Origin of the sequence: Roseburia sp. AM16-25 (assembly GCF_003473825.1) — a bacterium.
Taxonomy (GTDB): Bacteria; Bacillota; Clostridia; order Lachnospirales; family Lachnospiraceae; genus Pararoseburia; species Pararoseburia lenta.
In genome coordinates this window covers 654,820-762,199 of sequence record NZ_QUCW01000001.1, presented here as the reverse complement: position 1 = coordinate 762,199, position 107,380 = coordinate 654,820, and the positions used below count along the sequence as shown (strand labels likewise).

Genomic DNA, 107,380 nt, shown 5'->3' with positions numbered 1-107,380 from the left:
ACTCAACCGTTTTTGTATAGGGGTAGGTGTCACATCAATTGTAACCCTACAAATATTGCATTTCTTCGCAATTTTCTTTTATTTCTGATACTCCAGAATGGCTGTTTCATAGAGATTATTTCCGTGGCAATCTGCTACAACTATGACCGGAAAATTTTCGACCATAATCTTACGGATGGCTTCTGCACCCAGATCATCATAGCAGATGACTTCTGACTCTGTGATGCATTTAGAAAGAAGGGCACCGGCACCGCCAACGGCTGCAAAATATACAGCGTGATTGCGGATGACAGCATCTAAGACTTCTTTTGTCCGCTTTCCCTTACCGATCATAGCCTTTTGTCCCAGATCTAATAGGCGCGGTGCGTATTTATCCATACGGCTGGCTGTTGTCGGTCCTGCGGAACCGATCGGTCTGCCCTCTCTGGCAGGTGAAGGTCCCATATAATAAATCGTTGCATCTTTGATCGGGATCGGAAGTTCTTCTCCACGATCCAGGACTTCCATCATACGCTTGTGCGCTGCGTCGCGTGCTACATACATCTGACCATCCAGATATACATAGTCCCCAGAAGTCAGGCTTTCTGCGATTTCTTTTGTAATTGGTAATGTAATATGTCTATCCATCTGAAACCCCTTTTTACAATTATAATTCTCTCACTACGTGGCGATTGACGTGACAACAGATGTTGACTGCCACCGGAAGTCCCGCAATATGTGTTGCATAAGTATTGATATTGACTGCAAGTGCCGTGGTGCTTCCGCCGAGTCCACCCGGTCCGATTCCCAGTCCGTTGATCTTTTCAAGCATTTCTTTTTCCAGATCTGCCACCCATGGAATTTCCGGCTTCTGATTGAGATTTCTGGTAAGTGCCTGCTTTGCCATCAGTGCAGATTTTTCAAAGGTTCCGCCAATACCGACACCTACGACCATAGGTGGGCAGGCATTCGGACCTGCATCCTTTACCGCGGTGAGAATGGCATTTTTTACACCCTCGATCCCATCGGCAGGTTTTAACATAAAGACCCGGCTCATATTTTCACTGCCAAAACCCTTTGGCGCAAATGTGATCTTTACCTTATCTCCGGTCACGATAGAATAATGGATGACAGCCGGTGTATTATCCTTGGTATTGACGCGCTCGATCGGATCACCTACGACAGACTTGCGCAGATAGCCATCAATATAACCTTGGCGCACACCCTCATTGATGGCATCTTCCAGACTACCGCCGACAAAATGCACATCCTGTCCGATCTCCATAAAGACAACTGCCATACCGGTATCTTGGCAGATGGGAATGGTTTCCTGGTCTGCGATCGTGAGATTTTCCTGCAACTGCTCCAAAATCTTTTTGCCCAGAGGAGATTTTTCTTCTTTTGTCGCAACTTTCAGTGCCTGATCCATGTCCTCTGACAGATAGTGATTTGCCTGAATGCACATATCTGCAATTTCTTTTGTGATGTCTTTTACCGCTATTTCTCTCATTGTATTTTCTCCCTCTACCACCAGTCGCTATCCCACAGGATCGTGAATGGTCCGTCATTCTCCAGATCCACTTTCATATCTGCGCCAAAACTGCCACATTCCACCTTGCCAAATGCCTCCTGACATTTTTCTTTAAAATATTCATAAAGTCCATTGGCAAAATCAGGTGCGCCTGCTTTGACAAAACTCGGTCGGTTTCCTTTTTTACAGTCCGCATAAAGTGTAAACTGTGATACTATAAGTATTTCACCATCCACATCTTTTATGGACAGATTTGTCTTTCCATCCGCATCCTCAAAAATGCGAAGTCCCTGCAACTTTTTGACATATTTATCTACCATTTCTCTGGTGTCGCCATCCGCCACACCAAGAAATATCAAAAGCCCTTTGCCGATCTTTCCGATCACGTCACCATCTACTTTGACAGATGCATGATTTACCCGCTGAATTACTAACCGCATGCATATTCTCCTTTACATCTAAAATTTATTATATACGCAGGTGTCTGTATCAGCAATGGGTAATTTTTTCTCTTGACTTTTGTATTATTTGTATTACACTAAATAATACAAAATAAGAAGAAAGGAGTCTATCATGGTCATCTGTATTGACGAGGTTTCTGAAATTCCTATTTACAAACAGATCCGCAATCAGATTGTCTTAGGTATTTCTGATGGGAGATTACAGCCCGGGGAGCAATTACCTACCGTGCGCGCCCTTGCAGAAGAAATCGGGATCAATTCCATGACGGTAAACAAAGCCTATGCTCTTTTAAAACAAGAAGGCTATATCGTTACCGACCGCAGAAACGGCGCAAGGATCCGAAATGAATTTGACCAGGGCAAATATCTCTCACAGGCTTCTTTGGACAATTTGCAACAGATCATATCTGAAGCAAACATCCGCGGATTTTCAAAGGAAGAATTTTTCCAATTATGTGAAAAGTATTTTTAGGAGGCAGATCTATGTTTAATATCATTCTTTTTATTAGTACATATCCGGTACTGCTTATCATTTATTTCGTTTTAAAAAACAACCATAAATTTCATGATCATTTGTTGTTTTCTGTATCCATGAAGCAAGAATGGGTAGAGCAACCTGCAGTTCAGAAGATCATAAGCGAGTTTCATAAGCAAATGAACATCTTGCTTCTCATCTTTTTTGCTATTCCTCTCACCAGTTTACTGACAAGTCATTTTTCCATACAGTTTACAATCTGGATGAATTGGCTCATGCTCTTAATTCTATTGTTTTATGTGCCATATGCCATAGCCAATAAAAAGTTAAAGAAATGGAAAAAGGAAAATCAATTATACGAAAATCAGATTTTAGTATCTTATGTAGAGATGAAAAATGCCGGAAATGTCAGAAAGGTACGATTTTTGCCATTCTTCCTTCCGGCTTTCCTCAGTTTTTTCGTTTTTGCCCTTTCCCTTGTATTTGCGGCTCTCTCTGAAAAAACAGATTTTGACAGCACGATTATGGTTCTTAGCATTGCGGCTATCAGTTTATTGTACTGGATTATTGCTCTCTGGATGGATCGTAGACCGGTGGAAGTCATCTGCAATGACAGTGACATCAACATCAATTACACCAGATCCAAGAAAAACGTGTGGAAAAATTTCTGGTTAGCCTGTGTCTGGCTAAACCTTGCCTACACTTTGATTACCCTTTTGTCTCTTGTATCCGATGCCATCCGTCCCGGTATCTTTCTTGTTGGATCCATTGCTTATGCCCTTGTCCTTTTAATCTTAATTATCCCGTTAGGGAAAAAATTCAAAAATATTGAAAAACGTTATGCAAGTTCTTTTGATCCAGCATTTAAGACCAACGAAGACGAGGCATGGATCTTTGGACTGTTTTACTACAATCCTAAGGACAAAAGCAGCATAGTAGAAACGAGAGCCGGCATTGGAACTTCCGTAAATATGGCAACAGGTCTTGGAAAAGGGCTTACAATCTTTTCTATTATTGCAATGCTCAGTATTCCTTTTATCAGTATTTTTATGATCATGGAGGAATTTACACCGATCCACCTTGTCATAAAAGATGACACTCTTTACTGTGAACACATTTTTGAAAACTATGCTATTGATACAGATACCATTTCCAATGTATCTTTGGTAGATGAACTGCCATCTATGGTAAAAAGCAATGGAACCGCTATGGATAATCTCTTAAAAGGAAAATTCCATGTGAGAAATCAGGGAAACTATGAACTATTCTTAAATCCGCAACACAAGTATTATATAAATTTTTCGGCTGATGAAAAAAATTATTATGTAAATGGATTTGATGATAAAGAAACCGTAGAAATTTATAGCGAACTCACAGATTGATAAAACTCCGCCAGTTTTGCAATTAACTGCAATCAACTCTGGCGGAGTTTTTTGGCGCGTTTTTCCTTTTTGAAACGTTATATTAGTAGAGGAGGTGAATTTACCATTTATGGAAAAATTGAAATGCGAATACATCTATAACCAATATCATAATGCTATATTTCGGTATGCACTTGGATTGCTTCATGATGTTCATCTTGCGGAAGATATTATGCAAGAAACTTTTTTAAGGCTCTTAAAATCGTCTTTACCAATACCGGAAGAAAAAACGCAATCTTGGCTATATAAGGTAGCAAGAAATTTGTGTTATGACATTCTTCGTAAAAAAAAGAAAGAAATGGCATATCAAAATGATCTAGAAAACCAATATGATTCTTTTTCTTTTTATGAAATGATAGCATCTTTACCACAAAAAGAACAGGAAATAATCATTTTAAAAATAATAGGTAAACTGACCCACAAAGAAATAGCAGAAATCTTACATACAACAGAACACAGCATAAAAAAAAGATATGAACGCGCAATACATTCTCTAGAAAAATGTGAAAGGAGATTTTAAGAATGAATGATGTGGAATTAAAATTAACAAGGTCTACACAAGAACTACCAGAATGCAATATTCCTTTTGAAAGTTTAACATCTTATCATAAAGAGCATAAAACAACATACTTTTTCACACATAAAATTGCTATTGTATATTTAATAGTGTTCTGTATCATTTTTGCTGGTTTTGGAGTATATGCCTCAAATGTTGAAATAGAAAAGGGTATGTGGCTTACACACACATCTTATTTCTATGCACCTATAAAATTACGTTCAAAATTTTATGACCTTGATGTAAAACTCAAAATTAATCAGTTTTCTTTACAAGAAGCAAATTATTATGGCGTTGTTGACCATGGAAAATCAAAACTGAATGCCACAATACATCCTGACTATAAACTTATGTCCTTGACATACAAAGATGAAGAAAATGTTGTAGATATTTTTATTGGTAAAACAGATAATGAATATTGGAAAACATTTTTCCATTATGATGCTAAAAACGATAGTATTGGTATCCTAAATAACAATTATAAAAAGTTTAAATATAAAGATAAAGTGATTTATATGAATCGTTCAGATAAAGCATATTATGATACTGCATATTATTTAGATTCCGATAGAAAAATTTGTTTTGAAATTACTTCAAATCAGAATAATATGGATGATATTGTCAAGATATTTATAGATAATCTGTAATCCTTGAGAACGAAAAAACTCCGCCAGTTAGACGGAGTTTTTTTACTTCTTATTCTTCTGCAGAATCTTCCTGATTTTCTTCACTTTCATCCATAATCATGTCTTCCTTGCGTACTTTTGCAATACTTGCAACCGTAACGCCCTCACCGACATTGATTAATTTCACACCGGAAGTAATTCTTCCGAGAAGTGCTATATCATTGACCTTGATGCGGATAATAATACCTTCGGTATTGATAAGCATCATCTCATCATCTTCATTGACAGCCTTACATCCAACGACATTTCCTGTCTTTTCTGTAATCTTGTAACACTTGACACCCTTACCGCCACGGTTCTGCGGTGTAAATTCTTCTACCAGTGTGCACTTTCCAAGACCCTTTGCAGAAACGATCATCAGAGAATCTCCCTGAGAAGCAAGCTGCATTGCGATCACTTCATCCTGGTCTGTCAGACTCATACCGATAACACCCATGGAAGTACGTCCAGTATTTCTGACATCTGTCTCATGGAAACGGATACATTGACCAAACTTGGTAATTAAAATAATATCTTCGTTATTATCTGTCAGTTTTACCTCAATCAATCTGTCATCTTCACGCAGATTGATGGCTGCAAGACCCGTCTTACGGATATTTTCATAATCTGTGATCTTCGTCTTTTTCACAATACCATTCTTGGTAGCCATAAAAAGATACTGGCTGTCTGAGTATTCCTTGATCGGTATCATGGATGTGATCTTTTCGTCCGGCTGCAACTGCAAAAGGTTGACAATAGCAGTACCTCTTGCGGTTCTGGAACATTCCGGAATCTCATAGGCTTTCAGACGATAAACTCTACCGGTATTGGTAAAGAACATGAGATAATGATGCGATGTCGTCATCATCATTTCGACAATGTAATCTTCATCGATCGTCTCCATGCCCTTGATTCCCTTACCGCCACGATGCTGGCTCTTAAAGTTATCCACATTCATACGCTTGATATAGCCAAGTTTTGTAAATGTGATAACAGTATTTGTAACCGGAATCATATCTTCCATGGAAATATCATATTCATCAAATCCGATAGAGGTTCTACGATCATCCCCATACTTATCAGAGATAGCAAGGATTTCTTCCTTGATAACACCAAGCAACTTCTTTTCATCTGCAAGAATTGCCTTTAACTCCGTAATGAGTTCCATCAAAGACTTATATTCTTCTTCCAGTTTGTTTCTTTCCAAACCGGTCAATGCGCGCAGACGCATCTCAACAATGGCATTTGCCTGTGCTTCTGATAAAGCAAAACGCTCCATCAACTGCTGCTTTGCCGTAGCCACATCAGCAGAACCACGGATGATCTTGATCACTTCATCAATATTATCCAGAGCGATCAATAATCCCTGTACGATATGTGCTCTTTCTTCTGCCTTGTTCAGGTCGTATCTGGTTCTTCTGGTTACGACATCTTTCTGATGCAGCAAGTAATAATTTAAAAGTTCATAGAGGTTGAGTACCTTTGGCTGGTTGCCGACCAAGGCAAGCATAATTACACCAAAAGTATCCTGCAACTGTGTATGCTTGTAAAGTAAGTTGAGCACGACATTCGGATTGACATCACGACGCAACTCAATACAGATACGCATACCTTCTCGTGATGATTCATCACGAAGATCGGTAATACCGTCGATCTTTTTATCGCGGACAAGTTCTGCGATCTTTTCGATCAGGCGTGCCTTATTTACCATATATGGAAGTTCGGTTACAACGATACGGTTCTTGCCGTTGTTCATCGGCTCGATCTCAGATACCGCACGCACACGGATCTTACCGCGTCCTGTACGATATGCCTCATCAATACCGGCATGACCTAAGATCGTACCACCGGTCGGAAAATCAGGACCCTTGACGATCTCAAGTAATTCCTCAATATCTGTCTCACGATCTTCCTCTACCTGATTATCAATAATCTTTACCACGGCTGCGATAACTTCACATAGATTGTGTGGCGGAATATTTGTCGCCATACCAACAGCAATACCTGTTGTTCCATTTACCAGCAGGTTTGGATAACGGGAAGGAAGAACGGTTGGTTCTTTTTCCGTCTCGTCAAAGTTTGGCATGAAGTCTACGGTATCTTTGTTGATATCGGAAAGCATAGCCATGGAAATCTTTGAAAGTCTTGCCTCTGTGTAACGCATGGCAGCAGCGCCATCTCCATCCACAGAACCAAAGTTACCATGTCCGTCGACAAGTGGATATCTGGTCGACCATTCCTGTGCCATGTTGACAAGTGCTCCATAAATAGAAGAATCACCGTGCGGATGGTACTTACCCATGGTATCACCGACAATACGTGCACACTTTCTGTGTGGCTTGTCCGGTCCATTATTCAATTCGATCATAGAATACAAAACTCTACGCTGTACCGGTTTGAGTCCGTCTCGAACGTCAGGAAGGGCGCGGGACGCGATTACACTCATGGCATAATCAATATATGATGTTTCCATCGTCTTTTTCAGATCCACCTCATGAATCTGATCAAAAATCTTGTCATCCATTTGTAAACGTCCTCCTACTAAATATCAAGATTCTGAACATATTTTGCATTTTCTTCAATGAATTCACGACGAGGTTCTACCTTATCACCCATCAAAGTCGAAAATGTAACGTCAATTTCAGAAGCATTTTCATCATGAACCATAACACGCTTTAAGATACGGCGCTCCGGATCCATGGTTGTCTCCCAAAGCTGCTCTGCATCCATCTCTCCAAGTCCCTTATATCGCTGGATCTTATTATTTCCGTCACGACCGATCTCTGTCAAAATGTTATTGAGTTCTTCATCACTATAGGCATACCAGACCTTGCGGTTCTTTTCGATCTTGTAAAGTGGCGGTGTTGCCAGATATACATAGCCCTGCTTGATGAGTTCCGGCATAAAACGATAGAGGAAGGTGAGCATAAGTGTTGCAATATGCGCACCATCGACATCGGCATCTGTCATAATGATGATCTTGTGGTAACGAAGTTTTGTAATATCAAAATCTTCGTGGATGCCGGTACCAAAGGCTGTGATCATCGCCTTGATCTCGGCATTTGCGTAAATCTTATCTTCTCTAGCTTTTTCTACATTTAAAATCTTACCACGCAAAGGCAAGATAGCCTGTGTTGCACGACTTCTCGCTGTTTTTGCAGATCCACCGGCGGAATCTCCCTCGACGATAAAAATCTCACAATTTTTTGGATCCTTATCGGAACAGTCTGCCAGTTTACCCGGAAGTGAAGTTCCCTCTAAAGCAGTCTTTCTTCTTGTCAGATCTCTTGCCTTTCTGGCTGCTTCCCTTGCTCGCTGCGCAAGCAGCGTTTTTTCACAGATAGATTTGGCAACCTGCGGATTCTGCTCCAAAAAGTAAGTCAACTGCTCACTTACAATACTGTCAACCGCTCCTCTTGCCTCACTATTTCCAAGTTTTTGCTTTGTCTGTCCTTCAAACTGCGGCTCTTCGATCTTGATACTAATAATCGCAGTCAATCCTTCACGGATATCCTCTCCACTAAAGGCACTCTCATTTTCCTTCAAAATCTTTGCTTCTCTGGCATAAGCATTAAAGGTCTTTGTAAGCGCACTACGGAATCCTGCCAGATGCGTACCACCTTCCGGTGTGATGATATTATTAACAAAAGAATAAGACGAATCATTGTAGGAATCATTGTGCTGCATGGCAACTTCTACATAAACGCCATCTTTTTCGCCTTCACAATAGATAACCTCAGGATAAAGTTCCTGATTTCCTTTATTCAGGTAGGTAACAAATTCCTTGATACCTCCTTCATAGTGGAAAACGCGTTCATTGATCGGATCTTCCCTCTTATCCTGCAAAGTAATGCGGAGATTTTTTGTCAAAAATGCGGTCTCACGAAGACGCACCTTTAAGGTATTAAAATCAAAGGTCGTTGTCTCAAAAATAGATCCATCCGGTGAAAAAGTAACCTTGGTTCCTGTCTTATCCGGATCACAAGTACCGATCTCTTTCAAAGGATACATGGTCTTTCCACGCTCATAGCGCTGCTTATAAACCTTACCGTCACGACAGATTTCTACTTCCAGCCAATTAGAAAGCGCATTTACAACAGATGCACCTACACCATGCAGACCACCGGATACCTTATATCCGCCACCGCCAAACTTACCGCCGGCATGTAAAACTGTAAATACAACTTCAACCGCAGGAATTCCTGCTTTTGAGTTGATGCCGACCGGAATACCACGACCATCATCTTCTACCGTAACCGTGCCATCTTCGTTGATGCTTACAATAATATGGCTACAAAATCCTGCCAAAGCCTCATCTACGGCATTGTCAACGATCTCATATACCAAATGATGCAATCCACGCTCAGATGTGCTACCGATGTACATACCCGGACGCTTACGAACAGCCTCTAATCCTTCCAATATCTGAATCTGATCTGCTCCATATTCCTGATTATTCTGACTCATTTTTATCCTCCATCATATTGCTATGTAAATGAACGCATCCATTCTCTACTTCGTATACCTTATTCAAGGTAAATCTATTTTTCACAAAATCATCCAGACCCGTACAGGTAATGATAGTCTGTGTATCGTCGATTGCCTGTAAGAGATAATTTTGTCTATTATGATCCAATTCTGAAAGTACATCATCAAGCAAAAGAACAGGTTTATCATGAATGGTCTGCTCTACTAATTTGATTTCTGATAATTTCAGCGACAGAGCACAAGATCTCTGCTGCCCCTGCGAACCAAACTTACGCACATCAATATCTCCCACAGAGATTTTTAGGTCATCCCTATGCGGTCCGACTGAAGTCTGTGCATATTTTAAATCTTTTTCCTTGGCGCGTATCAATTCATCTTCAAAGAAAATATCCTCAATATTTGGTTCGTATTTGATAACCATTTCTTCCCTGCCACCGGAAATCTTGTAATGGATATCATGAACGACTTCATTTAATTCCATGATAAACTGATTTCTTCTGGTAATGATCTTTTTGCCGTAGTTGACAAGCTGCATATCCCATACCGGAAGTGTTTCCTTGAGACTCGGGTTAAAATAAAGATCTTTGAGAAGTTTATTCCGCTGATTTAATATCTTATTGTAGTTTGTCAGATCCGATAAATAAATCTTATCCAACTGACAAAGTTCTGCATCAATAAATCTTCTTCTCTCTGCCGGTCCGTTCTTAATGATGTTCAGATCTTCCGGCGAAAAGAAAATAATATTTAAAATACCAAAAAGTTCGCTTGCTTTCTTGATGGGAACCTTGTTGATGGCAATGCCCTTTGCCTTATTTTTCTTGAGGTGGATATCGATCTGGTATTCCTTTTCGTTCTTTTCCACCAGCGTCTTGATATGAGACTCTGTCTGGTCAAAACGGATCATCTCTTTATCCCGGCTGCCCTTGTGTGACTTTGTCGTTCCACTGACATAGGCAGCTTCCAAGATATTTGTCTTTCCCTGGGCATTATCACCATACAAAATGTTGGTGCCCTCATCAAATGTAATATCTAAATGTTCATAATTACGAAAATTACTTAATTCTATGGACTTTATGATCATCTGACTACTTTAACGCTCTCTCCCTCAAAAGTAACCACATCACCCGGGTAGATTTTTTTGCCACGACGAAGTTCCACCTCGCCATTGACACTTACCAGTCCATCTAAAATGACCATCTTGGCATCCACACCGGAGGACATCATATTGGCTTTTTTGAGTAATTGTCCAAGTTTGATATAGTCATCGCCCTCTCTTAAACTAATTTCTTCCATTTTATCTTCCTCTTAGTTTGTCGCTGTATTAAAGTTTACCGGAAGAATGAGGTAAATGTACTTGTCCTCATCATCCTTGATAAAACATGGTGCCTTTGGATTAACCATATAAATAGATACTTCTTCTTCATCAATAACACGAAGGGCATCGATAAAGAACTTTGGATTGAATCCGATCAAAATATCCTTACCTTCTTTGCCAATCTCGATATCTTCCTTCATGGATCCGGCAACAGAATTGATCTTTAATTCCATGTTTCCATCGGTAATATCCATGATGATCGGCTTTTTGTCGCCTTCTTTTACCATCAGAGTCGCACGGTCGATACAGTCTAAAAGTTCTCTCTTGTTGATCTTAAACTTTGTCTCATAATCGGTAGACAACATCTGATCGATTTTGAAGTATTCGCCTTCAATCAGACGGGAAACAACCGTTGTATTGTCGAATTCAAAAATAATATGATTGTCTGTAATAAAGAGATTTACCATTTCTTCGGTGGATCCCGGAATGATCTTGCTGACTTCTATCAGGCTCTTTCCTGGAACAACGACCTTTTTATTTTCATAAGATTCCTTTAATTCGATGTTACGAATGGAAATTCTATGACCATCCAGAGAAACCACTTTCAGATGATTTCCTTCAATTTCAAATAATTCACCTGTCATCAATTTGTTATTTTCATTATCTGCAATAGAAAAAATGGTCTGGCGGATCACTTCCTTTAATGTAAACTGTGAAAGTAAGATCGGCTCATTACGAGGAATGATCGGAATATAAGCAAAATCTTCACCGGATTTTCCTACTATAGTAAAGTTTGCCTTTTCACAGGTAATAGTTGTCTTAAAGGTAGCATCTGTTTCAATGGTAACTTCATTATCAGGAAGTTTACGAACAATATCAGAAAAGAATCTGGCATCCAATGCAATGATACCTCTTTCTTCAATCGTGCCTTCAATGATCGTTTCAATACCAATTTCCATATCATTGGCTGTTAATTTGATCTCATTTGTAGAAGCATCGATCAAGATACATTCTAAGATAGCCATGGTAGTTCTGGTAGGAACTGCTTTTGAAACGATGTTTACTCCTTTTGCTAGTTCTGCTTTTTGACAGGTGATCTTCATAATCGGTAAAACTCCTTTCAGTTTAACATAGATAAATATAATAGAAATTAATAGTAATATTATTATAGGGTGTGCAAAAGTGTATAAGTCGTGAAACGCTGATGGTTTCTGGACTTGTCCTAAAAGTTAAATCAAAAAGTACTGTTGAAAGGCTGAGGAAACACAGAGGATGTTTTGTAGATAAAAGGGACAACCTCTTAAGGTGTTTTACCTTTATCCTCAGGCTGTAAACATAAATTCACAACTTATCCCATATATTTAAACATAGAAATCAACAACTTATACACAATCTCATCTAATTTGGATTGATCTTTTTCTTGATCGTATCAATCTGTTTACGAAATTCTTCATCATTATTATATTCTTCTTCGATCACATTACGTCCGTGTAGGATAGTAGAGTGATCTCTTCCGTTGAGTAACTGACCGATACCTTCTAAGGTAGCATCTGTCATGGTATTGCATAAGAACATGGCAATCTGACGCGGTCTGGAAACGGATTTACTGCGATCCTTGGAAAGCATCTTTTCCATAGGAATATTATAATGTTCAGAAACAACTTCAATGATGAGTTGCGGTGTAACTTCTCTAGGCTTGTCCGGATAAATGATATTCTGAAGTTCACGCATGGCAATATCCATGGTGATCTCGCTCTTTTCCAGATTGGCGTAGGCAATGAGTTTGTTGAGTGCCCCTTCCAGTTCACGGATGTTGGACTTGATATTCTCAGCAATGTAATCCAAGATATCATCACTCAGATTGATCTTTTCAGATTCGACTTTTTTGCGCAAGATCGCCATTCTGGTCTCATAATCAGGATTGCCGATATCAGCCATGAGTCCGCTTTCAAAACGGGAGCGGATTCTTTCTTCCAAAGTCTCCATCTCTTTTGGCGGCTTATCGGAAGTGATAACGATCTGCTTTCCAGCCAAATAAAGGGTATTAAAAGTATTGAAAAATTCTTGCTGCGTGCTTTCCTTACCTATTAAAATCTGGATGTCATCGATCAGAAGGATGTCAACCGAACGATATTTTTCTCTGGTCTTTGTGATGGCATTGGAAGAATTGGATCCACGAATGCCTTCGATGACTTCATTTAAGAATTGTTCGGAAGTCACATAAAGTACCTTTTTATCAGGATTTTCATTGATAATGAAATTGCCGATGGAATGTAAAAGGTGTGTTTTTCCAAGTCCCGGTCCACCATAGATATAAAGTGGGTTGTATGCTTCGCCCGGAGATTCTGCAACAGCGAGAGATGCCTGTCTGGCAAATTTGTTGTTGCCACCTACGACGAAAGTATCAAAAGTGTATTTTGCATTTAAATTAGAAGTTGCATAGTTGGCTGACTTTGGAATAAAAGTCTCATTGATAGCCGGTGTGCTGAATTCGCCCGGTAAGGCAAAACGCAATTTTACTTCCTTAGTAAAGCCACATACTTCACTGATCATGATGGCAAGAAACTTTGCGTACTTCTTGGTGATATAATTGATTGCCATCTGGTCAGGATCGGATTCCTGATCATCTTTTGGATCAAAGACAACGATTAGTGTATCATCTTCAATGGATGTTGGCTCCAGTGGTAATAACCAGGATTTGAAGGAAATATCAGAAATAGAGTGTTCTTCTTTGAAACTCTGTAAAATATCATCCCATTTTTCCTGAATAAGTTCTAAATTCATATGTAGTCCCCGTTCTTTATCCTAATAACCTATCATCTATAATACCTTAATAAAGCCATTTTATCAACAAAAACATCATAGGTATAGGGGATAATACAGGCACCTTATTTTCTTTATTTTCCAAAATACGACGTTATAGGGCTATCTTTGTGCATAAAGTGGATAATATACTTAGTATGTGGATAAGTTATAAACCACAATATCTGACACAAAATGACATTTTTAGCAATATATCTGTGGATGAATGTTTTTAAATTTTACACTTATCCACAAAGTTATCCACTTTATCAAGAGAATTTTAGAAAATTGTGGAAAAGGTAAAATACCTAAAAAATGTTGATTTTGCTTGACTTTGAGACTTTTTTTGTTATAATGATAGCGATGTTTTTTCATAAAGGGAGGTGGATACTATGAAGATGACATTTCAACCAAAAAAGAGACAGAGATCTAAAGTACATGGTTTTCGTTCAAGAATGAGTACAGCAGGCGGAAGAAAAGTATTGGCTGCTAGAAGAGCAAAAGGTAGAAAGAAATTATCAGCTTAGGCCACAGACCCTGTGGTCTTTCTTCTTTTTATCAAAAACGATCATGACCCAATTCGAGAGACTTTTTGTCATGGAAAGGTGAGTGGATATTAGTGAAATTCAGTGATTCTTTAAAGAAAAATGCCGATTTCCAGTATGTTTATAAAAACGGACAATCCAAAGCAAATCGATATTTAGTTATGTACGTATGCGAGAATCAAGGATCCACAAATCGAATTGGAATTTCTGTTAGTAAAAAAGTAGGAAACAGTGTAGTACGACATCATTTGACGAGACTGATCAGAGAAAGTTATAGACTACATGAAGAGATGTTCAATAGTGGTTTGGATATCGTAGTCGTTGTAAGAAACAGGGCAAGGGATTGTTCTTATCATGAAATTAATGATGCTTTGCTTCATCTTGCAGGTCTTCACAACATATTAAATAGGTAATAATTGGAAAAGAATATGCAATCAATTTTGAAAAATGGTTTAATCTGGATTATCAAATTCTATAGAAAGTATATTTCGCCAATGAAGACAACGAAATGCCCGTATTATCCCACATGCTCGACCTATGGTCTGCATGCTGTGGAGAAGTACGGTTTTTTTAAAGGCGGAGCTTTGGCTGCCTGGCGTATTCTTCGTTGTAATCCATTTTCAAAAGGTGGTTATGATCCTGTTCCATAAAATGGAGGTTTTTAACATTGACAGAGTTATATTTAACTGCTTATGATGGTGCGATCTTAGGACCAATCGCTAAGGGACTCGGCTGGATCATGGATAAGATATACGTTTTTCTTAGTTCCGTATGTCATATCAACAGCATCGCCCTTACCATCATCGTATTTACGGTATTCATTTACCTGTGTCTGTTCCCGCTGACTTATAAGCAGCAGAAGTTTTCTGTGCTTACAAGAAAGATGCAGCCGGAACTGAATGCTATCCAGAAGAAGTATAAGAATAAAAAGGATACTGCTTCTATGCAGGCACAGCAGGAAGAAACACAGATGGTCTATGACAAATACGGTGTTTCTCCAATGGGTTCTTGTTTACAGATGCTCATTCAGATGCCGATCCTTTTTGCACTTTACCGTGTATTCTGGAACGTACCGGCTTACATTACCAGTGTAAAAGACATTTTTACTGATGTTGTAAACGGCATTATGGCAACCGATGGTTATGCTGGCACAATGGAAGCACTTTATAAGAGTGCAGGCCTTAAGAATGTTGCTTTTCATGCAGATGCAACCGGTACAGCAATGAGCAATTCTATCATTGATGTTCTTTACAAATTGAGTGAATCCGGTTGGAGCGCTCTGGCAGACAGTTTTCCTAATCTTTCTGACTCCATCGCAACCACAGCCGCAAACTTAAAAGATATCAACTACATGTTCATCTTAAATATTTCCGATACACCTTGGAATCTGATGAAGACAGCATGGGCTGATAAGTATTGGGTGCTCCTCATTGCAGCACTTTTAGTTCCAATCGTTTCTTATCTTGGACAGGTCGTCAATATGAAGTTGATGCCTACACAGGATACTTCCGGATCCGGCAACGCACAGGCAGATCAGATGGCACAGCAGATGAAGACAATGAACATGATGATGCCTTTGATGACACTTTTCATCGCCTTCACCTGTCCGGTAGGTCTTGTTTTGTACTGGACCATGGGTTCTGTAGTCCGTATCGTTCAGCAGATCTTACTGAACAAGCATTTTGAGAAGATCAATCTGGATGATATTATTGAAAAGAACAAAGAAAAAGCAGCAAAGAAGAAAGAGCAGCGCGGTATCCGTCAGGCACAGATCTATGAAGCAGCAAAGATGAATACAAAGAGCAACAGCATGGCTTCAAAGGCAAACATTTCTTCTGACAAGATTGATGCTTTGAACAAGGCAGAAGAAGCGCGTGCACATGCTGCAAGCGGATCTATGGCATCAAAAGCCAATCTGGTAAAAGATTTTAACGAGCGTAATAATAAATAATGGGGGTTTAAAATCATGGAATTTGTAGAATTTAGAGGAAAAACTGTTGATGATGCAATCACAAATGCATTGGTTTCTCTTGGAACAACAAGTGATCAGATTGAATATGAAGTAATCGAAAAAGGCAGCAACGGTATTCTTGGTTTTGGCAGCAAAGATGCAGTCATCAAGGTTGCAAAGAAGTCTACACCGGAAGATGTTGTAAAAGATTTCTTAACAGAAGTTTTTGATAAGATGAACTTAGAAGTTGAGATCATCACGAAGTTTGATGAGATCGAGGGTGTGATCGACATTGAATTGAAGGGACCTGAGATGGGCGTTCTGATCGGTAAGCGCGGGCAGACATTGGATTCTCTCCAGTATCTGACAAACCTTGCTGTCAACAGAAAGTCAGACAATTATCTTCGTGTAAAGATCGACACAGAGGATTATCGTAGAAGAAGAAAGGAAACCTTGGAAAACCTTGCCAAGAACATGGCTTATAAGGTAAAGAGAACCAAGCGTCCGGTTTCTTTGGAAGCAATGAATCCTTATGAGAGAAGAATTATTCACTCTGCTTTGCAGAATGACAAGTATGTTGTAACACATTCTGAAGGGGAAGAACCTTACAGACATGTTGTTATTACCCTGAAGAAATAATATAAATGGGTTGAAATCTTTGGACTTTATCTTCATAATAAATGGGGATAAGGTCCAATTTTTTCTTATAAGGAATTGATTATGTATAAGACAGATACTATTTGTGCAATCGCATCTGCCATGACAAATGCCGGTATCGGTATTATCCGTGTGAGTGGTTCGGATGCGATTGAAAAAGTTGATCGAATTTATAAAGGAAAACAGAAACTGACGGAAGTAGAGTCTCATACCGTACAATATGGTCATATCGTTTATGATGATAAGGTCATAGATGAAGTTATGGTACTGGTCTTGAAGGCTCCGCGTACTTATACAACAGAAGATACTGTTGAGATCGATTGTCATGGCGGGACACTTGTCATGCAGGAGATTTTGAAAGCCGTTATAGCGCAGGGTGTAAGACCGGCGGAACCGGGAGAGTTTACTAAGCGGGCATTTTTGAATGGCAGGATCGATCTTTCCCAGGCAGAGTCTGTTATGGATGTGATTTCTTCCAATTCCAACTTGGCTCTTCACAATTCCATCAATCAGTTGCAGGGCATTTTTTCAGATCAGATCAAGGATATGCGGTCTAAGATCATTTATGAGATCGCTTATATTGAGTCGGCTTTGGATGACCCGGAGCATATAGACATTACAGGTTATGGGGAAGAACTTTTACCAAAGATACAGGAGATCATAGATCAGATTTCGCATTTGCTTGCAACCGCGGATAATGGTTCTATGTTAAAAGAGGGCATTAAGACGACGATCATTGGCAAACCAAATGCCGGAAAATCCTCTCTTTTGAACCTGCTTGCCAGAAAAGACCGGGCGATCGTTACGGATATTGCCGGAACAACCCGTGATACTTTGGAGGAGCAGATCAGTTTGAATGGTATTGCCCTTCGCATTATTGATACGGCGGGTATTCGCCATACAGAAGATGTGGTAGAAAAGATCGGTGTTAAAAAGGCATATGATACCATGGAAAATGCTGACCTCATCCTATATGTCGTGGATGCATCAAGACCATTGGATGAAAATGATATTGCCATTATGGAAAAGATCAAAGATCTCAAAGTTATTGTACTTTTAAATAAGACGGATCTGGATCCGGTCGTGGATGCGGACGAGATCCATAAATATCTGTCACAGGACATTTTGCCGTTTTCTGCAAAGAATGGTCAGGGATTGGATTATCTGGAGAAAATGATCACAGATATGTTCTTTACAGGTCAGATCATGGACAGTAATGAGGTATTTCTTACCAATGCCAGACATATTGCAGCGCTTTCTGATGCAAATGAGAGTTTAAAGCATGTTGTGGAAAGTATCTCTATGGATATGCCGGAAGATTTTCTGTCGATCGATCTTATGGATGCTTATGAAAGTCTGGGTATTATCATTGGTGAGTCGGTAGAGGAAGACTTGGTAAATGAGATTTTTGCAAAGTTTTGTACCGGAAAATAGAAAGTGCCCATAATTAGGAAGGAAAAATTATGCCAGTAATAGAAGAAACATATGATGTCGTTGTTGTCGGTGCGGGTCATGCCGGATGTGAGGCTTCTCTTGCCGCAGCACGACTTGGGTTAAATACCATACTTTTTACGATCAGCATGGATAGTGTGGCTATGATGCCGTGCAATCCAAATATCGGCGGAAGTTCTAAGGGACATCTGGTAAGAGAGATCGATGCTCTTGGCGGACAAATGGGTATCAACATTGATCATACTTTTATCCAATCCAAGATGCTCAACAAATCCAAGGGTCCGGCAGTTCATTCTCTCCGTGCTCAGGCGGACAAGGCTGCCTATAGTATGGAGATGCGCAAGACTTTGCAAAATACCGAAAATCTTACCCTGCGTCAGGCAGAAGTCTGTGAGATCATAGTAGAAGACGGAAAGATCACCGGGGTAAAGACTTTGTCCGGTGCTATCTATCATTGTAAGGCATGTGTTCTTTGTACCGGAACTTATCTGAAAGCCCGTTGTCTTTATGGTGATGTGATCGAACATACCGGACCGAATGGTTTAAAGGCTGCTAATCATCTGACAGATTCTTTGGTGGAAAATGGTATTGAAATGTACCGTTTTAAGACAGGTACTCCGGCAAGAATAGACGGTTCGACCATTGATTACGACAAAATGGAAGAACAGTTTGGAGATGAGAAAGTTGTTCCATTTTCCTTTACCACAGACCCGGAGGATGTGCAGATAGATCAGGTGTCCTGTTATCTGACTTATACAAACGAAAAGACACATGAGATCATTCGTGCAAATCTAGATCGTTCGCCAATGTATTCCGGTGTGATCGAGGGCACCGGTCCGAGATATTGCCCTTCCATCGAGGACAAGGTCGTAAAATTTGCTGATAAGAACAGGCATCAGTTGTTTGTGGAGCCGGAAGGTCTCAATACCAATGAAATGTATATCGGTGGTATGAGTTCTTCACTCCCGGAAGATGTGCAGTACGCCATGTATCATACGGTTCCTGGATTGGAGCACGCAAGGATCGTCCGCAATGCTTATGCCATAGAATATGATTGCATCAATGCCAATCAACTTTATGCCACACTTGAGTTTAAAAAGATCAAAGGACTTTTCAGTGGCGGACAGTTCAATGGCAGCAGTGGATATGAAGAAGCTGCCTGTCAGGGACTTCTTGCCGGTATCAATGCTTCTCTTGAAATTTTAGGAAGAGAACAGGTTGTATTAGATCGTTCCGAAAGTTATATCGGTGTTTTGATCGATGACCTTGTGACAAAGGAAAACCATGAGCCATATCGTATGATGACATCCCGTGCAGAGTATCGTCTGCTTTTGCGCCAGGATAATGCGGATCTTCGTTTGACTCCGATCGGTCATAAGATCGGTCTGATCTCTGATGAGCGTTTTGCCTGGGTAGAAGAAAAGCGGCGTCTGATCGAGCAGGAAATCAAGCGCGTGCATAGTGTTCATATCGGTGCCAATGAAAAAGTACAGACTTTTCTTGAATCACAGGGAAGCATACCTTTGAACTGTGGTGTGACTTTGGCAGATCTGATCCGCAGACCGGAACTGAATTATGAATGTCTGGCGCCGATTGATCCGGAGAGGCCTCGCCTCCACCCGGAAGTGAGAGAGCAGGTCAATATTCATATCAAATATGAAGGCTATATCACAAGACAACAAAAACAAGTAGAGAACTTTAAAAAGATCGAGTCAAAGAAGATACCGGAGAATATTGATTATGAAGTCGTTCCGAGTCTTCGTATTGAAGCCCGCCAGAAGTTGGAGGCATTGCGGCCACTTAGTATAGGGCAGGCTTCCAGAATTTCCGGTGTATCACCTGCGGATATTTCCGTACTTTTGGTTTATCTGGAAAGTTATGATTATAAGAAAGAACATAATATAGAGTAAAGATTGGAAAAGTGTATGAATTATAATTTAAATCGATTTTATCATGGATTGCAGGAACTTGACATTAACTTATCAGAAGATCAGATCAAGCAATTTCTTATTTATTATGAAATGCTGATAGAAAAAAATAAGGTCATGAATTTGACGGCAATCACGGAATTTGATGAGGTTGTGGAAAAACATTTCTTAGACAGTTTGTCCTTGGTTGAGATTACAGATCTTCATAAATCTCAGAAAGTACTTGATCTTGGTACAGGTGCAGGTTTTCCCGGTATTCCGCTTAAGATTGCTTTTCCTGAACTTGAGATCACACTCATGGATTCCTTGAACAAGCGTATTTTGTTCTTGCAGGATGTCATAGATGAACTTAGTCTGGAAAATGTTGAGGCAGTGCATGGCAGGGCAGAAGAAGCAGCGCGCAACAAGAATTACAGAGAGCAGTTTGATCTATGCCTATCGCGTGCCGTTGCTAATATTTCGACTTTGTCAGAATATTGTCTACCATTTGTAAAAGTAGGCGGAGTCTTTATCTCTTACAAGTCATCAAATATTGATAAAGAACTGGATCAGGGAAAGAAAGGTATTTATCTTTTGGGTGGAAAAGTTTCGGATGTGCACAAATTTTCTTTGCCGGATTCTGATCTGCAAAGGTCTTTTGTAGTCATTCAAAAAGAAAAGAAGACACCAAAGGCTTATCCGAGAAAAGCGGGGATGCCTTCTAAGGATCCATTACATTAAAGACATAAAAATGGGATAAGAGGAAATTCTTATCCCATTTTTATTATTCCAAGAAACGCATACGATCGTCTTCCTGACTTTTGAAATCCGGTGTAAGTTGGATTTTTTTATTGTTGTAATTCATGAGGCGCATACAATCCGGACAGAGTGTTCCGAAAGAAACCGGCTTGCCACAACGCTGGCATTTGGTGCCGACGATCTGTGTATCTTTTTCTACATATTCGATACGCCCCTCTTTGATCCAGTTTCTCACTTTTTTTATGGAAATCTGAAAATGATCTGCTACCATATATTCATTTACAACATTGGATCGAATGTAATCTTTCACACGCATAAAGAGGTCTTCCTCCTGACAATGCGGACAGACGTCGCCCTCATAATCAGCGGATAATAATTTGTGACAGATTTTGCATTCCTTTGTATTTTCTATCATAAGCATGTCCCATCTTGTGTAAGTCAATCGTGTTACTTTATGCCAGATAATTCTGAATGATCTTCAGGCATTGATCCGGTACTTCTAACATTGGAAGTAATTTTGAATTGGAAATGTATGTGACATCGATCGCATGATTTTTCTTTACATATTCTTCTGCGATGCTGATGGCTTTCTTCCGGTCTGTACTTTCTATGATGTGAAGATTATCTTTGTCTGTGATGGCTCTTGTCACATCCACGTTTGTATAAGAACATTTTTTGCTGGCATATAAAAATCTGCCGTTACTCTTATGGATGTGTGCAGACTGATAATACAGATCTGTAAATTTCTTGTTGTCCTGTAGTGGGCGGCTCAGATACTTTTTGTCAAAGATAGAACGGATATGATCTTCACTGACATAAAAGTTGTAGAGGGCTGTTCCGACCAGTGGTGCAAACAGGATATTTTTGATCGCCATCTGTAAACGGTTGGTCTCCATCTTCATCTGATGGATGTCAGACGGATTGATCAAAATGATCTGATCGAAAAGATCAGGATTCATTTGATTTGCCATGATGGCAATGGATGAAGCATCTGCGCTGGTAATGACATTTGTCTTTTCACCGATCACATCCTGGATAAAGGAGGTCAGCAACTGCACATACAAAAAATTCGTATAAGTAAGTGATGGCTTGTCTGATCTGCCGCATCCGAGAAGATCCAGTGTGTATACGGTGTGATCCTTTTCTAATTTTTTCAGAATCTTGGACCATTCATAACCGGAACTGATGGTATCTAAATTGTGGAGCAAGAGGAGAGGAGCGCCCTGACCCTGCCTGGTGTAATAGATTCGACCATATTTAAAATCATAAAAATCACCCTTTGCCGTAGAACAAAGATTTTTATCTTTTGCATGATAGTCGATCGCTGTGTTGGTCGCATAGAGAGCAGCCGTTGCAGCAAGCACTGTTTTTAATAAGGAATGTTTTTTACCCATATTTGATCTCCCTAAATTTTCTAATCCTATTATTTTTTATTATAGTGTACTTTATGCGTCTTATCAAATATTTTCTGAAAACTTTTAGAATTTTTCTATAATTTATTTTGTTTTGTTAAGGTAGAATTCTTGCAATGCTAAGTCATAATATTATAGAATATAGGTGGAGTTAAATATCCTAATTATGTATTAAAAAATATTTAATACGGTAGTGTATTAACGTGATAAAATATATAAATATCAAAGGATGAAATATGGTTTACGAATTTCTAAAGAAGCAGCAGGAAGAACTGATCGCTAAAAAAATAGAACTGGATGAGGACTATGAATTAGTCCTTAGCAAAATTAAAGAAAACGAAAAATTCTTAGATCTTTTGGATGAGGAGGATAGTTCTTATTTTTCTGATTTCACACCAAGAGATATTAATCAAAAAAACAAGTCCCGTATACAGGAACTGCAACAATTACTGGTAGGATTGAACCAAGATAAAATAAATCTTTCTTCTGAGATAGACAGAGTGCATGAAAAATTATCCGACTGCGAAAAAGCATTGGAAGAGGTAAAGGACACCAAGAACAACCAAGAGCAGTTGAAGGATGTTTCACATGAAAAAGAATTAAAAACGATTTCTTCTTATATTATAAGTGATCCGAGAAGAGCAAAATTGGAACTGGATCACTATATCAGTAAGTATATGTCTTGATATATTATGAGGGTAAACAATCCAATATGTTTACCCTCATTTTTTATTTATTCTGTCTTTCATAGATGCGGACAAGTCTTGGTCGGTTGTATCTCTGGATCATAACAAACATACTATCAAACAGGGTAGCACAGATTGCCGTGATCAAGAATACCGGTAAGGCACCAAAAGGTATGGTAAAGAGAATGGACAAGATGCTAAATAGCATGATAAGTTCATGCACAAGTTCTGCATGACACATATTATTGATGACCTCTTGTATGCTATGTATTTTTAAAGAAAATTGGCTTGGATCAAAGACCATGACCTGCCTTTTCCATTGTTTTACTTTAAGTCCTTTGTATAGTTTGGTCTCCCATGTCTTTGGTTGAAACCACCATATCTGGTAGTTATACTTATGATGAAACAGGAGGCTTAGTATAAGAGGAGACAACAGTCTTATCACGATATGATAACTTGTTGTAAAAAATGTGATGGCAAGCGACTCTATCCAGTCAATTTGTAGATGTAGATAGAGTATGGTAAAAAGGATTGTTCCGAGCAGTGCGATGACAAGAGAGACTGCGGCTATCCTTGGCCATGGACTGTAAAATTCATCTTCTTTCTTTTTTATTAAAGTCATATACACTCCTTATCCTATAGTTCATGGTAGTATTGTTAAATATCCTCCTGTATTTATCTATTAATTATAGAAAACAAATCAGGATATGACAATATCTAGAAAAGAAAAATATTTATGAAACACTAGATATAGGTACTATGGACGAGATGTTTCACGTGAAACATTTTATATATATATACTTATCCACAAATAATGACCACAATATTTAGTGTTGAGATTTGGATAAACTCCAGATGATTTTACTATATCTTGTAAAAATGTTTCACGTGAAACATTCTAATGTGGATAATGTGAATAGACAATATCTAGTATTTTATATAGTGAAAGGCTTGATTTTACTAGGAAAAATCGCTTTTTAAAGTTCTATAAAAGTGCTATAATTGGTATCGTTGTAAATAAGAATATACGATAAGAAAATAGAAAGAAAAGGAGTATCATCAGATGGGAAGAATCATCGCGATTGCAAATCAGAAGGGTGGCGTTGGTAAGACAACGACATCTATAAATTTGTCTGCATGTCTGGCAGAGTTGGGTAAGAAGGTATTGGTTATCGATCTGGATCCGCAGGGAAATACGACCAGTGGATTTGGTATTGATAAAGAAGAAATAGAAAATACAGTTTATGAGTTGATGCTGGGAGAATGTTCCATTCGCGAGAGTATGACAAAAGTGGAAAATATTGAGCATTTATCTTTGATTCCATCTAATGTAAACTTAGCAGGAGCGGAGATCGAATTACTGGGCATCAATGAAAAAGAATATATTTTAAAGAATGCAGTAGATTACATTCGTGACGATTATGATTTTATCATTATTGATTGCCCGCCATCATTGAACATGCTTACCGTCAATGCTATGACAACAGCAGATTCCATTCTTGTTCCAATCCAGTGTGAGTATTATGCATTGGAAGGAATCAGCCAGTTGATCCATACGATCGACCTGGTACAGGAAAGATTGAATTCAAATCTTAAGATTGATGGTGTGGTATTTACCATGTACGATGCAAGAACAAATCTTTCATCAGATGTTGTAGATACTGTCAAAGAAAATCTGAATGCTACGGTTTATCAGACGATCATTCCTAGAAATGTTCGTTTGGCAGAGGCTCCTTCCCATGGACTGCCGATCAATCTTTACGATTCAAAGTCTTCCGGAGCAGAGAGTTATCGTAATTTGGCAAAGGAAATTATTGAGAGAAAGGATGTCTAGGCATGGCAGCAAAAAAAGGATTAGGTAAAGGACTGGATTCCTTAATTCCAAGTAAACCAATAGAAAGTGCAAAAGAAGTATCAGATCAGAATGCGGTAGAAAATGCAAAAGCAATGGTAAGCATTGACAAGATCGAGCCAAATGCAGAGCAGCCACGAAAAGCATTTGATGAAGATGCTCTGATGGAATTAGCAGATTCTATCAAACAGCATGGTGTCTTATCACCACTTTGGGTGCATGAAGTAAAGAACGGAAAAGATTCTTATTATGAGATCATTGCCGGCGAGCGTAGATGGCGTGCGGCAAAGAAAGCAGGACTGAAAGAAGTACCTGTTATCGTTATGAATCTTTCAGAGCAGGAAATCGTTGAGATTTCTTTGATCGAGAATATCCAGCGTGAGGACTTAAATCCGATTGAGGAAGCCCTTGCTTATAAGAAACTTTTGGATGAGTTCAATCTGAAACAGGATGAAGTAGCAGAGCGTGTGTCAAAGAGTAGAACAGCCGTTACCAACTCTATGCGTCTTTTGAAGTTGGATGAGCGTGTACAGCAGATGGTCATTGACGAAATGCTTTCCACCGGTCATGCCAGAGCCATTCTTGGTATTACAGATAAGGATAAGCAGTACGATTTTGCACAGCGCGTTTTTGATGAAAAACTCAGCGTGCGTGATGTAGAAAAAGAAGTAAAGCGTCTGCAAAATGAGAAAGACAGTGACAAGGTAAAAGAGCCGAAGATCGATCCGAGACTTGAGGCTATTTATGCAGAATTGCAGGAGCAGATGAAAAAGACACTGGGAACAAAGGTAACTATCGTGCCAAAGGATAACAAAAAGGGTAGAGTAGAGATCGAGTATTACTCACAGGATGAGTTGGATCGTATCGTAGGTCTGTTTCAGTCTATCCGTCATGAATAGAACAAATGTTCTGTAAAATACAAAGAAAGAAAAGTTGGTGTTATTATGTTTGAAGAATATTTAGGAATCAGTACCGATTATGTTGTCATTGGTATGGCAGCAGTTATCTTGCTTTTGATCATCCTCATGATCATCAATGTGGTGCAGATGAGCAAGTTAAAGAAAAGATATGCAATCTTTATGAGTGGTAAGAATGCCAAGTCACTGGAAGATACACTTGTATATCGTCTGGAGCAGGTAGATGAACTGATAGAGAGTAATGCGGCAAATGAGAGAAACATTGATGCTTTGTTCAAGAGAATGAAGTTTGGTTTTCAGAAGTACGGACTCATCAAGTATGATGCTTTTCAGGAGATGGGAGGAAAACTTTCCTTTTCACTTGCCATGTTAAATGAGAAGAATGACGGATTTGTCCTCAATGCTGTTCATAGTCGTGAGGGCTGCTATACATATGTAAAAGAGATCATTGACGGCAATTCCATCATTACGCTTGCAGAGGAAGAACAACAGGCTCTCGATGCTGCGCTTGAGAGTAACAAGTAAGGAAAGTAGGAATTTATGCATAGTTATTTACAGGCGATTGGATTTTCCAATATTACAAAAGACGAACTGGATCATTTGATCTATGAAGCGATACGCAAGCCTGATAGTCATGAAGTAGCCTTGGATTCTGATGGAAATGAATTTGTAGAACTTGATTTTGAAGTGTGCGAACATACGGGAATTGCCATTCGTGGTGTATATGATACGGATGACAATTTCAAAGTAGACTATTACTTTCCTTATTGTAAGGGCGGTAATTTTTCTACAGATGCGGAACTGGAGATCATCAAGCAATCGGATAAAGAAAGTTATCAGGGATTTTGTGATGAGATGCGGCTTGGCGTAAATCTGATCTTTTACTTACAGAATGCGATCGAGTATCTGCAAAAGTCCAGCCATGGTTATGATGGAAATCGTTTTCGCAGATCTTATCTGACGGGACTTTCGCTGGAGGGAAAGATATTACTTCCGGTGGCAGAGCCTACCGTAAAAAAGACAGATAAAAAGACGACAGATCGTACTTCACTCGTGGCGGCAGCCAGAGAAGGGGATGAGGATGCGATCGAGAGTCTGACGATCGATGATATGGATACCTATTCCATGATATCAAAGCGTGTCACGAAGGAAGATGTTTATAGCATTGTAAAGACAACCTTTATGCCATATGGTATTGAAAGTGATAAATTTGCTGTGATCGGTCAAATAAAAGAGTTCCATAAATTAACAAATTATGTTACCATGGAAGAGTTGTATGTGATGCATCTGGAAAGTAATGATCTGGAGTTTGATGTTTGCATCAATGCAAAAGATCTATTGGGACTCCCGGAGGTTGGTCGTAGATTTAAGGGCAACATTTGGATGCAGGGAACCGTGGAGTTTTAATTTAATAAAAAGGTCTGTTTTGGCAGACCTGTATTTGTTCTCTTAGTTAAATGGATATAACAAGCGCCTCCTAAGAGAAAGCCGAGGCATTCCCCAAAGGGAAAAAATGAAAAACAACTTTCAGTTCGAATCTATTCTGAAAAATGCTAAGGGTGACAACAAAGCATTCCCCAAATTGGGGAGCGTTCTAATGTTACCAAATCGAAAAAATATGTAGATTGACAACTCGAAAAAGAGTTGATAATCTTATATATGGCCGAAGGGAAAAATCCCAGAAACCCAGTAAAATCAAGGGGTTGCGGCATGTGTCCATATAGCTCAGCTGGATAGAGCACTCGCCTCCTAAGCGAGGGGTCGGAGGTTCAAATCCTCTTATGGACGGGCTTCAAAGCGTTCGAAAATGTTAGCTGGATTAGCTGACAACGAACGCTTTTGTTATTTTCTAATCACGTTCGTGACATAAAATTCCATTCAAAATGATCAATTTCCAGCTAACGCAATCCGATTTTTGTTAGCTGACAGCTAATCAAAATTACCGGTTTGCAAACATGGGTTTTAGAAAGTCCAGCTAACATTTGGGTTCCGCTCTGTTGTCACCCCTTATTTGGGGATGTAAATCAGAGAAAATGCGGGAAAAGGAACAATCTCTCCCAAACCTGCAAACATAAATTAGCTGAAACAGTATTCAATTCTATTAGCTACAGCTAATGGTCAAACAGCAATGTCTGTTTGGAACTTTACTATCTATAAAAGTTCCAGGCAGGCATTTTTTAGTTCCTGAATCCTGGAGGAAAGGAGTCAAGATGACTGAGCCAAACAGACAATCAGGAGAAAAAGAAGAAAGAATCATAGAAATTGAGATTGAGCGTCTTCGCCCTTTTAAGGAACATCCATTTCAAGTAAAAGATGATAAGGAAATGTTTCTTCTGCAGGAAAGCATTGAGAAGTATGGCATTTTAAATCCGCTGATCGTCAGACCAGTACCGGATGGTTACTATGAGATCATATCCGGCCACAGAAGAAAACATGCTGCGGAGAAACTGGGATATCGTAAAGTACCAGTGATTATCCGGGTATTAAGTGAAGATGATTCCATTTTAAGTATGGTGGATTCTAATCTTCACAGAGAACGGATCAGCTACAGCGAAAAAGCTTTTGCTTACAAACTGAAGAATGACGTACTAAAAAGAAAAAGTGGTCGAAAAAAGAGCCAAGTTGACCACAAAACACCAAGAAAACGATCGATAGATATTATCAGTGAGGATTGTGGTGATAGCCCAAAACAAGTGCAGCGTTATATATCACTGACAAAGCTTATACCGGAAATGTTGCAGAAACTGGATGATGAGATTATTTCTTTTTGTCCGGCAGTAGAGATTGCTGCATTGAAAGAAAATGAACAAAGAGAACTGCTTAAAGCAATGGATTATGCACAGGCGATTCCGTCACTCTCACAGGCTCAGCGGATAAAGCAGCTGAGTAAAGAAAAACAGTTATCGCTGGAAAAGATGGAAGAAATCATGTGTGAAGTTAAAAAAGGTGAGATCACCAGAGTAGCATTTACCAATGAGCAGCTACACAAGTATTTTCCAAATTCTTATACACCGGCAATGATGAAACGGGAAATACTGGCACTGCTAAAATTATGGAAAAAAGAATCATGGGAAAGTTAAAGGAGGAAGAAATCATGTGTAAAGTTATATCCGTAGTAAACCAGAAAGGTGGAGTCGGCAAGACCACCACAACCGTAAATGTAGGTATTGGACTGGCAAGAGAAGGAAAGAAAGTGTTGCTGATCGACGCGGATCCACAGGGAAGTTTAACAGCAAGTCTTGGGTATGAGGAACCGGATGATCTTCGCATCACACTGGCAACGATCATGATGGATGTCATCAACGAAGAAGAAATCTCTTTAGAAGATGGGATCTTACATCACCAGGAAAATGTAGATCTTCTTCCGGCAAATATTGAGCTTTCCGCATTGGAAGTAACGATGGGAAATGTTATGAGCAGAGAAATGATCATGAAGGAATATATCGATGCGATAAGATGCCGATACGATTATATCCTGATCGACTGTATGCCGAGCCTTGGTATGATGACGATCAATGCACTGGTCTCTTCTGATTCTGTTCTGATACCTGTGCAGGCTGCATATCTGCCTGTTAAAGGACTTCAGCAGCTGATCAAGACCATTCTTACAGTAAAGAAAAGACTGAACCGGAAACTGGCGATAGAGGGCATTCTGTTGACTATGGTAGATTTCAGAACCAATTACGCAAGGGACATTGCATCGAGAGTACATACAACATACGGAAGCCAGATAGAAGTATTTGAAAATGTGATTCCGATGTCCGTAAAAGCAGCTGAGACCAGTGCAGAGGGAAAAAGTATCTACATGCACTGTCCGAAAGGAAAAGTTGCTGAGGCATATATGAAATTGACACAGGAGGTTTTGAATAATGAAAAATAGAAGTGGCGAAAAGATTAAACTGGCTAGTATTGATGAATTGCTTGGTGTGGTAAATGAAGAATCTGCAATGGAGATAGAGATCAGTAAGATCCATCCATTTAAAAATCATCCGTTCAAGGTGCTGGATGATGAAAAGATGCAGGACTTGGTAGAAAGCGTAAAGATTAATGGAGTGCTGACTCCGGTACTGCTTCGCATGGATGAAAATGAAGAATATGAAATGGTATCCGGTCACAGAAGAATGCATGCAGCACAGCTTGCAGGACTCACAACTATTCCGGCAATCGTAAGAGAATTATCAGATGATGATGCCATTGTGGCGATGGTGGATGCTAACATTCAGCGAGAGGAACTGTTGCCCAGTGAGAAAGCCTTTGCTTATAAGATGAAACTTGATGCAATGAAAAGACAGGGGAGTCGGACAGATTTAACTTTGTGCCAAAGTGGCACGAAGTCGAGAACAGATCAGTTATTAGGAGAACAGGTTGGAGAAAGTGCACGAAGTGTTCAGCGGTATATCCGACTGACAGAATTAATTCCGGAACTTCTTGATCTGGTAGATAACAAAAAGCTTCAATTCACGGTTGCTGTCGATATCTCCTATATCGACAAGGAAGTACAGGAATGGATTTACGAATATATCAGCGACACCGGATTTATCAAGCCAAAACAGATTGCAGCACTCAGAAATCAGCTGAATGATGGACCAATCAATCAGATCCAGATGTTATCAATTTTCAATAACTGTGTGATGGCAAAGAAAGTATCCCGGTCTCTTACTTTCTCAGAAAAGAAACTGACAAAGTACTTTCCGGATGATTATACAGCCAAAGATATGGAGCAGGTGATTGAATCATTATTAGAAAAATGGATGCAGGAACAGTCCTGTTAAGGATAGAAAAAGCTAAGAAAACAAAGTCAAAGAAGTTTAAAAAGAGGACTTCTTAGCAGAAAATGAAAGGAGGAAAATATGGAGAAAAAAATGACATTTAATTATTTTTACGGTACTGAAGCTGATCAGTTCAGCTTCTACCGCATACCAAAAGCATTATTTACAGACAGTTACTTTAAAGATTTATCAAGCGATGCTAAAATTTTATATGGACTGATGTTGGATCGAATGTCTCTTTCCATCAAGAATCAGTGGTTTGACGACAAAAATAGAGCATATATCTACTTTTCCATCGAAGATATTATGGAATTACTGAACTGTGGCAGAAATAAAGCCATCAAATCCATGAGAGAACTGGATGACGAAACAGGGATTGGCCTGATTGAGAAACGCAGACAGGGATTTGGAAAGGTGAACGTCATCTACGTGAAAACCTTTATGCCTGAGAAAACAGATGAGAAAAAATTTGAAGAGGAATTAAAGAAGTTTAAAAAACAAACTTCTGTGGAAAATGAGGAACCCGCAGAAGTTTACAATTCAAACTTCATGAAGTCCCAAAATCAAACTTCTAGAAGTCCCGAAAACAAACTTCAAGAAGTTTACATTTCAAACCCTAATAATACTAATCTTAGTGATACTGAAATGAATGATAATAAATCTAATCCTATCATATCTGTGGATGAGAAAAGATTTGATAGCGATAATCGCTCTGAGGATTATCAGGCTTATGAAAACCTTGTCAAAGAGACCATTGATTATGAATCACTGGAAGTAACCCATCATGACGATATGCGGCAGGTAGATGAAATCGTGAACCTGATCGTAGAGACTGTGATGTGTAAAAATGACAAGATCTTGATTGCCAGCAACTGGTATCCGGCATCACTGGTGAAGAAAAAATTTCTGATGCTGACCTATTCACATATCGAGTATGTATTACACTGTATGAGTGGTAACACCACAAAGGTGAAGAACATCAAGAAATATTTATTAGCAGCTTTGTTTAATGCACCGTCAACGATGAACGGGTATTATCAGGCAGAGGTGAACCATGATATGCCAGGACTGGTAAGATAGGAGGTGCACATGTTTATTTTAAAACTTGTTGGGAAGATATTATTACTGCCGGTATGGCTGATCCTTTTTGTGATCGGCTTGGCAGTAAAAATGACAGTACAGACTTATGCGGTTGTCAGAGGAATCCTTGGGTTTATATTCACTTTATTGATCATAGCGACTGCATACTGTTACCATGATTGGGTACAGGTTGCATTCCTGTTTTCGCTGAGTGTTATTCTGTATCTGATCCTTTTTGCAGGAGTGTTCGTAGATACTGTACTGGACATGACAAGAGAACGTATTATTGATTTTATTATATCGTGAGGAGAATATGAAAATGAGTGAAAACAATGATTATATTCAGTTACCACCACTAAAAAAAGACACACCATCTGATGTGGTAGCATTTATGTGGAAGTACATGAAAGTACCGGAGAATTCAAGAGAAAAAGTTAAGAATCTGCTTAAAGATGCAAATGAAAATGGAGTAAAATTAAGTCATCAGGCACCAACCCTGTATGATGTTGTCCCAAAAGAAGAAATTACTGAATTTGAAGAGCTTATACGCAAAACCATAGCTGACATATGTGTATTATAAAAATATAAAAAGTACAGATGGATCATGGAGTATGATGGATGCTGAAATTTTAGATATGTACCAGTATGATTACGAATCAAAAGAGGTAAAGGATTTACAAAAGACTTCCTGGTAAATTTAAAAAGAGATCCATTGAATATGAATAGTTACTACATCTCTGGAAAGCCTTGATAAGGTTTTTCAGAGATTTTTCTTTTTATTGGCTACATCTGCCAGTTGGCTACTATCTGGGACTGTTGTTCCGTTGATAAGATTTTCAAGTTGTTGTGCGACTTCGGCTTGTTTGTTTGGATACAGATGACTATAAGTATTTAAGGTTTGAAAGAAATTATATATGTCTTTTTGACTATCTTTTTATATCTTCCTAAATGTCCGCAAAGCCTTATTTTATCGGCTCTACGGGCATTTTGCTTTTGTGGTAAACCTCGCATATCTAGGTCTATTTTCTTATATTTTCCCTGTCAATCGTGGTTAAAATCGTGGTAAATACTTCTATGCGATTAGACGCTGAACCTCTGATTTTGCGGTATCTATGGACGCATGAGCGTACCAGTTCATTGTGATACTAATGTTTGAATGTCCCATGATATACTGTAAATCTTTTGGGTTCATGTTCTTGCTTGCCAGTCTTGTGCAGAATGTATGGCGTAGCGTATGCGGTGTGATATGTGGCAAGGGATTGTCCTTGTGGTGCTTGTTATATTTCTTTACCATACGGACAAATAAGGCGTTGTAATCAATCGCAACTTTGGGCTTGCCTTTATGATTGACAAATAAGAAATTGCTCTGTCCGTCTATCACAAATGGTTCTGCCTTTGGGCGTTTCTTCATAACTCGTTGAAATGCCTGTATTGTTTCTCTGCTTAATGGCACTTGCCTTATTCCGCTCTTTGTTTTAGGCGTTTCAATGTAATAGCCTTGTTCCTTGCTCTTTAGTAACTGGTGGTCAATTATCACAACTTCATTCTTGAAATCAATATCGGCTACTGTCAGTCCGCACAGTTCCGAGATACGAAGTCCTGTTTTTAATAATATCAGCACATCATCATAATGCTTGTGATACACATTGTCCGTCTTGATAAATGAGAGTAAGGCTTGTTCCTGTTCCTCTGTCAATGCGACTTTCTCTTTGGTATCATTTTCTAGGACTTCACTTAACTTGAAATCAAAGGGATTTTTCCTTACACAATCGTCTTGTATGGCGATATAGAATGACGCTTTTAATGAGCGTTTATGATTGTTAATGGTATTGTAGGAAAAGCCTTTGTCTTTCATGCGTAACGCCCATTCTTTAGCGTCAGAGGGTTTGATTGTATCAATGCTCCTAGCACCTAACTTGTCCTCTTTCAATAACCGCATGAGTTGTTCCCGTTGTTTCTGTGTGCTTTTCTTCACATTTGCCCTCTGTGCGTTCTGTTTGGCATAAAGTTGGCAAAGCGTCATTTTCTTGCCTGTGCTGTCGATACCGTCCTCAATATCCCGTCTTATCTGCTGTTCCAGTTCTCGAAGTGAGGGTTTTTCCCGCTTTCCCTTTGGTGTCGGGTCTGTTGGTGTCAATCTCCAAGCATACACATATTTTGTGTTTCCAAATGCGTCTACATATTTATATAAGTATTTTCCGTCTGTTCGTTGGCTCTCTCCAGTATGCAGGATACGACCTTTGTTATCCCGTCTTTTTTCTTTCATGGTGTCTGCTCCTTTCCTTGTTGGAAAGAGCCTTGATATGACTTGTGTTCATCATAACACATACAAGGCTCATTTGCATTAGATTGCGTCCAATTTGTCGATAACCTGTTCAAACTGTCGGCGTTTAATCTGTATGCGGTTGCCATTCATAATGAGCCAGCCAGCGTCCTTGTTTTCCTCTGCCAATCGTCTTAACTTGTTTTCTCCGATACGGAAATACTTTGACGCTTCTTCAATGGTAAGGGTGTATTTTTCCCATACGGGAATATCGTTGTTATTCATCAGATACCCCCTTTCCCATGTTTCGTGTCATACTGGATATAAGGGATAAGGTCGGTACGGTTTATCCTCTGTAAATGGGCGGTTAATTTACTGGAAAGGGAATTGCTGTATCTTGCCTTATCAAGCATAGTTCCCACTTTTTCCAGTCCACCTAATGCGTCATGTTCTTCCAAGAAGTAAAAACTTTTGACAGCGGAAATCACGCCACCCTCTGTGAGCCATTGCTGTGTTTCCTCAAGGGAATTTTGCTGTTTTGGTACTTGCAGTTTTAAGACTTCCACAGCCCCTAAAAAGCGTTCCCAAAACCGACAAGTTTTCCACCTGCTCTTATTGCTTTCGTTTCTGTTTGGTACGACAAAGCGTAGGTTGTTTGCCAATAGACCGAAAGCCAGTTCTCCAAGTTCCAGCGGTCTTTCCTTGAATGTCATGGCAAAAGCATGAGCCTTATCATCACGCAGTTGCATTTCTGTCCGTTTCCAACTGCCGACTTCATCAAGTGTCTTATTATGTTTTGAACAGACTTCCTTATCCTTATCATAAAAGCGGTAGGACAATCCCGATTTTCCAGCACCGATATAAACAGTCTTTGCGGTGTCGAAATCATCAAACTTACTTTCATCAAAGTGGTAGCCCTCACTATTCGAGATAAATTCCTCTTTTTCGCATTTCTTCTTTATCTGCTCTATGGTAAAAAATGGTTTTTCGTTCTTATCATCAATGGCAATATCAAGTCTTGTGAAATGGAAATTATCCCGTCCGTATCTTCGCTCACAGCGTCGGAACATATCCCCAAAGGTATAATTCCTACTGTCGAGAATACGGAAAATATCATCACACCCTCTGCCAGTCATAACAAGATAACAGCCTAACCCTTGTGGGTTATCCTCTGTTTTTCTTGCGTCCCCCGATACATAAATATCTCCAATCTGCCAGCGTGCTTGATAGGTTTTGTATTTAATGCTTGCCGGATAGACATTGAAAATATCAGTCGGTAAACCTAAAATGTGCATGATTACATCTTCAGTGGTTGCAGTATCAAATACAATGCTGATGTAATCAATCTTAACGGATAAATTTTTGTGTGTAGTTATAGTGCATTTCTCCTTTCGTACTTCCCGTTTTTTTGCGGAGTAAAAATCGTGTTTTTTCCTTTATTTATCACAGTTTCTAGGTACTATGACATGTATGCGCAGGGCGGTGTTACATATACGCCCTTTACGAACGCCTAAAGGCGTTCCCTTTCCAAAAGGAACTGTCTGTCCGAACACGTCTGGGGGACGTGCCCCGTCCAGCCAGCCCCTTTTGGAAACCACTATTTTCGGTCTGACAGTCCATGCTTATTCATGCTATCAAAGTGAAAATATATCTTCTCTATGCTTACTCAAGCGTGTGATTGACCCTAGCGTGCTTAATCACTCCATCTGATACGATAATAACGCCATTAGAATTACTTGTCAAGAAGTTTTTGTTGACTTTTGGATATATATTAAGTATGATATGCTTATAAATGCCAAGAGAAGCAACGAAAGGAGCGGTTATACTAAGTTATGGAGCATTATGAAAAGAAAATCAGTTTCTTAGGAGAAAACATACAGACCATAAGAAAACACAGAGGAATGAAACAACAGGAACTTGCGGACAAAATCGGTATCAATATGCAGAGCCTTTCCAAGATTGAACGTGGTGTGAATTATCCTACCTTTGATACATTAGAGAAGATAATGGACGTGCTGGGTGTAACGCCCAATGAATTATTGTCGGGAGAATGGAAGTATATCGACCATACCGAGCCATATATTATGGATATTATTAAACGGGAACAGGACTTCAATGTTTCCTTAGATTATCTGTCTGAAAATGAATTTTTCGATGATGAAAACGAATACAAATTTTACATGGAAACCATATTGATTAGGTACATCAGCAATTATCTTTCTAATGAGGTTGTAGAAGTGGAAGAACTTATGGAAATCAAACAGTTGATACAGCGTCAAAAAATAGAACGCATGATGAAAGTACATAAGGAAATGCGAGGTTTAGACCGATACAGAGAACAACCGAAAGAGTATAAATATCACAACCCTTATGATGACTGGATATTCCGTCAACTTGCAGATGTAGATAACAGAAAAAACATTCCTAATACTTCTCCACAAGTAGACTTTAACGAGGGAGATTATGAAGATTATCTAAAGGCGAAATGGAACAGAGGTCTTTAATTTCCTCTTGAATGGAAGATACAGCAAACAAAAAGCCCAGTAAAGAGTGCAAAGCACCACCATTGGTGGCAAGGCTCTTGACAGGGCTTTTTCTTTTCTGTGGTGGGTAATCAAGAGGAAGAAAGAAAAAGTGTGTATGTTCAATGCAGAAAATATTCAAAGGGTATGCTGATTTTTATTGTGGCGGATATATGGAACTGTTATAATATGGGTATGAAGAAAGCGACAAATTAAAATTTTTAGGGAGTGAGAATAGTATATGGACAGTTGGTTTACCGTCGAACAAATAGACCAAGATACATTCGTCATCAGCGAATACAAACACTGGGAAGAAACACATTGTTATCTATTGTGTGGGACAAAAAGAGCCATTCTGATTGATACAGGTTTAGGTGTTTCCAACATCAGAGAGGTTATTGATGGATTGACGAAACTGCCCGTTACAGTAATCACTACTCATGTTCATTGGGATCATATCGGTGGACATAAATATTTTCGGTCTATTGCAGTTCATGAAGCAGAAAAAGAATGGCTATCGGTCAAATTCCCTATACCTTTGCAAGTGGTAAAAAACAATATTATGTGCAATCCATGTGATTTCCCCTCGGATTTTAAGGTAGAGAAATATCAGATTTTTCAAGGGGTTCCGCAAATGATTTTACATGATGAAGATTGTATTGACTTAGGGAACAGAAAGTTGGTAGTTATTCACACGCCCGGTCATTCTCCCGGACATTGTTGTTTCTATGAAGCGGATAGAAAATATCTGTATTCCGGCGATTTGATATATAGCGGTTGCCTTGATGCTTTTTATCCATCAACAAACCCACAAGAATTTTGGAAGTCTGTTAGAAAAATTCAATCTTTAAAGATAAGTCGAATTTTGCCAGGACATCATCATTTATCTATTCCAGTTACTATAATTGACAAGATAGAGACAGCTTTTCACAACTTGTCAAATGAAGGGAAATTAAAACAAGGGAATGGTATATTCAGCTATGAGGGGTTTCAAATCCATATCTGAAATGCAATCTTAGTTTTACAATTTTATATCCCTACATACAAAGCAGTTAGTCTTATGATTGACTGCTTTTTAAAAAGACACCATTTAGGTGTAATGATGTCTTTTGGGTGTTATTTTATAGTCATATCAAGGCTCATTCAATCGTGGTAAATTAGTGGTAAAATGAATGGTTTTCTATACTCCAAAATGCTTGAAAGTATAGTGGTTATGCGAATAATCCAAAATTAGATATAAAAATTAGTTAAATTGTAGAGCAGATGAAACAGGCACAGGGGATCACGGAACAGTTAAAGGCAGAAAATCAGATGGAATGGGTAGCGAGAATGAACAATATATAATCGTGTGCAAGGGAGATTGTGGATACAGAGATGGTTTATCAATAATGGAAATAAAATGAAGGAGAAAAGGCGGCAGTTTAGAAAGGCTGTTGCCTTTTAGGAATTGTTGTTTATTTGTTGTTTTTTATAAGCTATACTATAAGGAAAAGATAACATTAGAGCCAGAGGTGAAATTTATGAACTATAAAATTTTAATGGTTGATGATGATAGAGCATTGCTAAAAATGCTGAATCAATACTTTACATTGAAGAATTATACGGTAATGATTGCAGAAAATGGCATAGAAGCAATGGAAAAGATAAGTGCAAATCCCGATATTATTTTATTGGACGTAAATATGCCGGGAATGGACGGAATTGAAGTGTGCAGAAGAATCAGAGATATGGTTTCCTGTCCGATTATTTTTTTGACTGCAAAAGTAGAAGAACAGGATCGAGTAATGGGATTGTTGTCTGGTGGTGATGATTATGTTTTAAAACCATTCAGTTTGAAAGAATTAGATGCTAGAATTATTGCCCATTTGAAACGTGAAGAACGTTTACATAGGAAAAAAGAACAAAGGTTTTATGGAGAATTAGTGATTGACTATGCCAGTAAATGTGTACATATTAAAGGGAATGCTTTAGAGCTTACGAAATTAGAGTATGAGATCATAGAATTTTTGTCTATGAACCCTGAAATGGTATTTGATAAAGAACGAATCTATGAGAAGATTGGCGGATATGATGCAGAAGGGGACAGCCGGGTGGTTACGGAGTTGATTCGCAGAATCCGCAAGAAAATGAAAATGTATTCGGAACACGAATATATTGCAACGGTATGGGGGAGGGGATATAAATGGGCAAAATAAAAAATCTTTCGTTAAGGAAAACCATTGTTTTGTATATGATAATTAGTTTAATAATTAGTTTTTATCTTTCAGCACTAATTATGCGAATAGCAAGCACAGTACAAAACAACATTTGGTGGAATTATGTAGACCAAGAAGAATATTTTGAAATGGCTGAAGGGGATGGTAGAAGGTATTTGCCAGATGTTCCGAGACCACATTCTTATGAAATGAAAGAATTTGATTATCATGTATCGGAAATATGTGATTTTCTTCAGACATTTACAGTGCTTATCGTATCTGTTGCAGGGAGTATTATAGCGGTATTTCTTTTTTATAAGCATAAACTGAAATGCCCTATCGAAGAATTAGAACTGGCTTCCCGACAAGTTGGTCGAAATAATTTAGATTTCCATATCACTTATGAAAATGAAGATGAGATGGGCGGATTGTGCAAAGAGTTTGAACGAATGAGAGGACAGCTGGCAGAGAATAATCAACAGTTATGGAAAATGCTTGAGGAAGAAAAGGCTTTGCGGGCTGCCATTGCACATGATATACGTTCTCCGCTCTCTGTGCTGGAGGGGTATCAGGAAATGCTTTCAGAATATCTTCCGAAGAAAGAGATAAATATGGAGCAAGCCTTAGAAATGGTAAATGAAAGCAAAAAACAGATTGAACGTATGGATATCTTTGTGGAAACTATGCGAAAGATGAGCAGTTTAGATACAAGGGAGTTAGTAGCAGAAGAAATTACCAGTAAACAGGTAGAAATAGACGTACGGGCAGAGATGAACGTGTTTAGGAAAAAATTTGGAAAGCTATATGAATTAGAATGTTCGGAAACAGAAGAAAAATTTTCAGGAGATAAGGAAGTGATTTTAGAGGTTATAGAAAACCTTTTGTCAAATGCCTTTCGTTACGCCAAGACAAAAGTGGAAATGGAAGTGTTTCTTACCTGTTCTGAATTACAGATCAGAATAAAGGATGATGGAGTGGGATTTACAATAGATAAGCAAAAGGCAACAGAGCTTTTTTATCAGCAAAATGTGAAAGACAGTTTGAAACATTCAGGAATGGGCATGTATATCAGCAGATTGTATTGTGAAAAGCATGGTGGTCAGTTACTGATAGAAAATGAAAAACAGAGTGGAGCTGTAATAACAGCAGTATTTCATCGGATTGCATGAGCGGTCCGATTTTTTTATGCTGTTGTCTTTTTGTTGTGATTTATATTTTATGATGTCTATAACGAAGGAAAGGAGGAATACGTATGATTGCTATTTTTAAAAGAGAGATTAGGAATTATCTAAAGCGACCGTTATTTTGGGTAGGTGTTCTGCTTGTGATTTATGGTGTGTTTAATGCGACAAGTCCATATTTAACCACACATTATCTTACAACGGGGGAGGAAATCATCAATGATCAGTCCAACACTTCGGTTGAAGGAGAAGTGTATGAGGGCTATATTCCAGCCACGCCTGAAAAACACAGAGAGGTATGGCATGAAAAGGTAAAAATAAAATTAACGGATGTGTTTGGATTGACGGATTCAGAAGCACAGAATGTCATTGAAAAGCTGGAAAGCATGAATTTAAAAGAGGCCTATGCGTATTTGGAGCAGGAATATGACTGGTACGGGGCAAGGTATTTATACGAGGACAGTACGTATTATAAGGGAACGGCAGAAGAAATCAACGCATATCTAGATAAAAAATTGGAAGATAAGACATTTTCTTTTTATTACGCAAGAAAATTTGCTGATTTTGCGGGTCTGTATATGGTGTTTTTTGCAATTATTATGTTGGCGGTTTTATTTTTACAAGATACAAAAAAGCATACTTATGAATTGTTGCATACAAAGCCTGTGACTGCCGGGAAGTATGTAATGGGAAAAGTGAGTGCAGGATTTACAATTTGTTTGCTTGTGCTAACTATTTTGAATATACTGTTTTGGGTATTGTGCCGCATCTATACAAAGGATAGTGGATTTGAAGTGCGACTATGGGATTTTGTGGCTTCTACGGTACTTTATATATTGCCTAATATGCTGATGATTGTGAGTATATATACATTGATTTCACTCATATTTAAAAATCCACTTCCGGGTGTACCACTTTTGATTCTTTATATGGTGTATTCCAATTTGGGCGGAACTAATGCAGAGGGAGTTTACGGATATTGGGGCAAACCTTTGGCAATCATGGTACGATTTCCGGGGCAGCTTTTTGATACGACACCGCCCCCGATGGCGCTCTTAAATCAAAGTTTTCTTATTATTGTATCGGTAGTAATTATACTGATTTCGATACAGATTTGGAAGCGGAGGCGAATATAAATGAAGAAGGAAATGAAGATTGTTCTGCCATTTTATAAAATTGCTTATGCAGTATCCTTTGTTGTAATTTTAAGTGTGATTCGTGCAGTTGTTTTCACGTATGAAATAGGACTATCCATAGAGCCGCCTTTTGCGATATTGACTGCTGTTTTTTGTGCAGATACTTATGTGCAGGAAATTACAAGCAACCGTTCCGAAGTTCAGAGACTGTATCAGATAAAAAAGAGAATCTATTCTATTATACAGAGACTGATGATACAGGGAACTTTTTTGCTGCTGCTCGCTGTTCTTGGATATGGATTGTTTTTTGCGTTTCAGAAACCAATTACACATCCAGTAACAGAAAGTGAAATACTTCAGTTTATTACCTGTTTTGGGGCGATTGTAGTAACTATTTTCTTTTGGGGAATATTGGCTAATACATTGTCTATGCTTTTTCGCAATATGTGGATGGGAATTGGTAGCAGTCTTTTGATATGGGTAGCAACAAATTCCACAGGTGGAGATAAACTTTTTGGAGCATGGAATCTGTTTTCTTATTCTTTTAGAGATATAGAAAATACTGCCGATATTACATGGCTGTATGGGAAAGGCTTGTGTATTTGTATCGGACTGATTTTGTTACTGGCATTGCCGAAGATCGTAAGAAAGAGAGGGTAAATTTATGAGTATTCATATTGAGGATTTAACGGTAAGATTTAAGAATAGTGTCACAGCAATCGACCATGCAGATTTAGATATACCAAATGGGATATTTGGACTATTGGGAGAAAATGGAGCGGGAAAGACAACTTTGATGAGAGTTTTGACCACTGTGCTTAAACCTACAAACGGAATGGTTGCATTAGACGGAATTTTGTATAGCGAAGGAAACTATGAAAAAATCCAAAGAAAGATAGGGTATTTACCACAGGAAATTGAACTGTATCCTAATTTGACGGTTCAGGAGTGTTTGGAGTATATGGGAGATCTGGCAGGTGTTCCGAAAGCAGAATGTAGAAAGCGGATAGATTATTATTTGAAAAAGACCAGTCTTATAGAACATCGTAAGAAGAAAATGAAGCAGTTATCAGGCGGTATGAAGCGACGGGTAGGATTGGTGCAGGCGCTTTTAAATGAACCGGAATTTTTAATTGTGGATGAGCCAACTACCGGTTTAGATCCGGAGGAACGTATTCGCATCCGCAATTTGTTAGTAGATTTTTCTGAAAACAGAACGGTTTTGTTTTCAACTCATGTGGTAGAAGACTTAGCTGCCACCTGCAATCAGCTTGCAATTATGCATAAAGGTCGATTTCTGTATGCGGGTTCTATGAAGAATTTGACAGAAGAAGCACAGGGGAAAATCTGGATTTGCAAAGTACCTGATGAGAGAAAAGCAAGAGAAGTGGAACAGAAGTATCGTATTACATCTAAACAGTATGTTGAGGGGGGATTGCAGTTAAGAGTGATTTCTGAAATACAGCCAGAATTGGAGTGTATGTCAATTCCTGCAACGTTGGAAGATGCTTATATTTATGTGACGAATCAATACGAGTAGATAAAGCACCATCATATGCTTTACTACCAGTTGCACGTTGTTCGCTTTGAATATTTGTGGAGAAAAAGTATGTATTATTTTGGCTTTCTATAAAACCTATAAACCAGCCATTTATATCCTGCCCGTTCACTCGTCCGGTTCCGGTTTTTCCATAAATTCTCCATTTTCAGAGGCGGTAAGATGGATGGAATTTTTGACGGCATGAATATTAGCAGGAGTAAAGTTGAAGTTGTTTCGATATAAATTTTTCAAAAGTTCAACTTGTTCTACTGGTGAAATCTTTAAGGATGACTGCATCCAGTAGGAAGAGAAATCTCCGGATATATTTTTATTGCCATATCCTATTTGCTGAAGGTATGAATTTATAGTGGAAGATCCGAGCTGCTTGTCGATTGATTCAAAATACCAGTTTGTATATATCTTTTAAAAGGTATATGATTAAGAAAAACGGCAGGAGGCATCTGAATGAAATCACATAAATATTGGTCTATCGGTGCACTGATTACAATGCTTGGAACTTTTTATACAGGTTATAAGGGATCAAAAGAAGGCCATAAGTACTTTGCAGCAAGTTCTTTGCTTTGCATGATTATGGCTATTTATACAGGACACAAGATGATTTCTGGTAAAAGTAGGAAGAAAAAAGAAGTTTCAGTAGAGAGTGTTGAAGATTAAAAAACAAAATATTTTAATAAATAACGCCGGTGCGGGATTTTTGATATCCAGTACTGGCGTTATTTATTCTACAGGGGCTTGGGGGGTGTAGCCACCAAATATACTATTCGTTTTCTGCTTCGGCAAGTTTGTTAAGGATCCACTCCCTATTGATAACTATTTCATCATCATCGCGGAGATCCTTGAAATCATTGCAGTGTGAAGAAGCAAATTCATACATATTGTCAATGTCAACTGCACCAGTAATCTCACCCTTATTAATGATTACAAGAATATTTGTTCCGTCGTCGTCGACAGCAAAGCGCAGTTCATCAAATTCTATATCGGGATCATTTTTGAGAATAGAATCTGTCGCAAGTAATTTAACAAGTTCCATTACCCTGTCATCTTTACCTGCATCAAAGATCTGGATCTTTTCAACGAGCTGATTTGCTGATGTCACAATCCGGTATAAGTACTTTTCGGTACGATAATCAGCCAAAGCATTTTTTTCATAAAATATTTCATATGTCTTCTTTACTTCTGATTCAGAAACCAGATAAATCATGATAAGATCTTCCATCTGGTGATAGAGTGTAGGGTAGTTTAAACGGAAGGTCTCTCCACAGTTCGGGCAAGTATAAAGGAAAATAGATTGATTAAGTACCTTCTCTTTCATTTCAGGATCCAGTGCGGTATTAATACTGTCCCAGAGCTCAAAATCTCCCTCATGATGGCAGGAAGGACAAGTTACCTTTTCTATATGATGTCTTGACATAAATGATCCTCCTTTCAGTGAGATAAATCTATAGTTTTTCTATTGTAGAATAATCTTATCCGCTATTATTTCGCCAGGAAATTACTCTGTATCTCCATCGGCATATGATAAGCCTGGCCTCGTTTTGTCAGGCTGTATAGTTTAAAGCTCATGAGTTCCGGAGTCGCATTCAAAGAGCTGCAGAGTCCGAAATAATCCAGGTCTTCGTTTTGAACCATATCTTCGATCTCCTCATCATCAATCAGAAGATCGGCAGCAAACAGATTGGCCTGGTATTCTGTATTATCCGTCATATTGTAGAGGGTATCATCTTGCATTGGAGCCATTTTCAGCTGGGAACGATGCAGGATGATATGCCCTAATTCATGGGCGGCAACGATCATCTTTTCTTCTTCTGAAAGGAAACTGCTGATCATGACATAGATTGTCTTACAGCTCATAAAACAGTATCCTTTCAGTGTCTTATATCTGGAAGTTTCACCGACCACAATGTTCATCTGATCCATGATCTCAAATGGATCTCGGGTTCCATATTTCTTGATTAATTTCTTTGTTTCTGTATATATGTAAGTGTTTCTCAAATAAATCACCTCAAAAGTAAAAAATAAAAAGGGCAGAAATATCCTTGTAACTATAAGGTAACAGATTAGGTGTACAATAATCCCGCCTTCTATTATTTTTCCTCTTGGTTTTTCAGATATTTTTTCGGTGTAAATTTCTTTGCACGTCTTTTGGAATCCAGATAAAGGCTCTGGATCTCATCCATAAAAGCTATTTTATCTTCGTCTGTCAGTGATCCACCGGCAAACATAGCTGCAGCCTGTTCCAGAATCTGCTGAGCCTGTCTGGCACCACGGTTACCAAACTGTTCGGATGCTTCTGTGATAAAAGCTTCATTCTCACTCATGAGATAAGAAACGTCACACTGTAATGCATCTGCCAGTTTCTGATACAGAACATTTTGTTTTGGAAAACGTCCTTCTACTTCCCAGGATCGAATGGTCCTATATGAAACACCAACCATGCTGGCCAGTTCCTGCTGGCTCATTTTTCTTTCTTTTCTTAATGATCTTACTTTTTCACCGAATGTCATAAACATACCTCTTTCTAAGCCTTGTCTTATAAGTTTCATTAGCCGCCTCAAGGCAAAACGGGAAATGTGTCTCCTAAAAATTAAAAATTAATCTTGACAAAGGGAAATATCTCTCCTATAATGTGAATCACAGATAAGGGAAACATCTTTCCTATAAGATACACAATATTTCCTCTTTTGTCAATGAATATGTGAAATGAATTTCCTGTAATTCAATGAAAACAGGAAGGATAGACAATCATTGATAGTCAAAATGGGATACATGTTACAAAAAGAGGAAAGACGTATGGGAGGTGGCAATGTGAGTCAGGATCAGACTTCTATTATCTGTATTGATCTGAAGTCCTTTTATGCTTCTGTAGAATGCGTAGAACGTGGGCTGAATCCATTTAAAACAAACCTGGTGGTTGCAGATCCGACCAGATCAAAGTCAACAATCTGCCTGGCAATCACTCCGGCTATGAAGTCTCTTGGCATCAAGAACCGGTGCCGGATCCATGAGATACCGGATTGTGTGAAGTACATTACAGCCATGCCGAGGATGCAGCTGTACATGGATTATTCCGCAAAGATCTATGGAATCTATCTGCGGTATGTCTCAAAAGAAGATATCCATGTGTACAGTGTCGATGAATGTTTTATTGATGTGACAAACTATCTGCAGCTTTATCATCTCACTGCAAAAGAAATGGCGGTAAAGCTTATGCAGGCAGTCATGGAGGAAACTGGCATCACTGCAACTGCAGGTGTGGGAACCAATCTGTATCTTGCTAAGATCGCAATGGATATCGTAGCAAAGCATGTGGATGACCATATTGGAATCCTGAATGAATTCTCTTACAGAGAGCAGCTATGGGATCATAAACCATTAAGTGACTTCTGGAGGATTGGATCCCGGACTGAAAAGAAACTGGCTGGTTACGGGATCCATACGATGGGCGATATCGCAATGGCTTCTTTAAGATCCGAAGACTGGCTGTATAAGATGTTTGGGATTGATGCAGAGCTGTTGATCGATCATGCATGGGGTTATGAAACATGCCGGATGAGTGACATCAAGAACTATCATTCAGAAGAGCACAGCCTATCGAATGGCCAGGTGCTGATGCGAAATTATTCTTTTGACGAAGCACTTGTGATCGTAAGGGAAATGACAGACAATCTGGTCCTGGATCTGTTTGAAAAAGGACTGGTAACAAACTCTCTCACCTTATGGATTGCCTATGACCACAGGTATGAGCATGAGGCATCCAAAGGAACCGTAAAACTCGAAAGAGAAAGTAACAGTTCCAAAAAGATCATAGATGCAGTGGAAGATTTATATCGCAGGATTGCAGACAGATATACCGGAATCCGAAGAATCGAGGTGTGTGCGAACAGGGTTGCTTCTGAAAATTATGTGCAGTACAGCCTGTTTGATGATCCCAAACAGACCGATAAGGAACGGCATTTACAGGAAGCAGTATTGAATGTAAAGCAGCGTTATGGAAAGAATGCGATCATGCGGGGATCCAACCTGCTAGAGTGTTCTACTTATAGAGAACGCAACGAGCAAATAGGTGGTCACCGTGCTTAGAGGAGGTGCAAAAAGTGCTAGCAAGTGCATATCAACCGTATTTATATTTACCAAGACCGGTTTCCAGGAGACATCCCATGGATGTAGGACGCAGAGCAAAACAGTTTGCTCCATTTGCGGCACTTCGTGGATTGGATGAAACAATCCGGCAACAGGAAATCATTTATGAACCGAAAAGAGATTTATCTGAGGAAAAGAAAAATGAGCTGGATATGAAATTAAGAATCCTGGCATATGGAATGAAGATACAGGCAACTTATTTTCAAAAGTCATGGAAGAATCCATTAATTGGTCAGTACCATACATTATCTGGAACCGTAGAATTTTTTGATCCATCAGTCCACTTACGGATTGATGATACCGAGATCCAGATCCAGGACATCTGTGATCTGACTGGTGATGTATTTGAAACTATTGAAATATCATGTTAATTAATCACAGCGGAATTTTTTATACCGGAAAGAGTGAGTGGTAGCTGGTGAAAGGATAAAAAAGGATGCACAGATCGACAAAGCAGATCTGATCAGAATAGAAATCGTGCTGTTCGTGTAGCTTTGGCACTTACGGAATGGATGGCATGATGCTCATAAGGCGGATTTGATTTCCCTTTGGTCCGTTGAGTAATAAATGGAGAATATCTTATTGCTTAAAGGAGGAAGCCTATATGGGATCAGGTGCTATTAAATGGCATGTACACTGCTCTGTATGTGGAGCATTTATTGAAAAGAGCGCACAAAGCGATTCAGAAGTGGAGTGCAAAAAATGTCGCAGTACATTGGAGATATTTGTAAAGGATGATATGGTGTCGGTTCGTCCGATCCACATCCGAGATGAACAATTAAAGTCCAGGATGCGGACGTATTCCCGAAAGATGATGAATCAGGGATCATAACAGAATAGAATGAGCTGTCTGTAGTAAGTGTTGGATTTGGCAGGAACCATCAAGAACGCACCAGATAGCAAGAGTTTGTCAAGGAGCTGAACCTGACTGGAATCACTAAGAGCCCGGCAAAACATTTACGGATACACTGCAAGATCAGAAGTATTTTCTGGTTTTGGAGATTGTTGAAGTATTTGTTTTGTCGGGCTTTTTTGATGTGTTTCAAAAAATTTTTAAATTTTTTGTCGTACCCCACTGTAAAACAGGCTCTCAGCGTTTCGTTATATAGAGGTTGAATTCTCTTCTGCAAAAATAATTGCAGAGAGAGATTTTGATAATATGACACAAAGGAGGAAGCAAAGATGACTGAAATCGAATACCAGGAATTTGTAAGGCATTGTCCTTACGATGCTATGGGCGATTATTCCATGTTTCGCAAAGAGCAAACAGAGAATGAATCAGAAGATGCACATATCAACTGAATAAGCCAGGCAATCTGGCAAACTTAATCTAAACGCAGATACATGCGTTACAAAGGAGTCGCGGACTCCCGTTCAAAAAAAACGGGTGAGTTCGTGACCTCTTGTACTGCAGTTCTTTATGTCTGTGCAGAAATTTCATAAAAGATGGAATGGACCACCCGGAGCCGAAAGGCAGAAAGGTGGTCTTTATGTTGACATTAAAAGAACTGAAAAAAATCGTGAAAGTTGCTGATGTGGAGAAGAGAATCCCAAGCGTGAAATCCTTGAAGGAACACAAAGTTGTAGTAAAGGAAATGATCAATGCAGATACAACAATCTCTGTTTATGATCACGGATATGTACTTTATACAGCAGGAAATCAATCAACCGTATTTCCGCTTCATAGTTGTGATGACTATGAATATGTGAGTGTAACTGGCGATAACAAGGAATTCAATAAAGAGTTCTTTGATAATGAAAACTGGTATATCCGTCTGCTGATGGAGGCTGAAGACCGTATGGCATACAGCCAGAGCAAAATCAGCACCAATCATGGTGTGTTTTCTAACAGCGATGTTACAGATGATGCGGAGATTATGAGAGGATCTTCAAAAGATTTTGTTGACGATGTTATCGACAGAGAAATTCTAAACGCTTTGATCAAAGAGTTAACAGAGAGACAAAAGACGGTACTCAATCTGGTTTATTTCGAGGAAATGCGTCAGCAGGATGTTGCAGATTATCTGGGAATCAAACAGCAGAGTGTAAATGACCTCCTGAACAGGGCATTAAAAACGATGAAAAAAAAGGCGGAAAACGAAGAATTTTAAAAAATTGAATTAGACCACTGTAAAACAGGCTCTGAGCGTTTCGTTATATGAAGGGTTTGCATAGAACACCTTCATGTACCTTGAAAAATGAATAGCCTGCCCGGAGTGATATTCGGTTTGAACATGCATAGAGCGAAAAGCTGCGTGTCTGCCAGAAGAAAACGTATCAGAGATGGAAACTGATATAGGAACGGATCCGGGAAAGAAAACAGGAAAACGCTTAAATCTTAAATCAAAATAAAATGTCTGAATCTGAAAAGAGGATGACAGTAGAAATCATGTGGCGGTATTTGTGACAAACAGGTACCGCCATATATTTGTGCTGTTATCTCAGCTTGTGCTGACTGTCCCAAATAGCGCAAATTTCATGAAAGGAGGCGATCATCTTCGTATAAAAGATAATACGCAGACACGAACAGATAACCATACACAAAAAAATCAGAAAGGAAGGATTTAAGAGAATGAACGTGAAAAAGAAAGCACGCAGGGTGATGTCCGGTTTACTGACTGCAGTAACGGTTCTATCGACGGTACTCTCTCCCGCTGTTGCCTATGCTTCTGATGATGCCGGATCTGTAAAAAAGATTCCGTATTATGAGGAGATCAAGGATCAGTTGGATGAAGATGAAGTGGTAACTGCAAAGGATTATGAGATCAAGGTTGGAGACAATTTCGATGTAAAGAGTGATTATACCGGTCTTACGATCCAGGATGACAGCAAAGTAAAAGTTACATTTCAGGAAGCAAAAGATACGGATGGAAATGACTTTTCTACCGATTATGCCAATTCCTATAAGGCAGTCTATTATGTAGAACCACAGACAACGGATCACCCAACCTACCAGATCAATCGAAAGATCGTGGTAAAAGAAGCGGATCAACAGAAAGATTCGCAGTCAGAAAGTTCTTCTGATCAGGATGCTGGTTCTTCCGATAAGACAGAAACAGAGGATTCTGAGGCTGACTCGTCTACAGAGGAAACTGATGCTGCTGACACGGAGAGCAAAACAGAACTGACAGAAAAAGAATTTGATGCAGAGATCGAAGCAACGGAGGATCAGGAGACCGTTGATCCGGAAACAGGGATCACACTCTCAGAGGTTATGCAGGAAGCTGTTGACCAGGAAGTTGCTCTTGCAGATCTTGAAGCAGGCGAAAGTATTACTTTTGATATGCCAATGATGCTTGCTTCCGGTGAAACAGGAACAAAATCAGTCACAGTTACAGCCGGCTCCTGGTACTATTACGCAGACTATGGATTAGGTTCTTATCTGACTTGTCCATATTATGTGAAATGGGGAAGCATCAATGCGACAGCATACTGTGTTGAACCATCGAAAAAAGGACCGGGAAATGGAACTTATACGATCCAGAAACTTACCGATGGAAAGACACTTGCAAAGGTCTGCTATTACGGAACAAAAGCAAGTGATGAGAATGGTTTCTTCGATGAGAAACATCCGGATTTTCCGGCAGGAAAGAGATTCATCATTACCCATCTTGCAGCAGCTTATGCAAATGGATCCAGTGACTGGGCATCCGGAACCAATGCAACAGGAAAGAACCTGGCAATGGAACTTTACAATTATTGTGTAAATATGCCGGACATTCCGTCTGTAGATATGAGCTTTTCCGAATCTAATGTAAAGGCTTATGTGGAAGGAAACAGCCAGCGAACAAGCGTGATCACATTCAAAGCAGATAAACTGCAGACAATCACATTTAAGTTGCCAAGCGGTGTAAAGCTTGTAAATGTGACAACCGGTAAAACAAGTGCTGCAGGAGCAAGTGTAGAAATCAGTGGAGGTACACAGTTTTATCTGACAGCACCACTTGATCAGGCAGAGAGCGTCAGTGCTACATTTTCTTCTCGGATGAAGGGAAGCATTGATAAAGAATACTCTGCTTACAAGATTGTAACAGGATCCGGAACACAGGACCTGGCTCTTGTTTTCGGTGAAGGTGTCGGAAATGAGAAATATGTGGATTTTAAAGTAACCTGGACAAAAGAATGCAAAGTATCCATTGTAAAGAAAGATCAGGATACAGGAAATGCACTGGCTGGTGCAGTGTACGGGATCTATTCCGATGCTGCATATACAAAGCTGATCGCAGAGATGCCTGCAACTGATCAGAATGGTGCTTCACAGCTCACAATGGAGAAAACACAGGAAGTTGTTTATCTGAAAGAAATCTCTGTTCCAACAGGGTATCAGATCGATACAAAGTCTTATAATGTGACTCTTGCTATCGGAAAGACAACGACCAAAAATGTAACAGACAAACGTGTAAATGCAAAGATCAACATTGCAAAACAGGATGCTGAGACAGGGAATGCAGCACAGGGTGATGCAACGCTGGAAGGTGCAGTATATGGCCTTTATGCAAGGGAAGATATTGTTCATCCGGATGGAAGAACCGGAACGATCCATAAGAAAGACAGCCTGATCACATCCCTGACAACGGATAAGAATGGCGAAGCTTCTGTATCGGATCTCTATCTTGGAAAGTATTATCTGAAAGAGCTTAGTGCTCCGGTGGGATACGTACTGGATCCGACAGAACATGAGGTGGACTGTACTTACGAAGGTGCTACTGTTCCGACAGTAGAAAGAACTTCTGTATGTAAAGAAACTGTCATCAAACAGCCATTTCAGATCATCAAGGCAGCAAACAACGGGAAGACCGATGCAGATCTTCTGCAGGGAGTTGGTTTTTCAGCATGGCTTGTCAGTGATCTGAAAGTAAAAGCAGATGGAAGTTATGATTTTGACTCAGCCAGACCAGTTGTACTGACTGCAGATGGCCAGGCAGAAATGTTTACCGATGAAAAAGGATATGCAAGATCGATTCCGCTTCCATATGGAACTTATGTGGTAAGAGAAACCACAAGCAAACACAACTATGCACCGGTTGATGATTTTATAGTGAAGATCACAGAGAATCATCCGGATACACCGCAGACATGGCGAGTGCTTCTGGATAAAGAATTCAAAGCAAAATTAAAGATCATCAAAAAGGATGCAGAAACACAGAAATCTGTACTCCTGGCAAATACAGAATTCAAGGTATATGACCTGGATAACCAGAAATATGTGGAACAGACAACATCCTATCCGAAGCCAACGGTACACAAATCCTATTTCACAAATGAGGAAGGATACCTGGTACTGCCAAAGAATCTGAAACCTGGCAACTACCGGATTGAGGAAGTGACGGCACCCGATGGGTACACAATATCCAAAAACTATGTGACAGTTGCAGTTGATACAGATACTGCTTATCTGACCGATCCTGTCACAGGAGACGCAGTCATTGATGTGGAATATACCAATGCCCCGGTCAAAGGTCAGTTAAAGATCTATAAACAGGGTGAAGTGTTAAAGGGATTTGATAAGGACTTCCAGTATGAAATGGCTGGACTTGCAGGTGCTGAATTTGAAGTCTATGCGGCAGAGGATATCTATACTGCCGATCATCAGGTAGATGCAGATGGACAGAGAACTTTGTACTTTGCAAAGGATGCACTGGTGGCAACCGTTACAACGGATACAGATGGTTATGCAACTGTAAAGAATCTTCCACTTGGCAGATACTATGTCAAAGAGAAGAATGCACCGGACACTTATGTGTTAAATACGGTGCCGGAAAATGTCGAATTTGCTTATGCAGATCAGGATACCGCAGTGATCGAGAAAGAAATCTCTGTCACAGATGAACGACAGAAAGTGTCGATTACGGTCGAAAAACAGGATGCTGAGACAGGCAATACAGTAGCCGGAGCAGTGTTCGGTATTTACAATGCAAAAGACATTCAGACGAAAGATGGAAAAGTGATCGTCAAAGCAGATACTCTTTTACAGGAAATGACTTCTGATGAAAAAGGTCAGGCAGCATGTACACTGGATCTTCCACTTGGAAGCTATTATGTAAAAGAACTGAAAGCACCAGATGGATTCGTATCTTCGGATGAAGTACTGAGATTTGATGCTTCTTATCAGGGGCAGGATGTACAGACAGTAACATTAAAATCCGTAAAGAAGAACCAGCCGACAACTGTTGAGATCACAAAATCAGATGCAATAACCGGTGTAGAACTGGATGGAGCTTATCTGAAAGTAACGGATAAAGATGGAAATGTAGTAGATAGCTGGACATCTTCCAAAGATGCACCGCATGTGATCAAATATCTGAAAGTGGGTGAGACTTATACCCTACATGAAGAGTTTGCACCGCATGGTTATCTGGTAGCCAATGATGTGACATTCACAGTCAAAGATACCGGAGAGGTTCAGAAAGTGGAAATGAAGGACGAGGTACCGGTTGGTGAACTCATCATCAACAAAAAGGGAGAATTTCTGGATTCTGTTACGCTGGCCGATAAGGTCAAAGGTGTGGTGGAACACATTTTCAACTATGTAACCGGAAAACTGACAGATGTTACGTTTGAAGTCTATGCTGAGGAAGACATTAAGGCTACCGATGGCGTCAGTGACGATTACTATAAAAAGGATGAACTGATCGCAACGATCAAGACAGATGAAACCGGTATTGCAAAACTGGAAAATCTTCCACTTGGTAAATACTATGTGAAGGAAACAGGAACTGCTTACGGTCATGTACTGGATGGTGAGATCCGTCATGTAGATCTGACTTACGTGGATCAGAATACACCAGTTGTAGTCTATGACAAAGACTGGCAGAACAACCGCCAGAGAGTAGAAGTCAATGTACTTAAGAAAGAAAAAGATTCTGACCGTACATTGGAAGGCGCTATCTTTGGATTATTTGCCAAAGAAGACATTAAGTCTGAGACAACAGGTAAAGTCCTGATCGAAGCCGATGAGATCATTGAGCTGAAATCTACGGATGAAGAAGGAAAGATCACATTTGTTGCAGATCTTCCAATAGGAGCAACTTACTATGTAAAAGAGCTCTATGCACCGGACGGATTCGTAACCAACGATGAAGTAAAGGAATTTACCTTTGAGTATGCAGGTGAAGATCAGCCGACAGTCACTTATGATTTTACCTTTGATAATCAGCCAACCGTCGTTGAATTTACCAAATCCAGTCTGACAACCGGAAAAGAACTTCCAGGATGTAAGCTGAAAGTGGTAGATGCTGATGGAAATATCGTGGATGAATGGACTTCCGGTAAAGAAGCACATGTGATCCGTGAGCTGACTGTCGGAAAAGAATACACACTGGTTGAAACAAAACCTGCTGATGGTTACGTGACAGCTGAAAGCGTAAAGTTCACGATCAAAGATACTGCCGATGTGCAGAAAGTTGAGATGAAGGATGATGTAACGAAGGTGAAAATCTCCAAACAGGATATCGCCGGAAAAGAACTTCCGGGAGCGAAACTCACAATCCTTGATCAGGATGGAAAAGTTGTGGAAAGCTGGACCAGTACAGAGAAAGCACATTACATCGAAATGCTTCCGATCGGAAAATACACTCTCCGTGAAGAAACGGCACCGGATGGCTATCTGGTTGCAAAAGATGTGGAATTCGAAGTAAAGGATACCTGTGAAGTACAGCATGTAACTATGGTGGATGAGAAAAAACCGGCAGAAAAGACACCGGAAGGTGGAAAACCTGTCAGTGATTCACCAAAGACTGGGGATAACACCAATCTGTGGCTGTGGTTTATGCTTCTCGGCATTGGTGCGACTGGTACAGGAGCCCTTGCATTTATGAGAAAAAAGAAACACTAATTAAATAAGAATGAGCGTTCATGGAAACCGAAAGGAATCTGTGGACGCTTTTTTAGATGGGAGAAACCATGAGAAATATCATTATTTTTGTTGCTCTTCTGGGAGCAGCGGCAATATTTACAGTTTTGTATTGTCTCATTGCTGCCGGAAGTCAGGCAGAGAAAAAACTGACAGAAATCATGAGAAAAGAGGAAGAACAGAATGAAGACTAATAAAGATCTGATCATAGAACCAAATGCAGCTATTGAGGGAAGAAAGTACAGCGAAGAAAAGCCATGGTCCTGCAAGTACTGTTACTGGTGGGGAGGCAAAAAGAAAGGCTGTAGCTTGAAACAGTGCCACTATCTGCTTCCGGAAAAGAAAAAAGCAGTAAAAACAACACCATGTGGTGGCTGTCCGTATGGAAAACATGTTCCATGCATCGGATATTGTATTGCCCGTCTTCATTCTGAAATGAAAGGAAAGAAAGGACGTGGGTAATTGCAGGAAGAAGTAAATCAGAAAGTGATCAGCCTGAGCATCCAGGGAGTCAAGATCACTGCCAGTGTGCTAAAAGCAGCCCTTCGGAAGTTCCTGGAAATGGACAACCGGAGGAAACAGAAAGCAACGCAGGTGAAAATGGCTGAAAAGACCGGACGGGCCCAGGAGAAAGGAAGGGAAAAAGCCCGAAAAAAGATTGAAAAGAAAAAGCCACATGGAAAGCAGACCATCAAGCAGCTGAATGCACAGGGAGTACAGCTTTCCAACATAAAGATCACAGATGAAAATATCAAATCCTTTGACCGTGTGGCAAGAAAATACGGGATTGATTACAGCCTGAAAAAAGAAGTCGGTGCGGATCCACCGAAATATCTGGTCTTCTTTAAGGCTAAAGATGTGGATGTGATGACAGCGGCTTTCCGGGAATATGCCGGAGTAGAACTGAAAAAGAAACAGGTGAAGAAACCATCGGTCAGAAAGAAACTGCAGAAATCTGTAGAAAGAAAAGCAAAGCACCACCAGCGTGTGAAGCAGAGACAAAAATCCAGAGGTCAGGAACGATGATGCGGGAGAAATTACAGAAGATCCAGATCAAACGGCTGGTGATCTTAAATCTCCCATATTTCTTTATCTTCTATGTAGCAGATAAAGGATCCTGGCTGTACCGGCATTGCCTGGGAGAAAGCATGGTCCAGAGACTTGGCGTGATGTTAGTCAATTTTCGACTGGCATTTTTAAGCTGGCTGCCAAGTATCGCTTTGCAGGACCTTACAGTAGGTGTTCTGGCTGCAGGTGCATTAAAACTGGTTGTCTACTATCGTTCTAAAAACGCAAAGAAGTTCCGGCAGGGTGTGGAGTATGGATCTGCAAGATGGGGAAACAGAAAAGACATCGAACCCTTCATGGATCCGGTTTTTGAAAACAATGTCATCCTCACAGAAACAGAACGTCTGACCATGAACAGCCGACCAAAAGCTCCGAAGTATGCCAGAAATAAGAATGTGATTGTTATCGGTGGTTCCGGATCCGGAAAGACAAGATTCTATGTGAAGCCCAATCTTATGCAGATGACGGACCACGTATCCTATGTGGTCACCGATCCGAAGGGAACGATCATCGTTGAATGCGGGAAGATGCTGGTAAATGGAGGATACCGGATCAAGGTATTAAATACGATCAACTTTAAAAAGTCCATGCATTACAATCCGTTCCATTATATCCGGAGTGAAAAAGACATCTTGAAGCTGGTCAATACCATTATCGCGAATACCAAGGGTGAGGGCGAAAAATCAACGGAAGATTTCTGGGTCAAGGCCGAACGTCTATTGTATTCTGCACTGATCGGATACATCTGGTATGAGGCACCAGAGGAAGAACAGAACTTTTCTACTCTGTTGGAATTTATCAATGCCAGTGAGACCAGGGAGGATGATGAAGAATTTAAAAATGCAGTGGATGAATTGTTTGAAGAACTGGAAGCAGAAAATCCGGAACACTTTGCAGTAAGGCAATATCGCAAGTACAAGCTTGCTGCCGGCAAAACTGCGAAGTCGATTTTGATTTCCTGTGGTGCCAGACTTGCACCATTTGACATTCAGGAACTAAGAGAAATCATGTCGTATGACGAAATGGAACTGGATATGATCGGTGATCAGAGAACAGCCATGTTTGTTATCATCAGCGATACAGATGACACATTCAACTTTGTGGTAGCGATCATGTACACCCAGCTCTTTAACTTACTTTGTGATAAAGCGGATGATGAGCATGGAGGCAGGCTTCCCTATCATGTACGGCTGCTCCTTGATGAGTTCAGCAATATCGGACAGATCCCAAAATTCGACAAATTGATTGCTACGATCCGAAGCAGGGAAATCTCCGCTTCTATCATTCTGCAGTCACAATCTCAGCTGAAAACTATCTATAAGGATGCTGCTGAGACGATCACGGGTAACTGTGACACTGTTCTTTTCCTGGGTGGAAAGGAAAGTTCCACACTGAAAGAAATATCAGAAACCCTGGGAAAGGAAACCATTGATCTTTACAACACATCAGACACCAGAGGCAGCAACCGATCCTATGGGCTGAACTATCAAAAGACTGGAAAAGAACTGATGAGTAGAGATGAGCTGGCGGTCATGGATGGAGAAAAATGTATCTTACAACTTCGAGGAGTCCGGCCGTTTTTAAGCAACAAATATGACATCACAAAGCACAAACGGTACAAAGAGCTTGCCGATTTCAATAAGAATAATGCGTTTGATGTAGAAAAATATCTGGCACACCGACTGGTGATGTCGAAAGATACAGAATTTGAAATGTATGAAGTAACTGTAACACAAGAAGATGTATCAGCGATTGAAGCTGAGGAAAGTGAGGATTGATATGAAAGAAAGAATTCGAGCACCCTGCTACTACTGATAAGGATATAAAAAGGTCTGAATAAAAGGGAAAGGAGTAGAGCCAAACGCTTACAGACCATAAGAAAAGCGTTTGTTCAAACATTTGATTATGGCTTTTTTTAGCAGTGCAATCAATATCCTTCAGACACTGGTCGTTGCAATCGGTGCAGGCCTTGGTGTCTGGGGCGTAATCAACCTGATGGAAGGTTATGGAAACGACAACCCGGGTGCAAAATCCCAGGGAATTAAACAGCTGATGAGCGGTGGTGGTGTTATCCTGATCGGAACACAGCTGATCCCGCTTCTGAGTGGATTATTTGGTTAAGAGAAAGGAGTAGAGATCCATGTTCAGTCAGATTTTTGATGCGATTGAGGAATGGATGAGGGAACTCTTAACCGGGATGATCACTTCCAACCTGGACACGATGTTTACTGATGTCAATCAAAAGACTGGTGAGATCGCCACCCAGGTTGGACAGACCCCGCAAGGGTGGAACGGCAGCATATTCAGTATGATCCGGAACCTATCGGATTCCGTGATCATGCCGATCGCAGGCATTATTATCACATTCGTACTCTGCTACGAATTGATTTCTATGCTGACCGAGCGCAACAACATGCATGATATTGATACCTGGATGTTTTTCAAGTACTTCGTAAAAATGTGGATCGCTGTGTATCTGGTGAGTAACACATTTACGATCACAATGGCGGTATTCGATGTGGGTCAGCACGTAGTTAATTCTGCGGCCGGTGTTATCACAGGAAGTACCGCCATTGATATTTCTTCGGCATTGACGGATCTTTCCACAACACTGGAAAGTATGGAAATCGGAGAACTTGTTGTATTGGCGCTGGAAACCCTTATCGTCGGCTTCTGTATGAAGATCCTGTCTGTACTGATCACAGTGATCATGTATGGACGTATGATAGAGATTTACCTATATACCTCAGTTGCGCCGATTCCATTCGCAACTATGAGTAACAGAGAATGGGGACAGATCGGCACGAATTATTTCAGAGGACTCTTTGCCCTGGCTTTCCAGGCATTTCTGATGATGGTATGCGTTGCAATCTATGCAGTGCTTGTTGCAGGTATCCAGTATTCAGATAATCTGAGTTCTTCATTATTTGGCGTTATGGCTTACACAGTGATCTTATGTTACAGCCTCTTTAAGACGGCATCCTTAAGTAAGTCGATATTTAACGCGCACTAAATTACAGGAAGGAGTGAAAATCATGGCATATGTCAGCGTACCGAAAGATTTAACAAAGGTAAAGAATAAAGTAGCATTTAACCTGACCAAAAGACAGCTGATCTGTATCGGTATAGGTGCTGCAATGGGAATTCCAAGCTATTTCCTCTTGCGTAATGTGATGGGAAACAGTAATGCAGCAACGGTCATGGTGCTTTTGATGTTACCGGCATTTTTATTTGCCATGTACGAAAAAGACGGGATGCATCTGGAAGATGTTCTGATGCATATGATCCGGGTGAAGTTTCTTCGTCCATCCGTCAGAAAATATGAAACTGAAAACTATTATGAGACAGATCCGGAACAGATCAGACAGTCACCGGATGCAGGAAAACCGAAAGGAGGAAAAACGGTTGCGAAAAAAGAAAAATAAGAAAACTGTCGCAGATACCGGATACAAAAAAGTAGACAGAAAAGAGAAAAAGAAAAAAGAAAAGCAGGAAGAGAAACGCAGGCAGAAAAAACTGTCCGTCCAGCAGTCGATTGCTTATAAGGAAATGGGAAGAGATGGGATCTGCAGGGTACAGGGAAAAACGTATTCTAAGTGTATCCGCTTCTATGACATCAACTATCAGCTGGCTCAGAACGAGGACAAAAATGCAATCTTTGAAAACTGGTGCGATTTCCTCAATTACTTTGATGCCAGTATCCATTTTCAGCTGAGCTTTATCAATCATAAAAGCAGCATGAAAGAATTTGAACAGGTCATCCGGATCCGTCCTCAGGATGATGCTTTTGACGATGTACGTATGGAATATGCCAAGATGCTGAAACAGCAGCTGGCGAAAGGAAATAATGGACTGGTGAAATCAAAATATATCACCTTTTCCATCGAAGCGGATAATATCCGGGAAGCAAAGCCAAAACTGGAACGTATTGAGTCGGATATCCTGAACAACTTCAAGATCCTTGGAGTTCCGGCGTATCCATTGAATGGGGTGGAAAGACTGCAGATTTTATATGAGACTTTCAATCCAGATAACATGACAGACTTCCAGTTTGATTATGGTTCCATGATCCGTACAGGACTCAATACCAAAGATTATGTGGCACCGACCAGTTTTGTATTCAAGGACAGAAATACATTCCGCATGGGAAATACTATCGGAGCCGTCTCTTATTTGCAGATCCTGGCACCGGAGCTTACAGATAAAATGCTTGCAGAATTTCTGGATATTGATAAGAATCTCATCGTCAATCTGCATGTTCAGTCTGTGGATCAGATGAAAGCAATCAAGCTTGTAAAAAGCAAGGTCACAGATATCAACAGAATGAAAATTGAAGAGCAGAAAAAGGCGGTAAGATCTGGATACGACATGGATATCATCCCATCGGATCTGAATACGTATGGCGGAGAAGCCAAACGTCTTTTGGAAGATCTGCAGTCACGAAATGAGCGTATGTTCCTTGTAACAGCGCTCTTTTTAAATACTGCAAAGACAAAACAGGCACTGGATAATGCCATCTTCCAGACGGCCGGTATTGCACAGAAATATAACTGTGTGCTGAAACGTCTGGATTATCAGCAGGAAGAAGGATTGATGAGCAGTGTTCCGTTGGGAGTAAATCATATCCCAATCAGGCGGGCTCTTACGACTACCAGTACAGCAATCTTTGTTCCGTTTACGACACAGGAGCTTTTTATGACAGGAGAATCCTTATATTACGGATTGAATGCACTCAGTAACAACATGATCATGGTGGATCGTAAAAAGCTCAAAAACCCGAATGGACTGATTCTTGGTACGCCTGGATCCGGTAAATCCTTTGCAGCAAAAAGAGAAATCACCAACGCTTTCTTTGTTACGAAGGATGACATTATCATCGGAGATCCGGAGGGTGAGTATTACCCACTGGTCCATGCACTTGGCGGACAGGTCGTACACATTTCACCAACCAGTAAGGATTATATCAATCCGATGGATATCAATATGGATTATTCCGATGATGACAATCCACTTGGTGTAAAATCTGATTTTGTCCTGTCTTTATGTGAGCTGATCATGGGAAGCAGGGATGGAATTGAAGCAGAGGAAAAATCAGTGATCGACCGCTGTCTTCCACTGGTGTATCAGAAGTACTTTGCAGATCCAAAACCGGAAAATATGCCGGTCCTTGGTGACCTGTATGACTGCCTCAGAAAGCAGAAAGAACCGCAGGCACAGAGAATTGCAACAGCGTTGGAAATCTATGTAAATGGATCACTGAAAGTATTTAACCATAGAACCAATGTGGAACTGAATAACCGTATTGTCTGCTTTGACATCAAGGAACTTGGAAAGCAGCTGAAGAAAATCGGAATGCTCATCGTCCAGGATCAGGTATGGAACAGAGTTACGATCAACCGCGGCATCAAATCCACCAGGTACTATATCGATGAGTTCCATCTTCTGCTCAAAGAAGAACAGACAGCAGCTTATTCCGTAGAAATATGGAAGAGATTCAGAAAATGGGGTGGTATTCCAAGTGGTATCACCCAGAATATCAAAGATCTTCTTGCCAGCAGGGAAATTGAAAATATCTTTGAGAACAGTGATTTTATCCTGATGCTGAACCAGGCTGCAGGTGACAGACAGATCCTTGCAAAACAGTTGAATATTTCCCCATATCAGTTGTCTTATGTGACGAATTCCGGGGAAGGAGAAGGACTTCTTTTCTATGGAACAACAATTATTCCATTTAAGGACAAGTTCGATAAGAACTTGAAGCTGTACAGTTTGATGACTACAAAACCGGAAGAAGTTGAAAAACGAGAGAAAGAAATGGAGGCGGAAAAGCATGAAGGAAATTGATAAGATCCGAATCAGGCAGTGGAATCAGGATAATCCTTACATTCAGATGAAAAATCTGGAAAATGCACAGCCTGGATACCGTGTTCATACAGTCAATGATGATCATCATCTGTATGAACTTCCGCTGGAAACACAGAACATTATCCTTGATTGGGTATTCTGGAACTTTTATCCGGCACAGAAGATCTATCCACATCTTACCAGTGATGATCTGAAAGAAGTTTTGTATAAACGTACCCAGATTCATCTGTACAATAATCAGTTTAAGGAAGCTATGCTGATCAATGGTTTCTGGCCAAGAGATCCGAGTGAATTGAACTGGGTATTTCATATCCAGGCAAGCTCTCCGGCAATCAGAACGCAGGCAGATGGTTATCCTGGTATCCCGATCATTGGACGCCAGGAACTGAATGAGTACAGAAAGAAAAGTTGTGCCAGGAGGTGATGACCTATAGCTGGAAAAGAATTTAAAGGCAAGGATAAAAAGGTCGCAAAGATGACCAGGGAGGGTTTGACAGAAGAAAACCTCCGTGATGGTAGTGTAAAAGATATCAGTCACAGGAGCCGGGGGCGACCGGAAAATAAAGAAGAATTTGTTCCGGAACGGGAACGAAAAAAGACTGAGGGCGAAGATTCAAAATCAGGAAAAGGTAAACGACTGCAAATGGAAAAGATCCGGAAATCTTCTGTCCAGCAGGAAGCTGTTGAGGATACAGTTGAAGTCACACCGGAAGAAAAAGTATCCGGATATCGAAAGAAACTGCATCGTCATGAAAAAATCCCAGATGATGATAACAATCTGAACAGCCAAAAGAAATCCATTCGGAAGAAGCAGCTGCAAAAACAGATGACCAAAGAACAGGCAAAAGCAGGAAGATTATCCTTTGATGATGAAGGAAATCAGATGGTGAAAGGTGCTGGCATGAAACCGGGAGGGACAGCCGGGAAGTACATTGCCACACAAGCTGCTATATCTGGCATGAAAGCAGTCACTTCCGAAGAGGAAGAAACAGATGAAAATGCAGGTGTGGAAAGTGCCCGACTTGCAGAGCGTGAAACAGAAGCTGCGTTACGTGGTCTGCGTCATGCTCAGATCCGGAGCAAACGAACGGATGTGAAAACCCATCGCAGAGGATATCGTGAGGCTACCGTAGAAAAGAAATTGAAATTTGGTTCTGCAGAAAGTATGGAAGGAGTCAAACATGCAGAATCGGTAAAGAATGCTGAGCAAAAGAGACATTTCTATAACCGCTTCTTCCAGAAAAAACGATATAAGGATGCATACCGGGCAGCCAAAGCCGGAAAATCCGCTGGCAGTCTGGGTGGAGCAACAACCATTGCCGGTGTCGAGAACATGACGGTAAAAGCAAAGATTGCCTTGAAAGAGATTATAAAGCGTAATCGTGCCATGTTCGCAGGCATCGGTATTTTTGCGCTTCTTTTTCTAGTCATAGCGGTATCTCTGGGGAGCTGCAGTGCTTCTATCGAGGGTGCTGGATCTGTGATCGGTATCACAACGTATCCAAGTTCAGACGAGGATATCTATGCTGCCGAAAATCAATATGCTGCTTTGGAAAGTGCCTTGAACCAACAGATCAATGAGATGGAACGAAGACATCCAAATTATGACGAGTATCAGTACAACATTGCTGAGATTGGTCATAATCCATACCATCTTATCTCGTATCTTACCGCAAAATACGGGGACTGGACGTACTCAGATGTTGAAAACGAGCTGCAATCTCTTTTTGAAGCACAATATCATCTGAATACAGAAGGTCGAACAGAAACGGTGACAGAAACCAGAAATGTTCGAGTCGGAGAATCATTAGGACAGGTAGTGACCAGCGGATATTGTAACTGTCGAATCTGTTGTGGTGTATGGTCCGGAGGTCCAACTGCTAGTGGTGCATATCCAACTGCAAACCATACCATTGCTGTAGATGCTTCCAATCCATTTGTGCCGATTGGCACTAAGGTAGTAATGAATGGTGTGGAATACACAGTTGAGGATACCGGAGCCTTTGCACGATATGGTGTGCAGTTTGACGTTTACTATGATAACCATGCTGCCGCTTCTGCTCATGGACATCAGACCTGGGAAGCCTATATCGCAGATGACAATGGCAGTCAGGAAGTAACGGTTATCAGTACAAGCACTAAGAAGATTCTATATGTGACACTGACAAATGGAAGCTTTGACGCTGTGGCAAGAGCCAATCTGAATGCGGAGCAGCTGATCATCTATAATGCATTAAATACGACCTATGGAAACAGAAATTATCTGTGGGATGTAAACAATGTGACCAGTGGATCAGGCGGTAATGGAATGAGTTATGAGATTCCACCGGAAGCACTGCAGGATGAAGAATTTGCCCGGATGATCCGAGAAGCAGAAAAATATCTGGGAGTACCTTATGTATGGGGTGGCTACTCTCCATCTGGATTTGACTGCTCAGGTTTCGTATCCTATGTCATTAACCATTGTGGTAATGGCTGGAACTATGGACGGTTGACCGCAGAAGGATTAAGAGGCGTATGTACTTATGTATCACCGGGAGAAGCAAAACCAGGAGATCTGATTTTCTTCCAGGGAACGTATAACACATCCGGTGCAAGCCATGTGGGTATCTATGTCGGTAACAATATGATGATCCATTGCGGGGATCCGATCCATTACTCAAATATCAGCACATCCTACTGGCAGCAACATTTCATGTGCTTTGGAAGACTGCCATAAAGGGGTGAACGAAGGGAGGTGAAAGTTTGAATAAAAAGATTAAAAAATATCTGGATGAGATTGCCAAGACAGAGAAAAAGATCGCGGATCTGCAGCAATATCTTAGGGGTGTCCAGGCTGCATTAAAGCAGGAAGAGGACAATGAGATGATCAGGTGCATCCGTGGTATGAAGATGGATAATGATCAGTTATATGATCTTTTGGATGGTATCCAGAGTGGAAAAGTTAAATTTCAGGTAAGCAGAGAGTCTGACGATGAAGGTTCAGGCTCCTTTGTATTCACAGAAGAAAATAAGGAGGAATATCAGAATGGTGAAATGGAAGAAAATGAATAAGAAAATGAATAAGAAAATGGCAGGACTGCTGTTGGGAGTCATGATGCTTTTTACAACATCAACCACAGCATTTGCCTATGTGGATGAATCGGCAGAGGCATCCAAAGTAGAGACAACTCAGACGGAACAGTCAACAGACAAAGAAGAGAAAAAGGACGAGGCGACAAACACAAACGAGGTGCTGCCGGAAGATGGAACAGACAAGGGAACTGCATTTACGACACCTGGCAATGGTGAAGTCAAGGATGACATTACCGATGATTCCACAAAGGAATTTCTTACGGTTACAACGAAGAATAACAACACTTTCTATATCGTGATTGACCGCAGTGCCACATCCCAGAATGTCTATATGTTATCTCAGATTGATGAGAATGATCTGTCCGAGTTTCTGGATAAAGACAGTACAGCTGCTGTTGTAACACCACAGCCAGATAAATCAAAGGTAGTGCTGGATGAAACAAATAATGAGGATGTAGACAAGGAAGCTACCGTTGATCCGGAGAAAACAGCATCTACCAAAACAAATATGGGTGCAATGGCAACAATCCTGATTTTGGCTCTCGGCGGTGTGGCAGCTTACTACTACTTCAAGATCTATAAACCTAAAAAAGAGGAAGATGAGGATGATCAGCCGGAAGGTTTGGAAACAGGTGGACTGGAAGAAGTTCCGGATGAGGAAGAGTCTGAAGACGAAGATTTTGAAGAAAATGAAAAATAAATAAACTTTTTTAGCGGAGGGGGCTGTAAAACATGCTCTCTCCGTTTCGTTATATGAAGGAGGTAATACATCATGTATTTAGTAATTGCAGAAAAACCAAGTGTATCAAGAGCAATCGCAGAAGTGATTGGAGCACAGGAACGAGAAGACGGATATTTACAAGGAACCGACTGTATGGTCAGCTGGTGTTTCGGACATCTGGCCGAATATGTTTCACCGGATGCTTACGATGAGAAATTTAACCAGTGGAGATATGAAGATCTCCCGATCATCCCGAAAGACTGGAAAGTTACAGTCTCAGAAGATAAGAAAGATCAGTTCTATATCTTAAAAAGACTGCTCAACAGTCCGGAAATTGAATACGTCGTAAATGCCTGTGATGCCGGACGTGAAGGAGAATTAATCTTCAAACATGTCTATGACTTATCCGGAAGTAAAAAGCCGGTGAAACGATTATGGATCAGTTCTCTGGAAGATTCCGCAATCCTTGATGGAATGCAGCATCTGAGATCCGCAGAGGAATACCGACATCTGGCCGAAGCTGCTGTATGCCGTTCTCAGGCTGACTGGCTGGTCGGAATGAATGCAACCAGAGCTTACACCACAAAGTACTTCAAAAAGCTGACCGTTGGAAGGGTTCAGACACCGACACTTGCCATGTTGGTGGAACGTGCCGAACAGATCAGCAATTTCCAGAAAGAAAAGTATTTCAATGTAGAACTGGATTGTGACGGAATTCCGGCAGTAAAGTCAAAGATCTTTGATCCGGATGAGGCGGAACAGTTAAGAAGCAGATGCCATGGAAATGAAGCTATTGTCACTTCAGTAAAAGAAACGGAAAAGAAAGTAAAAGCACCAAAACTTTATGACCTGACCACATTGCAGAGAGAAGCAAACCGTATCTATGGAATGACAGCCAAACAGACACTGGATACCGCTCAGAGCCTGTACGAAAAGAAACTGATCACTTATCCAAGAACAGACAGCCAGTATCTGACAGAAGATATGGAACAGACCGCAAGAAATGTGGTTAGTCAGATTTATGAGAAATATCAGCTGACAGGTCCGTTTGATCAGCCGGAGCAGCCAGATGTGAAGAAAGTCATGAATAACAGCAAAGTGACAGATCACCATGCAATCATCCCAACGATGGAGCTTGCATCCAGCCATCTTGATGAACTGAAATCCTGGGAAGAAAAGATTCTCTTCCTGATCGCAGTCCATACGGTCATGGCAATGAGTAAGGATCACATTTACCAGGAAACAGAGATTGAAGTGGAATGCCAGGGAGAAATCTTCAAAGCAAAAGGAAAGATTGTTCTGCAGGATGGATGGAAACTCTTTGAAAACTGCTTCAAGAATAAGGACCGCATGGCAATCGTAGATCCGGATCAGGAAATGAAAGAGAGAATGCCGAAAGTAACCCAGGGACAGACTTTCTATGCTGTAGCTGCAGAAAAGACAGAACATTTTACATCGCCACCAAAACCATACAGCGAAGATACTCTCCTTGCGGCAATGGAAACAGCTGGAAATAAGGAATTCGATGAAGATACGGAAAAGAAAGGATTAGGAACTCCGGCAACAAGAGCCGGTATCATCGAGAAACTGATCTATTCCCAATATGCCACCCGAAAAGGAAAACAGATCCTTCCAACAGATGATGGAAAAGTCCTTGTTGAGATCCTGCCAGACTTCCTGAAATCTGCAAGTATGACTGCAGAATGGGAAAACCAGTTGCTTTTGATGGAGCATGGAGAGATTGCACCGGAACAGTTTATGACCGGGATCAAAAACATGCTGACCATGATGCTGAATGGATGCGATGCGATTTCCGAAGAAGAAACAAGAAGATTTCAGACCAGAGAAAGCATTGGAACATGTCCGGTATGTGGAAGCCTGGTATATGAAAGCAAAACCAACTTCTATTGTAGCAACCATGATTGTCACTTTGCTCTCTGGAAAGATAACCGCTATCTGCAGAGTATGGAAAAACCCATGGATAAAAAGATGGCTGCAGAACTTCTGAAAAGTGGATGTGTGCATGTAAAAGACCTGTATTCCAGAAAGAAGAATATGTACTTTGAGGCAGATCTTCATATGGATGCAGATGAAACCGGAAAGGTGAATTTTTCTTTATCCTTTCCCAAAAAGAAACCAAAAAACAAAAGCAAAAAGAAATAAGAAAACAGATTAGAGGAGGAAACGAAGAATGAATTTTAATGAATTTGTAAATGAAGTAAAGGACAATATCAGACTCTTTTTACCAAAGGATTATGAGAATGCAGAAGTATCAACGATGGAGTGTCAGAAACTGAACCGTGCCTATACGGGATTGATGGTGAGAAAAGAAGGTGAGATGCTTACCCCGACGATTAATCTTAATCAGCTGTATGAAGCATATAAAGCACAGCCTGGCGTAACAATGGAAACTGTATGCAGAAAGATTGCAGATATAGTTATTGAGGCACCGATACAGGTTGATCTGAAAGCTATTTTAAATTATGAAGATGTGAAGGACAAGCTGTTTATCCGTGTATCATCAGCCGAAGCAAATAAGGAAGTCCTCGAAAATGCGCCACACCAGCTGAAGGAAGATCTCGCAATCACCTATCATGTGGCAGTAGGCAAGGATCAGGATGGATTAAGTTCCATGTTTATCAAGAATGATCTGCTTGAACAGTATGGAATCTCTGCAGAACAGCTTCATGAAGATGCGATGAAAAGTTCACCGCGTGTCATGGCTCCGGAGGTATCAAGTATAGGTGCATTGATAGATGAAATGTACCAGAAAAATATTCTCATGCTGACACCGGATGAACGTGAAATGCTGCAGGAAACATTGCAGGAATCAAGCGAGATGCCGACATTCTTTGTTGTTACGAATACAGACAGAATTGATGGAGCCGGTGTGATCTTTTATCCGGAATTCATGGATAGCATGGGGGAACTTCTTGGAAATGATTTCTTCATTTTGCCATCATCCATCCATGAAATGCTGGTCTTGCCAGATGACGGGCAAGTGGATGCAGAAATGTTAAGAGATATGGTAAAAGAAGTCAATGCCACTCAGGTAGCCCCTGCAGAACGTCTTACCAATGATGTATATCACTTTGATACAAAGGATCATGTCTTTGAAAAGGCAGATAGATTCACAGAACGTCAGAAAGAAAAAGAAGCACAGGCTGCAAAAACAGAGAAAGCAGGAAAAGAACAGCCGGATAAGAAACCGAAAGCAAAGAAACATGATATGGAACTTTAATACCAAGCATGAAAACCGTTAAATGAGCAAACGCCCTGCGGCATAAAGAAATGTCGTGGGGCATTTTTGAAAAGGAGAAGATTATGACGAAAGAAAACATTAAAACAAATACAAGCTTAAGATACAGCCAGTATCAAAAAAGATTATTACACACATTTTCGTTTGAAAAATTGAAGAAACAAATTGAGATGTTACATGATCAGGAATTTATTATAAATGTGCCGATTGGAGGTGTTGCTGATGGCAGATAAATTAGAACAGGTAGCAATTCGTATGGTGGAACAGCCACCACTTTATAGTAATGAACCTATGAATAATCCAGATGTAGCAATTCGTGTTATGAATGAATTTCTTTCCCAGATGGATCGGGAACTCTTTTGTATTGTTAATTTACAGGCAGATTTAACACCAATCAATATGAATATCGTATCTGTAGGATCGCTGAATGAAGCATTGATTAATCCAAGAGAAATATTTAAGAGTGCAATTCTTTCGAATGCTCATTCAATGATGCTCATTCATAATCATCCGTCCGGAAATCTGACCCCATCTACATCGGATATCCAGACTACAGCAAGAATGCAGGAATTGGGGAAATTGATGGGGATTTCATTGGTTGATCACATCATTACAGGACGGGATGGGAATTACTATTCCTTTCGAGATAAAGGAGAATTTCCAGATAGCAGGGTTCGTTTTTCTACTCGTGTTGAAGATATTGATCTGACTAAAGGAATGGTGACTGAAGCCACCGCACCCTATGAAGAAGTAACAGATACAAAAGAAAAGGGTGACGTAAGAGATATTCCAACAGTGCAGACAGCAACAATTCCATTACCGGTTCAGGGAAAAGATATGGACAGCATTATGCAGTCACTGGAATCCGGTGTGGAAGAACTTTTTACAAGTAACCGCTATCAGGAATTTCTTAAAACCATGGCAAAGTTTCACAATTATTCCTTTAATAATACAATGCTGATCGCCATGCAGCGACCGGGTGCCACACTTGTTACCAGCTACAAAAACTGGCAGTCCATGGGTAGACAGGTCATGAAAGGCGAAAAAGGAATTACAATCATTGCACCGGCACCATATAAGAAAATGAAGGAAAAAGAGGTTCTGGATGAAAATCAGCGACCAATCATGGGAACTGATGGAAAACCTAAGACTGAACAGGTGGAAGTTACAGTTCCGCATTTTAAAGCAGTTACCGTCTTTGATATTGCTCAGACATCCGGGGAACCAATCCAGACACTGGCACCGGAATTACTGACTGCAGCTGTACAGGATTTTGATTCTTTCATGCAGGCTATTCAGAAAATATCCCCAGTGCCGATACGATTCGATGAGATCGATGGCAATGCCAATGGATATTATCACAATGCAGACAAGGAAATCGTGATCAAAAAAGGGCTCAGCGAAAGTCAGACCTTAAAGACTGCTATTCATGAAACAGCCCATGCTAAACTGCATGACAAGGAAATCATGGAAAGCCTGGGTGTAGAAAAAGACCGTCTGACAAAAGAGGTTGAAGCAGAATCCGTTGCTTACTGTGTGTGTTCTTCCTTTGGTTTGGATACATCGGATTACAGTTTTCCTTATATTGCAGGTTGGAGCAGCAGCCGGGAAATGAAGGAACTGAAAGCATCTATGGATGTGATCCGCAAGACAGCCGGTGAAATGATCGATCAGCTTACAGAAGAACTGGAAATCATTCTTGAAGAAAAACAAAAAACAGAATTACATGAAAAATACGGCATTTTGGTAGATGCACTAGAAGCAGCCGGATACCGCTATGATTATCGGGAAAGCGAACCGGGACATATTGTACTGGCACCGGATGGGACACATGAAATTGCTGGGTATTTGCAGTTTGAATCATGGGGAGATATCAAAGACTGGCTGGAAGATACGATTGCAGAAGGAACAGATATTTCGGAAAGAGTTGATCGGGCTTTGTATCCATTTAAGTTTGATTATACCCTAGAGGAAGAAATGTTCAGAGGTAATGGTGACCGCTATGCGATTTATCATGTGGATGAAGACACACCGGGAAAACAACATTTATTTATGAATATGGCAATGGTCAAAGAAGATGGCATTACAATCGATGCAGCAAATTATAAATGTGTCTATTCTGGCAGATTACATGAAAATGAAAAGCTGGATGATTTGTATGCCGTATTCAACGATAATCCACCGGCAGATTATAAAGCACATTCTATGTCGGTCAGTGATGTTATCATTACAAACCGTGGTGGGGATATGCAGGCATATTACGTGGATCGATTTGGATTTGCAGAACTTCCAGAGTTTGCAGCACAAAGAGAAAAAATACTCGATATTGTCCCGGAAATAGAAAATGTGGATTATGAAAATGATCTTACATGTATCAGCTTTTATGCGGCTGAATGTGCTGAATTTCCTGTAATGGGTGAAGTACATTATGACCTGACATTACCAGAAGCCTTGGAAGCTTATGAGAAAATCCCATCAGAACGTATGCATGGACTGAAATGTGTTGGCTTTGATCTGAAAGACGGAAGTGATTATGAAGGAATGCAGAGTCTGATGATCGAAGGAAAAATACAGAAAGAATTTTTGAATTCGATTCCTGGATTTAGAGAAAATTCTTATGTGCAAAATGCAATCAGTCGTGTGGAAAAGTACTTGGAAGAAAGACATTCAAATGTGGAAAATCCACTGAAATTCAATAAGAAAGTGGATAACGAAAAAAATATAAGCGAAGAAAAAAACGAGAAGGAGCTGAATATACAGATGAAACCAATACCGAAAAAGAAAAGGGGGGAAATGAGCCTATGAGAAATGTAAACTTGGAAGAAAACGAACTGACTATTACTGCTATCTTCCAGCAGCACACAAAGGAAGAAACAATCCAAACACTGAAAGAAGCTTTGGAAGTTTTGGAACAGGAAGAAAGTGATCCTGAGAATGATGAAATGATTGAGATCATCAATTCTACAGTTGGAAAATTACAGCAGATCGAAGACAAATACTACTATTCTCTGGATTTGAATTATTATCTGAATAACTTGGAGGACGATGCCTATGAAGCTTAATCAATTTGCAGTCTACCGAGTAGATCAGCAGACAGCAGGAAAAGCACTGTGGCATCTGCCATATCAAGAGGCAAGACAGCAGAATGTGTCGATTACTGTCGAAAATTACCGATTAATCTCGGTTCATGAAATGCAGGAAAATGAAAAAGTCGCTGACATCTGGAAACGGACGAAAAATCAATGCGAAGTCAGTGACGTGTTCGTATTGAACCAGAATGGAGAAATCAGCTGCTATTATGTAGATGAAAACTATCCACAGTATCTGGCCGGATTCATTCGTATCAACACATCCGGTGCACTGATCACTATGGAGACTGAGAATTATCAAATTGACGGAAAAAAAGGGAACTGGATTGCAACAGACACCATCATCATCGACGGGAAACAGTTTTATCTGATGGAGCATCAAGTATACCGGGATCAGGCTCAAGGTGTTATCCTGGATGCCTATGGAAAAATGGTTGTCGAAGAATGTAAGAAATTCGACGAAAAAACAAAACAAAAGATCCATAATTACATTCAACAGCAGGCACCGCTAAATTCAGTCGAACAGTTAAAACAAGATGGTAAAATCCGTCTGGAACATTACCAGAAGTTCTACCAGAACGGCACTTATGAACGAAGCAGAGAATCTGGTACCGAAGCCAATTATGATATGGTGGATGGTTTGGTGAATAATCAGAAGAGGAATCAGGAAAAGACCTTTGATGCTCGCAGCAACAAACAGACTTCCCGAAATGAACAGGATAATAAACCTAAGAAACGAAGATCTGTGATCAAGCGACTCCATCAGAAACAGATTGCTATTGCTCACCGGTCCGGAAAGCCGATACCCAAATACCTGGATCAGGAAATGGAAAGAAAGCGGGGGTAGAATATGCGAAGGTTAAAGTGTGAAAAAGAAACGATTATTCTGACCAATGAAGATGACGGATTCTATGATGTGTATACCTTCAATCAGAGCTTACAGAAACGGTTACGGGCATTCGCTGAGAAGTATCCGGATGATTGCTGGTTGAAAGGGGCTTCGGAGGATGGCAGTGAAACGTATATGATCAGAAAGGGACGGTTATCATTGAATTTAAGACCACCCTATTCCAAGGATAGAATTCATAAAGCAACCGAACGAATTATTGAAGAACAGAAAGAGCAATTGAAGGATTCATAGAATGCGATTTAAGAGAAAAAAGCCTCATGACCATGAGGAAAAATGAAAGCAAAATACGTTAGTTGATAAAGTGTATAGGCTCAAAAGGGAAAGTGCCCTTTTGGGCCTTTTTAATTTAAAATAGTTCTAAAGAACAAGTTAACAATCTGTAGATTCTGTATGTTTTAAAGATCAATCGTTATACTATTTTTAGACCGAATTATCGTTCTAAAGGAGGTGTCACAATGGATTTAAAGGCGGTTGGTCAGAGAATAAAAGCTGCAAGGGAAGCTAAGAATCTTACACAAGAAGAATTGGCAGCACTGGTAAACTTAAGTCCAACTCATGTAAGTGTTATAGAGAGAGGACTGAAAGTAACAAAACTTGATACCTTTATTGCGATTGCAAATGCATTAGATGTTTCAGCAGATACACTATTGATTGATGTTGTGACACATTCGGTTACTGGCGTTACGAATGAATTATCTGAAATGATAGAGAAACTACCTAAAGAAAAGCAACAGAGAATTATCAATGCGGTGAGGGCATTGGTGGAATAAATACATGAATAAGAAGATGGAAGGGCTTATTGCTCTTCTTTTTTATTTGGTTTAACGTGAAAATATGATATAGTAGTTCTAAAGACTTATATATAATTCTGAGGAACTTAATAAAATGAAGAAAAATAATATAACACTTGTATTTGTTGCTATCGTTTTTTCGATTATTGTTGGAATGATAATTGGAAAAAGCTTATTAAAGTATAAAGAAGGTGAGCCAGATGTAGTTGGCAGTTTTTCTATGAATAGAGATGAAAATCTTACAGTAGTTGCTAACAGAAAAAATATTTCTGATAAAGAAGCATTTGCAAGACTGCTTTTAAAAATGTACAAAGAGAATTCATTTCATTCAATAAAATTTTCTACAGATCATGGATATGCAACCAGCCTTGATATGACCGTATATTCTTGGAAAGAAGATATCGAAAATGGAAAATCCATTATGCAGATAGAATTTAGACCGATTGAATATGGAAAAGATTATGATATTGTTCATAATCCGGATAAATATGTGCTTTTTATCGATGGAACAGAAATAAAATGAAATATATAGATATGCAGATAAAGAGGATTGCTCAACACAGGAGGATATTTTCAATTACCCTCAAAATGATAAAAGCGAGGCAGCGGAAAATCCGTTGCCTCATTTCAGTATTATGACAATTAATCTAGTTCCGCCCCTAACTCATACCTCCAATACTCCGCCGCCTCATATTCCCTAGGTTCTGAGAGTACCGGTACAGTAAAGAGTTCAACCGGAACACAGAGTGTTGATGCAAAGATTTTCATAAGATCCTCTTTTGGTGTTCGGACATCGCTTTCATACTGAGCAATCCGGACATCAGCACAGCTGTCGGGAAATCCAACAGCCATGCCAAGTTCTTTCTGGGTGAGATGATTTTTCTGTCTTAAGTGTTTTAATTTTCTTCCAAATGTAATCATAGTATTATTCTCCTGTGCTTCCAAAAGCCCCAGTTCCTCGTTCTTCACCGAGATCCAGGACAAAGTCTGCGATCACAACCGGTGTGATCACCAGCTGACCGACGCGTGTGTCTTTATGAATGATCTGAGAAGATGTGCTCACGTTGCTGATAATGGCATGGATCTCACCACGGTAACCGGAGTCAATCGGTGGAAGTTCGCATACCAGTCCTTTTGCAGCCATGCTGCTTCGTGGAAAGACATATCCGGCAAATCCATCCGGGATGATGAGACCAAATCCAAGCGGAATTCTCGCAACTTTGCCTGGCTTTAATACGCAATCATAAGGCATGAATACATCCGCACCGGCATCATTTTCATGTGGCCGGAAGGGATGATGATCTGCTTTCAGACCAAAGTCAATCAGTTTAATCTTTATGGCTGCTCACCTCCTTCCTGATGAGCAATGGATAATCTGCTTTTAAGATATCTGACGGTATCCAAAACTTTGAAATAGGATTCTGGCAGGACATCTGTTTTTCCATGCAGCTTCCTCTCTGACAGAATGGACCGGTAAGATCCGGTGCAAAAAGGATTGGGCTCAATTTGTACAATCTTTGCCAGATCTGAAGCATCACAATCCTTGTTTCATCCGTATTTCTTCGGCAGGTTCTTTGGCCAATCATATGCTTCCACTGGTAAGGTGTCGCGCTGATGATCAGTACGTTTCGAAGTCCCTGAGGTGTGGCATATCCGGCTGAATCATGATCAATGCCTAAGGCACAAAGCTCTGCATAATGATCCAGATCTGACTGACAGCTTTTCTTGTAAATATCTTGGATTTCTTTATCTGCTTTCATGATTCCATATGGAATAGCAAATGCAGCATGACCGGAATAATTGCTGTACTGCAGAGATGCACTCATGTACTTTACTTCGTTCTGATGTCTTGTGATCTGTGCCAGGAAGCGTCTGCTTGCACCAACAACAGCTACGGTAATGACCATGAATTTCTGCACGGTTGGATGCGGAAGCCCTGCAATGTTTTCTACAGTCTTCTGACTGTAGGATTGACGGTAAAGATCCATCAGATCTGCCATGTTCTGGATCGTATGACCGTGTTGTGTGAGTCTGGCAGCAAAGACCATATTCTGTTCTGCTTCCCGGATTCCATAGCAGTTTAAGATAGCTGTTTCAATGTGATCCATAGGCCTGTTCCTCCTTTACCAGAGCTTTTAAAAGGATCAGATAATTGATGCAGTCTGTGATTTTTTCATCCCACTGTTCCATGTCAAAATGTAACAGAGTGGAATAACACATATCGTAAAGGGATACGACATGTTTCGACATCATACCGGCCAGTGCTGCTTTTGGATCGCAGTTCTGTAAAGTGGCAGCAATCTTGAATGCACTGAGACGGTCAATATTGTCACCGGTATATTCTTTCTTTTTATGTGCCAGAATATCGGCACACTTTCTCATCTGAAGTTCAAATACAACATTAAATTCTTCTTGTGTCATGTGATAGTTCCTCCTTTGTTTTGTGATGGTTATCGTTCGAGATCTTTTGTTTTTGATTTCACTGGTTCCGGAATCTGCATCTGAAGAATGGCATCAACATTCTGATCGGCAGTATCCAGATCTTTTAATTTTTCTTTTAAGCTACTTATTGCTTCTTCTTCGGAAGCTATCTGCTGTTGCAGTTTTTCTTTTTGCAAAGTCAAGGTTTTTAGGCTTGTCATCTTTCCATCCTGATAAAAGGATCTCAGCCAATTTCTGGCTTCTTCATATTTCTGAATTTCCTTGGCATGTTCTTTCCAGTACTTCCCTTTGTACTTAGCTTTTGAAAACTGGGAATAAACTTCCTTATTCGCATAGTACTGACCGGTATAACGGATCTGATCGTTGAGGATCCTTAGATCGGACCGATGCTGAGCAACCTGTGTCTGCATTTCTTTTAGTTCCTGCTTTGCTGCAAGCAGTGTATTTTTCAAATCTGACTGCGTATCAAATCCATGCTCCTGCACATAGATAATGGTATTTGCCATTTGCTGCAGGTTAGAAAGTTTTACCCGATGAGCATAAGCCGGGCTCTGCATTGCTTTCACATTTGTCTGGAGATTTACAACCAGGCGAAGGTGAGATCTGACGTAGAGAATGGTCAATGGATCCTTGCGTAAGAAGGTCTGTTCCAGGTGTTCTTTTCCATATCGTGTTCCCAGTGCACGTTCAGTAATCCGCTTCTGTCGATCAGGATGAAGATAGCTGTATCTGCCCCGATGATCAATCACAGAGATCTGAAATTGTTCCAGAAGTTTAGATTGGAATTCATCAAAACTATTGGATGTGGCAGCACATTCATCAATCGCATTTCGTAAATATTCTTTCTGTGTAAGGAACACGGTGGATGCTGGTTTGAGACTATCTTCGATGATTTTCTGATTGATCTCATTAAGTTTTTGTTGGCCGTGTTTCTGTGCCAGATACTCTTTCTGCGTGATTTTTCTTTCAGCCGGAGCAAGAAGATCTATCTGGTGAAGTCCTTCCTGTTGGCACCGATCCATGACAGTTTTCTTAAAAGTGCTCATGAATTTATCAGTGGAACGATGCTTGTAACCGGCGGCTTCCTCATGTGGTTTATCCATATATGACTGTCTTTCCACTGCAGTCTTTCGCACACTGTTGATAACGATGTGAGTATGGATATTTCCGGATTCATTGTGGCCATCGGTGTGAGTAACTATCAGTGCCTGATATCCGGGAAACATCTGCTTTGCAAGTTCCAAACTGATTGCCTGTGCTCTCTTTCCGGTAAGACCGTTTTCTGTAACATCGGCTGGATCGTAGCTGATAATGTAGTGATGGCTTTTGATGTCTTCACGTTTCTTATTCTTATGAAAATGAGCATTTGTCAGTTCGCATTCTTTGTCAAAAGACATCGGATCACAGTTCAGTCCATCCATATAAAACTCTTTTCGCAAGATGCTTCGACCGGATTCATCTACAATCTTTTTCCCGGTTTTTTCATCATGTTCAAACAGAAGGTAATTGATAGCAGCCGAGTAATTAGCATTTCTGCTTTTAATGTGTTTTAGGATTGCCATTCATACCACCTGCCAGTTTCAGTACTTCTTTTCTCAATAGGAATAAGTCCGTGATGCACTGATGGATTTCATTTTCTATAGCACGTGACTGACTGCCACCACTGTTAAAATGCTTGGCGATCTGATTGAGGTTCGATCCAATCTTTCCATATTCACTGACCAGTTTTCTGAGATCATTCATGTCTGCAACAACTTCAATTTGGTGATTGATTTGCTTTTCCAATAGAAGTTTCCTCAGATATTCTGATCGGCTAACAGATAAACAAGCAGCGCCTTGGTCTAATAAATCCAGTTCGACATCTGTAAGACGTAATCCTATAAAATGTCTGTGATTCAGTTCTTTATCTTTGTTTTTTGTTCTCATACTCCTCCTTTCGCTGAGACTATTCCTCCCGCCGGGAATCCACGTATTTCAATATCGGCTGTCCCTTCCGATATTAGAAATAGTGCTGTGAACACCTTTAGGTGGAACCAACAGACAAGTGAAACGTCTGTTATTGAGAGGGTATGGGGAGATCCCCATCAAGATAAATCCCATAGGAGAACAGGATGCCAAATGGCAATACTGTTAAACATGGGTGGATCTTGCTCTGTATGTGTACCCCTCTATATAACGAAACGCTCAGAGGCTGTTTTACAGTGGGGGAAAAGAAAAAATATCAAAAAAAATGATGATTAATGGTGAGCTTGTGATAGAATGAAAAAAAGAGAAAAGCATAAAGGATGTAGACATGGAAGATAATAAATCAATGACTGTCAAGAAAACGATAAAATCAGGAATAACTTTTGGAAGTGCATTAGCTATGGTTATTAGTTATACAACGTGGAAGTCTGTCGGCTGGGCGATTTTTCATGGATTACTTAGTTGGGTGTATGTCATATATTTCCTTTTGCGCTATTAAATTTGAATTTGCAAAGGAGGACTATGTATGCGTATATGGAAAGCAATATTCAGCGTATTAACTATTATTTTTGGCTCACTGGGACTGATAAACATAGTTTCTACTGATATAACACTGCCGATTATGTTTGTCTTTATGGGATTAACTATGTTGACAAATGCAAAGGAGTGTTATGATAAAGGTGCGAAGAAAGATGCTATGATATTTGCAGGCATAGCGATTTTTGTCTATGTAGTCACAGCATATAATCTGATAAGCAGATTTATGTAACTTCCAGCTTGTCGAGCTGGAAAATATGAATTTGAAAGGAGACATAACTATGAAAGAATATCAACATCTAATAGGTAAAATTATTATAGCGACTGCAATTATAGTTGCCGCAATTATTATAGCGGGTGCTATCGATAGAGCAGGAGCAAATATCCAAAGTGGTCTGGGGTATTTAAGAGATGCACTACTACGATAAATTTCTGTTTGTGGTGATATAGAAAAATCGAAATTTCATGGAGGTAAAATCATTATGAATAAAAGAACTGCGGGTGTAATGTTTTGTTTGATTGCAGGGGGACTGTTTGCAATAAGGTATATTGTAGCAGCTTTATTTATGTCAGGCGTTTCATCCTGGAACGCAATGATTTTTGCGGCGGGACTTGAATATCAGGGAAATGGACTGCTGATTTTCAGTATCATCAGTCTGGTGGTTGGCATTGTTTATCTTGTACGGGCAGAAATAGAAGATAAAAGAAAATAACAATTCTAGTTTTTGAAACTAAGAAATCGGAAGTTGTGAACTTAGAATTAGAGGTGTTGAAAATGAAAATAATAATTATATTTATTGATTTACTGATGGCAACTGTTCTCTTTTTTGTTGGAAGATTTTTTATCAAATCAAGGAATACAGAAAGAAGTGTGCTGTTTTTATCAGGAGATTATACTGGATTAAATACAGAGAAAATATGCAGAGTTACTGGAAAACGGATTAAGACATGGGCAATGCTCTTTTGTCTTGGCGGTATAATTGATTTTATCAAGCTGGGCGCAGGAATAATAATAGTTTCCGTTTTTTTTATTATCTTACTTGTATTTCATTTGGTTGATATGACTATAAATCGAGACAAGTACCGGGTATAAATTCCAGTTTGTTGAATTAAAAATGAAATAAAGTTCCAGTAATCATAGAGTGTATGGATTCAATTCCATATGCTCTTTTTCTTTACTTAATTTTATGAAAAATGTAAAAATCTAATGTTACGAGTTGCATTAAAGAAAACTCGTAAGAAAAAAGTAAAAAAATTTGCTTTTGACCACTGTAAAACATGCTCTGAGCGTTTCGTTATATGAAGGGATAATTTTTCTTTCATATTTCAAAGAAAAGAGGATAAAGAAATGTCAGAAAAAAGATGTTATACAGTTCAAGAGTTACAGGAAATCTTAGGAGTCAGCAGACCTACTATTTATAACCTTTTAAAGAAAAAGGAATTCCGGTGGATCCAGTTGGATGGCGGAAAGTATCGCATCTCTAAGAAGAGTTTCGATGACTGGCTCGATAACTTGGAACAATAAAAAACAGGGTGTTGATCAGGCAGATTTTGTCTGCAATCGACATCCTAAATTTTTATCTGGATTTGAGATATGATATAAGAAAAAACACTAACACTAAAAAAGACAGGAAGTGAAGAATAAATGGCAACAGCAATTATGAAACAAAAAGAAGTTCCGGAAATGGACGATGTTGAAGAGATCATTTCAAAGATATCAGAAGACAGTCCTTACAAACGGCGTCCGACACAAAAGAGAACCTGGATGACCGTGCCGGAAATGGGAAAGCTGCTGGGATTAAAAAAGACAGATCGATACTGGCTGGTGCATAAAAATGTTTTTGAATCTAAAGAGATTGCCGGAAAGATACGAATCAATATTGCCAGCTTTGAAAAATGGTACGCCAATCAGATTAAATACCATAAAGTTACCGGAGAAGAACCAGGGAAAGAATTGAAATCCTGGTCCTATTCCGTTAAGGAAGTTGCGGATCTGTTGGGTGTTGATGAGTATCTTGTTTATGATTTACTCAAGAAAAATCAAATGGAAGCTGTTATTGTCGATTACTGGAAACGAATACCAAAAGAATCTTTTCAGAACTGGTATAAAAGCCAGTCCCGGTATCGAACAAAGGAAGACAGAAAAAAAGACGCTCTTCTGGAAGATGCAACAATTACGATGCCTGAGATGGCACAGCTGCTTGGAACAACCAGAAGCGCAGTATATACAATTCTTGATAATCCAAAGTATAGTCATTTTTTTGAATTCATTGTGATTGCAGAAAAGAAAAGGATCACAAAAGAGAGTTTTCAAAAATTCCTGGAAGGTCAGGATCGGTATAAGCTGGATCCATCGAATGATTATGAAGAACTTGCACAGGAACAAAATATTGCCCTGGCTAATTTCCGGCGGAAGAAATTATCACAGACCGGAATACGAGGAAGCAATGGAAATATAAAGTATCTTACTTTTGATGAAGCTTCCTATCTGGCAAAGGTCAGCAGAAGCATGATCAACAAGTGGGCGGATAAAGGAAAGTTCACAGTAATAAAAGTTGGCAGTCGAGTTAGGATCCGTCGGGATGAATTTGAGGACTGGATGGAGCAAAGAGATTTGGAAAGGAGTATGCAATAATATGGCATCTATAAGAGAACGAAACGGAAAATTTAATGTAATCTATTCTTATACGAATGAAAAAGGTGAGAGGAAACAGAAGTGGGAAACCTATGAAACGAAAGCCGAAGCTAAAAGAAGAAAAAAAGAAATTGAATATAAAAAAGAGATGGGATCATTTGTCGTCCGTAAATGCAAAACACTGGACGAGCTTATTACAGAATATGTTGCACTTTATGGCAAAGAAAACTGGGCGCTTTCTACATATGAAGGAAATGTCTCTCTTATCAATAACTATATTCTTCCGATCATTGGTGATACGAAACTCTCAGAGATCAATACCCGTTTCATCGAAAGATATTATCAGAGTCTTTTGAAGAGACGTGCAGTTATCAATCCATTGAATAAAACCAGTCGAAATGAATTTGTATCTTCCAGTACGGTCAGGGATATTAATAAGCTGCTTAGAAACTGTTTTGAACAGGCAGTGAAATGGGAGTTGATGGAGAAGAATCCTTGCACCCATGCGACTGTACCAAAACATAAATCACAAAAAAGAGACATCTGGACAGCGGATACATTGATGTATGCGCTCAGTGTCTGTGAAGATGAACGATTAAAGCTCGCAATTAATCTATCTTTCTCATGTTCCCTGCGACTTGGTGAGCTGCTTGGTCTTACCTGGGATTGTGTAGATATTTCTCATGAGGCAATTGAAGAAAACCGTGCATATGTCTTCATCAACAAAGAATCACAGCGTATAAGAAAAGAATCTTTAAATGCATTGGATGGAAAAGATGTGTTGTTGGTATTTCCGACAAATCATAAGAAGAATTCTACGGTCCGTATTCTGAAAACACCGAAGACAGAAAGCAGTGTGCGTAAAATATTCTTACCGAAGAGTGTTGCTAATATGCTGGTAGACTGGAAAGCTGAGCAAGATGAAATGAAAGAAATTCTTGGTGATGAATATATGGACTATAACCTGGTTATGGCAAGTACCTTTGGGCTTCCTCTCGGAGATGGAGCAATCCGTGGTCCTTTAAAAAAACTGATCGAGGACTATAATCTCCCACCGGTTGTATTTCACAGTTTTCGTCATAGCAGCGTTACTTATAAGCTGAAATTGAATGGTGGAGACATCAAGGCGGTACAGGGTGATTCCGGCCATGCTCAGGTCAATATGGTTACGGATGTGTACTCTCATATTCTGGATGATGACCGAAGGAAAAATGCAGAGCTTTTTGAAGAAGCGTTTTATGAGAAAAAGAATCTGGATCCACAGATGCATGTACAGCAGGAAAATAATAATGCAACTGTTGCTGATGAAGTCGATCCGGAACTTCTGGCAAAAGTGTTGGCAAATCCAGAGATGCGGGCATTGCTCAATTCACTGGCGAAGACGATGAAGTAATTAGTCTATCTCCATCATATCTATTGGAATCTCCATCATTTGATGATGGAATGATGGAGATTCAGTTACAAAAAAGGTTACAGATATTTTTACTGAATAAAATTTGCCAGTCAAAAACGCATGGACAAACCGTCTCGTATGCGTTATATTATTTATAGACAAGAAAATATCTTGTGCTTTCGATAGGAAGTTTAATTGAATACTGTTTACCATGATCGAACGTACGAAGCATGGTGGTCATATAACAGATGTCGATGGTAATATCAAGGCATTCCCCAATTATTAGCTGGAGCAAACAATCAGCTAACTTTCAGAGCTTTACAGAGCTTGACAGAGGGGGTATTCAGAATAACTCGAATTGAATCGGAAACAGTTTTATATAGTATCCCACTTGGGTTTACCTTACCTCAGATTGACAGAGAGTGACAATAGGTTGGAGCTCTCCTAAGCGCTAGTTGTGGGTTCGATTCCCGCAGGGAACATTTGCGAAAGTTATAATCCATGAAAAATAGAGGTAATACGGACTGCACGAGTTTACTCGCAGTCAGAACGTATTATCTCTATTTTTATAGGGTGACATCCCGCAACGAAGAAAGAAAAGATAGAAAATGTATCGGAAGAAACCATTTGTGTGTTATGCAGACGATGGTATGATATTGACAATTTTCTATTTATGGTATATCCAGAAATACCTTACAGTATGGGTAATTCTGTGCATGGTAATAGGAATTCTGATAGGAAAAATTCTCCTGGCGATACCAGAAGTGTTAGGAAAAATGGAGATTGCAGGAATATCCATACCGATTGCGATTTTAATCTGGGTTATGATATATCCGATGATGCTAAGATGATAAGTTTGAGTGTAGTTGGGGCTATTGGCTCAGGTAGTTATAATAATGAAATATGTTTGAGATTGTTCATATAACTCGAAAATAAAAAACTTGGTTTTGGACTATCTTTTTATAGTTTTCAATCGTTATACCTAATAGAACGGGATAAATATTTTGAACTTCTAATAATGAGAAAGGGGGATTTTGTGTATAATGATTTTCTACTAATCAGGAAAATGAAGCAAGGTGATGATAATGCTTTTGATTTATTTGTCCACAAGTATTATCAAGAAATTTTAAGCTACTGTCATCATCATTGTTTCGATAAAACGTATGCAGAAGATTTAACGCAGGAAACCTTTATACGTTTTTTTTCAAGATTACCCGACTATCATTATAGAGGAAAAACATTGAATTACTTATATACGATAGCAGGTAATCTGTGCAAAGATTATTTGAAAAAAACAAAAGAAATACTGTTGGAAGAAAATGAGTCTCTGGAAGAAAACCAGGCAGAAGAAAATCAAACGGAACAAATTTTGAATAGAGTTTTGATAGAACAGGTTTTAGGACAACTTCCAGACGAATCAAGAGAAGTGCTTACACTTTATTATTTTCAAGAACTAAAACTGACAGAAATTTCGGGTAAATGGCAAATCGGACTACCACTGGTAAAGTATCGTTTGCAAAAAGCAAGGAGACAGTTGAAAGAACTTCTTGGAAAGGAGGAATTTCATGAATCAGAAAGAAAAGATTGAAGCAAGCGAAGAAAAAATACAGGAAACCATTTTTAAATCTAAAAATGCCTTTTTTATGGCAGAGCAAGAACGAATGCTTTCTTATCATGATTTTTTGTGGACACAGCTTCGTGTGATACAAAAAAGGTGGTGGGTTCTTCAATTTATGATTTTAGTGGCATTATGGATTGCTTTAAGTTCTATTCATGATGAAATATATCTAAAAAGAAGTATGGGTGTTGTAGCTACGCTATTTGTAATCCTTATTATTCCGGAACTGTGGAAAAACAGATCATGTGAATGTATGGAAATAGAAGCTGCTTCCTATTATTCATTAAAACAGGTATATGCTACACGTATGCTGTTATTTGGTATTACAGATATTTTTTTCATAACTGTATTTTTAGGAGTCGCTTCAGCAGGTTTGCATTATGAATTATCAGAATTAGTTGTCCAATTTCTTTTTCCGCTTTGTGTAACGGCCTGTATCTGTTTTGGAATTTTATGCAGTAAACACGCTTTCAGTGAAACAGTTGCGATTGTTCTGTGTGTGATATGGAGTGCGGTATGGCTTTTTATTGTTTTGAATGAAAATGTATATATCATGGTTACTGTTCCCATCTGGTCAGCACTGCTGGGTGCAACAATACTTTTTATTGCTTTTGCGATCTATCGTATTTTAAAGAATTGTGATCAATATTTGGAGGTGTCGTTTGATGAAATTAGAGCTTGATGGTTTAACAAAAGAATTTGGAGATTTTACAGCAGTCAATCATATAAATCTTACTATGACAAATGGGGTATATGGTCTTTTAGGTGTAAATGGAGCAGGTAAAACAACTCTAATGAGAATGTTGTGTACCCTTTTAAAGCCAACAAGCGGAACGATATGCTGTAATGGAAAAGATATTTTCAGCATGGACAGTGAATATCGCAAGCTGTTGGGATATTTACCACAGGATTTTGGATTTTATCCTGAATTTACGGTAGAGGATTATTTACTTTACATTGCTGCATTGAAAGGAATCCGTCCTGTTGTCGCAAAAAAACGTGTGAAAGAGTTGATTGCTAAGGTTGGTCTTTCAAAAGCAGCTCATAAAAAAATGAAAAAATTATCTGGTGGTATGAAGCGTAGAGCCGGAATTGCACAGGCTATGTTGAATGATCCTAAGATTTTAATACTTGATGAACCAACAGCAGGACTTGATCCAAATGAAAGAATCCGATTTCGCAATCTGATTAGCGAACTTTCAGAAGACAGACTGGTGTTATTATCGACACATATCGTTTCAGATATCGAGTATATTGCGAATGAAATCTGGTTGATGAAAGACGGGGAAATTCTGCATAAAGGAAGTATTGACGAACTGATAAATTCTATGACAGAAACAGTATGGGAATGTCTTGTGCCGAAAAACAGGGTATCTGATTTTATGGAAAAATATAAAATTTCCAATATGAAATCAGAAATAAATCAGGTTATGCTGCGAATTATTTCTCACGAAAAACCGGTTGAGAATGCAATGCGTGTAGAAGCGTCACTGGAAGATGTATTTTTATATTATTTTGGAGAGAAAGCAGGTGATGAAAATGCTGCGTTATGAAATCAAAAAAGTGTTTTCTAAATCAAAAAATAGAATTGCTGTCATAGTGTTATTCGTAATACTTGCGATAACCAGTATATTAACGATTAACAGAGTGGAGTATGTTGATGAAAATGGGAATTCTTCTGTTGGAATTTCGGCTGCAAGAGATTTAAGAGAAGCCAAAAACCAATGGGCAGGTTATTTGACAGCAGATACATTAAGCAAGGCATTGGAAGAGAACAAGACAATTAACAGTTCGAAAGAGGCATTGTCGGATGACATTACAGAACAAAATAAGGCATATGCAAAAAAGCAAGGCATAGCAGGTATTATGGATGTCATTATTAATGCTTTCAGCGATTACAGAGATTATAATTATTATGTAACGGATCAGATTTCTAATGATGAAGTTGGAACAATCTATGAAAGAAGAATTTCTACTTTAAAAAATTGGCTTGAATCTGGAGAAGAAAGATTTACACAGGCAGAAAAAGATTTTATGATTCAGAAATATAAAGAACTGAAAACTCCATTTTACTATGAATATATGGACGGTTGGGCTGCATTACTACAAAATATATCAACCTTTATTCTGATGCTGGCATTAGTGATCGGTTTTCTGGTATCCGGGATATTTTCAGATGAATTTCAGACAAAAGCAGATTCCATTTTTTTCTCTGCACGATTTGGAAGAAGCAAGGGGATTTCCGCAAAGGTAGGAGCAGGTTTTTGTATTGCTACGGGATTTTATCTGATGTTTGTATTTCTATATACGTTTATTGTACTTTTTATATTAGGTGCAGACGGTGCAAACTGTCCAATCCAGTTGGATTTGTGGAGAAGTGTTTATAATATTACTTTTTTACAGGCATATCTGTTTATTGTTCTGGGTGGATATATAGGAACGATATTTGCAGCTACACTCGGAATGTTGGCATCAGCGTTTACACACTCTACGCCAACTGCCGTTATTGTACCATTCATTGTGCTATGTGCATTTCCATTTTTAAGCAGAATTATTACATTGCCTGGATTATGCTCTTTCTTTCCAGACCAGTTATTAGAAATTTATTTGGATATCAAAGAAGCTGGACTTATAACATTGGGAAGTAAAGTAACCACAATAGCAACTGTTATTGTTCCTGTATATGCAGTGGTATGCTTGATTTTTCAACCGATACTGTACAGGGTATACCAAAAGGTGGAGATAAAATAATTGAAACGATATAAAAGACAAAGAAGATTTAAAGTTAAAAAACTTTTTATCCTGTTATTTATAGTAATGTTATGTGCGATGGCGGGAAAGATTCCTCATTCATCTTTTACTGTATTGCATATATTAAGTGTCGATTGCAATCCTCAAATTATTAATAAAGAATCATTTGAAAAAGATCCAGATAGTATTACATCATCGTTGAAAAAATTAGAATCAGTGGCTGAATCACAATAGGAAAAGCATTGATTGAGATTGCTGCAAAATATGGAATGACAGTAAGACCATGTGCGGAGGGAAATGACCTGACTGTATATGGTGCGGACTGTTCAGGATGTATGACGGTGGAAACATTTGAAAAGGCGCTTCACAACAGGTTGATTGTTCCAAAGCAAAAGACAAACCAAAGGAATGGTGCCTGTGCCTGTGTGCTTGGGGTAGACATAGGTGCTTATGATACATGTGGGCATTTATGTAAATATTGTTATGCCAATACAGATACAGCCTTAGTGCGGGAGAATATGAAAAAACATAATCCAAAATCTCCATTTCTGTTAGGAGAAAGTATGCCAGAAGATGTCATACATGAAGCGGTACAAAAGACTTGGATCGACAGGCAACTTCAATTTGATTTTAGCACAAAAAAATAATCAGCGTGAGCAGGATGTTGAAACTAGAAAAAGAGTTGTAAAAACTTGACGCCCATCAAGTATTTTTACAACTCTTTTGTGTTATACTGCGAAAAGGAAGCGGGGTGACATTTTGAATAAATTGAATTTATGGCTAAAACGCCACTTTTTGCAGTTCTTGTGGGCTGCCGGCATTTTAAACCTTCTTGCTATTGTCTTTTCACATATGGAAAGTTTTGAAATGCTTGCAAATGTACTTTTTCTGATCGCATTTGCCCTGTCCGGTCTGCCTATCCTCTTTCGAGCCATACAGGCACTGCGGTTTAAGACGGTAAGCATTGAACTTTTGGTATCCATTGCCGCCATTGGCGCATGCCTGATCGGAGAATTTAACGAATCAGCGATTGTTACATTTTTATTCCAACTGGGATCATTCCTGGAACAAAAGACCATGAAAAAGACGCGGTCTGCGATCAAGGCTTTGACAGAAATGGCGCCACAGACGGCATACAAGATCCTTTCTGCGCAGGAAGACGGTGGATTTGAAATCGAGGAAATTGAAGCAGATGAGGTGGAGATCGGCGACCTTCTACTGGTAAAAGCCGGAAACCAGATAGCATCTGATGGTATCGTGATCAAAGGGCAGGGCTATGCCATGGAAGCAAGCATTACCGGTGAATCTTTGCCAAAGAAAAAGAAAGTCGGAGACTTTGTCTATGCTGGAACCATCTTAGACAGTGGCATTTTGCAGATGCAGGCAACGAAGGTGGGCGAGGATACGACCTTTGCTAAGATCATTGCACTGGTTGAGGAAGCGCAGGATGCAAAATCTCCGGCAGAGCGCTTCATTGATAAATTTGCAAAATACTATACACCGGCAGTCATTGTCATTGCCATTCTGGTGTTTATTCTTACCCGAAATGTGGACACTGCCATAACGGTTTTGGTGCTTGCCTGTCCGGGAGCCCTTGTGATCGGCGCGCCGATCGCCAACGTTGCCGGTATCGGACGTGGTGCCCAGAATGATATTTTGTTAAAGGGTGGTGACAGCATCGACCGGTTTTCAAAAACAGATACCATTGTTTTTGATAAGACGGGAACCCTGACCGAGGGGCTGCCAAGAGTCTGTTTGCAAAAGGATTTTACAGACCAGCCGGCGGAAGTTCTGGCACTTGTGGCAAGTGCAGAAAAGGCAAGTGACCATCCTTTGGCGCAGGCGATTATCCGCTATGCAGGTGATCTTCCGTCTTATGAAGTAGAATCGGTAGAGACCATAAAAGGTCTTGGAATAAAGGCAGAAGTCGGCGGCAGATCGATCTTGATCGGAAATCAGAAGTTGATGGAAGAGGAAAAGGTCGGCTTGCCGGAGGGCTTGGCACAGGCGGTTACAGAAGCACAAAATAGTGGATCATCTATTGTGTTGATCGCACTTGCAGGTCAGGTTCAAATGCTTCTTGGCATCGCCGATCAGATCAAAGAAGATGCTGTTGAAAGCATCCGCGCCTTAAAGGCTATGGGGATCAAAGATCTGATCATGCTGACCGGAGACAATGCAGGAACGGCTGCTGCGGTTGCAGGGCAGATCGGGATCACGGACTACAAGGCAGACCTCTTACCGGAGGACAAATTGACGGTCATCCGCCAGTTGCAGGACAGTGGAAAAGTTGTCACCTTTGTTGGAGATGGGATCAATGACAGCCCGGCGCTGGCTGCTGCGGACACAGGGATTGCCATGGGTTCCGGTACGGATGTGGCGATTGACAATTCGGACGTTGTTCTGATAAAGTCTGACCTAAGGAGTCTGGTCAGATCCCTTGGTCTGGCAAAAAAGACGGTTCGCGTTTTGTATGAAAATATAGCGATCGCAGTCGGAACTGTGATCTTGCTCTTGCTGGGCTTGTTTGCCGGCTATATTCACATGTCAATCGGTATGCTGATCCACGAAGCAAGTATTTTACTGGTTATTTTTAATGCGATGCGATTATTGATCCCATCCAGGAAAGGAGTTTCGATATGAAGAAAACAATCCAAATGGAAGAACTGGTCTGTCCTATGTGTGCGCAAAAGATTGAGACCGCATTACAAAAAGTAGATGGCGTGACCAGCGCAAGCGTTTTATACAACGCAAGTAAGGCAAAAGTTGACTTTGACGAGGAAAAGACCAGTCTGGATGAACTGAAAAATGTCATCACCGGTCTGGGATATGTTGTAATTAAATAAAAAGGAGATATTATCATGAATAAGGAAATTATTGAAAACTTAGACAAAATTCTACCGGTTGTGGAGCGCGTACACGGAGAGCATCATCCGGAACTGCATCAGGTAGCAGAACTTTATACAGAGTTAAAGGAAGCGCCTTCCAGAGATATTTTTGCAAAATTGGAGGAAACGACCGGAAATTACGCGGTGCCGGACGACGCTTGTCCGACCTATGCCAAGACTTATGAGTTACTGGAGACATTAGACAGGGAGTTTGCATAATGGAATGTTGCTGTTGTGACGAAAAAGAGCCATGTACTGCCAAGATCTCGATCTTTCAACAACTGGATCGTGCCAGTCAGGAGGAGATTAGCAATATTGCGACGCATAGGGAGATCAAAAAAGGGCAGATGCTCTTTACGCCGGACGACAATCACGGACTTTATCTGATCTCCAGTGGACGAGTTAAGGTCTATGAAATCACGGCATCCGGCAAGGAATATCTTTTACAGGTACTTCTTGCCGGCGATTTCGTCGGAGAGGAAGCCCTCTTTAGTAAAGAGCAGACTTATACCTATGGGGAGGCTTTGTCGGATGGCAGGGTCTGCTTTATCGACCGGGCGGATTTTATGGATCTGCTCACCAAGCATCCTTCCATCAGTCTGAAACTTTTAGAGGAATTTAGCAAAAGAATGCGTCATAATGCCCACCAGATCGCGACAAATGCAGAACCGGTGCAGGCGCGTTTAGCAGAATATCTCTTAAATCTTTCGGTAGCACAGGACAGTGATAGTTTTGAAATTCCTTTGCAACTCAAGGAATTATCCTCTTATCTGGGTACGACACCGGAAACACTTTCCAGAAAACTGCGGGCGTTAGAAAAACAGGAAATCATAAGACGCCAGCGTCGGACGATCACCATTCTAAAAAAGCAGAAATTAAAAACAGATGCTACCTCAATCGGTTAAGATGGCATCTGTTTTTGTATAATAGAAAATTTACATTACAGGATAGACATGAACCATTCTACGGTCTTTGGGTCATAGTGGGAGAAGAAAAGACTTTGACCCCCATCCAGAGCCTCAATGGCAGCCATATCTTCCGGTGAAAGTGTAAAATCAAAAAGATCGAAGTTTTGCTGCATACGATCTTTATTCACAGACTTTGGAATGATAACGACGTCGCTCTGCAAGAGGAAACGAAGTGCTGTCTGGGCAGCCGTTTTTCCATATTTTTCACCGATCTTGGTAATAACCGGATTGGTAAATATATCATTTTTACCCTCAGCAAATGGTCCCCAGGACTCGATCTGACAACCATACTTCTGCAAATATTCCTTGGCAACTTTTTGCTGCTGGAATACATGGGTCTCCACCTGGTTGACGGCTGGCTTGATATTTGCAAAATGCTCGATATCTAAGTAGCGGTCCGGTTCGAAGTTGGAAACACCGATGGCACGGATCTTGCCTGCCTCATAAAATTCTTCCATAGCGCGATAGGTTCCATAGTAATCACCAAAAGGTTGGTGGATCAGAAGCAGATCCAGGTAGTCTGTGCCAAGTTTTTGCATGGAATCCTCAATGGAAGCCTTTGCTTTTTCGTAGCCGGTATTTGTGATCCATACTTTGGTAGTGAGGAAAAATTCCTCTCTTGGAAGCCCACATTCGGCAAGTGCCTGACCAACACCTTCTTCGTTTCCATAAGCCTGTGCGGTATCGATGCTGCGATAGCCGACCTCAATCGCATCCAGTACGCAACGTTTGGTATCTTCCGGCGGTGTCTGATATACGCCATATCCAAGTTTTGGCATTTTAATGCCGTTATTCAATGTTACATATTCCATGGTATTTGCCTCCTGTGTGAAATCTGAAAATATTTTATAATCTAACTTTACGTTGGATTTATAAGAAAGTACACTATCAATATAGAAATATAGATTTCATAAAATGAAAACTAAAATGGAGAGAAAATATGCTGGATCTGGAAGAATTAGAATATTTTGTTGCTTTTGCAGAGTGCGGAACCTTAGCCTAGGTGGCAGAAAAGTATCATATTTCAACCCCTTCTATGACACGCTCCATGCAAAATCTGGAGAAATGTTTCGGGGTTAAACTTTTTGAACGCCAGAGAAATAAAATGACGCTGAATGAAACAGGGCAGTTTGCCTTGGTCTATGCGAAAAAACTTTTGGAGGAAGCAGACCGGACGTTGATGCAGGTGCGGGCATTTGATGAGAGAAACCATACGATCGTTGTAAAGTCCTGCGCTCCGGCACCTCTGTGGGAGTCCATAAAAAAGATTGTGACAAGGCATCCAAATTTCTGGTACAGACCGCCTCATCCTGTCAATCGCAGATGAGGATGCCAATATCTGTTTCTTTCTATATATGAAAACTAACTATAGGTAGACGTACCGTTCCGGTCGTCCTATAAGATCAGAAAATGCCGCAGGTCAAATGCGCGGATATCCGGATCGGCAAAATGTTCCAAATAGCGTTTTTCATACTTTTGCCCCATTTTCATGGCATAGAAAACATGGATGGTTGTTCCGGGTACGCGGATATGGTCGCCGACTTTGGTATAAAGATCCGTGTAGAACTGATTTTTGACCGATTCTTTGGATATAAAGGAGAAGTCTCTGTCGGTGCCGATTCCCATAAAAGCCATAAATTTTTTGGCATATTCTGCTTGCTCATCATTGGCAGCAAGCATTTTGTCCATGCGCTTTTTCATGAATTTGCCCGGATGTCCTGTCATGACAGGATAAATGAGAGGCAGCATAAGGGATGTCTCCAGATAGGCGAGCCACTTTGGCGCCTGGTCCATGTCGCTGGAGCCGATGATGGCATGATCGATATGGATCTTTTGCCTGTCTACCAGCAGGGATACAAAGGATCCGCCCAGTGAGCAGCCGTATGCGGCAAAGAGTTTGCCATCCAGATTTTCTTCTATATAATCTTCGATCTTAGCGACTTCATCCAATTCTGAGATGAAAGTTGTCTTTTCCGTCTCGTCAAATCCGCTATAACTGACAACCAGCGTGTAAAAATGTTCTTCCAAGGGTTTTATGACATGACCGAAATTATTTTTCCAGTAACAGCAGGTTCCCGGAAACAATATGATGGTCGGTTTTTCCTTATCTCCAAATGTATATACTTTCATATGATAAATCTCCCTTTGCGTGTTAGTTTATACTAACCTAATAGTAGCACCGTGGGATTTTTCTGTCAAATAAGGCAGGAAAATGCGGGAAACTCTAAGAAATATCACAGAAATTAAACATTGTCATCTTTAAATAATTAGGAAACGATGTTACACTATAAATGATTTTCTTTTTTACAAATGAAAGAATTTTTTAGTTTGGAGCGCCTTTATGAAACAAGACACAGAACAGTTGAGACAACTTGCCTATGACTATTTAAAAGATGGTCGTCTGGAGTATGAGAGGGGGAATACCGATGACAGTATTACCCTGACCGAAAAGGCAAAAAATACATTTGAAACAATTGGTGACAAGGAAGGATGTGCTTCCAGTCTGAATATGCTGGCGGTTCTTTTGGGAGCAACCGGCAACGGTAGTATGGCGATCGACCAGCTTTTTCAATGTATTGAGATCGCGCAAAAATATGGCTATCCGATCTATGAGATGATGGGCTATGTCAATATCGGTTGCGAATATCAGGTCATTGGCGCGCATGAAAAGGCTTTGGTCTATTTTAATCTGGCAGAGGAAGTCATCCGCAAGTATCATTTAGATCAGGATCCGAACCAAAAGGAGCGCGTGCTGGGTGCATATATCAATATGCAGGACTCTTATATGTCCTTAAAGCAATATGACATGGTGGAAAAGTTTCTCATTCTGGAGCGACCATTGATTGAATATATGCCAGATGAGGAGTGGATCCGTTTTGATTATGATGTGATGGAAAGCCGGGTAAATTGGGTTCTTGGCAAGAAAGACCTGGTCTATGAGAAACTGGATTATCTGATAAAATGTGCCACAGAATATACTGCGATTGGCAATTATGTACAAAACTTTACGGAATTATGCCAATTATTGATAGATATGCAGGAATACGATAAATGGAAGCAGGTCATTGAGATCATGGAGAGATATTCGACGAAGGCAAACGTGCTTGACCTCAAGTTGTTTGTCAACGAGATGTGGCGTAAGTGGTATCAGACCATGGATGATATGCCTTCCTATACGAAAAAATGCATGGAATTGACAGATCTTTACAATGAGAAGATTGAAAAGGACAGATATGACAAAGAGGCAGCCTATGATGTCAGGGTTGCTTTGGAAAATAATGAGAGGGAGCGGAAACAGGCAAAAAAGAAGTCTGATACCGACCAGTTGACAGGTGTATTCAACCGTTACAAGTTGGGCGAAGATCTTGCCGGTTTCTGCAAAAAGGATTTACAGCGCCTTTGTGTAGGTATTCTGGATATTGATTGCTTCAAGGAAAAGAATGATACTTACGGACATCTGAGCGGAGACGACTGCTTAAAAGATATCGCCAGTATTATTCAGGACGTTGTCAGCAAGCACTCTGGCAAGGTTTACCGTTATGGCGGGGATGAGTTCTTAGTCGTCATCTTAAACCATGAAAATGAGGCGATCAAGGAGATCGCAGACCAGATCCGGCAGAAATTGATGGAAAAAGCCATTCCGAATGAAAACTCACGCGCAGGCGTCCATGTGACCTTGTCGCAGGGTTACAAGAATGGTAAGTTGTCAGAAAATAAGGATTTCCGAACATTTTTTGACGAGGCAGACAAGATCCTTTATCGCGTAAAGCGGGGCGGCAGGGACAACTATATCGTAGAAGAATAGAAAAGTTAAAGGAGGGTTTTATAAATGGAACAAAGAGACAATATGCACAATGGAAAGTTATATGATCCGAACGATGACAGCGTTATGGAAGAACAGATGGTATGCCTGGATCGTTTGTATGATTTCAACCAGACCAGACCGTCGGAAATGGATAAGCGCAATGCTATCATGAAGGAAATGATGGGAGATGTGGGAAAAGATTGTTACATAGAACCGCCTTTTCATGCGAATTGGGGCGGCAAACATGTACATTTTGGGGACGGAGTTTATGCAAATTTCGGCTTGACCTGTGTAGATGATACCCATATCTATGTAGGCAGCCATACTCTCTTTGGACCAAATGTCGTTTTGGCGACTGCAGGACATCCTATGATGCCGGAATTGCGCAAACATGGCATCCAGTACAATATGCCGATCCATATCGGGGAGAATTGCTGGCTGGGAGCCGGTGTTATCGTTGTGCCGGGTGTTACGATCGGGGACAATGTCGTGATCGGTGCCAGTAGTGTCGTAACCAAGGATATTCCGTCCAATTCGGTAGCAATGGGTACGCCATGCCGTGTCGTTCGACAGATCAACGACCATGATAAAGAGTACTATTTTAAAGATAAGAAGATTGATTGGTCAGAAATGCAGCAGTTTTTAGATTAGTCATCCGTTTTTCTATTGGAAAGTTTGGCAAGACAGGGTATAATGTCTTTAAATGTACAAATATGTCTTAATAGAGGAAAACGGGGGACATTCATGAAAAAAGAAAAAATTACCATTGCTTTTGCCAGTGTGATCGAGGCATTATTTCTCTTGTTGGAAATTTACTTTATGATACACGCCAAAGGCAATTTTCCGGTTTTACTGATTGTTGCCATTTGTATGGTGGCGGTTCTCTTCTTTCTTGTTTTATCGATCATCGAACTGAGCCAGAAAAATAAAGAAAAAGAGAGACTGGATTACGAGGAGATCTATAAGGCGCAAAAGGCATCTTATCTTGCACAGAGAAAATACTTTGATGAGTTGAACGAACGCCTGAACCAGTTAGAGGAAAATACGAATTTTCCGGCGGAAGATATTATCACAGCACAAAAGGCAGTTGCAAAGGTAACGATTTCCAGAAGTAAGGAAAATGCAGACGCGCTTATGAATGCCAATGATGAACTGATCCAGCGCGTGTTTGGATTTGAGGAAAAACTGGCAGACAATAATGATGCCCTTCTTCGCCAGCAGGAGACACTCTTGCAGCAGACGAGAGAAGAACTTGTGGCTAATAATCAGGGAATGCAGGATCAGTTTGCTGCCCTGCATCAGGCATTGGAGCAGATGAAGCAGGAGATTTCCGATCTGGAACTCCGTCAGGCAGCACAGCCGGCGGCAAGTCCGGTAGCAGAAAGCCCGGCAGCGGAGGCACAAGCACCGATTCCGGAGGAGCCGGTAGAGGATGATGCTTTTGCAGCAGCCGAGGAAACTCTTGCACAAGAGACTGTGGAAGAACCTGTAATAGAAGAATCCGTAGCCGAACCGATCATAGAAGAAGCGGTTGAAATGCCGGAGGAAGCAGAAGAAGTGACAGCCGCACCGGAGGCAGAGCCTGTTGACAATGGCGGAGAGATCTCGCAGGCAGAGATCGATGCCATGCTTGCAAGCCTTGCATCGGATACAGAGGAAATGCGTCAGGATGAGACCGTGATCGAGGAAGATGCTCCGATGGTCGACGAGGGACCGGTCGCAGCCGAGGAGGCTGAGGCGATCGAAGAAGAGGCAGGGGAGACAGAAGAAGTACCTGTCATGGAGGACATGCCATCTGTAGATGATCTGCCAAGTCTGGACGAGTTGGATGATCTGGATCTGCCGGATCTTGAGGAATATACAGAAAGTGCAGACGATCTGCCGGATCTGGATGCTATAGCAGAGCCGGAACCAATGCCGGAGCCTGCCGCTGAAGAAAAGCCACCAATGCCGGATTTGTCAGATCCGAATAAGGTCTTGTCACCGGATGAGATCGCAGCCTTATTTGCAAATATGTAAAAAATCAGGGGTCGTGATGCGAAATCACGGCTCCTTTTTGAATGGCATATAAATATATTTTTATCAAATTTGAGAAATCAAAATTTATTTAGAAAAAAATGAAAAAAGTACTTGCTTTTTTCATCGAGTCGTAGTAATATATTTTTTGTCGTCAGGAACGACAGACAAGTATATGCGCGATTAGCTCAGCTGGCAGAGCACCTGACTCTTAATCAGGGTGTCCAGGGTTCGAACCCCTGATCGCGCATTTGAAGAGTGTCGGACTTAGAAATGTCTAGGTTTGGCGCTTTTTTATTTTCCAAAAATCTCCCTGTCGGTCGGCAGAGGATCTCCAGACCAGTGCGATAAAAAAGTGAACTAAATTCGTTAATAAACGTATAGTGGAAAAAAACCGGCAATGCTATACTAAATGCAGAATAAGGATCATAGGTCTTATAACAGAGCCTTGTATAATTTTAAATAATTTGAGGAGGTACTTATGGGAAACATAGGGGAATTGATTGCCGGTGGAAAGGCAATCCTCGGAATTGAATTTGGTTCGACGAGAATTAAGGCAGTGCTAATCGATGAGGCGCACAAGCCGATCGCAAGTGGGGACCATGTCTGGGAGAACCGTCTGGAAAATGGTTTCTGGACCTACCATGATGATGAGATCTGGGCAGGTTTGCAGGATGCCTATGCCAATCTGAAAAAAGATGTGGCAGACAAATATGATGTGAAATTGACAAAAGTTGCTGCACTTGGTTTTTCTGCCATGATGCATGGATATCTGGCATTTGATAAAGACGGAAATCTGCTGGTGCCATTTCGGACATGGAGAAATTCTACGACCGGTCCGGCTGCCGCAGAATTGAGTCAACTGTTTTCATACAATATCCCGGAACGCTGGAGTATCTCGCATTTGTATCAGGCGATCTTAAACGGCGAAGACCATGTAAAAGACCTTGCTTTCTTTACGACGCTGGCTGGCTATATCCACTGGCGCATGACAGGGGAAAAGGTGCTGGGTGTCGGTGATGCATCCGGTATGTTCCCGATTGATCCTAAGACAAAGCAGTACGATGCCGTCATGATGGATAAGTTTGAAGATCTGATCGCAGACCGCCACTTTGCATGGCATCTGGCAGATATTTTACCGGAGATCCGTCTTGCCGGAGAAAGTGCAGGAAGTCTTACTGCAGAAGGTGCAAAACTCTTGGATCCAAGCGGTGAATTAGAGGCAGGCATTCCGATCGCTCCACCGGAAGGAGATGCCGGAACGGGCATGGCTGCGACCAATAGCGTCAAACAGCGTACAGGTAATGTTTCCGCCGGAACATCCGTATTTGCCATGGTGGTTCTGGATAAGGAACTTACCAAATACTACCCCCAGATTGACATGGTAACGACACCGGACGGAAGTCTGGTTGCCATGGTACATGCCAACAACTGCACAAGTGACCTGAATGCATGGGTTGGATTATGTGGCGAAGTCTTAGATACTTTTGGTGTAAAGGTGTCCGGGGATGAATTATATGGTACGCTTTATCGCAAGTCCTTGGAGGCAGACCCGGATTGCGGCGGATTGCTTTCCTATGGATTTTTGTCCGGCGAAAATATCATGAACTGCGTAGAGGGACGTCCGATGTTCGTACGGACTCCGGAGAGCAGGTTTACACTGGCAAACTTCATGCGGTCTCATCTGTATGCAAGTTTCGGTGCTTTGAAAGTCGGCATGGATCTGCTTTTACAGGAAGAAAAGGTTGAGATCGACGCTATCTATGGACATGGCGGTATCTTTAAGACCAAGGGCGTAGCCCAGAATTATCTGGCAGCAGCACTGGATACACCGGTTTCTGTTATGGAGACGGCAGGCGAAGGCGGTCCTTGGGGCATGGCACTTCTGGCAGCCTATCTGGTCAATAAGGAAGCAGGGGAGACACTTGCCGATTATCTGGCAGATCGTGTCTTTGCAGATGCGGTTGGCTCATCCGTTGACCCGGATCCAAAGGACGTAGAGGGCTTTGATGCATATGCCAAGACCTTTAAGGATGCGATCGCAGTAGAGCAGACAGCGGTAGAGAAACTGTAATTTTTGACAAAATGAGGTGAGGATCTTATGTTAGAGCAATTAAAAAGAGAAGTTTATGAGGCAAATATGCTTTTGCCAAAATATCAGTTGGTGACATTTACCTGGGGCAATGTCAGTGGTATCGACAGGGAGGCAGGACTTTTTGTAATCAAGCCGAGCGGTGTAGATTATGACAAACTGACACCGGAAGATATGGTCGTTGTGGATTTGCAGGGCAATAAGGTCGAGGGCAAGTACAACCCTTCTTCCGATACGGCGACCCACATGGTACTTTACAACCGTTTCCCGGATATTGGCGGTATCGTGCATACCCACTCTACCTGGGCGACATCTTGGGCGCAGGCAGGAAGAAATATCCCTTGCTATGGTACGACCCATGCAGACTATATTTACAAAGACGTTCCATGTGTCCGCAACTTGACCAAGGAGGAGATCGATGAGGCTTACGAACTCAACACAGGAATCCTGATCGCTGATGAGTTTGAGAGACAGGGCATCGACTATATCGCAACGCCTGCGGTTCTTTGCAAGAACCACGGACCATTTACCTGGGGCAAGGATGCACATGAGGCAGTACACAATGCAGTCGTTTTGGAAGAAGTTGCAAAAATGGCGGCAAATTGTGAGATGATCAATCCAAAGGTTGCTCCGGCACCGGTAGAATTGCAGGATAAGCACTACTATCGCAAACATGGAGCAAATGCCTACTACGGACAAAAATAGTCTTGCACACTAGATCAGGTGTTTTAAGTCTTTGCTGAGACAGCGAAAGGATTTTCGCAGGCATTTACAGATCTTAAGGCAGTGAAAAGACCGATAGAAGTAAGGAATATAAAAACAGCATTTCATATAAGAGAAAGTCTCCGGGCTTTCTCTTATTTTATGCATAAATTATGCTTGTGTGCTTTGGCAGGAAATTTCAAAAAAAGATCCTTCCCATGCTTTTCTTAATTTTTGCAGCGTGCTATAATGTTATTTGTACCAAGATTGGTAACACAGGCAGGATTAGTCTATCGGTAGGGCGCCAGCTTCCCAAGCTGGATAGGCGGGTTCGACTCCCGTATCCTGCTTTTCGTATTTTATGAGGGGATCTTATAGTTGATGGGGTGCTGATAGAAACAGCACTTTTTTCTTTATCATTTTATAATACAGGAGGTTTTTCATGGAAAAGTTTAGATGGTGTTTTATCGGAACGGGGAAATTGGGACATCAGGTGGCAGGGCAGTTGCTTGCCAGTGGCAGACATGAGATCGTGTCCTGCTATACCAGAAATATGGATAATGCCAAGGCTTTTGCGGAGGAGTTCCATTGCAAGGCATATGGGAGCGCCGAGGAAGCCATTTTAGCAGATGGTGTGGAGGGCGTCTATGTCGTGACACCCCACAATGCGCATTTCCGTTATGTCAAAGAGGCTCTGGAACTGGGCAAGCCGGTATTGTGTGAAAAGGCGTTTACGGTCACAGCGGAGGAGACCGACAGTCTGATCGCGCTTGCAAGGGAAAAGAAAGTCTATCTGGCAGAAGCTATGTGGACCTGGTTCTCTCCGGCTGCCAATCAGGTCAAATTATGGTTGATGGAGGACAAACTGGGAAAGGTGACGGATGCCAACTTCACTTATCATATGAAGTCTGTCAAATATGCACCACGTGTGTCGGATCCAAAGCGTGCCGGCGGTGCCCTTTTGGACATCACGATCTATCCGATCACCTATGCTTATCGTTTGTGGGGCTATCCGGTAAAAATCGAGAGCAGCGGTACGATCGAGAATGGTATCGATTATGGCGAGGATGTGATGCTGACCTTTGAAAATGGACTGACTGCCAGGATCTCTGCGTCTATCGTGGATATGAAGGGGCTGGAAAAGATGACCATCAGCGGAGAAAAGGGTAAGATTCAAGCGTCTTTTTATCATGCGACCAATCAAGTTACTTATAAAAAGAACATCTTTCATAAAGAAGTGTTTAAGGGTCCGGGACCGCGCATCAATTCTTATCTGGATGAATTTGACGCCGTGGCAGAGGATATCCGGGCAGGCAGGCTGGAAAGTAAGATGGTGCCGCTGCAGGCGACATCCGATGTAATGCACATTTTAGACCGGGTCCGTAAGCAGATCGGACTGGAATATACAGAATTAGAGTAGGAAATCATGACAGAAGGTAAAATTATTAAATCCATTATCATATATGCGATCCCCTTGATATTGGGAAATTTCATGCAGCAGTTGTATAGCACGGTCGATTCTTTCGTGGTTGGTAATTATGTAGGAGCGACAGCACTTGCGGCGGTCGGCGCCAGCGGGCAGTTGACCTATTTTCTGATCGCCTTTTGTCTGGGGGCATCCGCCGGAGGCGGTATTTTGATCTCCCAGTTCTATGGTGCCAAAAGTTACGATGAACTCCACCATGTGATCCACAATATGTTGGGGATTGCCGTGGTACTGGGACTGGTATCGACAGTGGTTGGCGTTGCCTTTTGTCCGCAGTTATTGCGTGCCATGGGAACACCGGAAGATATGATGCCGGAGGCGGTTCTGTATCTGCGCATTTATTTTGGCGGCATGATCTTCATGACCTTTTATAATATGTTGGCAGCCATCCTAAATGCTGTCGGAAATTCCACAAAATCGCTTCAGTATCTTGTGGTTTCATCCCTTGTCAATATTGCTCTGGATTTTCTGCTGATCTGCGGATTTGGCATGGGCGTGGAAGGGGCTGCGATCGCGACGGTCATCAGTCAGGGCGTCAGCAGTATTCTGGCATTCCGCTATCTGGCAAAAGTGGATGCGCCTTATCGCGTAGTATTCCGTGACATCAGCCTGGATAAATATTGGGCGATGCGCGTTGTCCGTATCGGACTTCCGGCTGCCATCCAGAATGCAGTCATCAGTTTTTCCAACATTTTGATCCAGACAGGTGTCAATGCTTACGGAACCAATGTTGTTGCAGGATTTTCCGCCTATATGAAGGTAGACGGCTTCAATATCCTGCCGATCCTCAGTTTTTCCATGGCTGCGACGACTTTTGTCGGACAAAATATCGGTGCAGGCAAGCGCAAGCGGGCTTTCCAGGGTGCAGCCATGATCTTTGTCATCAATTTATGCTATACACTGATGATGACAGCCATTATGTTAGGCTTTGATACCCAGATTATTTCCGCCTTTTCCAAGGAGCCGGAAGTCATTACATCCGGTGTTATGTGCATCTGGGCACTTGCCCCATTTTACAGTGTTTTGGGCGTGATTCACTCCTTAGCAGGGGCTTTGCGTGGAACCGGAGATACCATGGGACCGATGGCGATCATCCTGATCTCGCTCTGTCTTTTCCGTGTGATCTGGATCTGGACCATGACATCGCGTATCGACGGTGTGATGGGCGTGTATCTGACCTATCCGACATCCTTTGTGCTGGGTGCCGTGCTCATGGTTATTTATGTGCTCTTTAAGTATCATCGCAGCAAGCAGAAAAAGGAGAAGTTATGGTAAAAATCGATCTCATCACCGGATTTCTGGGATCCGGGAAAACAACCTTTATCAAAGAATATGCCAGATACCTTATGCGTCAGGGCTTAAATATCGGTATTCTGGAAAATGACTATGGTGCCATCAATGTCGATATGATGCTTTTGCAGGATCTGGAAGGGGAAAAGTGTGAGTTGGAAATGATCGCCGGAGGATGTGACGCAGACTGTCACCGCAGGCGCTTTCGCACCAAACTGATCGCCATGGGTATGTGCGGTTATGACCGGGTGATCGTAGAGCCATCCGGGATCTATGATGTGGATGAATTTTTTGATGCCCTGCGTGAGGATCCTTTAGACCAGTGGTATGAGATCGGCAATGTGATCACGATCGTGGATGCAAAACTGGAAAAAGACCTGTCGGAGACAGCCAATTACCTCTTGGCAAGTGAAGCGGCAAATGCAGGCTGTATCCTGCTTTCCCATGCAGATGAGGCGGATCCGGTACAGATGGATGAGACCATTGCACATCTGAATGCAGCCATGGAGGGCATTCAGTGCAAACGCAGATTTTCAGAGGAAGTTATCCGAAAGAGCGTTTTGCAATTTGTGGATAAAGATTTTGAGAAGATCGCTAATTGTGGATATCGTATCGAGAGTTATGAGAAACGCTTTGTGGATGACAGCGGCGAGTTTTCCTCTTTATATTATATGAATAAAGCCTTTGATCGTGATCGGCTGGAAGTTCTGGTAAAGCAGGTATTTGCAGATGTATCCTGCGGCAAGGTATTCCGTATCAAAGGCTTCTTTTTGGATCAGAATGAGAAGTGGGTCGAACTCAACGCGACAAAAGACCAGATCCGTTTTGCACCGATCGGGGCAGGACAGGATGTCGTGATCGTGATCGGGCAGGATCTGGTCGAGGAAAATATTGATAAATATTTATCTTAGTCGTCTATGCGGTTGGCGATCAGTTTGCAGATCGGGTTGCCCTTGGAGGAGAACTTTTCCTCGTACTCAGTCATGATGTTACCGGCGTTCATGGACGCATCCTGATGCAGATCATAGGTCTTTGCATCGATCTGCCAGATGCTGGAATTTTCGATCTCTTCTACCGAAAAGTCGAAAAGGTCGCGGTTGTCGGTCTTAAACTCGATGTGACCGCCCTTTTTCAGGATCTTGTCATAGCGGTTTAAAAAGGCAGAAGATGTCAGGCGGCGCTTGGCATGCCGGTCCTTTGGCCAGGGATCACTGAAATTCAGATAGATTCGGTCAACTTCTCCCGGAGCAAAGATCTCCGCAATGTCCTCTGCGTTAAAGCAGAGAAAGCGTAAGGAGTCGATCGGGCTTTCCTCGGCTTCCATCTTTTGCACCGCGCGTAAAAGGACGCTGGTGTATTTCTCAATGCCAAGATAGTTGATGTCTGGGTGTGCCTTTGCCATGTCCATGATAAATTGACCTTTTCCCATACCGATCTCGATATGGAGTGGCTGTTTCTGCGGAAAAATAGATTGCCAGTTTCCTGCAAGGGAAGCGGCATCCTGCACACAATAAGGGCTGCTGGCGATCACTTCGTCTGCGCCCGGAATATTTCTTAATCTCATATAGGATCTCCATCTCAAATTATTTTAAAATTTAGCAAAACGATTATATCATAAAATAGGACTTTCGTGGTAGAAATCTGTTGCAGATGAAAAACGATGCGATTATACTATTACTGTATGTGCAAAAAGAAGCACAGATATGGGCAGTATAAAAGAAAAGAGATAGAAAAGAGAAGCAAATGAATAGAATAAAGAAGTGGATAGCATTATGTCTTGCGGGAGCGATCACGGCAGTATCGTCGCTTGGCAGTGCCATAAATACACAGGCAGCGGAGTATTGGCCGGACAATGTCAGCGTGACATCGGGAGCTGCAATCGTCGTAGAGATGGAGACAGGAACTGTCCTCTATGAAAAGAATGCGGATACCTCCCATTATCCGGCGAGTATCACCAAGGTCATGACCGCACTTTTGGCACTGGAAAATTGTGAGCTGGACGAGATAGTCACTTTTTCAGAGGAAGCAGTCTATGGCAATGAGGGAGATACCTCTCATATTGCCAGAGAAGTCGGGGAAGAAATGACGCTGGAGAACTGTCTTTACGGTATGATGTTAGAGTCTGCCAACGAATGTGCCTGGGCGATCGGCGAGCATGTGGGCGGCGGCAGTATGGACAAGTTCGTGGAAATGATGAATGCCAAGGCAAAGGAATTGGGCTGTACCGGTACACATTTTGCCAATCCGAACGGACTTCCCAACCCGGATCATTATGTGACGGCGAGAGACATGGCTTTGATCGCGCGTGCGGCTTACCAGTATCCAGAATTTCGCAAGATCAGTTCTACCAGGGCATACACGATCCCGGCAGACAACAAAAAAGAGGCATATAATTGTAACAATACCCATGGTATGATCAGTAATCACAGGGGAAGCAGTAACCTGTATGAATATGCGCTAGGCGGTAAGACCGGTTATACGGATGTAGCGGGAAATACCCTCGTTACCTATGCACAGAAAAATGGTATGACCCTCCTTTGTGTGATCTTAGACAGCAGTAATCCAGCGCATTATAATGATACGGAAAATCTGTTTGAATATTGTTTTCAGAACTTTTCCTTATATTCGGTAGCGGACAATGTCAACCTGTCGGATATGAGCGATCAGGCGGCACTGGGATCACTCAGTGATAAGATCGATCTGATCCGTGTTGATGAGGACGGCGTGGTCGTTCTTCCAAATACAGCATCTTTTACCGATGCGCAGGCGACGGTCACACCGACAGATAAAAATGCCGATAAGGGAGCCGTTGCAAAGATCTCCTATACCTATGCCGGAAAGCAGGTGGGAGGAGCCAATGTTATTTATGAGAAGAACACAAAGGCAACCTATCCTTTCCACAATATTTCCGCAGATAAAGGCGGATCCAAAGTAAAGTATTTCCGCATTGATTTTAAGACCATTCTTCTGGTGATCGGCATTATCCTGATCTTTTTATTGGCAGTTTATGTATGGAATGTCATGTCAGGACAGATCCTTTTGAGCCATCACAGAAAGAACGAAGACCGAAAGAAGAGAAGCCGTTATCGTCAGATCAGCCGTAATAAGAGGCGCAAACGAAAAGCGGCAGCAAGCCGTGCAGCGTCAAGCAGAGGCACGGCTACAAGGCGACAGCCTAACCGGACTTCCGGCAAGCCTATCCATAGAAATACAAAACGGTCAAAAAGGACAAGATAATTTGAATTAGACTATAATATATGGTTAAGATATAAAAAACGACAATATACAATTTGTATATTGTCGTTTTGCTATTTGCAGACATTTGTATCTGTACCATATAATGTCGGATATTTAGCGTATATGATATTTATTGTCAGACAATATCAGGAATGTTGCATGAGGCTTTCCAAGAGGATACGGAGTTGGGATGCATTTTTCGTATAGAATAAAAGCCCGTCTGTTGTATCTAAGATCGTGATATATTTGCCGTGACAGGTCTTGGATTCCCGGATCAACTGTAAGAGGTAGGACTTGTAGTTAGGATCTGTTGCTAGAAAGAGTGTCTCATAGTCCTCCAGGGAAGTCACATGTGCCTTGCTTTTTTGCAGCATGAAGGAAAGTTCCTGATCCTGATCCAACTGTTCGGCAGTCTTATTGATGATGAAGTAGCCGTTTGGATCCTTTGGCATATCAAGGGACTTGATGGCACGCTGTACCTGCTTGGTCAGACTGTCGCTGGCTGGGTAGAGTGATTCAAAGTATTTCATGAAATCGGTGGCAGTCTTAAAATGTTCGTTCTTTCCTTTTTCCAGCATCTCGGTCATAAGGATGCGGCGGATGATATCCTCACATTCTTTACGGGATGGGTTCTTGCGAAGTCTTCTTTCCATTTCCGGCATAATGTATCTCCTTACTGTCTTTTGCATTACCAAAAGACAAAAATATTTGTCTTTCATCAATATACGACAAAAATCATGGAAATGCAAGACAAAAAAGAGAAAGAAAGGACAGGTATATAGAATTGACATCAAATATACATATTCTTATAATAAAGGCAAGGAATGTATGAAACTACCTAATGTAAGATCAAGGAGTGGGGAAAATGGAATTAACAAATCTGAGCCGCGAAGAAAAGAAAGCCTATGATCTGGAGCAGATCGATGCCCTGGTGCAAAAAAATCAAGGCATGGCAAAGACAGCGGATATTCTCGCCATGGGGATTGACTACCGACGCATTTTGCAATTTCTGAAGGAAGGTTATCTCAAGCGGGTCAAAAGCGGTTATTATACGACCAAGTATTTTGACGGATCGGAAGAAAGTATGGTGGCGCGCATGTTCTCGGATGGAGTGCTTACCATGGAATCCGCTCTTTTTTATCACGGTTATCTGGAACAGCGTCCTTATGCATGGCACATTGCTGTCAGCAAGAATGTTTCCAAGTCCCGCTTTAAGATGGATTACCCGAATCTGCAGCCATATTACACGGAACCAAAGGTGCTGGGTATGGGCGTGACGATCATAAAACTGGCAGGCGAGCCCATGCAGATCTATACCAAAGACCGTCTGGTCTGCGACTGCCTCAAGTATCAGGATAAAATGGATCGAAACGATTTCAAGAAAGCCATCCTTACCTATATCGGTGATGAGGATAAGGACGTTGCGGCGCTGATGGAGTATGCCAAGGAGCGCAAGGTCTTAAAGAAAGTGCAAAACATGATTGGAATCTGGTTATAGGAGCATAGCATGATAAACGAAGCATGGATCAAGACAAAGAGTCAGGAACTGGATATTCCTTTTTCCCATATTTTAAGTGCCTATGTCCTGGAGACAACGGTGCGCATCTTTGCAGAATTGGCGGATGCCAAAGACTTCTGGCTGGAGGACAGTGACAGGCTGGGGCTGGATGTTTATAAGAAATCGGTCTCAGAGAAGGTCCGCTACTATTATACCGGTGGCAAAGCCTTCAAGGAGATCAAAGAGCGGATCCGGCAAGACTTATTGCAGGCATATGAAAAAGAAGGATTTGGCGTAGAACTGGTTTCCGAGGAAAAAGAAGGTCAGGGATTTCGGATGAGCTTTTCCATGGAAGTCTGCGACATGTATGTGCCTTTTCGCGTCAGCCTTTTGCCTTTTGGCGGAGAGCATATTTTTCCAAAGGAAGAAAATCTGCGGCTTTTTTTGGAGAATAACAAGACGATCGGTATATACGCATACCCGGTAGAGCAGATCGCGGCGGAGCATCTGCTGCCCATCGTAAAGCAGTTGGAATTGTTGCAGGACATGGAGCACTACCAAAAACTATACGAGATCCTGAGCAAATACCCTTTGGAGGGACGCAAGGTACAGGAAAGTTTAGGGGCCTTGTGCCGCAAAGACCATGTAAAATGCAGTGCCTTGGTATGGGAAAGTCTGAGCGGATACGGTACATACACTTATATGGAAAAGAAATGGAAAAGCCTTTTGCGTAAGGAGAAGAAAAAAGA

Annotated in this window: 115 protein-coding genes, 3 tRNA genes and 3 pseudogenes (1 of these 121 cut by a window edge); 91 read left to right on the top strand and 30 right to left on the bottom strand. The window is 40.7% G+C overall.

Translation table 11 applies throughout. From position 1 onward, the window contains the following. Window positions 1-78 precede the first annotated feature (78 nt). The 3 genes from DW183_RS03835 to dtd are packed head-to-tail and all read right to left on the bottom strand — an operon-like array spanning window position 79 to window position 1,950. Window positions 79-627: a Fe-S-containing hydro-lyase gene (locus DW183_RS03835; protein ID WP_118280670.1), complete on the bottom strand. Its 549-nt coding sequence runs from the start codon at window positions 625-627 to the stop codon at window positions 79-81. Window positions 628-646: 19 nt separating this feature from the next. Then, window positions 647-1,489 carry a fumarate hydratase gene (locus tag DW183_RS03830; RefSeq protein ID WP_118280669.1) on the bottom strand — a complete coding sequence of 281 codons (843 nt, stop codon included), beginning with the start codon at window positions 1,487-1,489 and terminating at the stop codon, window positions 647-649. A 14-nt stretch (window positions 1,490-1,503) separates the two neighbouring features. After that, a complete protein-coding gene (gene dtd / locus DW183_RS03825; protein WP_118280668.1) occupies window positions 1,504-1,950 on the bottom strand; it encodes a D-aminoacyl-tRNA deacylase in 447 nt (148 codons plus the stop codon). A 133-nt stretch (window positions 1,951-2,083) separates the two neighbouring features. On the opposite strand from dtd, the gene DW183_RS03820 reads away from it, so the two are divergent. The 4 genes from DW183_RS03820 (at window position 2,084) to DW183_RS03805 (ending at window position 5,070) form a co-directional block, all read left to right on the top strand. Then, on the top strand, window positions 2,084-2,443 hold the full coding sequence (locus tag DW183_RS03820; protein WP_118280667.1) for a GntR family transcriptional regulator: 360 nt from the start codon (window positions 2,084-2,086) through the stop codon (window positions 2,441-2,443). Window positions 2,444-2,454: 11 nt separating this feature from the next. Then, entirely contained in the window at window positions 2,455-3,828 is a 1,374-nt protein-coding gene (locus DW183_RS03815; RefSeq protein ID WP_118280666.1) for a PH domain-containing protein, read from the top strand. 109 nt (window positions 3,829-3,937) lie between these two features. Beyond that, window positions 3,938-4,387 (top strand): RNA polymerase sigma factor, encoded by a 450-nt coding sequence (locus DW183_RS03810; RefSeq protein ID WP_118280665.1) that lies wholly within the window; start codon window positions 3,938-3,940, stop codon window positions 4,385-4,387. A 2-nt stretch (window positions 4,388-4,389) separates the two neighbouring features. Continuing rightward, window positions 4,390-5,070, top strand: a complete 681-nt coding sequence (locus DW183_RS03805; RefSeq protein WP_118280664.1) for a hypothetical protein — start codon at window positions 4,390-4,392, stop codon at window positions 5,068-5,070. 49 nt (window positions 5,071-5,119) lie between these two features. Here the strand turns inward: DW183_RS03805 and gyrA are convergent, their stop codons facing one another. The 6 genes from gyrA to dnaA all read right to left on the bottom strand — a co-directional run bounded on the left by gyrA (window position 5,120) and on the right by dnaA (window position 13,675). Then, window positions 5,120-7,612 (bottom strand): DNA gyrase subunit A, encoded by a 2,493-nt coding sequence (gene gyrA / locus DW183_RS03800; protein WP_118280663.1) that lies wholly within the window; start codon window positions 7,610-7,612, stop codon window positions 5,120-5,122. 17 nt (window positions 7,613-7,629) lie between these two features. Next, window positions 7,630-9,555 (bottom strand): DNA topoisomerase (ATP-hydrolyzing) subunit B, encoded by a 1,926-nt coding sequence (gene gyrB / locus DW183_RS03795; protein WP_118280662.1) that lies wholly within the window; start codon window positions 9,553-9,555, stop codon window positions 7,630-7,632. After that, complete coding sequence (gene recF, locus DW183_RS03790; RefSeq protein WP_118280661.1) at window positions 9,542-10,657, bottom strand: DNA replication/repair protein RecF; 1,116 nt, start codon at window positions 10,655-10,657, stop codon at window positions 9,542-9,544. Before recF ends, gyrB begins: the two co-directional genes overlap by 14 nt. Then, window positions 10,654-10,869 carry an RNA-binding S4 domain-containing protein gene (locus DW183_RS03785; protein ID WP_118280660.1) on the bottom strand — a complete coding sequence of 72 codons (216 nt, stop codon included), beginning with the start codon at window positions 10,867-10,869 and terminating at the stop codon, window positions 10,654-10,656. Before DW183_RS03785 ends, recF begins: the two co-directional genes overlap by 4 nt. 12 nt (window positions 10,870-10,881) lie before the next feature. Continuing rightward, a complete protein-coding gene (dnaN, locus tag DW183_RS03780) occupies window positions 10,882-11,994 on the bottom strand; it encodes a DNA polymerase III subunit beta (protein WP_118280659.1) in 1,113 nt (370 codons plus the stop codon). A 295-nt stretch (window positions 11,995-12,289) separates the two neighbouring features. Continuing rightward, complete coding sequence (gene dnaA, locus DW183_RS03775; RefSeq protein ID WP_118280658.1) at window positions 12,290-13,675, bottom strand: chromosomal replication initiator protein DnaA; 1,386 nt, start codon at window positions 13,673-13,675, stop codon at window positions 12,290-12,292. Window positions 13,676-14,085: 410 nt separating this feature from the next. Here dnaA and rpmH point away from each other — a divergent pair, with 410 nt between their 5' ends. From rpmH to rsmG, 8 genes are all read left to right on the top strand, one after another. Continuing rightward, entirely contained in the window at window positions 14,086-14,220 is a 135-nt protein-coding gene (rpmH, locus tag DW183_RS03770; protein WP_005334681.1) for a 50S ribosomal protein L34, read from the top strand. Window positions 14,221-14,312: 92 nt separating this feature from the next. Continuing rightward, window positions 14,313-14,651, top strand: a complete 339-nt coding sequence (gene rnpA, locus DW183_RS03765) for a ribonuclease P protein component (RefSeq protein WP_118280712.1) — start codon at window positions 14,313-14,315, stop codon at window positions 14,649-14,651. Between the two features lie 15 nt (window positions 14,652-14,666). Beyond that, window positions 14,667-14,888 (top strand): membrane protein insertion efficiency factor YidD, encoded by a 222-nt coding sequence (gene yidD, locus DW183_RS03760; RefSeq protein WP_186854249.1) that lies wholly within the window; start codon window positions 14,667-14,669, stop codon window positions 14,886-14,888. Window positions 14,889-14,905: 17 nt separating this feature from the next. Then, entirely contained in the window at window positions 14,906-16,189 is a 1,284-nt protein-coding gene (locus DW183_RS03755) for a YidC/Oxa1 family membrane protein insertase (protein WP_243069504.1), read from the top strand. A gap of 15 nt (window positions 16,190-16,204) precedes the next feature. Further along, complete coding sequence (jag, locus tag DW183_RS03750) at window positions 16,205-16,828, top strand: RNA-binding cell elongation regulator Jag/EloR (protein ID WP_118280657.1); 624 nt, start codon at window positions 16,205-16,207, stop codon at window positions 16,826-16,828. An 81-nt stretch (window positions 16,829-16,909) separates the two neighbouring features. Continuing rightward, window positions 16,910-18,280 carry a tRNA uridine-5-carboxymethylaminomethyl(34) synthesis GTPase MnmE gene (gene mnmE / locus DW183_RS03745; RefSeq protein WP_118280656.1) on the top strand — a complete coding sequence of 457 codons (1,371 nt, stop codon included), beginning with the start codon at window positions 16,910-16,912 and terminating at the stop codon, window positions 18,278-18,280. Between the two features lie 29 nt (window positions 18,281-18,309). Beyond that, window positions 18,310-20,208 carry a tRNA uridine-5-carboxymethylaminomethyl(34) synthesis enzyme MnmG gene (mnmG, locus tag DW183_RS03740; RefSeq protein ID WP_118280655.1) on the top strand — a complete coding sequence of 633 codons (1,899 nt, stop codon included), beginning with the start codon at window positions 18,310-18,312 and terminating at the stop codon, window positions 20,206-20,208. Window positions 20,209-20,223: 15 nt separating this feature from the next. Further along, a complete protein-coding gene (rsmG, locus tag DW183_RS03735) occupies window positions 20,224-20,946 on the top strand; it encodes a 16S rRNA (guanine(527)-N(7))-methyltransferase RsmG (RefSeq protein ID WP_199649401.1) in 723 nt (240 codons plus the stop codon). A gap of 43 nt (window positions 20,947-20,989) precedes the next feature. On the opposite strand, the gene DW183_RS03730 is transcribed toward rsmG, so the two are convergent. Together DW183_RS03730 and DW183_RS03725 are read right to left on the bottom strand one after the other, a co-directional pair. Then, window positions 20,990-21,379 (bottom strand): FeoC-like transcriptional regulator, encoded by a 390-nt coding sequence (locus tag DW183_RS03730; RefSeq protein WP_118534931.1) that lies wholly within the window; start codon window positions 21,377-21,379, stop codon window positions 20,990-20,992. Window positions 21,380-21,416: 37 nt separating this feature from the next. After that, complete coding sequence (locus DW183_RS03725) at window positions 21,417-22,358, bottom strand: alpha/beta fold hydrolase (protein ID WP_118280652.1); 942 nt, start codon at window positions 22,356-22,358, stop codon at window positions 21,417-21,419. Between the two features lie 254 nt (window positions 22,359-22,612). Between DW183_RS03725 and DW183_RS03720 the strand changes: the two genes are divergently transcribed. After that, window positions 22,613-23,062 carry a hypothetical protein gene (locus tag DW183_RS03720; protein ID WP_118280651.1) on the top strand — a complete coding sequence of 150 codons (450 nt, stop codon included), beginning with the start codon at window positions 22,613-22,615 and terminating at the stop codon, window positions 23,060-23,062. Between the two features lie 43 nt (window positions 23,063-23,105). On the opposite strand, the gene DW183_RS03715 is transcribed toward DW183_RS03720, so the two are convergent. After that, a complete protein-coding gene (locus DW183_RS03715; RefSeq protein ID WP_118280650.1) occupies window positions 23,106-23,684 on the bottom strand; it encodes a hypothetical protein in 579 nt (192 codons plus the stop codon). A gap of 441 nt (window positions 23,685-24,125) precedes the next feature. On the opposite strand from DW183_RS03715, the gene DW183_RS03710 reads away from it, so the two are divergent. The 11 genes and pseudogenes from DW183_RS03710 to DW183_RS03655 all read left to right on the top strand — a co-directional run. Beyond that, window positions 24,126-24,896 carry a ParA family protein gene (locus DW183_RS03710; protein ID WP_118280649.1) on the top strand — a complete coding sequence of 257 codons (771 nt, stop codon included), beginning with the start codon at window positions 24,126-24,128 and terminating at the stop codon, window positions 24,894-24,896. A gap of 2 nt (window positions 24,897-24,898) precedes the next feature. After that, window positions 24,899-25,813 carry a ParB/RepB/Spo0J family partition protein gene (locus DW183_RS03705; protein WP_118280648.1) on the top strand — a complete coding sequence of 305 codons (915 nt, stop codon included), beginning with the start codon at window positions 24,899-24,901 and terminating at the stop codon, window positions 25,811-25,813. Between the two features lie 45 nt (window positions 25,814-25,858). Further along, a complete protein-coding gene (locus DW183_RS03700) occupies window positions 25,859-26,356 on the top strand; it encodes a DUF4446 family protein (RefSeq protein ID WP_118280647.1) in 498 nt (165 codons plus the stop codon). 15 nt (window positions 26,357-26,371) lie between these two features. Beyond that, window positions 26,372-27,238 carry a DUF3881 family protein gene (locus DW183_RS03695; protein WP_118280646.1) on the top strand — a complete coding sequence of 289 codons (867 nt, stop codon included), beginning with the start codon at window positions 26,372-26,374 and terminating at the stop codon, window positions 27,236-27,238. Between the two features lie 307 nt (window positions 27,239-27,545). Next, a tRNA-Arg gene (locus DW183_RS03690) sits at window positions 27,546-27,619 on the top strand. Window positions 27,620-27,945: 326 nt separating this feature from the next. Next, window positions 27,946-28,911: a ParB/RepB/Spo0J family partition protein gene (locus DW183_RS03680; protein WP_055163277.1), complete on the top strand. Its 966-nt coding sequence runs from the start codon at window positions 27,946-27,948 to the stop codon at window positions 28,909-28,911. A gap of 14 nt (window positions 28,912-28,925) precedes the next feature. Beyond that, the gene (locus DW183_RS03675; RefSeq protein WP_055163322.1) at window positions 28,926-29,711 is read left to right on the top strand and encodes a ParA family protein; all 786 of its coding nucleotides are present in this window, start codon (window positions 28,926-28,928) and stop codon (window positions 29,709-29,711) included. After that, window positions 29,701-30,603 carry a ParB/RepB/Spo0J family partition protein gene (locus tag DW183_RS03670; RefSeq protein WP_055163278.1) on the top strand — a complete coding sequence of 301 codons (903 nt, stop codon included), beginning with the start codon at window positions 29,701-29,703 and terminating at the stop codon, window positions 30,601-30,603. The genes DW183_RS03675 and DW183_RS03670 overlap by 11 nt, the downstream gene beginning before the upstream one ends. Before the next feature lie 78 nt (window positions 30,604-30,681). After that, window positions 30,682-31,680 (top strand): DUF6017 domain-containing protein, encoded by a 999-nt coding sequence (locus tag DW183_RS03665; protein ID WP_055163279.1) that lies wholly within the window; start codon window positions 30,682-30,684, stop codon window positions 31,678-31,680. A 9-nt stretch (window positions 31,681-31,689) separates the two neighbouring features. Then, window positions 31,690-31,986, top strand: coding sequence for a hypothetical protein (locus DW183_RS03660; RefSeq protein WP_005349852.1), 297 nt, complete (start codon window positions 31,690-31,692; stop codon window positions 31,984-31,986). A gap of 7 nt (window positions 31,987-31,993) precedes the next feature. After that, window positions 31,994-32,248: pseudogene (locus tag DW183_RS03655) on the top strand (hypothetical protein); the annotation flags it as partial. A 504-nt stretch (window positions 32,249-32,752) separates the two neighbouring features. Here the strand turns inward: DW183_RS03655 and DW183_RS03645 are convergent. The 3 genes from DW183_RS03645 to DW183_RS03635 form a co-directional block, all read right to left on the bottom strand. After that, window positions 32,753-33,946 carry a site-specific integrase gene (locus tag DW183_RS03645; RefSeq protein ID WP_009587548.1) on the bottom strand — a complete coding sequence of 398 codons (1,194 nt, stop codon included), beginning with the start codon at window positions 33,944-33,946 and terminating at the stop codon, window positions 32,753-32,755. 78 nt (window positions 33,947-34,024) lie between these two features. Beyond that, a complete protein-coding gene (locus DW183_RS03640) occupies window positions 34,025-34,228 on the bottom strand; it encodes an excisionase (protein WP_002607397.1) in 204 nt (67 codons plus the stop codon). Further along, window positions 34,228-35,289, bottom strand: a complete 1,062-nt coding sequence (locus tag DW183_RS03635; RefSeq protein ID WP_283204979.1) for a replication initiation factor domain-containing protein — start codon at window positions 35,287-35,289, stop codon at window positions 34,228-34,230. Before DW183_RS03635 ends, DW183_RS03640 begins: the two co-directional genes overlap by 1 nt. 486 nt (window positions 35,290-35,775) lie before the next feature. Here DW183_RS03635 and DW183_RS03630 point away from each other — a divergent pair, with 486 nt between their 5' ends. The 8 genes and pseudogenes from DW183_RS03630 to DW183_RS03590 all read left to right on the top strand — a co-directional run bounded on the left by DW183_RS03630 (window position 35,776) and on the right by DW183_RS03590 (window position 42,517). Further along, window positions 35,776-36,447, top strand: a complete 672-nt coding sequence (locus DW183_RS03630) for a helix-turn-helix domain-containing protein (protein WP_009587591.1) — start codon at window positions 35,776-35,778, stop codon at window positions 36,445-36,447. 259 nt (window positions 36,448-36,706) lie between these two features. Then, window positions 36,707-37,471, top strand: a complete 765-nt coding sequence (locus DW183_RS03620; RefSeq protein WP_008687118.1) for an MBL fold metallo-hydrolase — start codon at window positions 36,707-36,709, stop codon at window positions 37,469-37,471. 245 nt (window positions 37,472-37,716) lie between these two features. Then, window positions 37,717-37,809, top strand: a pseudogene (locus tag DW183_RS03615) (TnpV protein); the annotation flags it as partial. 176 nt (window positions 37,810-37,985) lie between these two features. Continuing rightward, window positions 37,986-38,660, top strand: coding sequence for a response regulator transcription factor (locus tag DW183_RS03610; RefSeq protein ID WP_118177930.1), 675 nt, complete (start codon window positions 37,986-37,988; stop codon window positions 38,658-38,660). After that, on the top strand, window positions 38,648-39,829 hold the full coding sequence (locus tag DW183_RS03605; protein ID WP_025580964.1) for a HAMP domain-containing sensor histidine kinase: 1,182 nt from the start codon (window positions 38,648-38,650) through the stop codon (window positions 39,827-39,829). Before DW183_RS03610 ends, DW183_RS03605 begins: the two co-directional genes overlap by 13 nt. A gap of 83 nt (window positions 39,830-39,912) precedes the next feature. After that, window positions 39,913-40,977 (top strand): ABC transporter permease, encoded by a 1,065-nt coding sequence (locus tag DW183_RS03600; RefSeq protein ID WP_022037030.1) that lies wholly within the window; start codon window positions 39,913-39,915, stop codon window positions 40,975-40,977. Next, window positions 40,978-41,637: a hypothetical protein gene (locus tag DW183_RS03595; protein ID WP_015521696.1), complete on the top strand. Its 660-nt coding sequence runs from the start codon at window positions 40,978-40,980 to the stop codon at window positions 41,635-41,637. Between the two features lie 4 nt (window positions 41,638-41,641). Beyond that, window positions 41,642-42,517 carry an ABC transporter ATP-binding protein gene (locus DW183_RS03590; protein ID WP_118177929.1) on the top strand — a complete coding sequence of 292 codons (876 nt, stop codon included), beginning with the start codon at window positions 41,642-41,644 and terminating at the stop codon, window positions 42,515-42,517. Window positions 42,518-42,593: 76 nt separating this feature from the next. On the opposite strand, the pseudogene DW183_RS12925 reads toward DW183_RS03590, so the two are convergent. Together DW183_RS12925 and DW183_RS12920 are read right to left on the bottom strand one after the other, a co-directional pair. Further along, window positions 42,594-42,647: pseudogene (locus DW183_RS12925) on the bottom strand (hypothetical protein); the annotation flags it as partial. Next, complete coding sequence (locus DW183_RS12920; protein ID WP_333491578.1) at window positions 42,644-42,883, bottom strand: penicillin-binding transpeptidase domain-containing protein; 240 nt, start codon at window positions 42,881-42,883, stop codon at window positions 42,644-42,646. The gene DW183_RS12920 and the pseudogene DW183_RS12925, both read right to left, overlap by 4 nt. 99 nt (window positions 42,884-42,982) lie before the next feature. Between DW183_RS12920 and DW183_RS03580 the strand changes: the two genes are divergently transcribed. After that, on the top strand, window positions 42,983-43,192 hold the full coding sequence (locus tag DW183_RS03580; RefSeq protein ID WP_008392833.1) for a DUF6219 family protein: 210 nt from the start codon (window positions 42,983-42,985) through the stop codon (window positions 43,190-43,192). A 103-nt stretch (window positions 43,193-43,295) separates the two neighbouring features. On the opposite strand, the gene DW183_RS03575 is transcribed toward DW183_RS03580, so the two are convergent. From DW183_RS03575 to DW183_RS03565, 3 genes are all read right to left on the bottom strand, one after another. Then, the gene (locus DW183_RS03575) at window positions 43,296-43,949 is read right to left on the bottom strand and encodes a CpXC domain-containing protein (RefSeq protein WP_118177928.1); all 654 of its coding nucleotides are present in this window, start codon (window positions 43,947-43,949) and stop codon (window positions 43,296-43,298) included. A 65-nt stretch (window positions 43,950-44,014) separates the two neighbouring features. Further along, window positions 44,015-44,446 carry an ImmA/IrrE family metallo-endopeptidase gene (locus DW183_RS03570; RefSeq protein WP_227061086.1) on the bottom strand — a complete coding sequence of 144 codons (432 nt, stop codon included), beginning with the start codon at window positions 44,444-44,446 and terminating at the stop codon, window positions 44,015-44,017. A gap of 176 nt (window positions 44,447-44,622) precedes the next feature. Continuing rightward, window positions 44,623-45,081 (bottom strand): helix-turn-helix domain-containing protein, encoded by a 459-nt coding sequence (locus tag DW183_RS03565; RefSeq protein WP_118177927.1) that lies wholly within the window; start codon window positions 45,079-45,081, stop codon window positions 44,623-44,625. Between the two features lie 247 nt (window positions 45,082-45,328). Between DW183_RS03565 and DW183_RS03560 the strand changes: the two genes are divergently transcribed. From DW183_RS03560 to DW183_RS03445, 26 genes are all read left to right on the top strand, one after another. Continuing rightward, window positions 45,329-46,618 (top strand): Y-family DNA polymerase, encoded by a 1,290-nt coding sequence (locus DW183_RS03560; protein ID WP_330416275.1) that lies wholly within the window; start codon window positions 45,329-45,331, stop codon window positions 46,616-46,618. A gap of 77 nt (window positions 46,619-46,695) precedes the next feature. Further along, window positions 46,696-47,049 (top strand): hypothetical protein, encoded by a 354-nt coding sequence (locus tag DW183_RS03555; protein WP_003864619.1) that lies wholly within the window; start codon window positions 46,696-46,698, stop codon window positions 47,047-47,049. 233 nt (window positions 47,050-47,282) lie between these two features. Further along, the gene (locus DW183_RS03550) at window positions 47,283-47,510 is read left to right on the top strand and encodes a hypothetical protein (RefSeq protein ID WP_005334838.1); all 228 of its coding nucleotides are present in this window, start codon (window positions 47,283-47,285) and stop codon (window positions 47,508-47,510) included. 619 nt (window positions 47,511-48,129) lie between these two features. Next, a complete protein-coding gene (locus DW183_RS03545) occupies window positions 48,130-48,789 on the top strand; it encodes a sigma-70 family RNA polymerase sigma factor (protein ID WP_033126083.1) in 660 nt (219 codons plus the stop codon). Between the two features lie 461 nt (window positions 48,790-49,250). Beyond that, on the top strand, window positions 49,251-54,512 hold the full coding sequence (locus DW183_RS03540; protein ID WP_118280644.1) for a SpaA isopeptide-forming pilin-related protein: 5,262 nt from the start codon (window positions 49,251-49,253) through the stop codon (window positions 54,510-54,512). A 68-nt stretch (window positions 54,513-54,580) separates the two neighbouring features. Beyond that, entirely contained in the window at window positions 54,581-54,724 is a 144-nt protein-coding gene (locus tag DW183_RS12520) for a hypothetical protein (protein WP_164492145.1), read from the top strand. Beyond that, on the top strand, window positions 54,714-54,992 hold the full coding sequence (locus DW183_RS03535; protein ID WP_055183036.1) for a hypothetical protein: 279 nt from the start codon (window positions 54,714-54,716) through the stop codon (window positions 54,990-54,992). The genes DW183_RS12520 and DW183_RS03535 overlap by 11 nt, the downstream gene beginning before the upstream one ends. After that, window positions 54,993-55,556 carry a PcfB family protein gene (locus DW183_RS03530; protein WP_118280643.1) on the top strand — a complete coding sequence of 188 codons (564 nt, stop codon included), beginning with the start codon at window positions 54,993-54,995 and terminating at the stop codon, window positions 55,554-55,556. Continuing rightward, a complete protein-coding gene (locus DW183_RS03525) occupies window positions 55,553-57,376 on the top strand; it encodes a VirD4-like conjugal transfer protein, CD1115 family (protein ID WP_118280642.1) in 1,824 nt (607 codons plus the stop codon). Before DW183_RS03530 ends, DW183_RS03525 begins: the two co-directional genes overlap by 4 nt. Before the next feature lie 127 nt (window positions 57,377-57,503). Beyond that, window positions 57,504-57,719 (top strand): Maff2 family mobile element protein, encoded by a 216-nt coding sequence (locus tag DW183_RS03520; RefSeq protein ID WP_005334815.1) that lies wholly within the window; start codon window positions 57,504-57,506, stop codon window positions 57,717-57,719. A 19-nt stretch (window positions 57,720-57,738) separates the two neighbouring features. Further along, complete coding sequence (locus DW183_RS03515; RefSeq protein ID WP_118280641.1) at window positions 57,739-58,611, top strand: VirB6/TrbL-like conjugal transfer protein, CD1112 family; 873 nt, start codon at window positions 57,739-57,741, stop codon at window positions 58,609-58,611. A gap of 22 nt (window positions 58,612-58,633) precedes the next feature. Further along, on the top strand, window positions 58,634-59,023 hold the full coding sequence (locus tag DW183_RS03510; protein ID WP_040466129.1) for a PrgI family protein: 390 nt from the start codon (window positions 58,634-58,636) through the stop codon (window positions 59,021-59,023). Then, the gene (locus DW183_RS03505) at window positions 58,974-61,442 is read left to right on the top strand and encodes a VirB4-like conjugal transfer ATPase, CD1110 family (RefSeq protein ID WP_118280640.1); all 2,469 of its coding nucleotides are present in this window, start codon (window positions 58,974-58,976) and stop codon (window positions 61,440-61,442) included. Before DW183_RS03510 ends, DW183_RS03505 begins: the two co-directional genes overlap by 50 nt. Continuing rightward, window positions 61,429-61,887, top strand: coding sequence for a hypothetical protein (locus DW183_RS03500; RefSeq protein WP_055183032.1), 459 nt, complete (start codon window positions 61,429-61,431; stop codon window positions 61,885-61,887). The genes DW183_RS03505 and DW183_RS03500 overlap by 14 nt, the downstream gene beginning before the upstream one ends. A gap of 51 nt (window positions 61,888-61,938) precedes the next feature. After that, window positions 61,939-64,182 (top strand): C40 family peptidase, encoded by a 2,244-nt coding sequence (locus tag DW183_RS03495; protein ID WP_118280639.1) that lies wholly within the window; start codon window positions 61,939-61,941, stop codon window positions 64,180-64,182. Between the two features lie 26 nt (window positions 64,183-64,208). Next, complete coding sequence (locus DW183_RS03490; RefSeq protein ID WP_005334805.1) at window positions 64,209-64,517, top strand: DUF4315 family protein; 309 nt, start codon at window positions 64,209-64,211, stop codon at window positions 64,515-64,517. Continuing rightward, window positions 64,492-65,238 (top strand): CD1107 family mobile element protein, encoded by a 747-nt coding sequence (locus tag DW183_RS03485; protein ID WP_118280638.1) that lies wholly within the window; start codon window positions 64,492-64,494, stop codon window positions 65,236-65,238. Before DW183_RS03490 ends, DW183_RS03485 begins: the two co-directional genes overlap by 26 nt. 72 nt (window positions 65,239-65,310) lie before the next feature. Next, window positions 65,311-67,422, top strand: coding sequence for a DNA topoisomerase 3 (locus tag DW183_RS03480; protein WP_118280637.1), 2,112 nt, complete (start codon window positions 65,311-65,313; stop codon window positions 67,420-67,422). Window positions 67,423-67,450: 28 nt separating this feature from the next. After that, window positions 67,451-68,500 (top strand): DUF5688 family protein, encoded by a 1,050-nt coding sequence (locus DW183_RS03475; protein ID WP_118280636.1) that lies wholly within the window; start codon window positions 67,451-67,453, stop codon window positions 68,498-68,500. Window positions 68,501-68,583: 83 nt separating this feature from the next. Next, a complete protein-coding gene (locus DW183_RS12515; protein WP_199649399.1) occupies window positions 68,584-68,751 on the top strand; it encodes a hypothetical protein in 168 nt (55 codons plus the stop codon). Continuing rightward, complete coding sequence (locus DW183_RS03470) at window positions 68,741-71,323, top strand: JAB domain-containing protein (protein WP_118280635.1); 2,583 nt, start codon at window positions 68,741-68,743, stop codon at window positions 71,321-71,323. The genes DW183_RS12515 and DW183_RS03470 overlap by 11 nt, the downstream gene beginning before the upstream one ends. After that, window positions 71,320-71,580, top strand: coding sequence for a transposon-transfer assisting family protein (locus DW183_RS03465; protein WP_005423594.1), 261 nt, complete (start codon window positions 71,320-71,322; stop codon window positions 71,578-71,580). The genes DW183_RS03470 and DW183_RS03465 overlap by 4 nt, the downstream gene beginning before the upstream one ends. Continuing rightward, the gene (locus tag DW183_RS03460) at window positions 71,570-72,454 is read left to right on the top strand and encodes a DUF4316 domain-containing protein (protein WP_118280634.1); all 885 of its coding nucleotides are present in this window, start codon (window positions 71,570-71,572) and stop codon (window positions 72,452-72,454) included. The genes DW183_RS03465 and DW183_RS03460 overlap by 11 nt, the downstream gene beginning before the upstream one ends. Before the next feature lie 3 nt (window positions 72,455-72,457). Beyond that, entirely contained in the window at window positions 72,458-72,748 is a 291-nt protein-coding gene (locus DW183_RS03455) for a molecular chaperone (protein ID WP_118045704.1), read from the top strand. A gap of 224 nt (window positions 72,749-72,972) precedes the next feature. Continuing rightward, window positions 72,973-73,287: a helix-turn-helix domain-containing protein gene (locus DW183_RS03450; RefSeq protein WP_055183024.1), complete on the top strand. Its 315-nt coding sequence runs from the start codon at window positions 72,973-72,975 to the stop codon at window positions 73,285-73,287. 115 nt (window positions 73,288-73,402) lie between these two features. Continuing rightward, a complete protein-coding gene (locus DW183_RS03445; protein WP_117499796.1) occupies window positions 73,403-73,831 on the top strand; it encodes a hypothetical protein in 429 nt (142 codons plus the stop codon). 119 nt (window positions 73,832-73,950) lie between these two features. Here the strand turns inward: DW183_RS03445 and DW183_RS03440 are convergent, their stop codons facing one another. From DW183_RS03440 to DW183_RS03415, 6 genes are read right to left on the bottom strand one after another with little or no spacing between them, the layout of a single operon-like run. Further along, window positions 73,951-74,229 carry a helix-turn-helix domain-containing protein gene (locus DW183_RS03440; RefSeq protein WP_118045703.1) on the bottom strand — a complete coding sequence of 93 codons (279 nt, stop codon included), beginning with the start codon at window positions 74,227-74,229 and terminating at the stop codon, window positions 73,951-73,953. 4 nt (window positions 74,230-74,233) lie between these two features. Continuing rightward, complete coding sequence (locus DW183_RS03435; RefSeq protein WP_256386564.1) at window positions 74,234-74,620, bottom strand: dCTP deaminase domain-containing protein; 387 nt, start codon at window positions 74,618-74,620, stop codon at window positions 74,234-74,236. Between the two features lie 16 nt (window positions 74,621-74,636). Next, window positions 74,637-75,416: an FAD-dependent thymidylate synthase gene (locus tag DW183_RS03430; RefSeq protein WP_118045699.1), complete on the bottom strand. Its 780-nt coding sequence runs from the start codon at window positions 75,414-75,416 to the stop codon at window positions 74,637-74,639. Beyond that, the gene (locus DW183_RS03425) at window positions 75,403-75,729 is read right to left on the bottom strand and encodes a hypothetical protein (RefSeq protein ID WP_118198862.1); all 327 of its coding nucleotides are present in this window, start codon (window positions 75,727-75,729) and stop codon (window positions 75,403-75,405) included. Before DW183_RS03425 ends, DW183_RS03430 begins: the two co-directional genes overlap by 14 nt. Before the next feature lie 29 nt (window positions 75,730-75,758). Next, entirely contained in the window at window positions 75,759-77,312 is a 1,554-nt protein-coding gene (locus DW183_RS03420) for a relaxase/mobilization nuclease domain-containing protein (protein WP_118280633.1), read from the bottom strand. Continuing rightward, a complete protein-coding gene (locus DW183_RS03415) occupies window positions 77,290-77,676 on the bottom strand; it encodes a plasmid mobilization protein (RefSeq protein ID WP_117814633.1) in 387 nt (128 codons plus the stop codon). The genes DW183_RS03420 and DW183_RS03415 overlap by 23 nt, the downstream gene beginning before the upstream one ends. Before the next feature lie 367 nt (window positions 77,677-78,043). On the opposite strand from DW183_RS03415, the gene DW183_RS12510 reads away from it, so the two are divergent. The 18 genes from DW183_RS12510 (at window position 78,044) to DW183_RS03325 (ending at window position 90,442) form a co-directional block, all read left to right on the top strand. Further along, window positions 78,044-78,214 (top strand): hypothetical protein, encoded by a 171-nt coding sequence (locus DW183_RS12510; RefSeq protein WP_182438831.1) that lies wholly within the window; start codon window positions 78,044-78,046, stop codon window positions 78,212-78,214. A gap of 27 nt (window positions 78,215-78,241) precedes the next feature. Beyond that, complete coding sequence (locus tag DW183_RS03410; protein ID WP_002596221.1) at window positions 78,242-78,484, top strand: hypothetical protein; 243 nt, start codon at window positions 78,242-78,244, stop codon at window positions 78,482-78,484. Between the two features lie 49 nt (window positions 78,485-78,533). Beyond that, window positions 78,534-78,680: a hypothetical protein gene (locus DW183_RS12505; protein WP_173685342.1), complete on the top strand. Its 147-nt coding sequence runs from the start codon at window positions 78,534-78,536 to the stop codon at window positions 78,678-78,680. Window positions 78,681-78,734: 54 nt separating this feature from the next. After that, window positions 78,735-78,965, top strand: coding sequence for a hypothetical protein (locus tag DW183_RS03405; RefSeq protein ID WP_118280632.1), 231 nt, complete (start codon window positions 78,735-78,737; stop codon window positions 78,963-78,965). A 62-nt stretch (window positions 78,966-79,027) separates the two neighbouring features. Beyond that, entirely contained in the window at window positions 79,028-79,345 is a 318-nt protein-coding gene (locus DW183_RS03400) for a hypothetical protein (RefSeq protein ID WP_005611085.1), read from the top strand. A 255-nt stretch (window positions 79,346-79,600) separates the two neighbouring features. After that, on the top strand, window positions 79,601-79,777 hold the full coding sequence (locus DW183_RS03395; RefSeq protein WP_003864535.1) for a helix-turn-helix domain-containing protein: 177 nt from the start codon (window positions 79,601-79,603) through the stop codon (window positions 79,775-79,777). Between the two features lie 120 nt (window positions 79,778-79,897). Further along, the gene (locus tag DW183_RS03390; protein WP_118280631.1) at window positions 79,898-80,887 is read left to right on the top strand and encodes a helix-turn-helix domain-containing protein; all 990 of its coding nucleotides are present in this window, start codon (window positions 79,898-79,900) and stop codon (window positions 80,885-80,887) included. 1 nt (window position 80,888) lies between these two features. Then, window positions 80,889-82,280 (top strand): tyrosine-type recombinase/integrase, encoded by a 1,392-nt coding sequence (locus tag DW183_RS03385; RefSeq protein WP_172678862.1) that lies wholly within the window; start codon window positions 80,889-80,891, stop codon window positions 82,278-82,280. A 1,066-nt stretch (window positions 82,281-83,346) separates the two neighbouring features. Further along, the gene (locus tag DW183_RS03370) at window positions 83,347-83,868 is read left to right on the top strand and encodes an RNA polymerase sigma factor (protein WP_243069503.1); all 522 of its coding nucleotides are present in this window, start codon (window positions 83,347-83,349) and stop codon (window positions 83,866-83,868) included. After that, window positions 83,846-84,580, top strand: coding sequence for a hypothetical protein (locus tag DW183_RS03365; RefSeq protein WP_118280629.1), 735 nt, complete (start codon window positions 83,846-83,848; stop codon window positions 84,578-84,580). The genes DW183_RS03370 and DW183_RS03365 overlap by 23 nt, the downstream gene beginning before the upstream one ends. After that, window positions 84,564-85,451, top strand: coding sequence for an ABC transporter ATP-binding protein (locus DW183_RS03360; RefSeq protein ID WP_118280628.1), 888 nt, complete (start codon window positions 84,564-84,566; stop codon window positions 85,449-85,451). The genes DW183_RS03365 and DW183_RS03360 overlap by 17 nt, the downstream gene beginning before the upstream one ends. Beyond that, window positions 85,438-86,649, top strand: a complete 1,212-nt coding sequence (locus tag DW183_RS03355; RefSeq protein ID WP_118280710.1) for an ABC transporter permease — start codon at window positions 85,438-85,440, stop codon at window positions 86,647-86,649. Before DW183_RS03360 ends, DW183_RS03355 begins: the two co-directional genes overlap by 14 nt. Beyond that, window positions 86,650-86,883: a hypothetical protein gene (locus DW183_RS12500; protein WP_199649397.1), complete on the top strand. Its 234-nt coding sequence runs from the start codon at window positions 86,650-86,652 to the stop codon at window positions 86,881-86,883. It begins immediately after the preceding gene. Window positions 86,884-86,918: 35 nt separating this feature from the next. Further along, window positions 86,919-87,296, top strand: coding sequence for a DUF1848 family protein (locus DW183_RS03345; protein WP_118280709.1), 378 nt, complete (start codon window positions 86,919-86,921; stop codon window positions 87,294-87,296). A 112-nt stretch (window positions 87,297-87,408) separates the two neighbouring features. After that, window positions 87,409-89,292, top strand: a complete 1,884-nt coding sequence (locus DW183_RS03340; protein WP_199649395.1) for a heavy metal translocating P-type ATPase — start codon at window positions 87,409-87,411, stop codon at window positions 89,290-89,292. Next, on the top strand, window positions 89,289-89,495 hold the full coding sequence (locus DW183_RS03335; protein ID WP_118280627.1) for a heavy-metal-associated domain-containing protein: 207 nt from the start codon (window positions 89,289-89,291) through the stop codon (window positions 89,493-89,495). The genes DW183_RS03340 and DW183_RS03335 overlap by 4 nt, the downstream gene beginning before the upstream one ends. Before the next feature lie 15 nt (window positions 89,496-89,510). Beyond that, window positions 89,511-89,756: an iron-sulfur cluster repair di-iron protein, ric gene (locus DW183_RS03330; RefSeq protein WP_118280626.1), complete on the top strand. Its 246-nt coding sequence runs from the start codon at window positions 89,511-89,513 to the stop codon at window positions 89,754-89,756. Next, window positions 89,756-90,442: a Crp/Fnr family transcriptional regulator gene (locus DW183_RS03325; RefSeq protein WP_118280625.1), complete on the top strand. Its 687-nt coding sequence runs from the start codon at window positions 89,756-89,758 to the stop codon at window positions 90,440-90,442. Before DW183_RS03330 ends, DW183_RS03325 begins: the two co-directional genes overlap by 1 nt. Before the next feature lie 35 nt (window positions 90,443-90,477). On the opposite strand, the gene DW183_RS03320 is transcribed toward DW183_RS03325, so the two are convergent. Continuing rightward, window positions 90,478-91,317 carry an aldo/keto reductase gene (locus DW183_RS03320; RefSeq protein WP_118280624.1) on the bottom strand — a complete coding sequence of 280 codons (840 nt, stop codon included), beginning with the start codon at window positions 91,315-91,317 and terminating at the stop codon, window positions 90,478-90,480. 191 nt (window positions 91,318-91,508) lie between these two features. On the opposite strand from DW183_RS03320, the gene DW183_RS03315 reads away from it, so the two are divergent. After that, entirely contained in the window at window positions 91,509-91,832 is a 324-nt protein-coding gene (locus DW183_RS03315) for a LysR family transcriptional regulator (protein ID WP_147403363.1), read from the top strand. A gap of 68 nt (window positions 91,833-91,900) precedes the next feature. On the opposite strand, the gene DW183_RS03310 is transcribed toward DW183_RS03315, so the two are convergent. Next, complete coding sequence (locus DW183_RS03310) at window positions 91,901-92,635, bottom strand: alpha/beta hydrolase (RefSeq protein ID WP_243069501.1); 735 nt, start codon at window positions 92,633-92,635, stop codon at window positions 91,901-91,903. A 211-nt stretch (window positions 92,636-92,846) separates the two neighbouring features. Here DW183_RS03310 and DW183_RS03305 point away from each other — a divergent pair, with 211 nt between their 5' ends. The 10 genes from DW183_RS03305 (at window position 92,847) to DW183_RS03260 (ending at window position 102,807) form a co-directional block, all read left to right on the top strand. Continuing rightward, window positions 92,847-94,310, top strand: a complete 1,464-nt coding sequence (locus DW183_RS03305; RefSeq protein ID WP_118280622.1) for a tetratricopeptide repeat-containing diguanylate cyclase — start codon at window positions 92,847-92,849, stop codon at window positions 94,308-94,310. A gap of 24 nt (window positions 94,311-94,334) precedes the next feature. Further along, complete coding sequence (locus tag DW183_RS03300; protein ID WP_118280621.1) at window positions 94,335-94,961, top strand: sugar O-acetyltransferase; 627 nt, start codon at window positions 94,335-94,337, stop codon at window positions 94,959-94,961. Between the two features lie 93 nt (window positions 94,962-95,054). Next, window positions 95,055-96,329 (top strand): hypothetical protein, encoded by a 1,275-nt coding sequence (locus DW183_RS03295; RefSeq protein WP_118280620.1) that lies wholly within the window; start codon window positions 95,055-95,057, stop codon window positions 96,327-96,329. A 174-nt stretch (window positions 96,330-96,503) separates the two neighbouring features. After that, window positions 96,504-96,576 (top strand) — tRNA-Lys (locus DW183_RS03290). Window positions 96,577-96,807: 231 nt separating this feature from the next. After that, a complete protein-coding gene (locus DW183_RS03285) occupies window positions 96,808-98,400 on the top strand; it encodes a xylulokinase (protein ID WP_118280619.1) in 1,593 nt (530 codons plus the stop codon). A 27-nt stretch (window positions 98,401-98,427) separates the two neighbouring features. Then, window positions 98,428-99,123 carry an L-ribulose-5-phosphate 4-epimerase gene (locus DW183_RS03280; RefSeq protein WP_118280618.1) on the top strand — a complete coding sequence of 232 codons (696 nt, stop codon included), beginning with the start codon at window positions 98,428-98,430 and terminating at the stop codon, window positions 99,121-99,123. Window positions 99,124-99,399: 276 nt separating this feature from the next. Continuing rightward, window positions 99,400-99,470 (top strand) — tRNA-Gly (locus DW183_RS03275). Between the two features lie 92 nt (window positions 99,471-99,562). Then, window positions 99,563-100,540 (top strand): Gfo/Idh/MocA family protein, encoded by a 978-nt coding sequence (locus DW183_RS03270; RefSeq protein ID WP_118280617.1) that lies wholly within the window; start codon window positions 99,563-99,565, stop codon window positions 100,538-100,540. A gap of 6 nt (window positions 100,541-100,546) precedes the next feature. Further along, window positions 100,547-101,881: an MATE family efflux transporter gene (locus DW183_RS03265; protein ID WP_118280616.1), complete on the top strand. Its 1,335-nt coding sequence runs from the start codon at window positions 100,547-100,549 to the stop codon at window positions 101,879-101,881. Continuing rightward, the gene (locus DW183_RS03260; protein ID WP_118280615.1) at window positions 101,875-102,807 is read left to right on the top strand and encodes a GTP-binding protein; all 933 of its coding nucleotides are present in this window, start codon (window positions 101,875-101,877) and stop codon (window positions 102,805-102,807) included. The genes DW183_RS03265 and DW183_RS03260 overlap by 7 nt, the downstream gene beginning before the upstream one ends. Here the strand turns inward: DW183_RS03260 and trmB are convergent. Further along, on the bottom strand, window positions 102,804-103,460 hold the full coding sequence (trmB, locus tag DW183_RS03255) for a tRNA (guanosine(46)-N7)-methyltransferase TrmB (protein WP_118280614.1): 657 nt from the start codon (window positions 103,458-103,460) through the stop codon (window positions 102,804-102,806). The genes DW183_RS03260 and trmB overlap by 4 nt on opposite strands. A 179-nt stretch (window positions 103,461-103,639) precedes the next feature. Between trmB and DW183_RS03250 the strand changes: the two genes are divergently transcribed. Then, window positions 103,640-105,133, top strand: a complete 1,494-nt coding sequence (locus tag DW183_RS03250; RefSeq protein ID WP_118280613.1) for a D-alanyl-D-alanine carboxypeptidase family protein — start codon at window positions 103,640-103,642, stop codon at window positions 105,131-105,133. 146 nt (window positions 105,134-105,279) lie between these two features. Here DW183_RS03250 and DW183_RS03245 read toward each other — a convergent pair whose 3' ends face one another. Further along, a complete protein-coding gene (locus tag DW183_RS03245) occupies window positions 105,280-105,795 on the bottom strand; it encodes a hypothetical protein (RefSeq protein WP_118280612.1) in 516 nt (171 codons plus the stop codon). A gap of 203 nt (window positions 105,796-105,998) precedes the next feature. Here DW183_RS03245 and DW183_RS03240 point away from each other — a divergent pair, with 203 nt between their 5' ends. Next, window positions 105,999-106,631, top strand: coding sequence for a type IV toxin-antitoxin system AbiEi family antitoxin domain-containing protein (locus DW183_RS03240; protein ID WP_118280611.1), 633 nt, complete (start codon window positions 105,999-106,001; stop codon window positions 106,629-106,631). 9 nt (window positions 106,632-106,640) lie between these two features. Continuing rightward, on the top strand, window positions 106,641-107,380 hold the 5' portion of the coding sequence (locus DW183_RS03235) for a nucleotidyl transferase AbiEii/AbiGii toxin family protein (RefSeq protein ID WP_118280610.1). Its footprint extends 124 nt past the window's final position; the window shows 740 of its 864 coding nt (coding positions 1-740); its start codon is at window positions 106,641-106,643; its stop codon lies off the right edge, out of view.

Excerpts from the sequence above, each read along its gene's own strand:
- DW183_RS03835 (WP_118280670.1), bottom strand. The coding sequence starts at position 627 with ATGGATAGACATATTACATTACCAATTACAAAAGAAATCGCAGAAAGC.
- DW183_RS03830 (WP_118280669.1), bottom strand. The coding sequence starts at position 1,489 with ATGAGAGAAATAGCGGTAAAAGACATCACAAAAGAAATTGCAGATATG.
- dtd (WP_118280668.1), bottom strand. The coding sequence starts at position 1,950 with ATGCGGTTAGTAATTCAGCGGGTAAATCATGCATCTGTCAAAGTAGAT.
- DW183_RS03820 (WP_118280667.1), top strand. The coding sequence starts at position 2,084 with ATGGTCATCTGTATTGACGAGGTTTCTGAAATTCCTATTTACAAACAG.
- DW183_RS03815 (WP_118280666.1), top strand. The coding sequence starts at position 2,455 with ATGTTTAATATCATTCTTTTTATTAGTACATATCCGGTACTGCTTATC.
- DW183_RS03810 (WP_118280665.1), top strand. The coding sequence starts at position 3,938 with ATGGAAAAATTGAAATGCGAATACATCTATAACCAATATCATAATGCT.
- DW183_RS03805 (WP_118280664.1), top strand. The coding sequence starts at position 4,390 with ATGAATGATGTGGAATTAAAATTAACAAGGTCTACACAAGAACTACCA.
- gyrA (WP_118280663.1), bottom strand. The coding sequence starts at position 7,612 with ATGGATGACAAGATTTTTGATCAGATTCATGAGGTGGATCTGAAAAAG.
- gyrB (WP_118280662.1), bottom strand. The coding sequence starts at position 9,555 with ATGAGTCAGAATAATCAGGAATATGGAGCAGATCAGATTCAGATATTG.
- recF (WP_118280661.1), bottom strand. The coding sequence starts at position 10,657 with ATGATCATAAAGTCCATAGAATTAAGTAATTTTCGTAATTATGAACAT.
- DW183_RS03785 (WP_118280660.1), bottom strand. The coding sequence starts at position 10,869 with ATGGAAGAAATTAGTTTAAGAGAGGGCGATGACTATATCAAACTTGGA.
- dnaN (WP_118280659.1), bottom strand. The coding sequence starts at position 11,994 with ATGAAGATCACCTGTCAAAAAGCAGAACTAGCAAAAGGAGTAAACATC.
- dnaA (WP_118280658.1), bottom strand. The coding sequence starts at position 13,675 with ATGAATTTAGAACTTATTCAGGAAAAATGGGATGATATTTTACAGAGT.
- rpmH (WP_005334681.1), top strand. The coding sequence starts at position 14,086 with ATGAAGATGACATTTCAACCAAAAAAGAGACAGAGATCTAAAGTACAT.
- yidD (WP_186854249.1), top strand. The coding sequence starts at position 14,667 with ATGCAATCAATTTTGAAAAATGGTTTAATCTGGATTATCAAATTCTAT.
- jag (WP_118280657.1), top strand. The coding sequence starts at position 16,205 with ATGGAATTTGTAGAATTTAGAGGAAAAACTGTTGATGATGCAATCACA.
- mnmE (WP_118280656.1), top strand. The coding sequence starts at position 16,910 with ATGTATAAGACAGATACTATTTGTGCAATCGCATCTGCCATGACAAAT.
- mnmG (WP_118280655.1), top strand. The coding sequence starts at position 18,310 with ATGCCAGTAATAGAAGAAACATATGATGTCGTTGTTGTCGGTGCGGGT.
- rsmG (WP_199649401.1), top strand. The coding sequence starts at position 20,224 with ATGAATTATAATTTAAATCGATTTTATCATGGATTGCAGGAACTTGAC.
- DW183_RS03730 (WP_118534931.1), bottom strand. The coding sequence starts at position 21,379 with ATGATAGAAAATACAAAGGAATGCAAAATCTGTCACAAATTATTATCC.
- DW183_RS03725 (WP_118280652.1), bottom strand. The coding sequence starts at position 22,358 with ATGGGTAAAAAACATTCCTTATTAAAAACAGTGCTTGCTGCAACGGCT.
- DW183_RS03720 (WP_118280651.1), top strand. The coding sequence starts at position 22,613 with ATGGTTTACGAATTTCTAAAGAAGCAGCAGGAAGAACTGATCGCTAAA.
- DW183_RS03715 (WP_118280650.1), bottom strand. The coding sequence starts at position 23,684 with ATGACTTTAATAAAAAAGAAAGAAGATGAATTTTACAGTCCATGGCCA.
- DW183_RS03710 (WP_118280649.1), top strand. The coding sequence starts at position 24,126 with ATGGGAAGAATCATCGCGATTGCAAATCAGAAGGGTGGCGTTGGTAAG.
- DW183_RS03705 (WP_118280648.1), top strand. The coding sequence starts at position 24,899 with ATGGCAGCAAAAAAAGGATTAGGTAAAGGACTGGATTCCTTAATTCCA.
- DW183_RS03700 (WP_118280647.1), top strand. The coding sequence starts at position 25,859 with ATGTTTGAAGAATATTTAGGAATCAGTACCGATTATGTTGTCATTGGT.
- DW183_RS03695 (WP_118280646.1), top strand. The coding sequence starts at position 26,372 with ATGCATAGTTATTTACAGGCGATTGGATTTTCCAATATTACAAAAGAC.
- DW183_RS03680 (WP_055163277.1), top strand. The coding sequence starts at position 27,946 with ATGGTCAAACAGCAATGTCTGTTTGGAACTTTACTATCTATAAAAGTT.
- DW183_RS03675 (WP_055163322.1), top strand. The coding sequence starts at position 28,926 with ATGTGTAAAGTTATATCCGTAGTAAACCAGAAAGGTGGAGTCGGCAAG.
- DW183_RS03670 (WP_055163278.1), top strand. The coding sequence starts at position 29,701 with ATGAAAAATAGAAGTGGCGAAAAGATTAAACTGGCTAGTATTGATGAA.
- DW183_RS03665 (WP_055163279.1), top strand. The coding sequence starts at position 30,682 with ATGGAGAAAAAAATGACATTTAATTATTTTTACGGTACTGAAGCTGAT.
- DW183_RS03660 (WP_005349852.1), top strand. The coding sequence starts at position 31,690 with ATGTTTATTTTAAAACTTGTTGGGAAGATATTATTACTGCCGGTATGG.
- DW183_RS03645 (WP_009587548.1), bottom strand. The coding sequence starts at position 33,946 with ATGAAAGAAAAAAGACGGGATAACAAAGGTCGTATCCTGCATACTGGA.
- DW183_RS03640 (WP_002607397.1), bottom strand. The coding sequence starts at position 34,228 with ATGAATAACAACGATATTCCCGTATGGGAAAAATACACCCTTACCATT.
- DW183_RS03630 (WP_009587591.1), top strand. The coding sequence starts at position 35,776 with ATGGAGCATTATGAAAAGAAAATCAGTTTCTTAGGAGAAAACATACAG.
- DW183_RS03620 (WP_008687118.1), top strand. The coding sequence starts at position 36,707 with ATGGACAGTTGGTTTACCGTCGAACAAATAGACCAAGATACATTCGTC.
- DW183_RS03610 (WP_118177930.1), top strand. The coding sequence starts at position 37,986 with ATGAACTATAAAATTTTAATGGTTGATGATGATAGAGCATTGCTAAAA.
- DW183_RS03605 (WP_025580964.1), top strand. The coding sequence starts at position 38,648 with ATGGGCAAAATAAAAAATCTTTCGTTAAGGAAAACCATTGTTTTGTAT.
- DW183_RS03600 (WP_022037030.1), top strand. The coding sequence starts at position 39,913 with ATGATTGCTATTTTTAAAAGAGAGATTAGGAATTATCTAAAGCGACCG.
- DW183_RS03595 (WP_015521696.1), top strand. The coding sequence starts at position 40,978 with ATGAAGAAGGAAATGAAGATTGTTCTGCCATTTTATAAAATTGCTTAT.
- DW183_RS03590 (WP_118177929.1), top strand. The coding sequence starts at position 41,642 with ATGAGTATTCATATTGAGGATTTAACGGTAAGATTTAAGAATAGTGTC.
- DW183_RS03580 (WP_008392833.1), top strand. The coding sequence starts at position 42,983 with ATGAAATCACATAAATATTGGTCTATCGGTGCACTGATTACAATGCTT.
- DW183_RS03575 (WP_118177928.1), bottom strand. The coding sequence starts at position 43,949 with ATGTCAAGACATCATATAGAAAAGGTAACTTGTCCTTCCTGCCATCAT.
- DW183_RS03570 (WP_227061086.1), bottom strand. The coding sequence starts at position 44,446 with ATGAACATTGTGGTCGGTGAAACTTCCAGATATAAGACACTGAAAGGA.
- DW183_RS03565 (WP_118177927.1), bottom strand. The coding sequence starts at position 45,081 with ATGAAACTTATAAGACAAGGCTTAGAAAGAGGTATGTTTATGACATTC.
- DW183_RS03560 (WP_330416275.1), top strand. The coding sequence starts at position 45,329 with ATGGGAGGTGGCAATGTGAGTCAGGATCAGACTTCTATTATCTGTATT.
- DW183_RS03555 (WP_003864619.1), top strand. The coding sequence starts at position 46,696 with ATGGATGTAGGACGCAGAGCAAAACAGTTTGCTCCATTTGCGGCACTT.
- DW183_RS03550 (WP_005334838.1), top strand. The coding sequence starts at position 47,283 with ATGGGATCAGGTGCTATTAAATGGCATGTACACTGCTCTGTATGTGGA.
- DW183_RS03545 (WP_033126083.1), top strand. The coding sequence starts at position 48,130 with ATGGACCACCCGGAGCCGAAAGGCAGAAAGGTGGTCTTTATGTTGACA.
- DW183_RS03540 (WP_118280644.1), top strand. The coding sequence starts at position 49,251 with ATGAACGTGAAAAAGAAAGCACGCAGGGTGATGTCCGGTTTACTGACT.
- DW183_RS12520 (WP_164492145.1), top strand. The coding sequence starts at position 54,581 with ATGAGAAATATCATTATTTTTGTTGCTCTTCTGGGAGCAGCGGCAATA.
- DW183_RS03535 (WP_055183036.1), top strand. The coding sequence starts at position 54,714 with ATGAAGACTAATAAAGATCTGATCATAGAACCAAATGCAGCTATTGAG.
- DW183_RS03525 (WP_118280642.1), top strand. The coding sequence starts at position 55,553 with ATGATGCGGGAGAAATTACAGAAGATCCAGATCAAACGGCTGGTGATC.
- DW183_RS03520 (WP_005334815.1), top strand. The coding sequence starts at position 57,504 with ATGGCTTTTTTTAGCAGTGCAATCAATATCCTTCAGACACTGGTCGTT.
- DW183_RS03515 (WP_118280641.1), top strand. The coding sequence starts at position 57,739 with ATGTTCAGTCAGATTTTTGATGCGATTGAGGAATGGATGAGGGAACTC.
- DW183_RS03510 (WP_040466129.1), top strand. The coding sequence starts at position 58,634 with ATGGCATATGTCAGCGTACCGAAAGATTTAACAAAGGTAAAGAATAAA.
- DW183_RS03505 (WP_118280640.1), top strand. The coding sequence starts at position 58,974 with ATGCAGGAAAACCGAAAGGAGGAAAAACGGTTGCGAAAAAAGAAAAAT.
- DW183_RS03500 (WP_055183032.1), top strand. The coding sequence starts at position 61,429 with ATGAAGGAAATTGATAAGATCCGAATCAGGCAGTGGAATCAGGATAAT.
- DW183_RS03495 (WP_118280639.1), top strand. The coding sequence starts at position 61,939 with ATGACCAGGGAGGGTTTGACAGAAGAAAACCTCCGTGATGGTAGTGTA.
- DW183_RS03485 (WP_118280638.1), top strand. The coding sequence starts at position 64,492 with ATGGTGAAATGGAAGAAAATGAATAAGAAAATGAATAAGAAAATGGCA.
- DW183_RS03480 (WP_118280637.1), top strand. The coding sequence starts at position 65,311 with ATGTATTTAGTAATTGCAGAAAAACCAAGTGTATCAAGAGCAATCGCA.
- DW183_RS03475 (WP_118280636.1), top strand. The coding sequence starts at position 67,451 with ATGAATTTTAATGAATTTGTAAATGAAGTAAAGGACAATATCAGACTC.
- DW183_RS12515 (WP_199649399.1), top strand. The coding sequence starts at position 68,584 with ATGACGAAAGAAAACATTAAAACAAATACAAGCTTAAGATACAGCCAG.
- DW183_RS03470 (WP_118280635.1), top strand. The coding sequence starts at position 68,741 with ATGGCAGATAAATTAGAACAGGTAGCAATTCGTATGGTGGAACAGCCA.
- DW183_RS03465 (WP_005423594.1), top strand. The coding sequence starts at position 71,320 with ATGAGAAATGTAAACTTGGAAGAAAACGAACTGACTATTACTGCTATC.
- DW183_RS03460 (WP_118280634.1), top strand. The coding sequence starts at position 71,570 with ATGAAGCTTAATCAATTTGCAGTCTACCGAGTAGATCAGCAGACAGCA.
- DW183_RS03455 (WP_118045704.1), top strand. The coding sequence starts at position 72,458 with ATGCGAAGGTTAAAGTGTGAAAAAGAAACGATTATTCTGACCAATGAA.
- DW183_RS03450 (WP_055183024.1), top strand. The coding sequence starts at position 72,973 with ATGGATTTAAAGGCGGTTGGTCAGAGAATAAAAGCTGCAAGGGAAGCT.
- DW183_RS03445 (WP_117499796.1), top strand. The coding sequence starts at position 73,403 with ATGAAGAAAAATAATATAACACTTGTATTTGTTGCTATCGTTTTTTCG.
- DW183_RS03440 (WP_118045703.1), bottom strand. The coding sequence starts at position 74,229 with ATGATTACATTTGGAAGAAAATTAAAACACTTAAGACAGAAAAATCAT.
- DW183_RS03430 (WP_118045699.1), bottom strand. The coding sequence starts at position 75,416 with ATGGATCACATTGAAACAGCTATCTTAAACTGCTATGGAATCCGGGAA.
- DW183_RS03425 (WP_118198862.1), bottom strand. The coding sequence starts at position 75,729 with ATGACACAAGAAGAATTTAATGTTGTATTTGAACTTCAGATGAGAAAG.
- DW183_RS03420 (WP_118280633.1), bottom strand. The coding sequence starts at position 77,312 with ATGGCAATCCTAAAACACATTAAAAGCAGAAATGCTAATTACTCGGCT.
- DW183_RS03415 (WP_117814633.1), bottom strand. The coding sequence starts at position 77,676 with ATGAGAACAAAAAACAAAGATAAAGAACTGAATCACAGACATTTTATA.
- DW183_RS12510 (WP_182438831.1), top strand. The coding sequence starts at position 78,044 with ATGGAAGATAATAAATCAATGACTGTCAAGAAAACGATAAAATCAGGA.
- DW183_RS03410 (WP_002596221.1), top strand. The coding sequence starts at position 78,242 with ATGCGTATATGGAAAGCAATATTCAGCGTATTAACTATTATTTTTGGC.
- DW183_RS12505 (WP_173685342.1), top strand. The coding sequence starts at position 78,534 with ATGAAAGAATATCAACATCTAATAGGTAAAATTATTATAGCGACTGCA.
- DW183_RS03405 (WP_118280632.1), top strand. The coding sequence starts at position 78,735 with ATGAATAAAAGAACTGCGGGTGTAATGTTTTGTTTGATTGCAGGGGGA.
- DW183_RS03400 (WP_005611085.1), top strand. The coding sequence starts at position 79,028 with ATGAAAATAATAATTATATTTATTGATTTACTGATGGCAACTGTTCTC.
- DW183_RS03395 (WP_003864535.1), top strand. The coding sequence starts at position 79,601 with ATGTCAGAAAAAAGATGTTATACAGTTCAAGAGTTACAGGAAATCTTA.
- DW183_RS03390 (WP_118280631.1), top strand. The coding sequence starts at position 79,898 with ATGGCAACAGCAATTATGAAACAAAAAGAAGTTCCGGAAATGGACGAT.
- DW183_RS03385 (WP_172678862.1), top strand. The coding sequence starts at position 80,889 with ATGGCATCTATAAGAGAACGAAACGGAAAATTTAATGTAATCTATTCT.
- DW183_RS03370 (WP_243069503.1), top strand. The coding sequence starts at position 83,347 with ATGAAGCAAGGTGATGATAATGCTTTTGATTTATTTGTCCACAAGTAT.
- DW183_RS03365 (WP_118280629.1), top strand. The coding sequence starts at position 83,846 with ATGAATCAGAAAGAAAAGATTGAAGCAAGCGAAGAAAAAATACAGGAA.
- DW183_RS03360 (WP_118280628.1), top strand. The coding sequence starts at position 84,564 with ATGAAATTAGAGCTTGATGGTTTAACAAAAGAATTTGGAGATTTTACA.
- DW183_RS03355 (WP_118280710.1), top strand. The coding sequence starts at position 85,438 with ATGCTGCGTTATGAAATCAAAAAAGTGTTTTCTAAATCAAAAAATAGA.
- DW183_RS03345 (WP_118280709.1), top strand. The coding sequence starts at position 86,919 with ATGACAGTAAGACCATGTGCGGAGGGAAATGACCTGACTGTATATGGT.
- DW183_RS03335 (WP_118280627.1), top strand. The coding sequence starts at position 89,289 with ATGAAGAAAACAATCCAAATGGAAGAACTGGTCTGTCCTATGTGTGCG.
- DW183_RS03330 (WP_118280626.1), top strand. The coding sequence starts at position 89,511 with ATGAATAAGGAAATTATTGAAAACTTAGACAAAATTCTACCGGTTGTG.
- DW183_RS03325 (WP_118280625.1), top strand. The coding sequence starts at position 89,756 with ATGGAATGTTGCTGTTGTGACGAAAAAGAGCCATGTACTGCCAAGATC.
- DW183_RS03320 (WP_118280624.1), bottom strand. The coding sequence starts at position 91,317 with ATGGAATATGTAACATTGAATAACGGCATTAAAATGCCAAAACTTGGA.
- DW183_RS03310 (WP_243069501.1), bottom strand. The coding sequence starts at position 92,635 with ATGAAAGTATATACATTTGGAGATAAGGAAAAACCGACCATCATATTG.
- DW183_RS03305 (WP_118280622.1), top strand. The coding sequence starts at position 92,847 with ATGAAACAAGACACAGAACAGTTGAGACAACTTGCCTATGACTATTTA.
- DW183_RS03300 (WP_118280621.1), top strand. The coding sequence starts at position 94,335 with ATGGAACAAAGAGACAATATGCACAATGGAAAGTTATATGATCCGAAC.
- DW183_RS03295 (WP_118280620.1), top strand. The coding sequence starts at position 95,055 with ATGAAAAAAGAAAAAATTACCATTGCTTTTGCCAGTGTGATCGAGGCA.
- DW183_RS03285 (WP_118280619.1), top strand. The coding sequence starts at position 96,808 with ATGGGAAACATAGGGGAATTGATTGCCGGTGGAAAGGCAATCCTCGGA.
- DW183_RS03280 (WP_118280618.1), top strand. The coding sequence starts at position 98,428 with ATGTTAGAGCAATTAAAAAGAGAAGTTTATGAGGCAAATATGCTTTTG.
- DW183_RS03270 (WP_118280617.1), top strand. The coding sequence starts at position 99,563 with ATGGAAAAGTTTAGATGGTGTTTTATCGGAACGGGGAAATTGGGACAT.
- DW183_RS03265 (WP_118280616.1), top strand. The coding sequence starts at position 100,547 with ATGACAGAAGGTAAAATTATTAAATCCATTATCATATATGCGATCCCC.
- DW183_RS03260 (WP_118280615.1), top strand. The coding sequence starts at position 101,875 with ATGGTAAAAATCGATCTCATCACCGGATTTCTGGGATCCGGGAAAACA.
- trmB (WP_118280614.1), bottom strand. The coding sequence starts at position 103,460 with ATGAGATTAAGAAATATTCCGGGCGCAGACGAAGTGATCGCCAGCAGC.
- DW183_RS03250 (WP_118280613.1), top strand. The coding sequence starts at position 103,640 with ATGAATAGAATAAAGAAGTGGATAGCATTATGTCTTGCGGGAGCGATC.
- DW183_RS03245 (WP_118280612.1), bottom strand. The coding sequence starts at position 105,795 with ATGCCGGAAATGGAAAGAAGACTTCGCAAGAACCCATCCCGTAAAGAA.
- DW183_RS03240 (WP_118280611.1), top strand. The coding sequence starts at position 105,999 with ATGGAATTAACAAATCTGAGCCGCGAAGAAAAGAAAGCCTATGATCTG.